This is a genomic window from Serratia plymuthica NBRC 102599 (genome assembly GCF_001590925.1).
Lineage (GTDB): Bacteria > Pseudomonadota > Gammaproteobacteria > Enterobacterales > Enterobacteriaceae > Serratia > Serratia plymuthica.
The window spans coordinates 1-114,613 of the sequence record NZ_BCTU01000010.1 but is presented as its reverse complement, the minus strand read 5'-3'; the positions used below and the strand labels follow the sequence as shown (position 1 = coordinate 114,613).

At 56.4% G+C, this 114,613-nt stretch carries 99 protein-coding genes and 3 pseudogenes (1 of these 102 cut by a window edge); 54 read left to right on the top strand and 48 right to left on the bottom strand.

Translation table 11 applies throughout. The features are described from left to right. Together SPL01S_RS07060 and SPL01S_RS07055 are read right to left on the bottom strand one after the other, a co-directional pair. Positions 1–362, bottom strand: the start of a protein-coding gene (locus SPL01S_RS07060) for a carbohydrate ABC transporter permease (protein WP_063198515.1). It extends 547 nt beyond the left edge of the window; only the first 362 of its 909 coding nucleotides appear in the window; its start codon is at positions 360–362; the stop codon falls past the left edge of the window. Between the two features lie 9 nt (positions 363–371). After that, positions 372–1,622: an extracellular solute-binding protein gene (locus SPL01S_RS07055; RefSeq protein WP_063198513.1), complete on the bottom strand. Its 1,251-nt coding sequence runs from the start codon at positions 1,620–1,622 to the stop codon at positions 372–374. 101 nt (positions 1,623–1,723) lie between these two features. Between SPL01S_RS07055 and SPL01S_RS07050 the strand changes: the two genes are divergently transcribed. After that, positions 1,724–2,896, top strand: a complete 1,173-nt coding sequence (locus SPL01S_RS07050; protein ID WP_062792417.1) for an ROK family transcriptional regulator — start codon at positions 1,724–1,726, stop codon at positions 2,894–2,896. Positions 2,897–2,941: 45 nt separating this feature from the next. Here SPL01S_RS07050 and SPL01S_RS07045 read toward each other — a convergent pair whose 3' ends face one another. Further along, the gene (locus SPL01S_RS07045) at positions 2,942–4,288 is read right to left on the bottom strand and encodes a lytic polysaccharide monooxygenase (protein WP_063198511.1); all 1,347 of its coding nucleotides are present in this window, start codon (positions 4,286–4,288) and stop codon (positions 2,942–2,944) included. A gap of 60 nt (positions 4,289–4,348) precedes the next feature. Then, positions 4,349–5,779, bottom strand: coding sequence for a fibronectin type III domain-containing protein (locus tag SPL01S_RS07040; protein ID WP_063198509.1), 1,431 nt, complete (start codon positions 5,777–5,779; stop codon positions 4,349–4,351). 647 nt (positions 5,780–6,426) lie between these two features. On the opposite strand from SPL01S_RS07040, the gene guaD reads away from it, so the two are divergent. From guaD to xdhC, 4 genes are read left to right on the top strand one after another with little or no spacing between them, the layout of a single operon-like run. Further along, positions 6,427–7,758: a guanine deaminase gene (gene guaD / locus SPL01S_RS07035; RefSeq protein WP_063198506.1), complete on the top strand. Its 1,332-nt coding sequence runs from the start codon at positions 6,427–6,429 to the stop codon at positions 7,756–7,758. Continuing rightward, positions 7,755–9,185: a xanthine dehydrogenase small subunit gene (xdhA, locus tag SPL01S_RS07030; protein WP_063198503.1), complete on the top strand. Its 1,431-nt coding sequence runs from the start codon at positions 7,755–7,757 to the stop codon at positions 9,183–9,185. The genes guaD and xdhA overlap by 4 nt, the downstream gene beginning before the upstream one ends. Further along, positions 9,178–11,580: a xanthine dehydrogenase molybdopterin binding subunit gene (gene xdhB / locus SPL01S_RS07025; protein ID WP_063198501.1), complete on the top strand. Its 2,403-nt coding sequence runs from the start codon at positions 9,178–9,180 to the stop codon at positions 11,578–11,580. The genes xdhA and xdhB overlap by 8 nt, the downstream gene beginning before the upstream one ends. Next, positions 11,564–12,340, top strand: a complete 777-nt coding sequence (xdhC, locus tag SPL01S_RS07020; RefSeq protein WP_063198498.1) for a xanthine dehydrogenase accessory protein XdhC — start codon at positions 11,564–11,566, stop codon at positions 12,338–12,340. The genes xdhB and xdhC overlap by 17 nt, the downstream gene beginning before the upstream one ends. Before the next feature lie 76 nt (positions 12,341–12,416). On the opposite strand, the gene SPL01S_RS07015 is transcribed toward xdhC, so the two are convergent. Further along, a complete protein-coding gene (locus SPL01S_RS07015) occupies positions 12,417–13,742 on the bottom strand; it encodes a 6-phospho-alpha-glucosidase (RefSeq protein WP_062870729.1) in 1,326 nt (441 codons plus the stop codon). Beyond that, on the bottom strand, positions 13,739–15,397 hold the full coding sequence (locus SPL01S_RS07010; RefSeq protein WP_063198496.1) for an alpha-glucoside-specific PTS transporter subunit IIBC: 1,659 nt from the start codon (positions 15,395–15,397) through the stop codon (positions 13,739–13,741). Before SPL01S_RS07010 ends, SPL01S_RS07015 begins: the two co-directional genes overlap by 4 nt. A gap of 300 nt (positions 15,398–15,697) precedes the next feature. Between SPL01S_RS07010 and SPL01S_RS07005 the strand changes: the two genes are divergently transcribed. From SPL01S_RS07005 to dcp, 4 genes are all read left to right on the top strand, one after another. Then, a complete protein-coding gene (locus SPL01S_RS07005) occupies positions 15,698–16,402 on the top strand; it encodes a GntR family transcriptional regulator (RefSeq protein ID WP_013812786.1) in 705 nt (234 codons plus the stop codon). Positions 16,403–16,796: 394 nt separating this feature from the next. Then, positions 16,797–18,599 (top strand): glycoside hydrolase family 13 protein, encoded by a 1,803-nt coding sequence (locus tag SPL01S_RS07000; protein WP_063198493.1) that lies wholly within the window; start codon positions 16,797–16,799, stop codon positions 18,597–18,599. Positions 18,600–19,004: 405 nt separating this feature from the next. After that, positions 19,005–19,382, top strand: coding sequence for a c-type cytochrome (locus tag SPL01S_RS06995; protein WP_232246008.1), 378 nt, complete (start codon positions 19,005–19,007; stop codon positions 19,380–19,382). Between the two features lie 238 nt (positions 19,383–19,620). Beyond that, positions 19,621–21,822 carry a peptidyl-dipeptidase Dcp gene (gene dcp, locus SPL01S_RS06990; RefSeq protein WP_063198488.1) on the top strand — a complete coding sequence of 734 codons (2,202 nt, stop codon included), beginning with the start codon at positions 19,621–19,623 and terminating at the stop codon, positions 21,820–21,822. A gap of 58 nt (positions 21,823–21,880) precedes the next feature. Here the strand turns inward: dcp and SPL01S_RS06985 are convergent, their stop codons facing one another. The 5 genes from SPL01S_RS06985 to SPL01S_RS06965 form a co-directional block, all read right to left on the bottom strand. After that, complete coding sequence (locus SPL01S_RS06985) at positions 21,881–23,188, bottom strand: MFS transporter (protein ID WP_062870734.1); 1,308 nt, start codon at positions 23,186–23,188, stop codon at positions 21,881–21,883. 120 nt (positions 23,189–23,308) lie between these two features. Beyond that, the gene (locus SPL01S_RS06980; protein ID WP_063198486.1) at positions 23,309–23,950 is read right to left on the bottom strand and encodes an N-carbamoylsarcosine amidohydrolase; all 642 of its coding nucleotides are present in this window, start codon (positions 23,948–23,950) and stop codon (positions 23,309–23,311) included. Positions 23,951–23,959: 9 nt separating this feature from the next. Continuing rightward, positions 23,960–24,712 carry a maleate cis-trans isomerase family protein gene (locus SPL01S_RS06975; RefSeq protein ID WP_013812792.1) on the bottom strand — a complete coding sequence of 251 codons (753 nt, stop codon included), beginning with the start codon at positions 24,710–24,712 and terminating at the stop codon, positions 23,960–23,962. Between the two features lie 16 nt (positions 24,713–24,728). Further along, on the bottom strand, positions 24,729–25,523 hold the full coding sequence (locus SPL01S_RS06970) for an alpha/beta hydrolase (protein ID WP_063198482.1): 795 nt from the start codon (positions 25,521–25,523) through the stop codon (positions 24,729–24,731). After that, positions 25,520–26,671 carry an FAD-dependent monooxygenase gene (locus SPL01S_RS06965; protein ID WP_063198480.1) on the bottom strand — a complete coding sequence of 384 codons (1,152 nt, stop codon included), beginning with the start codon at positions 26,669–26,671 and terminating at the stop codon, positions 25,520–25,522. The genes SPL01S_RS06970 and SPL01S_RS06965 overlap by 4 nt, the downstream gene beginning before the upstream one ends. Before the next feature lie 330 nt (positions 26,672–27,001). Here SPL01S_RS06965 and SPL01S_RS06960 point away from each other — a divergent pair, with 330 nt between their 5' ends. The 4 genes from SPL01S_RS06960 to SPL01S_RS06945 all read left to right on the top strand — a co-directional run bounded on the left by SPL01S_RS06960 (position 27,002) and on the right by SPL01S_RS06945 (position 32,924). After that, entirely contained in the window at positions 27,002–28,060 is a 1,059-nt protein-coding gene (locus SPL01S_RS06960; RefSeq protein ID WP_063198477.1) for a 2,5-dihydroxypyridine 5,6-dioxygenase, read from the top strand. 67 nt (positions 28,061–28,127) lie between these two features. Then, positions 28,128–28,601: a MarR family winged helix-turn-helix transcriptional regulator gene (locus SPL01S_RS06955; RefSeq protein WP_063198475.1), complete on the top strand. Its 474-nt coding sequence runs from the start codon at positions 28,128–28,130 to the stop codon at positions 28,599–28,601. Between the two features lie 215 nt (positions 28,602–28,816). Then, positions 28,817–29,356 carry a (2Fe-2S)-binding protein gene (locus tag SPL01S_RS06950; RefSeq protein ID WP_062792433.1) on the top strand — a complete coding sequence of 180 codons (540 nt, stop codon included), beginning with the start codon at positions 28,817–28,819 and terminating at the stop codon, positions 29,354–29,356. After that, a complete protein-coding gene (locus tag SPL01S_RS06945) occupies positions 29,349–32,924 on the top strand; it encodes a molybdopterin cofactor-binding domain-containing protein (protein WP_063198472.1) in 3,576 nt (1,191 codons plus the stop codon). The genes SPL01S_RS06950 and SPL01S_RS06945 overlap by 8 nt, the downstream gene beginning before the upstream one ends. 5 nt (positions 32,925–32,929) lie before the next feature. On the opposite strand, the gene SPL01S_RS25180 is transcribed toward SPL01S_RS06945, so the two are convergent. Continuing rightward, the gene (locus SPL01S_RS25180) at positions 32,930–33,076 is read right to left on the bottom strand and encodes a hypothetical protein (protein ID WP_155729007.1); all 147 of its coding nucleotides are present in this window, start codon (positions 33,074–33,076) and stop codon (positions 32,930–32,932) included. Between the two features lie 266 nt (positions 33,077–33,342). On the opposite strand from SPL01S_RS25180, the gene SPL01S_RS25175 reads away from it, so the two are divergent. The 4 genes from SPL01S_RS25175 to SPL01S_RS06935 all read left to right on the top strand — a co-directional run bounded on the left by SPL01S_RS25175 (position 33,343) and on the right by SPL01S_RS06935 (position 37,477). Then, positions 33,343–33,711, top strand: a complete 369-nt coding sequence (locus SPL01S_RS25175) for a hypothetical protein (protein ID WP_147424933.1) — start codon at positions 33,343–33,345, stop codon at positions 33,709–33,711. A 91-nt stretch (positions 33,712–33,802) separates the two neighbouring features. Further along, a complete protein-coding gene (locus SPL01S_RS24440; protein WP_232246007.1) occupies positions 33,803–34,027 on the top strand; it encodes a hypothetical protein in 225 nt (74 codons plus the stop codon). Between the two features lie 43 nt (positions 34,028–34,070). Beyond that, entirely contained in the window at positions 34,071–35,339 is a 1,269-nt protein-coding gene (locus tag SPL01S_RS06940; RefSeq protein WP_063198470.1) for an HlyD family secretion protein, read from the top strand. A gap of 2 nt (positions 35,340–35,341) precedes the next feature. Beyond that, on the top strand, positions 35,342–37,477 hold the full coding sequence (locus SPL01S_RS06935; RefSeq protein WP_062870743.1) for a peptidase domain-containing ABC transporter: 2,136 nt from the start codon (positions 35,342–35,344) through the stop codon (positions 37,475–37,477). Between the two features lie 38 nt (positions 37,478–37,515). Here SPL01S_RS06935 and hpxO read toward each other — a convergent pair whose 3' ends face one another. Continuing rightward, on the bottom strand, positions 37,516–38,673 hold the full coding sequence (gene hpxO / locus SPL01S_RS06930) for an FAD-dependent urate hydroxylase HpxO (protein WP_063198468.1): 1,158 nt from the start codon (positions 38,671–38,673) through the stop codon (positions 37,516–37,518). A 155-nt stretch (positions 38,674–38,828) separates the two neighbouring features. Further along, a complete protein-coding gene (locus SPL01S_RS06925) occupies positions 38,829–39,110 on the bottom strand; it encodes a hypothetical protein (protein WP_063198465.1) in 282 nt (93 codons plus the stop codon). A 64-nt stretch (positions 39,111–39,174) separates the two neighbouring features. Between SPL01S_RS06925 and SPL01S_RS06920 the strand changes: the two genes are divergently transcribed. After that, positions 39,175–40,227, top strand: coding sequence for a P1 family peptidase (locus tag SPL01S_RS06920; RefSeq protein WP_063198595.1), 1,053 nt, complete (start codon positions 39,175–39,177; stop codon positions 40,225–40,227). A gap of 22 nt (positions 40,228–40,249) precedes the next feature. Here SPL01S_RS06920 and SPL01S_RS06915 read toward each other — a convergent pair. Continuing rightward, positions 40,250–40,755 (bottom strand): annotated as a pseudogene (locus SPL01S_RS06915) (DUF1003 domain-containing protein). 237 nt (positions 40,756–40,992) lie between these two features. Between SPL01S_RS06915 and SPL01S_RS06910 the strand changes: the two are divergent. From SPL01S_RS06910 to licT, 6 genes are all read left to right on the top strand, one after another. Next, on the top strand, positions 40,993–43,218 hold the full coding sequence (locus tag SPL01S_RS06910) for a xanthine dehydrogenase family protein molybdopterin-binding subunit (RefSeq protein ID WP_063198463.1): 2,226 nt from the start codon (positions 40,993–40,995) through the stop codon (positions 43,216–43,218). Further along, a complete protein-coding gene (locus SPL01S_RS06905) occupies positions 43,215–43,673 on the top strand; it encodes a (2Fe-2S)-binding protein (protein WP_004944127.1) in 459 nt (152 codons plus the stop codon). The genes SPL01S_RS06910 and SPL01S_RS06905 overlap by 4 nt, the downstream gene beginning before the upstream one ends. Before the next feature lie 11 nt (positions 43,674–43,684). Further along, complete coding sequence (locus SPL01S_RS06900; RefSeq protein WP_063198461.1) at positions 43,685–44,989, top strand: c-type cytochrome; 1,305 nt, start codon at positions 43,685–43,687, stop codon at positions 44,987–44,989. 323 nt (positions 44,990–45,312) lie between these two features. Next, a complete protein-coding gene (locus SPL01S_RS06895; RefSeq protein ID WP_063198458.1) occupies positions 45,313–47,184 on the top strand; it encodes a beta-glucoside-specific PTS transporter subunit IIABC in 1,872 nt (623 codons plus the stop codon). Beyond that, complete coding sequence (locus SPL01S_RS06890) at positions 47,181–48,593, top strand: glycoside hydrolase family 1 protein (protein WP_063198456.1); 1,413 nt, start codon at positions 47,181–47,183, stop codon at positions 48,591–48,593. The genes SPL01S_RS06895 and SPL01S_RS06890 overlap by 4 nt, the downstream gene beginning before the upstream one ends. Positions 48,594–48,620: 27 nt before the next feature. Continuing rightward, positions 48,621–49,460 (top strand): BglG family transcription antiterminator LicT, encoded by an 840-nt coding sequence (gene licT / locus SPL01S_RS06885; protein ID WP_004944140.1) that lies wholly within the window; start codon positions 48,621–48,623, stop codon positions 49,458–49,460. A gap of 166 nt (positions 49,461–49,626) precedes the next feature. Here licT and SPL01S_RS06880 read toward each other — a convergent pair whose 3' ends face one another. After that, entirely contained in the window at positions 49,627–50,547 is a 921-nt protein-coding gene (locus SPL01S_RS06880) for a LysR family transcriptional regulator (protein WP_063198453.1), read from the bottom strand. Between the two features lie 100 nt (positions 50,548–50,647). Here SPL01S_RS06880 and SPL01S_RS06875 point away from each other — a divergent pair, with 100 nt between their 5' ends. Then, entirely contained in the window at positions 50,648–51,220 is a 573-nt protein-coding gene (locus SPL01S_RS06875; protein WP_013812810.1) for a chromate transporter, read from the top strand. Continuing rightward, positions 51,217–51,738 carry a chromate transporter gene (locus tag SPL01S_RS06870; RefSeq protein ID WP_006325093.1) on the top strand — a complete coding sequence of 174 codons (522 nt, stop codon included), beginning with the start codon at positions 51,217–51,219 and terminating at the stop codon, positions 51,736–51,738. The genes SPL01S_RS06875 and SPL01S_RS06870 overlap by 4 nt, the downstream gene beginning before the upstream one ends. Here the strand turns inward: SPL01S_RS06870 and SPL01S_RS06865 are convergent, their stop codons facing one another. From SPL01S_RS06865 to SPL01S_RS06855, 3 genes are all read right to left on the bottom strand, one after another. Further along, complete coding sequence (locus tag SPL01S_RS06865; protein WP_004944151.1) at positions 51,739–52,095, bottom strand: protease inhibitor Inh/omp19 family protein; 357 nt, start codon at positions 52,093–52,095, stop codon at positions 51,739–51,741. It lies immediately after the preceding gene. Positions 52,096–52,462: 367 nt separating this feature from the next. After that, positions 52,463–53,266, bottom strand: coding sequence for a hypothetical protein (locus tag SPL01S_RS06860; RefSeq protein WP_063198450.1), 804 nt, complete (start codon positions 53,264–53,266; stop codon positions 52,463–52,465). Positions 53,267–53,281: 15 nt separating this feature from the next. Then, on the bottom strand, positions 53,282–54,805 hold the full coding sequence (locus SPL01S_RS06855) for a metallophosphoesterase family protein (RefSeq protein WP_063198448.1): 1,524 nt from the start codon (positions 54,803–54,805) through the stop codon (positions 53,282–53,284). A 501-nt stretch (positions 54,806–55,306) separates the two neighbouring features. On the opposite strand from SPL01S_RS06855, the gene SPL01S_RS06850 reads away from it, so the two are divergent. Continuing rightward, positions 55,307–56,173, top strand: coding sequence for a hypothetical protein (locus SPL01S_RS06850; protein ID WP_063198446.1), 867 nt, complete (start codon positions 55,307–55,309; stop codon positions 56,171–56,173). Positions 56,174–56,279: 106 nt separating this feature from the next. Here the strand turns inward: SPL01S_RS06850 and SPL01S_RS06845 are convergent, their stop codons facing one another. Further along, positions 56,280–57,182 (bottom strand): DMT family transporter, encoded by a 903-nt coding sequence (locus SPL01S_RS06845; RefSeq protein ID WP_063198443.1) that lies wholly within the window; start codon positions 57,180–57,182, stop codon positions 56,280–56,282. Between the two features lie 178 nt (positions 57,183–57,360). On the opposite strand from SPL01S_RS06845, the gene SPL01S_RS06840 reads away from it, so the two are divergent. The 6 genes from SPL01S_RS06840 (at position 57,361) to SPL01S_RS06815 (ending at position 61,711) form a co-directional block, all read left to right on the top strand. Continuing rightward, complete coding sequence (locus tag SPL01S_RS06840) at positions 57,361–58,230, top strand: helix-turn-helix domain-containing protein (protein WP_063198441.1); 870 nt, start codon at positions 57,361–57,363, stop codon at positions 58,228–58,230. Between the two features lie 17 nt (positions 58,231–58,247). Further along, positions 58,248–58,685, top strand: a complete 438-nt coding sequence (locus SPL01S_RS06835; protein ID WP_063198439.1) for a VOC family protein — start codon at positions 58,248–58,250, stop codon at positions 58,683–58,685. 126 nt (positions 58,686–58,811) lie between these two features. Next, the gene (locus SPL01S_RS06830; protein WP_063198437.1) at positions 58,812–59,231 is read left to right on the top strand and encodes a DUF3224 domain-containing protein; all 420 of its coding nucleotides are present in this window, start codon (positions 58,812–58,814) and stop codon (positions 59,229–59,231) included. Positions 59,232–59,279: 48 nt separating this feature from the next. Next, positions 59,280–59,612: an NIPSNAP family protein gene (locus SPL01S_RS06825; protein ID WP_063198435.1), complete on the top strand. Its 333-nt coding sequence runs from the start codon at positions 59,280–59,282 to the stop codon at positions 59,610–59,612. A gap of 538 nt (positions 59,613–60,150) precedes the next feature. After that, on the top strand, positions 60,151–60,732 hold the full coding sequence (locus SPL01S_RS06820; protein ID WP_063198432.1) for a DarT ssDNA thymidine ADP-ribosyltransferase family protein: 582 nt from the start codon (positions 60,151–60,153) through the stop codon (positions 60,730–60,732). 4 nt (positions 60,733–60,736) lie between these two features. Beyond that, positions 60,737–61,711, top strand: a complete 975-nt coding sequence (locus SPL01S_RS06815; protein WP_081113147.1) for a macro domain-containing protein — start codon at positions 60,737–60,739, stop codon at positions 61,709–61,711. A gap of 106 nt (positions 61,712–61,817) precedes the next feature. On the opposite strand, the gene SPL01S_RS06810 is transcribed toward SPL01S_RS06815, so the two are convergent. The 4 genes from SPL01S_RS06810 to SPL01S_RS25660 form a co-directional block, all read right to left on the bottom strand. Continuing rightward, positions 61,818–63,014, bottom strand: coding sequence for a multidrug efflux MFS transporter (locus SPL01S_RS06810; RefSeq protein WP_063198427.1), 1,197 nt, complete (start codon positions 63,012–63,014; stop codon positions 61,818–61,820). Between the two features lie 126 nt (positions 63,015–63,140). After that, positions 63,141–64,355, bottom strand: coding sequence for a glycosyltransferase family protein (locus tag SPL01S_RS06805; RefSeq protein WP_063198425.1), 1,215 nt, complete (start codon positions 64,353–64,355; stop codon positions 63,141–63,143). Beyond that, entirely contained in the window at positions 64,348–65,178 is an 831-nt protein-coding gene (locus tag SPL01S_RS06800) for a mannosyl-3-phosphoglycerate phosphatase-related protein (RefSeq protein ID WP_063198423.1), read from the bottom strand. The genes SPL01S_RS06805 and SPL01S_RS06800 overlap by 8 nt, the downstream gene beginning before the upstream one ends. Further along, the gene (locus SPL01S_RS25660) at positions 65,172–65,294 is read right to left on the bottom strand and encodes a hypothetical protein (RefSeq protein ID WP_255212455.1); all 123 of its coding nucleotides are present in this window, start codon (positions 65,292–65,294) and stop codon (positions 65,172–65,174) included. Before SPL01S_RS25660 ends, SPL01S_RS06800 begins: the two co-directional genes overlap by 7 nt. A gap of 178 nt (positions 65,295–65,472) precedes the next feature. On the opposite strand from SPL01S_RS25660, the gene SPL01S_RS06795 reads away from it, so the two are divergent. The 8 genes from SPL01S_RS06795 to SPL01S_RS06760 all read left to right on the top strand — a co-directional run bounded on the left by SPL01S_RS06795 (position 65,473) and on the right by SPL01S_RS06760 (position 73,565). Further along, positions 65,473–66,336 carry a GNAT family N-acetyltransferase gene (locus SPL01S_RS06795; protein WP_063198421.1) on the top strand — a complete coding sequence of 288 codons (864 nt, stop codon included), beginning with the start codon at positions 65,473–65,475 and terminating at the stop codon, positions 66,334–66,336. Positions 66,337–66,582: 246 nt separating this feature from the next. Further along, a complete protein-coding gene (locus tag SPL01S_RS06790) occupies positions 66,583–67,455 on the top strand; it encodes a MurR/RpiR family transcriptional regulator (protein ID WP_004944177.1) in 873 nt (290 codons plus the stop codon). 17 nt (positions 67,456–67,472) lie between these two features. Continuing rightward, entirely contained in the window at positions 67,473–68,036 is a 564-nt protein-coding gene (gene ddpX / locus SPL01S_RS06785) for a D-alanyl-D-alanine dipeptidase (protein ID WP_063198419.1), read from the top strand. A gap of 34 nt (positions 68,037–68,070) precedes the next feature. After that, positions 68,071–69,621, top strand: coding sequence for an ABC transporter substrate-binding protein (locus tag SPL01S_RS06780; RefSeq protein WP_063198417.1), 1,551 nt, complete (start codon positions 68,071–68,073; stop codon positions 69,619–69,621). 51 nt (positions 69,622–69,672) lie between these two features. Beyond that, complete coding sequence (locus tag SPL01S_RS06775) at positions 69,673–70,689, top strand: ABC transporter permease (RefSeq protein ID WP_063198414.1); 1,017 nt, start codon at positions 69,673–69,675, stop codon at positions 70,687–70,689. Then, positions 70,689–71,624 (top strand): D,D-dipeptide ABC transporter permease, encoded by a 936-nt coding sequence (gene ddpC / locus SPL01S_RS06770; RefSeq protein WP_162268764.1) that lies wholly within the window; start codon positions 70,689–70,691, stop codon positions 71,622–71,624. Before SPL01S_RS06775 ends, ddpC begins: the two co-directional genes overlap by 1 nt. After that, positions 71,624–72,628 (top strand): ABC transporter ATP-binding protein, encoded by a 1,005-nt coding sequence (locus SPL01S_RS06765; protein ID WP_063198412.1) that lies wholly within the window; start codon positions 71,624–71,626, stop codon positions 72,626–72,628. Before ddpC ends, SPL01S_RS06765 begins: the two co-directional genes overlap by 1 nt. Next, positions 72,618–73,565, top strand: a complete 948-nt coding sequence (locus SPL01S_RS06760; RefSeq protein WP_063198410.1) for an oligopeptide/dipeptide ABC transporter ATP-binding protein — start codon at positions 72,618–72,620, stop codon at positions 73,563–73,565. Before SPL01S_RS06765 ends, SPL01S_RS06760 begins: the two co-directional genes overlap by 11 nt. A 12-nt stretch (positions 73,566–73,577) precedes the next feature. On the opposite strand, the gene lpxA is transcribed toward SPL01S_RS06760, so the two are convergent. Then, positions 73,578–74,366: an acyl-ACP--UDP-N-acetylglucosamine O-acyltransferase gene (gene lpxA, locus SPL01S_RS06755; RefSeq protein ID WP_063198407.1), complete on the bottom strand. Its 789-nt coding sequence runs from the start codon at positions 74,364–74,366 to the stop codon at positions 73,578–73,580. Between the two features lie 234 nt (positions 74,367–74,600). Then, complete coding sequence (locus SPL01S_RS06750; protein WP_063198405.1) at positions 74,601–76,127, bottom strand: MFS transporter; 1,527 nt, start codon at positions 76,125–76,127, stop codon at positions 74,601–74,603. A gap of 116 nt (positions 76,128–76,243) precedes the next feature. Here SPL01S_RS06750 and SPL01S_RS06745 point away from each other — a divergent pair, with 116 nt between their 5' ends. Further along, positions 76,244–77,110: a LysR family transcriptional regulator gene (locus SPL01S_RS06745; RefSeq protein WP_063198403.1), complete on the top strand. Its 867-nt coding sequence runs from the start codon at positions 76,244–76,246 to the stop codon at positions 77,108–77,110. 7 nt (positions 77,111–77,117) lie between these two features. On the opposite strand, the gene SPL01S_RS06740 is transcribed toward SPL01S_RS06745, so the two are convergent. Beyond that, positions 77,118–77,399: a YjcB family protein gene (locus tag SPL01S_RS06740; protein ID WP_004944199.1), complete on the bottom strand. Its 282-nt coding sequence runs from the start codon at positions 77,397–77,399 to the stop codon at positions 77,118–77,120. Between the two features lie 294 nt (positions 77,400–77,693). Between SPL01S_RS06740 and mrdA2 the strand changes: the two genes are divergently transcribed. Both mrdA2 and SPL01S_RS06730 read left to right on the top strand, forming a co-directional pair. After that, positions 77,694–79,619: a peptidoglycan DD-transpeptidase MrdA2 gene (mrdA2, locus tag SPL01S_RS06735; protein ID WP_063198400.1), complete on the top strand. Its 1,926-nt coding sequence runs from the start codon at positions 77,694–77,696 to the stop codon at positions 79,617–79,619. Between the two features lie 102 nt (positions 79,620–79,721). Next, positions 79,722–81,440 (top strand): penicillin-binding transpeptidase domain-containing protein, encoded by a 1,719-nt coding sequence (locus SPL01S_RS06730; protein WP_062870770.1) that lies wholly within the window; start codon positions 79,722–79,724, stop codon positions 81,438–81,440. A gap of 101 nt (positions 81,441–81,541) precedes the next feature. Here SPL01S_RS06730 and SPL01S_RS06725 read toward each other — a convergent pair whose 3' ends face one another. The 3 genes from SPL01S_RS06725 to SPL01S_RS06715 form a co-directional block, all read right to left on the bottom strand. Continuing rightward, complete coding sequence (locus SPL01S_RS06725) at positions 81,542–81,742, bottom strand: hypothetical protein (protein ID WP_062870771.1); 201 nt, start codon at positions 81,740–81,742, stop codon at positions 81,542–81,544. Positions 81,743–82,269: 527 nt separating this feature from the next. Next, the gene (locus SPL01S_RS06720) at positions 82,270–82,482 is read right to left on the bottom strand and encodes a YMGG-like glycine zipper-containing protein (protein ID WP_004944210.1); all 213 of its coding nucleotides are present in this window, start codon (positions 82,480–82,482) and stop codon (positions 82,270–82,272) included. A gap of 136 nt (positions 82,483–82,618) precedes the next feature. Beyond that, positions 82,619–83,146 (bottom strand): GNAT family N-acetyltransferase, encoded by a 528-nt coding sequence (locus SPL01S_RS06715; RefSeq protein ID WP_081113146.1) that lies wholly within the window; start codon positions 83,144–83,146, stop codon positions 82,619–82,621. A gap of 275 nt (positions 83,147–83,421) precedes the next feature. Between SPL01S_RS06715 and SPL01S_RS24435 the strand changes: the two genes are divergently transcribed. Then, positions 83,422–83,556 carry an AcrZ family multidrug efflux pump-associated protein gene (locus SPL01S_RS24435; RefSeq protein ID WP_006325135.1) on the top strand — a complete coding sequence of 45 codons (135 nt, stop codon included), beginning with the start codon at positions 83,422–83,424 and terminating at the stop codon, positions 83,554–83,556. Positions 83,557–83,594: 38 nt separating this feature from the next. On the opposite strand, the gene SPL01S_RS06710 is transcribed toward SPL01S_RS24435, so the two are convergent. The 6 genes from SPL01S_RS06710 to SPL01S_RS06685 all read right to left on the bottom strand — a co-directional run bounded on the left by SPL01S_RS06710 (position 83,595) and on the right by SPL01S_RS06685 (position 89,989). Then, positions 83,595–84,356, bottom strand: a complete 762-nt coding sequence (locus SPL01S_RS06710) for an amino acid ABC transporter ATP-binding protein (RefSeq protein WP_006318796.1) — start codon at positions 84,354–84,356, stop codon at positions 83,595–83,597. Further along, entirely contained in the window at positions 84,353–85,270 is a 918-nt protein-coding gene (locus SPL01S_RS06705) for an amino acid ABC transporter permease (protein WP_063198398.1), read from the bottom strand. The genes SPL01S_RS06710 and SPL01S_RS06705 overlap by 4 nt, the downstream gene beginning before the upstream one ends. Then, entirely contained in the window at positions 85,267–86,181 is a 915-nt protein-coding gene (locus SPL01S_RS06700) for an ABC transporter substrate-binding protein (RefSeq protein WP_062870775.1), read from the bottom strand. Before SPL01S_RS06700 ends, SPL01S_RS06705 begins: the two co-directional genes overlap by 4 nt. 16 nt (positions 86,182–86,197) lie before the next feature. After that, a complete protein-coding gene (locus SPL01S_RS06695; protein ID WP_062870776.1) occupies positions 86,198–87,535 on the bottom strand; it encodes an LLM class flavin-dependent oxidoreductase in 1,338 nt (445 codons plus the stop codon). A gap of 17 nt (positions 87,536–87,552) precedes the next feature. After that, positions 87,553–88,872: an MmgE/PrpD family protein gene (locus tag SPL01S_RS06690; RefSeq protein ID WP_063198395.1), complete on the bottom strand. Its 1,320-nt coding sequence runs from the start codon at positions 88,870–88,872 to the stop codon at positions 87,553–87,555. 229 nt (positions 88,873–89,101) lie between these two features. Beyond that, on the bottom strand, positions 89,102–89,989 hold the full coding sequence (locus SPL01S_RS06685; protein ID WP_062870778.1) for a LysR family transcriptional regulator: 888 nt from the start codon (positions 89,987–89,989) through the stop codon (positions 89,102–89,104). 122 nt (positions 89,990–90,111) lie between these two features. Here SPL01S_RS06685 and SPL01S_RS06680 point away from each other — a divergent pair, with 122 nt between their 5' ends. Continuing rightward, complete coding sequence (locus SPL01S_RS06680; RefSeq protein ID WP_063198393.1) at positions 90,112–91,269, top strand: serine hydrolase domain-containing protein; 1,158 nt, start codon at positions 90,112–90,114, stop codon at positions 91,267–91,269. Beyond that, positions 91,269–92,447 (top strand): annotated as a pseudogene (locus SPL01S_RS06675) (MFS transporter). The gene SPL01S_RS06680 and the pseudogene SPL01S_RS06675 overlap by 1 nt, the downstream one beginning before the upstream one ends. Positions 92,448–92,555: 108 nt before the next feature. On the opposite strand, the gene SPL01S_RS06670 reads toward SPL01S_RS06675, so the two are convergent. Further along, on the bottom strand, positions 92,556–92,966 hold the full coding sequence (locus SPL01S_RS06670; RefSeq protein WP_063198390.1) for an Exc2 family lipoprotein: 411 nt from the start codon (positions 92,964–92,966) through the stop codon (positions 92,556–92,558). Between the two features lie 329 nt (positions 92,967–93,295). Here SPL01S_RS06670 and SPL01S_RS06665 point away from each other — a divergent pair, with 329 nt between their 5' ends. The 5 genes from SPL01S_RS06665 (at position 93,296) to SPL01S_RS24425 (ending at position 97,023) form a co-directional block, all read left to right on the top strand. Beyond that, entirely contained in the window at positions 93,296–94,711 is a 1,416-nt protein-coding gene (locus SPL01S_RS06665) for an MFS transporter (RefSeq protein ID WP_063198388.1), read from the top strand. A gap of 593 nt (positions 94,712–95,304) precedes the next feature. After that, on the top strand, positions 95,305–95,460 hold the full coding sequence (locus SPL01S_RS25170; RefSeq protein WP_073972030.1) for a helix-turn-helix domain-containing protein: 156 nt from the start codon (positions 95,305–95,307) through the stop codon (positions 95,458–95,460). Between the two features lie 28 nt (positions 95,461–95,488). Continuing rightward, complete coding sequence (locus SPL01S_RS06660) at positions 95,489–95,971, top strand: Hcp family type VI secretion system effector (RefSeq protein ID WP_063198383.1); 483 nt, start codon at positions 95,489–95,491, stop codon at positions 95,969–95,971. Positions 95,972–95,998: 27 nt separating this feature from the next. After that, positions 95,999–96,598, top strand: coding sequence for a peptidoglycan recognition protein family protein (locus SPL01S_RS06655; protein WP_063198382.1), 600 nt, complete (start codon positions 95,999–96,001; stop codon positions 96,596–96,598). After that, positions 96,592–97,023 carry a hypothetical protein gene (locus SPL01S_RS24425; protein WP_073972029.1) on the top strand — a complete coding sequence of 144 codons (432 nt, stop codon included), beginning with the start codon at positions 96,592–96,594 and terminating at the stop codon, positions 97,021–97,023. Before SPL01S_RS06655 ends, SPL01S_RS24425 begins: the two co-directional genes overlap by 7 nt. Positions 97,024–97,186: 163 nt before the next feature. Here the strand turns inward: SPL01S_RS24425 and SPL01S_RS06650 are convergent, their stop codons facing one another. The 3 genes from SPL01S_RS06650 to SPL01S_RS06640 form a co-directional block, all read right to left on the bottom strand. Next, positions 97,187–97,588 (bottom strand): VOC family protein, encoded by a 402-nt coding sequence (locus SPL01S_RS06650; protein WP_062870783.1) that lies wholly within the window; start codon positions 97,586–97,588, stop codon positions 97,187–97,189. 84 nt (positions 97,589–97,672) lie between these two features. Beyond that, positions 97,673–98,920, bottom strand: coding sequence for an LVIVD repeat-containing protein (locus tag SPL01S_RS06645; protein WP_063198381.1), 1,248 nt, complete (start codon positions 98,918–98,920; stop codon positions 97,673–97,675). A 9-nt stretch (positions 98,921–98,929) separates the two neighbouring features. Continuing rightward, entirely contained in the window at positions 98,930–100,003 is a 1,074-nt protein-coding gene (locus tag SPL01S_RS06640; protein ID WP_004944331.1) for a sugar ABC transporter substrate-binding protein, read from the bottom strand. A gap of 221 nt (positions 100,004–100,224) precedes the next feature. On the opposite strand from SPL01S_RS06640, the gene SPL01S_RS06635 reads away from it, so the two are divergent. After that, entirely contained in the window at positions 100,225–101,313 is a 1,089-nt protein-coding gene (locus SPL01S_RS06635; RefSeq protein WP_063198380.1) for an oxidoreductase, read from the top strand. A 191-nt stretch (positions 101,314–101,504) separates the two neighbouring features. On the opposite strand, the gene SPL01S_RS06630 is transcribed toward SPL01S_RS06635, so the two are convergent. Further along, complete coding sequence (locus SPL01S_RS06630) at positions 101,505–102,527, bottom strand: SDR family oxidoreductase (RefSeq protein WP_063198379.1); 1,023 nt, start codon at positions 102,525–102,527, stop codon at positions 101,505–101,507. Between the two features lie 124 nt (positions 102,528–102,651). On the opposite strand from SPL01S_RS06630, the gene SPL01S_RS06625 reads away from it, so the two are divergent. Then, positions 102,652–103,269, top strand: coding sequence for a TetR/AcrR family transcriptional regulator (locus tag SPL01S_RS06625; protein WP_063198377.1), 618 nt, complete (start codon positions 102,652–102,654; stop codon positions 103,267–103,269). Positions 103,270–103,292: 23 nt separating this feature from the next. Here SPL01S_RS06625 and SPL01S_RS06620 read toward each other — a convergent pair whose 3' ends face one another. The 7 genes and pseudogenes from SPL01S_RS06620 to SPL01S_RS25385 form a co-directional block, all read right to left on the bottom strand. Next, complete coding sequence (locus tag SPL01S_RS06620) at positions 103,293–104,720, bottom strand: hypothetical protein (RefSeq protein WP_063198375.1); 1,428 nt, start codon at positions 104,718–104,720, stop codon at positions 103,293–103,295. After that, on the bottom strand, positions 104,701–106,614 hold the full coding sequence (locus SPL01S_RS06615; protein WP_063198373.1) for a hypothetical protein: 1,914 nt from the start codon (positions 106,612–106,614) through the stop codon (positions 104,701–104,703). The genes SPL01S_RS06620 and SPL01S_RS06615 overlap by 20 nt, the downstream gene beginning before the upstream one ends. A gap of 10 nt (positions 106,615–106,624) precedes the next feature. Beyond that, the gene (locus SPL01S_RS06610) at positions 106,625–108,280 is read right to left on the bottom strand and encodes a hypothetical protein (RefSeq protein ID WP_063198370.1); all 1,656 of its coding nucleotides are present in this window, start codon (positions 108,278–108,280) and stop codon (positions 106,625–106,627) included. A 13-nt stretch (positions 108,281–108,293) separates the two neighbouring features. Beyond that, on the bottom strand, positions 108,294–110,129 hold the full coding sequence (locus SPL01S_RS06605) for a hypothetical protein (RefSeq protein ID WP_063198368.1): 1,836 nt from the start codon (positions 110,127–110,129) through the stop codon (positions 108,294–108,296). A gap of 67 nt (positions 110,130–110,196) precedes the next feature. Then, complete coding sequence (locus SPL01S_RS06600; RefSeq protein WP_063198367.1) at positions 110,197–112,338, bottom strand: hypothetical protein; 2,142 nt, start codon at positions 112,336–112,338, stop codon at positions 110,197–110,199. A gap of 21 nt (positions 112,339–112,359) precedes the next feature. Further along, positions 112,360–113,790, bottom strand: coding sequence for a hypothetical protein (locus tag SPL01S_RS06595; RefSeq protein WP_063198366.1), 1,431 nt, complete (start codon positions 113,788–113,790; stop codon positions 112,360–112,362). Next, positions 113,790–114,613: pseudogene (locus SPL01S_RS25385) on the bottom strand (hypothetical protein); the annotation flags it as partial. The pseudogene SPL01S_RS25385 and the gene SPL01S_RS06595, both read right to left, overlap by 1 nt.

Sequence of the window (114,613 nt, the reverse complement as noted above, 5' to 3'; positions counted from 1 at the left end):
ACGATGGTGGGCAGCGCCCAGGGCAAAATCACCAGCACCCGCAGCAGGTTGCGGCCGTGGAATTGCTGGTTGAGCAGCAGCGCCACCAACACGCCAATCACCCCTTCAAACGCCACCGAAACCACGGTGAAATAGAGCGTGCGCCACAGTGCGGCCTGGAAATCCGGGTCGGTCAGGGCATACAGAAAGTTATCGACGCCGATCCAGGCAGGCGTTACACCGTCACCGACAAGCGCCGCGTCGGTAAAGCTCAGCCACAGGGTGCGGCCCAGCGGCCAGGCGGTTAACAGCAGCATCATCAGCAGCATGGGTGCCAGCAGCACCCATGCCTGACGCCGCTCACGTTGGGGCAAAGTGAGCATCGTCATCCCTTAACGCAGCCGTGCCGCGCTTTTGGTGGCCGCATCCAGGCCCGCTTGCGGCGTCACCTTGCCTTGCAGGATCTGCTGCAAATCTTGCTGCAATCCGTTGGAAAGCCGTGAATAATCGGCAGTTTCAGGGCGCGACAGCATCACGTTCAACGACTGTTTGGCGGCGGCGATCAAGGGTTGCTGGTCTTTCTGCACCGCCGGATCGTCGTAGGAAGATTTCCAGATCGGCAGGCTCAGTTTGGCGTACTTATCCTGTACCGGCTGGGAGGTCATGTAGCTGATGTACTGCCAGGCCTGATCCGGGTGGGCGCTGGCCTTGGCGATGCCGAGGCCCATCGAGCCGTTGACGGCGGAAACCTGGCCCTCAACCGATCCCGGAGCCGGCACGATGCCGACATCGCCGGCCACTTTGCTCTGCTTCGGATCGTTGGCCATGTTGTACATATAGGTCCAGTTGAGCGCGAAGGCGGCGTCGCCGTTAGAGAAGGCTTTGCGCACGTCCTCTTCCAGATATTCGCGCGAGTTCGGGTTGGTCAGCCCCTTGTCCAGCGTGTCTTTCATGTAGCTGGCGGCCTGTAATGATCCTGGGGTGGAGAAGTTGATTTTCCCCTGTTGGAAGAACTGCCCCTTGAAGGCGGACACCAGCGTGGTGTAATCGCAAACCAGCGCCTCGGCCTGTGACCAGCTCCACACCAGGGGGTATTTGACCACGTTTTTCTGTTTCAGGATTTCCGCCTGCTGCGCCAGTTCCTGCCAGGTTTTCGGCGGGGCGCTGATGCCGGCCTTGGCCAGCATGGCTTTGTTGTAATACAGGTATTTGGTATCGAGGATCCACGGCATTCCCCAGCGCTTGTCTTTGTAAGTGACGGTGGTCATGGCGCCGTCGAAAATCTTGCCGCTGTCGTCGGCGCTGATGCGCGAGGTGACATCCTGCAGCAGGCCGAACTTAACGAATTCGGCCGGCCAGATGGCGTCGAACAGCACCACGTCGTAGCCGTTGCTGCCTGCGCCGCGCGCCGCGACGATTTTATCGTGCAGCGCTTCGTAAGGGACGAACTCGAGGTTAACGGTGATATCCGGGTGCTGTTGGGTGAAATCTGCGGTCATGGCGCGAATGTCGTTTTCGCTATAAGCCGCCTGGGTCATAAACAGCGCGTTGATTTGCGTAGGGGCGGCAAAGGCGCTTGAGATGCAAAACGCCAGGGCAGACAGGGTACAGGCGGCCTTAGCGGCGCGGATAGGGCTTTTCATGGTGCGTTCTCCGGTGTTAAAAAGATTCTTAAATCAATTTGATTGCTTTAATGGAGGGCACCATACTGCAAACACCGATTTCCCTTTCTGCATAGGCAGTTATGACGACATCCGGCACTAACCTTGAACATGCTCGTGCACACAACCGGCGCGTAGTGATAGAGGCAATCCGTCTGCACGGCGAACTGACCCGTGCCGAAATCGCCCGGCTGACCTCACTGACGCCGCAAACCGTTTCAAACATCGCGACAGAGCTGGAACAGGCCGGCATTCTCTCCTCGCACCTGCCACGCCGTGCCGGAGGGAGGGGCCAACCGGCGACGCCGTTGACCCTCAATCCAGACAGTGCGTATTCCATCGGCATCCATCTGGATCACCAGTCGCTTCTGATCATCGTCGTTGATCTGTCAGGAAGCGTTCGTTTCCATCGGCTGATTATGGTGCAAAAGCCGCAACCTGCTGCGACCTTGAAACTGATTTGTGATGTACTGCAAGAAATGCGCCAACAGCCTGATATGGCCTGGGGAAAAATGCTGGGCATCGGTGTGGTGATGCCGGGGCCGTTTGGCGTGGAAGGGATCTCCTCCGTTGGGCCGACCACCCTCAACGGCTGGGAAAATATCGATGTAGTGGCTGAACTTAACGCGCAGAGCGGCCTGCCGGTGACGCTGGAGAACGACGCCACCGTCGCCGCCATCGGCGAACGTCTGCACGGCGTGGCCAGGCAGCTCAATTCGTTTATTTATCTGTATCTCGGCACCGGCCTCGGGGCGGGGATCTTCACTGACGGGCGTATTTATACCGGCCATGCGCACAATGCCGGTGAAATAGGCCACATGATTGTGCAACCGGGCGGGCGTGCCTGTTATTGCGGCAACCAGGGGTGCCTTGAGCGTTACGTCTCGCTGCAGGCAGCCTATGAGAGCTGCGGGCTGGATCCGATGCGTGCCATGCCGCAGGATCTGCTGGCATTGCCGCAGGCGCAGATCGACCTCTGGTTGGATTCTGCGGTGCCTGCGCTGCGCCAGGCGATCAACATCGTCGAGTGCATGTTCGATGCCGAAGCGGTGATTATTGGCGGGCTGATGCCGGAAAGCATCGTTGAACAGTTGATCAAACGTTTGGCGCCCTTGCACCGCTCGGTTCGCAGCAAATACCTAGATGGTCTGCGCGTGCGGTTGGGCACCACCGGCGCAGATACCGCAGCATTGGGGGCGGCGGCGCTGCCGCTGTTCGACGAGTTTAACCCACGTTATGAAGTGTTATTGAAATAGTCGTAAAAAAGGCTCCTGAAAAGGAGCCTTTGGCGTGAGGCTAAATTACCGTGCTAATGCACTGATTTCCTTCCAAAGAATAGTGACGGTTTCCGCCGGATTCCACCCCTCGTTTGAGATGTGGGCCTGCAAGCATTGATAGGTTTTCCCCTGATAACGGACCTTGTCATCCACCTCATACCGCGTGTTGAGCGCCCATTCCGGAATGTTGCCCCCGCCGCTGGTGCTCAGGATCAACACATTGCTGGGCAGGGACAGGTAATCCCGCACGTCTATGGCCGCGACAAAATAGCGGTATTCGGTGCTGCCGCTAAGCCCGGCATCTGTATATTCATGCTGCGTCGGCGAGGTGGTGCCCACCTGAATGCCGTCGCGATACACATAATAATGCTTAAGCGCATGGCCGCCTGTCGATGCTGACCACATCAAACGCACGGTGTCTGCGGTGACGCCCATCGAATGCAAATTACCCGGTGCAGTAGGCGGATTGTCCTCCCCGCCTTCATTGAGGGTGCGAACCACGATCGAATTCCCCGGCAGCGATTGATTATTTTCACTGTCCGTGGCGGAGACGAAATAGGTGTAGTCCGTGTCCGGAGCCAGGTTTTTATGGGTATAGCCGAGCGTCGACGCGTCAAGCGTCACCAACAGGTCGCCGTTGCAAAAAACGGAATAGCGGGTGATGGGGTGTGCACCGTGGGAGGCGGACCAGGCTAACTCCAGCGAGTTTGTGGTCACATGGGTGGCATGCAGGCCGCCCGGAGGGGTCGGACGCTCGTTCCCGCCGGCATCGGTGAAGTTGAGATCGATAACCTGATAAAACGCGTTGCCGGTATTGGCGACTTCCCAGATGGCGAGCAGCACATGGTAGCCATGTCTTTCCGGTAGCGTCAGCTGATGGATTGTCGGTTCAGGCGGCGTTAACGCTGCCTGATGCTCCCAATGCGGTTGGGCGGAAAGCTCTGCTTTATAGAAGGGCGTCGATTCGAATTGGTCGCGCGCGAGTTTGCGTTGCGGATCCCAATCGGCCTTGGTGATGAAATAGTTCCAGCGACGGGTGAGGTGCAGCGCATGGTATGCCCAGGATACCGTGAGGGGCTGGCCCGCTTTGACCTCATGTTTGCGCCATTGGGTGCCGGGTTCGTCGAGGAACAGTGCGCCAGGCCAGCCACCGCTGGCGATTTTCCCGTCCGCCGCCGGGACATTGCTGAGATCGTCGGTTGGTGCAATAGGGTCATGCAATCCGCCCGCGGTGGCGGGGAAGAATTTTCCTGCCTCCAGAGAACTCGGATCGGTATCCGTCAATTTACCTTCTTGATAGGCGAAGATAGCGCGAGATTCGGGGGAAAACACATGCCCGTGGCGAGGTTGATTACGTCGTGCGTTAGCCATTTCATTTCTCCATTTATTCAATGAGATATTAATAATTGTGCGTGTAAAGGCCGTGCGAGATTATCGACGCGTTTCGACCTGCCAAAGCATGTCGGCCAGGGACGGGAGCCAGAATCGGTTAGAGGTATGTTCCTGAATGCACAAATAGGTATTGCCGGCATAGCTGACGCGCTCGCCACGGTCATACCATTGCTCTGTGCGCCATTGTGGTGCAGCGCCGGGCAGCGTGCTGGCCAACAGCGGTACGCTGCTTGAAGAGGAATTACCCTCGGTATCGGTTGCACTGAGGGTATAACGATACTGGGTGCCTGCCGCCAAGCCGCTGTCGACGAAGTGGGTCGCCGTTGGTTGGGCGATTTTCTGGTTATCGCGGAAGACGGAGTAGTGTGCAATAGGGCTGGCACCGCTGGAGGCGCTCCAGGAAAGGGTAATGCTGCTTTGGGTTTGCGCCGTGGCGACCAGATTGGCGGGGGCCGAAGGTTTCTCGCCGCTGCCGCCGCCGGTCAAAAAGCCGTAACGGGTGACGAATTCCCAATCATAAGGTTTCCCGGATTTGTTCACGCCGTCATCCCAACTGACAGACCAGGTCATCAGGCCGCGGATCGGGTTGCCTGCTTTATCCAGGCGTTCAAGTGCATTAATGGCGTCTTGCGGATGAATGACATAACCATTTGCTGCACCGTCGATATTGGCAGGCAAGCCGATAATAAATTTATCCGCCGGAATGGCGGTGAAACCGCGGGTGCCGTGAACCAGACTGTCGGTGAGGTAATAAAGAAAATCCTCTTTCATGGCATCGTCATTCTGTTTGACCAGTTGATTTAATTCGTCGACCCAAACGCCATCCCCGCCCTGATTGTAATATTGCGGCGCAATGAAATCGTAAATATCTTCTAGCGCTTTGAGATAGGCGAGATAACTGCCGGAGTCACGCAGGTAAGGGAATTCCGGCGCCATGCTGATAATAAAATTTTTACCTTCCTGGGCGTAATGTTGTTTTACCATGCGCAATGCGGCGGGAATAACCGTGCGGTTGTCTGCAAAGGTGATGGCCGATTGTTCGAGGTCAATATCCAGCCCGTCAAAGCCGTAGGTTTCCACCAGCCTGATAAGCTCATAGGCCAGCATGTCTTCTTGGCCGGCGTAGAGTTCAATATGCGCGTCAGCACCGCCAAGGGAGATGAGCACTGCGCGGCCTTGTGCATTCAACACATTGATTTGTTGTCTGAATTCCGCATCTGAATAGCGATAGGGTTTGAACGTCGGGATACCGCTGCCTTTCATAAAGGCCACGGCTACCACGTTGTATTCCACAGGGATGTCGGTCAGCGCCATCTCGGTGAACATGCCGCCCTGATAACCTTGCCCCTGCTCGGGGGCCCAGTTGTGCCAGAACCCCATCAGGATATTTTTCCCTGACATATCGGGCATCAGTGACGCGGAATCTCGGGTTTGATTTTTATATTGATGTAAAACGGTAGGGTTAAGCATAAATACTTTTCCTTATGTTGTGACAACTTGATGACTATCTATAAAAAATCATTGTAAATACGCATATGCCATTCATGAGAAATGAATATCATAAACGGCAGTCAGCCATGTTGACCGGTGGTTTATTTAGGTGGTGGGTGCGCCGTTGGTGTTTTTTACGGGCATCTTTAATGTGTCAATATAATAGCGCTGATTGCCATAAGTCCATGTGAGAATAAATCAAACATTGATATAGATCAATGCTGCACCATAAATACATTTAATTAATAAAGTGACTGAAAAGTGAAATTATCGTCTTTGAAAACTGTATTTATGTGAATAATTAAAGTAGGAATGAATAACATAAAGTGGAAATAAAAATTCACGACTTCTGTGCATCAATGCCCGAGATTGGTGCACTCGCTTTTTTTTACCGATAAGCAAACGGTTGCTTATTATGCATGTTATTTTGTTTTTGTTTTAAAATAAATATTTTTATTTTAATTTATTGTTTTTTAAGGTGATATTTTAATTCTCCAGGCATGTGGCACACCCTTTGCTATTCTTAACTCAACATCTGCAAACAATAAAACAGACCGCCAGATCTCGTCAGGCAGCGTTCTCTCAGCGCAATGACGTAGGCGAGTCGGTAGAAAAGGAACGGCAACATGAACATGCAATTCACCACGGCTATTCGTGGCAATTTTTTCGATATCGCGGCCTGCGTGGAGAGCCCGCAGCAGTTGAATGAGCAACTGCGGCATATTCCCGACGGATTACTGCTGCTTAATGAAGGTACCATTGTCTGGCTCGGCAGTTGGCAGCAGGGCGAACCGCTGTTGCCGCCGGGTTTTGAGGTGACGCATTACCGCGACAAGCTGATCGTGCCGGGGTTCATCGACACCCATATCCACTACCCGCAAACCGAAATGATCGGCGCCTATGGCGATCAACTGTTGGCGTGGTTGAAGCACTACACTTTCCCGACCGAAAGCCAGTTCTGTTGCGAACGGCATTCCGGCAAGATGTCGGCGTTCTTCCTGCAACAACTGTTAAGCAACGGCACCACCACGGCGTTGGTGTTCGGTACGGTACATCCGCAGTCGGTTGACGCGTTGTTCAGCCAGGCGGCGGCACTGAACATGCGTCTTATCGCCGGTAAAGTGATGATGGACCGCCACGCACCGGATGAACTGCTGGAAACCCCGGAGCAAAGCTACCGGCAAACGCGTGAACTGATCGAGCGCTGGCACGGCAAACAACGCCTGGGCTATGCGATAACGCCGCGTTTCGCCCCCACCAGCACCCCAGCGCTATTGGCGCAGGTGCAGCGGTTGCGCGAAGAGTTTCCGGATGCCTGGCTGCACACCCACCTGAGTGAGAACCTGGATGAAGTGGCCTGGGTGAAGGCGCTGTTCCCGGAGAACAGCAGCTATTTGGATGTGTATCACCAGTACGGCCTGACCGGCGAGAAAAGCGTCTTCGCTCATTGCCTGCATCTGGAAGAGCAAGAGTGGGATTGCCTGTGCCAGACCGGTTCGGCGATCGCTTTCTGCCCGACCTCCAACCTGTTTCTCGGCAGCGGGTTGTTCAACCTGCAAAAAGCCTGGCAGAAGCAGGTGAAGCTGGGCATCGGCACCGATGTCGGCGCAGGCACCACCTTCAATATGCTGCAAACGCTGGGCGAGGCTTACAAGATCGGCCAGTTGCAGCGCTATAAACTCGCCGCCTGCGAAGCCTTCTATCACGCCACCTTGGGCGGTGCGCGCGCGTTGGCGCTGGACGATAAAATCGGCAACTTCGGCGTCGGTAAAGAGGCGGATTTTGTGGTGTTGGATCCGGCGGTGTCGCCGCTGCAGAAGCTGCGCCATGAAAACAGCCGCGAACTGGCGGACCAGCTGTTCTTGCTGATGACGCTGGGGGACGATCGCAACGTTTATCGCACCTACGTTGACGGCAAAGTGGTTTATCGCGCGGCTGCGCACCAGGAGGCAGCATGATCCAGTTCCTGCTTAATCAAACGCTAAAAAGTGAAAGCGCGCTCGATCCCAACACCACGGTGCTGAACTATCTGCGCCGCAACCTGGGCCGTTGCGGCACCAAAGAAGGCTGTGCCTCCGGTGACTGCGGCGCTTGCACCGTCGTATTGGCCGAGCCGGAAGGCGGGCAGTTACGCTACCGCAGCGTCAATGCCTGCCTGACGTTTGTCAGCGCGCTGCACGGCAAACAGCTGATCACGGTGGAGGATTTGAAGCAAAATGGCCAATTGCACAGCGTGCAGCAGGCGATGGTCGATTGTCACGGCTCGCAGTGCGGTTTTTGTACGCCGGGATTTGTGATGTCGATGTTCTGTCTGCAAAAGAACGGCGGGGAATACCAGCGTGAACAGGCGCAACAGGCGCTGGCGGGCAACCTGTGCCGCTGCACCGGCTACCGGCCGATTCTGGCGGCGGCGCAGCAGGCCTGCGGCGTCAAGGGCGAGGACAGTTTCGATCGCGGGCAACGGCAAACCGTGGAACGCCTGCAAGCCATCCGCGCAGCGACGCCGCTGGAAGCGGCGGGTAAACGCTGTCTGATGCCGCAAAGGATCGACGAGCTGGCGGTGTTGTATCAGCAACACCCGCAGGCAAAATTGTTGGCCGGCGGCACCGATTTGGCACTGGAGGTCACCCAGCGTCACCAGGATGTGCCGCTGATGATCGCCATTGGGCAGATTGAGGCGTTGAAGCAAGTCAGTTGGCAGGGCGAACGCTTGACGATCGGTGCCGGTGCGGCGCTGAGCGATCTGTATCCGCTACTGGAAAAGTATCATCCGGCCTTCGGCGAGCTGCTGGCGCGTTTCGCTTCGCAGCAGATCCGCAACCAGGGTACCTTGGGGGGCAATATCGCCAATGCTTCGCCGATTGGTGACGGCGCACCCATGCTGCTGGCGCTGGATGCCATGCTGAACCTGCGCTGCGGCGATGTGCGGCGTGAGTTGCCGTTGCACGATTTCTTCCTGGGCTATCGCCAGACCGCGCTGCAACCGGGGGAGTTTATCGAAAGCATCGTGTTGCCGGCCACCGCTCCGGCGGATTTCCGCGCCTGGAAAGTCTCCAAACGGCTGGAGGACGATATTTCGGCGGTATGCGGCGCTTTTAACCTGAGGATCGAGCACGGCATGGTTCGCAGTGCCCGCTTGGCATTTGGCGGCATGGCGGCGACGCCAAAACGCGCCTTGCTATGCGAACAGCAACTGGTGGGGCAGCCCTGGCGGCGCGCCACCGTTGAACGTGCGGTGCAGGCATTGGCGCAGGACTTTACGCCGCTTAGCGATTTTCGCGCCAGCAGCGGTTATCGCCTGCTGGTAGCGCAAAACCTGCTGCGCCGCTATTTCATTGCGCTGACCGCGCCGCATTTGGCAATTGAGGTGACGGCTCATGAGTAATAACAAACGCATTGAAGCGACGCAGGAACAACTGGCCGAACGTTTCCGCCAGCCATTGACCACCGGGGTGGGCCGTAGCCGCAAACATGAAAGCGCCGACAAACACGTCAGCGGTGAGGCCCAATACATTGACGATCGGCTGGAATACCCAAACCAGTTGCATCTGGCGGCCAAGCTGAGCGAACGGGCACATGCGCGCATCATCAAGCTGGATTTGTCGGCCTGTTACGCCTTCCCCGGCGTGGTGCGGGTGATCACCTGGCAGGATGTGCCGGGGGAACTGGATATTGCACCGCTGACCCACGGCGATTCGCTGCTGGCGAAGGAGACGGTGGAGTACGTCGGGCAGGTGATCGCGGTGGTGGCGGCAGAAGATCCCGAGATCGCCTGGCGGGCGGCGCAGGCGGTGAAGGTGGAGTATCAGGAGCTGCCGGTGCGGCTGGACGTGACGCAATCGCTGCGCGAAGGCTTTGTGGTGCAGGAGGCGCACCATCATCGGCGCGGCGATGCCGACGGCGCGCTGGCGCGGGCTTTGCACCGCATTCAGGGCGAGTTGCACGTCGGCGGCCAGGAGCATTTTTATCTGGAGACCCAGATTGCGTCAGTGATGCCCGCCGAGGACGGAGGCATGCTGGTGTATTCCTCCACCCAGAACCCGACCGAAATCCAGAAACTGGTGGCCTCGGTGCTCAATCTGCCGATGCACAAGATCACCCTCGACATGCGTCGCATGGGCGGTGGCTTCGGCGGCAAGGAAACCCAGGCAGCCGGCCCGGCGTGCCTGTGTGCGGTGGTGGCGCACCTGACCGGGCGGCCAACCAAAATGCGCCTCAATCGCCATGACGACATGCTGATCACCGGCAAGCGTCACCCGTTTTATATCCACTATGACGTTGGCTTTGACGACAGCGGGTTACTGAACGGAATCAAGATCGACCTGGCCGGCAACTGCGGCTATTCGCTCGATCTCTCCGGTTCTATTGTCGATCGCGCCATGTTCCACGCCGATAATGCCTATTTTCTGCAAGATGTATTGATTACCGGCCACCGCTGCAAAACCCATATCGCGTCCAATACCGCCTATCGCGGCTTTGGCGGGCCGCAGGGCATGATGGCGATTGAGCAGATCATGGACCATATTGCGCGCTATCTGGCGCTCGATCCGCTGGCGGTGCGCAAGACCAATTATTACGGCAAGGACCACCGCAACATCACCCATTACCACCAGCCGGTGGAGCAGAACCTGCTGCAGGAAATGACCGCCGAACTGGAACGCAGCGCGGATTATCAGGCACGGCGCGAGGCTGTCCGTCGTTTCAACGCCGAGAACCCGATCCTGAAAAAAGGGCTGGCGCTGACGCCGGTGAAGTTCGGCATCTCTTTTACCGCCAGCTTCCTCAACCAGGCCGGCGCGCTGGTGCTGGTTTACACCGACGGCAGCATTCAGCTCAACCACGGCGGCACCGAGATGGGCCAGGGGCTGAACACCAAGGTGGCGCAGATTGTCGCCGAAGTGTTCCAGGTGGATATTGAACGCATACAGATCACCGCCACCGATACCGGCAAGGTGCCGAACACCTCGCCGACGGCAGCGTCATCCGGCACCGATTTGAACGGCAAGGCGGCGGAAAATGCGGCGCTAATCATTAAACAGCGGCTGATCGACATGCTTTCCAAACAGCACCAGGTCAGCGCCGATCAAATTGCCTTCAGCAACGGCCAGGTCAGGGTGGGCGAGCGTTATTTCAGCTTCGAGCAGGTGGTCGAGCAGGCGTATTTCAATCAGGTTTCGCTCGCCAGTACCGGTTACTACCGCACGCCGAAGATTTTCTACGATCGCGACAAGGCCAGCGGTCACCCGTTCTATTACTTTGCCTACGGCGCGGCCTGCGCGGAGGTGTTGATCGACACCCTGACCGGCGAATACAAACTGCTGCGCGCCGATATTCTGCACGACGTGGGCGACTCGCTGAACCCGGCTATCGACATCGGTCAGGTTGAGGGCGGCTTTGTGCAGGGCATGGGCTGGCTGACCAGTGAAGAACTGGTGTGGGATGAACAGGGCAGGCTGCTGACCAACGGCCCGGCCAGCTACAAAATTCCTGCGATTGGCGATGTGCCCGCCGATCTGCGCGTTACGCTGCTGGAGAACCGCAAAAACCCGGAAGATACGGTGTTTCATTCCAAAGCGGTGGGCGAGCCGCCGTTTATGCTGGGGATCTCGGTGTGGTGTGCGATCAAGGACGCGGTCGCCAGCCTGGCGGATTACCGCCTGCAGCCCAATATTGACGCGCCGGCCACGCCGGAACGGGTGCTGTGGGGCGTGCAACAGATGCTGTCAAGTGACGTTGTCACTGAATTGATGCGGGAGAACGGCGATGGACGACTGGATTGAGGCGCTGGCGGAAGCACGCAGGCGTGGCGAGCCCTGCGTGTTGGTGACGTTGGTGGACGAACGGGGTTCCACGCCGCGTAACCGCGGCACCAAAATGCTGGTGACCGCCGAACGGGCGGTCAATACCATCGGCGGCGGTCACCTGGAGTTCCAGGCGCTGGCGATTGCGCGTGAAATGTTGCAACAGGGTGACGCCACGCTGCGGCTGGAGCGTTTCCCGCTGGCGGCGCGGCTCGGCCAGTGCTGCGGCGGAACCACCAGCGTGCTGTTCGAACCCTTGATCCCGCCGCGCCCGCAAATCGCGCTGTTTGGCGCCGGGCATGTGGGCCGTGCGCTGGTGAACATTCTCGCCACCTTGCCGTGCCGGGTGCGTTGGGTAGATGGGCGTGCGGCGGAGTTCCCTGCGGCGATGCCGCCGGGCGTGCAGCAAGAGATTTGCGATGAGCCGCTGGAGATCGTCGATGCCATGCCGCCGGGCAGTTATTTCATCGTGATGACCCACGATCACGCGCTGGATCTGGCGCTGGCGGAGCGTATTTTACGCCGTGGCGATGCCGGTTACTTTGGCCTGATTGGTTCATTGACCAAGCGTAAACGCTTCGAATACAAGCTTGGCCAGCGTGGCATCAGCGAACAGGCGGTGGCCACCATGCGCTGCCCGCTGGGTTTGCCCGACGTCAAAGGCAAACTGCCTGCGGAGATCGCGGTAGCGGTGGCCGGGGAGATTATTGCTTGTTACGGGAGGGGGGGACAGGGCTAAAACCGCGGCGGGTTGTTTTCGAACATTGTGTGGGCGCCCCCCGAAGGTTGCGCCGCCACAGATAATAATCGTCAAATCACTTCAGTTCTGGCCAGTAGTCTTTATTGGCTTCGAGCAGATCGTCCAGAATGGCTTTAGCGACAGAAGCGCTCGGCACGGTTTTCGAGAGCGTTATCGCCTGCCACAGTTTCAGATAGGATTTCTCAATCCAGGCTTCGACCACCAGTTTTTCAACCGCCACCTGCTGGCTCATCAACCCCTGCTGGAACAACGGGATCTTACCGACAGTCAGAGGTTCCGGCCCGTTACTACCGACGAGACACGGAATTTCAACCATCGCTTCCGGATCAAAATTGTTGATGGCGCCCTGATTCGGCACAATCAGCAACATTCTTTCCTGAGTGTTGAATGCGATGGCGGTTGCCAGGTCAACGATGTAAGACGCGTGTTCATCAATCTCCAGTTCGCCGGCGGAAGATTTCCCCGCCTTGGTAATCGCAGCGCAGGAACTGAAAACGTGTTTTTCTCGGTGCTCCATCACCTCATTGGCGCGGGTATGTTCCGGATTGGAATGCGCAACCACGTAGTCCGGGAACAGGTAATATTTCAGGTAGGTGTTCGGGAACGTAGACGGATCTAACGCCCAGACATCTTTCGCTTTGGCGAATGTATCATTCCAACTGGCTTCGACACCCGGCTCGGCGGTTGGCGGTACATAGCCGTGTTTAGCCACATGTTCGCGGATCTTGGGCATCAGATCGTTACCCTTCAAATCTTCAATCGACGTCCACCAGCCAAAGTGATTCAGTCCGTAATAACGCACCTGCATTTCTTTACGCGATTTCAGCCCGACAATCTGCGCCATGCGTCCTTCAATGCCGATCGGCATATCGCAAATGTTGAGGATCCTGGAGTGCGGGCGCAAACGGCGCGTCGCTTCCGCCACAATTGCGGCCGGATTCGAGTAATTCAGCATCCAGGCGTCCGGGGAATATTTCTCCATGTAATCGACGATTTCCAGTACGCCGCCGATGGAGCGCATACCGTAAGCGATACCGCCAGGCCCACAGGTCTCCTGTCCTACGACGCCATGACGCAGGGGGATTTTTTCGTCTTTTTCGCGCATCGGATATTTACCGACACGGATATGCGCCATGACAAAATCGACATCGCTAAAGGCCGTTTTCGGATCTGTGGTATAGCCGAATTCAATGTCCGGCGCCTGTTCTTTGAGGATCACCTTGCACGCTTCGGCCACAATTTCCTGACGTGCGCCATCGTTGTCATAAAACTTGATGGAACGCAGCGGGAACCTTTCCAGATTCGCCAGTAACATCAATACGATACCCGGTGTAAATGTGCTGCCGCCGCCGGCCACGACTACTGAGAATTTCTTCTTCATACTGCCTCCGTAATGGATGTTTTTGTCGGGGAACTCACCCCGGATATGGATGATGGTGTGAAAGCATCTTGCTTCATCAGCGTTTCTATCTGGTCCCTGACCTGAGGAACGTGCAGGCCCACGATGATCTGAATGCCGTTGCCGCGCCGTACCACGCCATGTGCGCCCAAGGCTTTGAAGATGTCGTCACTCTGCGTCAGCGTCATGTCGCCGAGCGTGATACGCAGCCGCGTCGCGCAGTTGTTGAGGTTGACAATATTGCCGTTGCCGCCGAGTGCATGTAGATAGCCCACCGCCTGGGCTTGTGCTGAAGAGGGGGCCGGGATGTCGCTGGTGCGGTCCGACGGATTTTTCTGCGCCTGATAGTCAGCCTTACTGTAGAGTTTGATTTCGCTATCCTCACGCCCCGGTGTTTTCAGGTTAAGACGCAGGATTAGCGTGCGGAATACCAGGAACCAGATGCCGGTGAATACCAGCCCGATAGCAATCTGGGTGAACATCATCGAGGCGTGATTGTGATACATCGGGATCCAGTTTTGCGGCAGGAACTGGTCCAGTAGCCCACCGCCCATGTTGCCGACCACGCCTGCCATGTACATCAGCGTCGCCACTGTGGCGGCAAGTAACGCATGTATGGCAAACAGCAGTGGCGAGATGAAGAGAAAAGTGAACTCAAGGGGTTCGGTAATACCGACAAGTAAGGCGGTCAGCGTCGCCGGGATCAACAGTCCTGCCACCTTGACGCGATTTTCCGGTGCGGCAGTGGCGTAGATCGCCATCGCAATACCGACCGATCCGAAGACTTTCGAGTTACCTTGCAGTGCGAATCCGCCTTGCGGGAATAAGACTTTCAGCGGCTCTGTGCTCTCGCTGAATGCCTGCAAGTGCTCTGCCCAGTAAACCTGAATTCCGCCTTCGACAGCTGCCGGGCCGAAGATAAACGGACCATAGATGAAGTGATGTAATCCGGTAGGGATCAGAATGCGTTCCAGGAAGGTATACACCCATACGCCGAGAGAACCAGAGATCAGCATAAAGTGTTGCATCGAGAGGATGCCGGCCTGTACTTTCGGCCACACCAGCAGCGTCAGCCACGCGCAAGGGATCATCAACAGGAATCCGACGATGACCACGAAGGAGCTGCCCTGAAAAATACCGAGGAATACGGGAAGTTGTTTATCAAATAAATGATTGTGTATTGAGGTGACTATGCCCGAAATGATAATTGCACCAATAATACTGGTATCGATAGTTTTAATTCCGGCGATCATTGTCAGTCCACTGTGTCCTCCGGGATCAACGTTAAAATTAACGCCAAAATAATCGCCCCATGTTAATCCCATTGCGTTAATGAAATAATTCCAGGTCATAAAGCTGACCAGTGCCGCCAGGCAGGCGCGACCTTGCGCATGTTTCGCCAGTCCGATAGGCAGGCCGACCGCGAAAATCAGCGGCATGTTGCGGAAAACAGTCCAACCACCTTCTTCTATAATATGAACAATTTGTGCGAAAAGACTGCCAGGTGCGGTGAGTGAATCCCCGAGAAACATAGGGTTCTGAAGCATGATTGCAATGCCCACCACCATTCCCGCAAACGGAAACAGCAAAACGGGGGTAAACATCGCACCACCAAAACGTTGAATTTGACTGAGCATAAACACTCCTCATATTTTTCCGGGTCAGATTTTTATTATTTCGTTTTAACCGATTTATTTTCCATTCAAAGAGTAAGGACTTTGAAAAAAAAGGTCGCAAAACGATTAATCATTTTGTGATCGCATTCATGTTTTCTCCCTGGGTGAAGTGGTCTACTTTTATGGCGATTTGTATACATTAAAGTGTTCAAGGAAAAAATAGCCAGGGGAATAGCCAAATAAATTTCAGGTTTTACAGTGCGGTAACCTCTTTTTGTTGCGCGGTTATCAGGATTCATTCAGGGATAAAGAGGTCTTCAAGTGATCTACAAAACGCTTGCCGAACGTCTGAGAATACGTATCAATTCTGCTGATTTTGCTATCGGCGATGCTTTACCCAGTGAAAAACGTCTGGCTGCCGAATTTTCTGTATCGAGGATGACACTACGCAAAGCGGTAAATTTACTGATTGAATGGGGACTGGTTCGTCGCTGTCACGGCAGCGGAACCTTCGTCGCGCAGAAAGATCTCCAGCATGAAACCCGCGGGCTGATGGGTTTTTCGGAACTGATGAAAGAACTGGGCCGGCCCACGGTGAGCGAGGTGCTGGAGTTTCGAATGATGGGAGCCCCCCCAGCCATCGCCAGCCAGTTGCGAATCAAGGCCGATGAACGCATTTACTATTCGCGTCGCGTAAGGTTTGTGGAAGGGAAGCCTGTGGTGCTGGAAGACAGTTACATGCCGGGCAGGTTATTTGGCAACCTCTCAGTCGCACATCTGGAGGGTTCAAAGTTTTCGTATATAGAAGATGAATGCCATATCAATATCGCAGGGAATTACGAAAGCTTCAGCCCGATCTTGGCAGACAGCACGATCGGCGCTCTACTGCACGTTGCCGAAGGCACGCCGCTGCTGCGGCTGACATCGCTTTCTTACAGTGATACCGGCGATTACATCAACTATTCGGTGATATTCAGAAATGCCAATGAATACCACGTGGACTACCATTTGAAGAGGAATAAATAGCGGTCGAAGGGGGCCACATTTCTACTATATGGCAATTGCAATAATTCCCAATCTAATCATCACGTTGAGCAACGGAATTTCCCGCAAGATAACATGAAAATGTTTTTTGTTATCGCAAATTAATAGTGGTTTAGAGCGTTCGCAGCCCTCTTGCTAACACGGTTTAGCAAAGTATGCTAAAAAACAGCTGATTTAAAACGAATGTCACTTAAAAAATGTCAATGCCTTATATTTACTTTACCCAGCCATTGTTCGGGAACATAATTGCGAAGCTTCTATTAGATACTGAAAATTAATCAGTATTAAATTAATAAATTAACGATTAAATATTTAAATGTCAGGGGAAACATTGAATTAGGTTTATTTTTCGAATAAGAAACAGGAGAGTATTGTAATGCCCCGTCAAGGATTGAAAACTGCACTAGCGATTTTTCTAACCACATCATTAACCGTCTCATGCCAGCAAGCCTTAGGTACGCAACAACCCTTGCTTCAAGAAAAGAGTATCGAACAGTCGAAAACCATTCCTAAATGGTGGAAGGAGGCTGTTTTTTATCAGGTGTATCCGCGTTCTTTTAAAGACACCAACGGAGACGGTATCGGGGATATTAACGGCATCATAGAAAAATTAGATTATCTAAAAGCCTTGGGGATTGATGCCATTTGGATCAACCCACATTATGATTCCCCGAACACGGATAATGGTTACGATATCCGCGATTATCGAAAAATCATGAAAGAATATGGCACGATGGAGGATTTTGACCGCCTGATTTCTGAAATGAAAAAACGGAATATGCGGTTGATGATTGATGTGGTCATCAACCACACAAGCGATCAAAACGAATGGTTTGTTAAAAGTAAAAGCAGTAAGGATAATCCTTATCGCGGCTATTACTTCTGGAAAGATGCTAAAGAAGGGCAGGCACCTAATAACTATCCTTCATTCTTTGGTGGCTCGGCGTGGCAAAAAGATGAAAAGACCAATCAATACTACCTGCACTATTTTGCTAAACAACAGCCTGACCTAAACTGGGATAACCCCAAAGTCCGTCAAGATCTTTATGCAATGTTACGTTTCTGGTTAGATAAAGGCGTATCTGGTTTACGTTTCGATACGGTAGCGACCTACTCAAAAATTCCGGATTTCCCAAATCTCACCCAACAACAGCTGAAGAATTTTGCAGCGGAGTATACCAAGGGCCCTAATATTCATCGTTACGTCAATGAAATGAATAAAGAGGTTTTGTCTCATTACGACATTGCGACTGCCGGTGAAATCTTTGGCGTACCTTTGGATCAATCGATAAAGTTCTTCGATCGCCGTCGCGATGAGCTGAACATCGCATTTACCTTTGACTTAATCAGACTCGATCGAGACTCTGATCAAAGATGGCGTCGAAAAGAGTGGAAATTGTCGCAATTCCGGCAGGTCATCGATAACGTTGACCGTACTGCAGGAGAATATGGTTGGAATGCCTTCTTCTTGGATAACCACGACAATCCGCGCGCCGTCTCGCACTTTGGCGACGATCGCCCACAATGGCGTGAGCCATCGGCTAAAGCGCTTGCAACCTTGACGCTGACTCAACGAGCAACACCTTTTATTTATCAAGGTTCAGAGTTGGGCATGACCAATTACCCCTTCAAAGCTATTGATGAATTCGATGATATTGAGGTGAAAGGTTTTTGGCATGACTACGTTGAGACAGGAAAGGTGAAAGCCGAAGAGTTCTTGCAAAATGTACGCCTGACGAGCAGGGATAACAGCCGGACTCCGTTCCAATGGGACGGGAGCAAAAATGCAGGATTCACGAGCGGAAAACCCTGGTTCAAGGTCAACCCAAACTACCAGGAAATCAATGCGGTAAGTCAAGTCGCACAGCCCGACTCGGTATTTAATTATTATCGTCAGTTGATCAAGATAAGGCATGACATCCCGGCACTGACCTATGGCACATACACCGATTTGGATCCGGCAAATGATTCGGTCTACGCCTATACACGCAGCCTGGGGGCGGAAAAATATCTTGTTGTTGTTAACTTCAAGGAGCAAATGATGAGATATAAATTACCGGATAATTTATCCATTGATAAAGTGCTTATAGAAAGCAACAGCAAAAATGTGGTGAAAAAGAATGATTCATTACTCGAACTAAAACCATGGCAGTCAGGGGTTTATAAACTAAATCAATAAATCTCATAGTCACGTCAAAATAATGTAAATATAGTGAAACCATTAAAACCGGCACCTTATGCCGGTTTTTTTGGCGCGAAATAGGGCTGGCAAAGAGAAAGCAGGAGCTACCACTCTGAGCTATAGGCTTTTTTAAAAGCAAGATTACCCGTTGAGGCTTTGCCGTCACCCGGCTGCGATAAACCACGTTGATCCTCAGACGCCTGGCCGTTGCACGAAAACGAAGACCGGGGTTTGAGGGCTTGTGGGGCAATGCCGGCAAGCCAGTTAGCTTCTCGTGGGCGCGAGTACGTTGCTAATGAACAATCTCGCTTCAAATGTTATCGTGATAATTGAGTGTTGCAGTGGCGCCGCCGGGTTTTACGCTCGGTTCAGGTTTGATTCACATAACAAGGTCACATGGAAATGAAAGTGTTGTTCATCGCTTCGCTAGGCGCTTTATCGTTAATGCAAGCCTCATTCTCCTTCGCGGATAATGCCAATGGGAAAAACATCTATTCACAGAGATGTACTATGTGCCACGGAACCGATCTCAAAGGCACGGGGCCATTGGCTGATAAAAGCAATCCGCCTACACCTGATCTGACAACCCCCGCTTTCAAAGCACGCCTCAATGATTATCCGGGCGTTATTGTCTCATCGATAATACTTCGTCCAAATGGGGACTTGATTCCCAAAACTTTGCGAGAGAATGGGGTAAAGCTGCCGCCGTTCACTTGGCGGCTTCAGGATCTGCGCGATTTGAATCAATACATGAACGGTGTGATTTCAAAAAAACGATAATGTTGAGAGGAAAGGCAGGCACAGCAATCGAATAACCCTTTCAGAGTGGTTACCTGTTTGATTGAATCCTTCAGATAGAGTCCAGACTGCATTCAGCAACGCGGTGTCCTGTAACGGGACACCCCATTCTAATCACTTGTTTTTGCTCAAACTGCCAACTGCGCCTAAGCTAGAATGTGGTCTGGGGACCGGGGTCCCTGTGCACTTTATTCTGTGAACATGGAGGAGTTTCGATTTGATGCGTTTATCTACATTGGTGCTGGCGATCGGCATGGCGCTGAGCGCGCAGGCACAGGCAGAAGAAACCAACCCGCACGCGAGCCATAGCGCGTTGCCAAGCGGCCAGGCGAAGGAGGCTAACGTGACCGGAGAAGCCAACCAGCACGAGAACAAAAAGAACGAAAACCCGTTCTTCTATCAGAGCCGTCTGCCGTTCCAGGCGCCGCCGTTCAATCTGATCAAAGAAAGCGACTACGCCCCGGCTATCGACGCCGGCATCAAGCAAAAGCTGGAAGAGGTGGAGAAGATCGCCAATAACCCGGCCAAGCCCGATTTTAAAAATACCTTTGTGGCGCTGGAGCAGGCCGGTGCGCTGTTGACGCGGGTGATGAACGTGTTTGGCGCCATGACCTCGGCCAACACCAGCGACGCGCTGCAAAAGCTGGATGAGGAAAGCTCGCCGAAACTGGCGGCGCTCGAAGACGCCATCATGCTTAACAGCAAGCTGTTCGCGCGCATCAAGGCGATTTATCAGCAGCGCGATGCGCTGAAGCTGGACGCGGAATCGCGTCGTCTGGTGGAAGTGACGTACAAGAACTTCGAGCTGGCGGGGGCCAACCTGTCCGACGCCGATAAAACCAGGCTGAAAGCGCTGAATCAGGAAGCGGCGACGCTGAGCACCCAGTTCTCCAACAAGTTGCTGGCAGCGACCAAAGACGGGGCGCTGGCGATAGCCGATAAAGGCAAACTGGACGGCCTGTCGGAAAGCGAACTGGCAGCGGCGGCTCAGGCTGCCGGCGAGCGCAAGCTGGACAAACAGTGGTTGCTGGTGTTGCAAAATACCACTCAGCAGCCGGAGTTGCAGAGCCTGAAAGACAGGGATACCCGCAAGGCATTGTTTGACGCTTCGTGGAACCGGGCGGAAAAGGGCGACGGCAACGACACTCGCCAGACGATCGCCCGCCTGGCCAAGGTGCGCGCCGAACAGGCCAAATTGCTGGGCTTCCCGAACTATGCCGCCTGGAAACTGCAAAACCAGATGGCCAAAACTCCGGATGCGGCGCTGAGCTTTATGCGCAATATTGTTCCGGCGGCCACCGCGCGTGCCGAACGTGAAGCCAAAGACATTCAGGCGGCTTCCGATCAGCAAAAAGGCGATTTCAAGGTTGCAGCCTGGGACTGGCAGTTCTACGCCGAGCAGGTGCGCAAGGCGAAATACGATCTGGATGAATCGCAGATCAAACCTTACTTCGAACTGGATAACGTGCTGAACAACGGCGTGTTCTATGCCGCCAACCTGCTGTATGGCATCAGCTTTAAAGAGCGCAAGGACATCCCGGTCTACCAGCCGGACGTGCGCGTGTATGAAGTCTTCGATAAAGACGGCAAATCGCTGGCCCTGTTCTATACCGACTTCTTTAAGCGCGACAACAAGGGCGGCGGCGCCTGGATGAGCAACTTCGTTGAACAGTCGAAGCTGAAGGGCACCAAACCGGTAATCTACAACGTCGCCAACTTCACCAAACCGGCGCCGGGTCAGCCTGCGCTGCTGTCGTACGACGACGTGATCACCCTGTTCCACGAGTTTGGCCATGCGCTGCACGGCATGTTTGCCGATCAGGAGTATCCGAGCCTGTCCGGCACCAATACGGCGCGCGATTTTGTCGAGTTCCCCTCACAGTTCAACGAACACTGGGCCAGAGATCCCAAAGTCTTTGCGCACTTCGCCAAACACTACAAAACCGGCGAAGCCATGCCGCAGGAACTGGTCGACAAAATCAAAAAAGCCGACAAATTCAACAAAGGGTATGACATGACCGAGCTGCTGTCCGCCGCGCTGCTGGACATGCACTGGCACATGCTGAGCGCGGATCAGCCGCAGCAGGACGTGGACAAGTTCGAAGCCGAATCGCTGCTGAAGGATAAAATCGATCTCAGCTACGTGCCGCCGCGTTATCGCTCCAGCTATTTCAAGCATATCTGGGGCAACGGGTATGCCGCCGGTTACTACGCCTATCTGTGGACCGAAATGCTGGCGGATGACGCCTTCCAGTGGTTCACCGAGCACGGCGGCCTGACGGCGGAGAACGGCCAACGCTTCCGCGACATGGTGCTGTCGCGCGGCAATAGCCAGGATCTGGAAAAACTGTATGTCGACTGGCGCGGCAAAGAGCCCAGCATCGAACCGATGCTGATTAACCGCGGGCTGAAAGACGAATAAAATATTCCGATGTCTGTACGGAGAACAGAGGGCGCGGAAAAACCCGCGCCCAACCTCTTCAGCGGTTAACTACCTTGGCCGGCAGAGCGATCACCAGCAGCGAACTGAGCAGCAGACAACCGGCGAAGGCCCACAGCGCGCCGCCGCTTTTACCGGTCAGATCCAACGCCAACCCCATCAGCGAGTTACTCACCAACCCGGCGATATTCGCCAGCGAACAGGCCAGCGCAAAGCCGGTTGCCGCTGCCGTGCCGCGCAAAAAAGTGGCCGGCAGGCTGAAGAATACCGGCACCGCGCCGATGATCGCCGCCTGTGCGATGGAGAACAACAGCACCGTGGCGATCACGTTATGGGTAAAGAAGGTGCTGCCGGCCATCGCCATCGCACCGACGATAAACGGCACTATGATGTGCCAGCGGCGCTCGCGCATGCGGTCGGAACTGGTGCCAATCAGCAACATGCCCAGCAGGGCGGCGACGCTCGGCAGCGCGGTCAGCATGCCGATGGTGGTAATGTCGGTGACCCCGGCGGTTTTGATAAAGGTCGGCATCCAGAACCCCATCGCATAGGCGCTGAGCAGGATCGAGAAATCAATGCCACCCAACATCCACACCTTGAGGTTAAAGAAACCGTCGCGGAAGCTGTGCTTGCTGTGGCCGGCTTCGGCATCGTCATGCGCCAGATCCTGCTCAATGCGTTTTTTCTCGTCTTCGGTTAACCATTTTGCCTGCCGATAATTATTGGGCAGCACCCAGAAGGTGAGCACGCCCAGCAGCACGCTGGGAATACCCTCCAGCAAGAACAGCCATTGCCAGCCATGCAGCCCGTGACGCATATCGAAATGCCCCATGATCCAGCCGGAGAGCGGGCCGCCGACCACGCTCGACAGCGGCAGGCCGATCATGAACAGCGCAATGATGCGGCCACGACGATAGGTGGGGAACCATAACGTCAGGTAATAGAGCACGCCGGGCAGGAAGCCGGCTTCCGCCACGCCAAGCAAAAAACGGATGGCGTAAAACTGATTCGGGGTAGTGACGAACATAGTGCCGGCGGAAAGCAGGCCCCAGGTGATCATGATGCGGGCAATCCACACCTTGGCGCCGACGCGTTGCAGGATCAGGTTGCTCGGCACTTCAAACAGAATATAACCGACAAAAAACAGCCCTGCGCCCAGCCCAAAGGCGGCTTCGCTCAGTTGCAGTTGATCGGCCATCTGCAGCTTGGCCAGCCCGACGTTAATGCGGTCAAGGTAAGCGGCCAGATAACACAGGCAGAGAAACGGGATCAGCTTCCAGGTGATTTTGCGGTACAGCAGCGATTCTGTTCCCGCTTTCCCCGCTAACGGGGTTTCAACAATGGCCATGATGATGTCTCCAGGTGGTGCATGGTGGCCTCCGGAGGAGGTGTGTTGTGTGTTTGCTTTTGAGGCGCTTTCCGCGCCTTCTTTATTGTTCTGCTTTCCGTGCAGGTGAAGCCTTTGGGTTTACAACAGGGTTAAATAGCCGATCGCCTCCTGTTTGCTCACTACGTCGCCGTATTTGCTGTCGATGTCGAACAGGTTGGCTTCGTGCGGGCCGGCGTGGCGGTCGCCCACGCATTCACGCACCACGATAGTGCGAAATCCGTGTTGCACGGCGTCCACTGCGCTGGCGCGAATACAGCCGCTGGTGGAACAACCGGCCAGCAGCAGGGTATCGATACCGAGCGCCACCAACATAGGTGCAAGCGAAGTGCCGAAAAAGGCGCTGGCGTATTGTTTGGTCAACACCACCTCGGTCGCTAGCGGCGCAACCTGGGGGCAGAACGCCGCCAGCGGATTGCCCTCGACCATGTCTTTCATCACCGGCGCTTTTTTCACCCAGATGCCGCCATCGGCGAAATGCCCCGCATGATAGCGGATATTGGTGTGGATCACCGGTATTCCTACCTGTCGCGCCGTTGCCAGCAGCGCCACACTTGAGTCGACTGCGCTGACCACGCCGGGGGCGAACAGCGGTGCGCCCTCGGTGGTGTAAGCCTGCATAAAGTCGATCACCAGCAGCGCCGGGCGCTGGCCGAAACCGATGCGGTTGCCCCAGACGCCGCTGTAGTTATCGATGAGAGAGTTATCGGCTGCGGATGCCATTTTTCCTCCTTAATAGGCGCCGGACAGCAGGGCACCGGCGCCGGGCACGATCGGCTCCAACTCCAGCGCGGTCAGCATGGCGTAGGTGGTGGCGATGGCGGCGGTCAGCACCGGCTTGCCGGTTTGCGCTTCAACGGTGGATACCGCAGGTAAAGACGGCATTTGCACGCAGGCGGACAGCACTATGGCATCCACGCCGCTCAGGTCCATCTCGGCGACAATACCCGGCAGTTTGGCCGGATCGTGGCGGCCCACCGCCAGGTTGTCCGGGATCTCCAGCGCGCGCCACACCTTGACCTCAATGCCCTCGTGTTCGATATAGTCCACCACCATTTGGGTAAGAGGTTTCATGTAAGGTGCCACCAGCGCGATGCGTTTGGCGCCGAGCACTTTCAGGCCACTGACCAGCGCGCCGGCGCTGCTGATCACCGGTGCGGCGGCGTTGTTGTCCTGCGTAACCTTTGCCAGCCGGGCCTGGGACTCGCGATGATAGCCCAGCCCCATCGACATGATCGCCACCAGGCAGGCATAGCCGAGCACGTCGACCTGCGCGTCGGAAAGCTCGAGCGCGCAGCGGTCTGATTCGGCGTCCATCGCCGCCAGTTCCGCTTTGCTCACATGCTTCATGCGCATGCGGCTGGAGTGAAAGGTAAAACGCTCCGGGCGGATCAACTGGCGCGCGGTCAGCATCGCCGGAATTTCGGTTTCCATCGTGGTGTTGGAACTGGGTACGATCTGGCCGATACGGTAATTTTGGGTCATGGAAAATGCTCCTCAGTTAATCCAGAAAATCGCCCAGGGCGTGGAAGAAACCGTCAAAATCGTCCCACGGGATCATATGCCCGGCGTTTGCTACGTGCGTGAGGGTGATTTCCGGTTGTAACTTGCGGATCTCCGCCTCGTCTTCCGGCAATATCACGCCGCCCAGGCCGGCGACCATCAGCAGCGTCGGCATGCTCAGGTCGGGATAGTCGCGGTGGCTGTCTACCTGATGGAAATCTTCATAGGCACGTTGAATGGCCGGTTCATAGCAGGTGTGCAGCCATTCGGCGCGCAACTGCCGCTGCTCCTCGCTCCAGGTCGGGCAGTAGGCGCGCATCTGCTCGGCATCCATCCCCGATAGCGCCTGGCGGATGGAATCGACGTACCACGGCCATTTACCGGGATAGTCGCGGCGACCGGGGCCGGAAACCGGCGGATCGACCAGCACTAACCGGCGCACGCCGGCCGGTTGCAGCACCGCAGCGCGCAGGGCAAAACGCGCGCCCATGGAGTGGCCGAGCAGCGAATAGCTGTCCAGCTTCAGTGCGGCGGCGAAAGCGTTGACGTCCTGCGCGCAGGTTTCGGCGTCATAGGCCAACTCCGGGCCGCTGGAAGACAGACCGCGCCCGCGCACGTCCAGCACGTAGGTGTCGTATCTTTCACCCAGCCGTTCGGCGACGAACCCCCAGGTGATCGCCGGGCTGGTGATGCCGGGGATCAGGATCAGCGCAGGGCCTTGGCCGCCGTAGCGCAGGTAGTGCTGGCGGATGCCGTTGGCCTGCACGTTGGCGCCATACAGGAAGCGGCTCATGCGGCGTTCTCCGATTTCAGCGCCTGCGCGTACAGGTCATAGCCGTACACCCAGGCCGGATCTTCCTGGGTACGCAGGAAAGTATTGGCGTTGGACACCGCCTGCACGCGGGAGGCGCGCTCTTTGCGGTTGGCTTCATACAGCTGGAAGGCGGTGCGGTAGTCGGTCAGGCCGGTTTCCTGCAGGCAGCGCGCCAGCATGGCGGCATCTTCGATCGCCATCGCCGCACCCTGAGCCATATGCGGTTTCATGGGGTGGCAGGCGTCGCCGAGCAATACCATGCGGCCTTCGCTCCACAGCGGCAGCGGTTTGCGGTTCAGCAGCGGCCATTTGGTGACCTGTTCGCTGGACTCGATCAGCGCTTGCACGATCGGGTGGTAACCGGCGAAGGTTTCGTACATTTCTTCGCGGCTGCTGTCGATGAAGCTGCCCTGGAAATCCCACGCCGGGTGGGGTACGCCGCTGACGTAATAGTATTCGTCGCGTTTTTGCGTGGTGTAATAGACCATCAGGTGGCGATCCGCCGACCACCACTTCACGCAGTCTTCGAAGCTCAAATTGTATTTGGCCAGTTTCTCGCCGCGGATCAGCGCGCGGTGGGCCACCCAACCGCTGTAGGTTGGCGCTTCGACGCCCAACAGGTGTTCGCGAATGCGTGAATTGATGCCGTCGGCGCCAATCACGATATCGGCGGTGGCGCGGGTGCCGTCGGCGAAGTTCAGCACGACCTCGTCGCCGCGATCCTCAATCTTGCTCAGGCATTTGCCAAAGTGAACGCTGCCCGGTTGCAGAGCGGCCATCTGCAACGCCTGTAAATCGCCACGATGCACGGTAACGTATGCCGCGCCGTACTCTTTGCGGGCAAATGCCCCCAATTCAATGCGCGACAGATAGTCGCCGCTTTCGGCATCGCGGCTGAACCAGAAATCCGGGTGCGAAGCCATTTGCTCCAGCGGCTGTTCGATGCCGAGGCGACGGAAAATCTTCAGTACGTTCGGTCCCATATGGATACCGGCACCGAGGCGTGAAAACACCGGGCTTTGCTCATACAAATCGACGATAAAGCCGGCTTTTTGCAGCAGACCGGCGGCGGCGGCGCCACCCAGGCCTGCGCCGACCACGGCAATGCGCTGTTGTTTGCTCATCATTTTTCCCCTGACTGTTGGTCTTTTTAGGCGTTGTCCGCAGCAATGCCGGACGATTGATTTATAGTGTATACGCTAAATATAGCAAGGTTGCACAAGTGTTAATTTAGATCTCGCTCACGCTAACGGGCCGCAACTTGCTGGTAAACTCATGTTAATCACAGCCTGTTACGGGCATAAAATAGGATTTACTTATGGATTACGTTAGCGACTTGCTTCCCATTGAATTTTCGGCTTAGATGATTAAAAGAGTGCGTTCGCTTTAATTTGTGCAAAATAACTTCACCGACGCCGAGTGCATCGGTCATTCATTAGCGAAACAGGAGATACGCCATGGCGGTCAATGAGAGTCAGCTGGTTCAACTGTTCGAGCAGGTGCTTAGGTTGTCGAAGGTGGATGCTTCGCAGAGCGTAGCCATCCTGAAAAGCCACTATTCCGATGCGCGTACGGTGCGCGCCGCCACCGATGCCGCGCTGCGGTTGGGGGCCAAGGTGTATGCGGTGGAGCTCCCCTCGTTCAACCATCCGCGGGCGATGGGCAATGACATGACCGCTTACTGCGGCGACACGGCGCTGACCGGCAACCCTGCCGCGCAGCGTGCGCTGGAAGCCGCCGATTTGATCGTCGACACCATGATGCTGTTGCACTCGCCGGAGCAGGAGCAAATATTGAAAACCGGCACGCGCATACTTTTGGCGGTCGAGCCGCCGGAGGTGTTGGCACGAATGTTGCCTAATTCAGAAGACAAGGCGCGGGTGTTGGCGGCGGCGGCGGTGCTGGAGCAGGCGAAGCTGATGCGGGTGACATCCGTTGCCGGCAGCGATTTTCGCGCCCCCTTGGGGCAATACCCGACGGTGACCGAATACGGTTATGCCGACGAGCCGGGGCGTTGGGATCACTGGCCGAGCGGTTTCCTGTTTACCTGGCCGAATGAAGAGCAGGCGGAAGGGGTGTTGGTGCTGGACGTCGGCGACATCCTGCTGCCGTTTAAAAGCTATGCCCGTGAACGCATTACGCTGGAGATTGAAAAAGGCTTCGTGACGCGCATTCACGGCGGTTTCGAGGCGGAATACCTGCGTGAATACATGAAGTATTTCAAGGATCCGGACGTGTACGGCATCTCGCATATCGGTTGGGGACTGCAACCGCGCGCCCAGTGGACGGCAATGGGCCTGCACGACAAAAACGACGGCATGTGTATGGATGCGCGCGCATTTTACGGCAACTTCCTGTTCTCCACCGGGCCGAATACCGAAGTCGGCGGCACGCGAAAAACGCCGTGCCACATGGATATTGCGCTGCGTCGTTGCGACATCAGCCTGGATGGCCAGAGGGTAGTGGCTGAAGGGGACGTGGTGGCGCCGGAGGCATCGCGGGTGCGCCAGGGTTAAGCGTTGCTGTTAACCGCGGGGGTTTGTACTATTCTCGGTAGTTTCCCTAGATGGTGAGAGTAACGCAATGACGCCCCCCGAAGACTTGACCGCCGATGAAGGCAAAGCCGAAAACTATCATTTTACCGAACAAGTCGGGCACCTGCTGCGCAAGGTTTATCAACGTCACGTGGCGATATTTCAGCAGAACGTCGGCGATTCGCAACTGACCGCCGTGCAGTTTATTACCCTGTGCGCGGTGCGCGATATGGGGCCTAGCTCATTGACCGAGCTGGTGCAGGTGACGGCGGTCGATCAGGCCACCATTCGCGGCATCGTCGAGCGCCTCAAGGCGCGTGAGTTGATCACCGTCATGCCGGATCCGATAGACAGACGCAAAGTGGTGGTCGGGTTGACCGACACTGGCGCTGCGCTGTTGGCGGCAACGGTGCCGCATGCGGCGAAGATCACGGAATTAACCTTCGGCACGCTCAATCCGGCCGAACGTGTAGCCTTGATGTTCCTGCTCAATAAAATGCTGGAAGACCAGCCGCCAGGCTAATTCGCTCCCCGTAACTGCGGTTGTCCGGTGAGTGGCCTGCGGCGAGGTCACGGCCCACAATACATACCCTATAGCTTTCAAGTTGCGGCCAGGCGCCCAGCTTGCTTATCCCCAGGAGCTGACTCCGGTAAGTGACTGAGGTGCGCAAGTGCAGGTAACAACGCTGCGGCTTGAAAGATGACGGGTATAACCGGAACGCAGGCGGAGACGCGAGAATGGCGATATCTGAAGTGCCGACGTCCAGGGAGGGAGCGGTAAAAAAGCTGATGGAGCACCCGCTGCTGCTGTCGGTGAACGGAAAAAGTATTCACACCCAGGTCATGACGGATACGCCGCTGCTGTTGGTGCTGCGTAACGATCTGGCGCTAAACGGCCCGAAGTACGGCTGCGGCCTCGGCGAATGCGGCGCCTGCACCGTGCTGATTGACGGCATCGCCGCACGCTCCTGCGTGATCCCGGCGCTGGGCGTGGCCGATAGGGCGATCACCACGCTGGAAGGGCTGGGGGATCGTGATCACCTGCACCCGGTGCAGCGCGCCTTTATTGAAGAGCAGGCCGCGCAGTGCGGTTATTGCCTGAACGGCATGATCATGACCACCAAAGCCCTGCTGGATCGCAACCCTTCGCCGAGCGACGGCGAAATCCGCCAGGCGCTGTCCGGCAATCTGTGCCGTTGCGGCACCCACATCGAAATCCTGCGTGCGGTTCAGCGCGCCATTATTCTCTGCCGCAATGAGGAAACCCCGCATGACTGACGCCCGTTTCTCATTGCCGAGCCAGGCCGAATTACTGCAACGTAACGGCACGCTACTGGTTATCGATCAGATCCAGCCGCCGCCGGGCCTGGTGCCGAAAGGCCAAACGCCTACCCTGAAACCCAAGGAGCAGGGGCTGTTTATCGCCATTTGCGACAGCGGCGAGGTCTACGCCTTTAACGGCCATGTCGATCTCGGCACCGGTGTGCGCACCGCGCTGGGGCAGATCGTCGCCGAAGAACTGTATCTGCGGATGGATCAAGTCTGCATGGTGCTGGGCGATACCGAAAGTACGCCAAACCAGGGGGCGACCATCGCCAGCGCCACGCTGCAAATTTCCGCCGTGCCGCTGCGCAATGCCGCCGCCGAGGCACGGCGCTGGCTGCTGCAACAGGCGGCGCAGCGTTTTAACTGTGCGGTAGATCAACTGACGTTGCGCGACGGCGCTATTGTCGACCCGCAAGGGCAGACGTTGACCTACGGCGAGCTGGTGGCGGGCATGCATGTCGAGTTACCGATTTCCGGCGACGCGCCGCTCAAACCGCAGGCCGAATACCGGCTGGTGGGCACCGGCACTGCGCGGGTCGATATTCCGGCCAAGGCGACCGGCGAAACCACCTATGTGCACGACATGCGCTTGCCGAATATGCTGCATGGCCGGGTGGTCCGACCGCCGTACGCCGGTTATGACAGCGGGGAGTTCGTCGGCACCAGCCTGCTGGCGGTGGATGAGCGGTCGATCGCCGCTATTCCCGGCATCGTCAAACTGGTGGTGATCGGGGACTTTATCGGCATCGTCGCCGAGCGCGAGGAGCAGGCGATCAAGGCGGCGCAGGCGCTGCAGGTGAGCTGGAAGGATTGGCGACGCAACCTGCCGCAGATGACCGACGTGGCGCAGGCGCTGCGCGATAATCCGCATTCGACGCGGGTGGTGCATGACACCGGCAACGTCGATGCGGCGCTGGCGTCCGCCGATCGGCGTTTCACCCGCAGCTACCTGTGGCCTTACCAACTGCATGCTTCTATCGGCCCCTCTTGCGCACTGGCGGACTACCAGCCGCAGCAACTGCGGGTCTGGTCCGGCACTCAAAACCCGCACCTGCTGCGCGCCGACCTCGCCTGGCTGCTGGAATACCCGGAAGCGCAGATTGACATTATCCGCATGGAGGCCGCCGGTTGCTATGGCCGCAACTGCGCCGACGACGTGTGCGCCGATGCGGCGTTGCTGTCGCGGGCGGTGGGCCGCCCGGTGCGGGTACAACTGACGCGCGAGCAGGAACACCTGTGGGAACCGAAGGGCACCGCACAGCTGATGGAGGTCGATGGCGGGCTGGACGCTGCAGGCCATCCCGTCGCCTATGATTTTCGCACCTATTACCCCTCAAATGGCGCGCCGACGCTGGCGCTGCTGCTGACCGGCAGGGTTGAACCCGTGCCTGTGGCTTATGAAATGGGCGACCGCACCTCGGTGCCGCCTTATGACTACCCGGCGCTGCGCGTCAGCATTGAGGATATGGCGCCAATCGTGCGCGCCTCCTGGATGCGCGGCGTGTCGGCGTTGCCGAATACCTTCGCGCACGAGTCTTATATCGACGAGCTGGCTAACGCCGCCGGCGTCGATCCGCTGGAATACCGGCTGCGTTACATCAACGATGAGCGTGCCACCGAACTGATGCGCAGCACCGCCGAACGCGCCGGCTGGACGCCGCATACCGAACCGATGCAGACACCGGCGGAAGACGGCGTGCTGCGCGGGCGCGGTTTCGCTTATGCGCGCTATATACACAGCAAGTTTCCCGGTTTTGGCGCCGCCTGGGCGGCCTGGGTCGCCGACGTGGCGATCGACAAGGCCAGCGGCGAAGTGGCGGTCACGCGCATTGTGGTGGGGCACGACGCCGGCATGATGGTCAACCCGGACGGGGTGCGTCACCAGATCCACGGCAACGTCATCCAGTCGACCAGCCGGGTATTGAAAGAGCGCGTCACCTTCGAAGAATCGACGATTTCCAGCAAGGAATGGGGCGCTTACCCGATATTGACCTTCCCGGAGGTGCCGGAGGTCGACGTGGTGATGATGCCGAGGCCGTACGATCCGCCGCTGGGTGCCGGTGAGTCCGCTTCGGTGCCCAGCGCGGCGGCCATCGCCAACGCGGTGTTCGACGCCACCGGCATTCGCTTTCGCGAATTGCCGATCACCTCCGATCGGCTGCGCGAGGCGTTGAACGGCCCGGACACTGCCCGGCAGGAACCTGCGCCGGCGACCAAACCCCGGCGCAGCAAATGGTGGTTCGGCGGCGCGGCCGGTATTGTCGGCGCCCTGTTGGGCGTCGCGGCTACGGCACTGCCGTGGCGTACGGCGATTGCACCGGTCGCCACGCCGGGCGCAGGCACCTGGTCGGCTGCGACCCTGGAACGTGGGCGTCAGTTGGCCGCCGTCGGGGATTGCGCGGTCTGTCATACCGCCTCTGAAGGGGCGACCAACGCCGGTGGCCTGGCGATGGAAACCCCGTTCGGCACCCTGTACAGCACCAATATCACCCCGGACATGACAACCGGCATCGGCAACTGGTCGTTTACCGCGTTCGACCGTGCGATGCGTCAGGGCATCAGCCGCGACGGCCGCCATCTGTATCCGGCGTTTCCTTATACGTCGTTCAGCAAAATGACCGACGGCGACATGCAAGCGCTGTATGCCTACATGATGTCGCAACCGGCGGTTGCGCAAAGCACCCCGGCTAACCAGATGCGTTTCCCGTTTAATCTGCGCCCGCTGATGGCCGGCTGGAATGCGCTGTTTCTGCGCCAGGGCGAGTACCAGCCAGACCCCACGCAAACTGCGCAGTGGAATCGTGGATCTTATCTGGTCAACGGGTTGGGCCACTGCGCCGCCTGCCATTCGCCGCGTAACCTGATGGGGGCGGAAAAGGGCGGCGCCGGTTTCCTGGCAGGGGCGATGGTGGACGGTTGGGAAGCGCCGGCGTTGAACCAACTGGCCAACGCGGACAAACCCTGGAGCGAAGAACAGCTGTTCCGGTATTTGCGCAGCGGTCATTCCGCCGAACACGGCGTGGCGGCCGGGCCGATGGGGCCGGTGGTCAGCGAACTGGCTACGCTGCCGGAATCGGACGTGCGGGCGATGGCCGGCTATCTGATTTCCCTGAGCACTCCGACAACGTTAAACCTGGAACCGCAGATACAGCTGGCCGGAAGTCTGCAATCCGCGCAGGCGCAACAGGCCGGCGAACGTCTGTTCCAGGGCGCTTGCCAGGCCTGCCACAGCGCCGCCAGCGGTGGGCCGCAGCTGTTTGGCGTCAGCCCGGATCTGGCCAATAACACCAATATTTTCAGCGATCGGCCGGACAACCTGATCAAAGTGATCCTGCAAGGCATTGCCAAACCGGCCACCGCCGATCTGGGCTTTATGCCGGGCTTCAAGGACAGCTTCTCCGATCGGCAGGTAGCGGACCTGGTGAATTACCTGCGTCAACGCTATGCCGGCCAAAAACCGGCATGGCGAGACGTCGAAGCTCAGGTAGCCAGGCTGCGCGCCAATCCGGGCAGCCATTAGCGGCGTTATGGCCGCTGCAGGAATGCCACCCGCCGTTGCAACGGCAACGGCGCCAGCTTGCGCGCCGCCATTGCCGCTCGCCGCTGTTTCGCCGTCTTTTCTTTATCGGGTATTAATCCTGAATATTGAGATTGTTTGGCGTTCAGTTGCATAAATCGAATCGCTTTCCGTGATGACTTCAGTTTTTATCTTGGTTGTTCATTTAATTAATTGTGGCTGTTTTTTTAGTTGTTTATGTTAAGTGAAAGTATAAAAATATTTTGATGATTTAATTAAGCTATACCTTTAATTGACGTGGCGTTATTTTATTTATGCCTTTGTTTGTTGTTGACTTGGTTGTTTTTTGTGTTTATACAATTAGCAGAAGGATTAGATATGTGGCTTGTAAAAAACATCATAAATGGCGTTGGAGGGAGTTATGGAAATATTAACAAAATCAGAAATAGATATGATTGGCGGCGGTGGCGAAAGCAGCGTGGATACCCGCAGTAAAAAGGGCCGCTACGGCAACGGAACATCGACTAACTATGGTGGACAGGCTAACGGTTTCGTGCCCAATTCATCCCCCGGAATAAGCGCTGAATGCGCATGGGCTCTAGGCCTTGCCGCATTTGGCGGCGGTGTTGGCGGGGCTATTGCCGGCAGTGCCCGTGCGATTGCGGGCGGGCTAGTCTCAGGCTCAATCGGCGGCTTGTCTTCCTGTATCGGCAATGGCGGCGGAAAAGGGACGCAGAACGCATCGGAAAAAAGGTCTGGTAGTTATAATGGTGGAACCTGCCGTTGGTAATTTTATCCTAAACGGTAATTTTTAATGCAATATCGTCTGCGTGGTTGAGTTATATTGTTTTTAGTGGGGTTAATCGTTGAGAAGCAAAGGTGTGGCGATTTTTGTTGGCATATTTCTCGTCTTTTCATTGTCTCGTGATTTATTCAGAGCGGTGGGGCTAAGCCAGTCTGGTGGCTGGTTTAATATCGATATCCCTGATGGGTGGGCGAAATATATTATTATTTTCTGCGTGCCGGTGGGCATGATTGCTACAATAAAATGCCTTTCTATTGCGCTACATTGGTGTATCCGCATGGGGAAAAGTGCGGGAAAATGAAAATAACCGCCGGTTTATAAACGGGCCTTAAGGTGCAACCCCCATGACAGGACGTCCGCCCCAGCTGTATAGAGAGGGCTATTTCGCCGCGCAGGCGACAAAGGCCGAGGGCGAGGTCATTATTCCGCCCAGCCTCAGTTTAACCGCCTATGCCTGGGCCAGCGGTGCGCTGGTGCTGGCTATCCTGCTATTTCTGATGCTGGGCGAATATACCCGCAAAGCGCGGCTGGAAGGCGTGGTAATGCCCTCCAGCGGGCTGATCAAAGTGGTCGCCCGCAACGCCGGGCAGGTCACTGAACGACTGGTGGCCGAAGGGGCGGCGGTTAAAGCCGGCCAACCGCTTTATCGGCTCAGCGGCGAGCATTTCAACGGAAAGGGCGTTGGCGCGCTGGCGTCGGTGGCCGCGTCACTGGATCAGCAATACCGCATGCTGGAGCACCAGCGCGAACAAGAACAGGTGACCAGCGCCCTGCGGCAAACCGGCGTGCGGCAACGCATCGCACAGTTGGATGACGAACTGACCAGTGCAGGCTCCGCCTTGGTGCTGGCTCAACAGCAGGAAACGTTGTCACATTCGGTGTTGGCGCGTTACCGCAAACTGATAGCCAAAGGCTATGTGTCCGAAATTGAATTCCAGCAAAAGCAAATGGAACTGTCGACGGCGCGTGAAAAAGTCGAAAGCCAACGGCAGGCTCAGTTGAGGTTAAAGCGTGAATGGGCGGCTGCGGGTTCGGAGCTGCAAACCTTGCAGCAACAGCAGCAAGGGCGGGATGCGGAGCTGGAACGTCAGTTGCAGAGCATCGATCAGCAAAAAATAGAGCTCAACGCCCAGCGCGAGACTACGCTGACGGCACCGGCCGATGGCCACATCGCCGTGGTGCTGGCCCGCGCCGGGCAGACGGTGAAACCCAACGATCCGTTGTTGATGATGGTGGCGGACGGGGCGCAGTTGCAGGTAGAGCTTTTTGCCCCGAGCAAGGCGGTGGGCTTTATCAAACCCAACCAGCGCGTCGGCCTGCGTTTTGCCTCGTTCCCCTATGAAAAGTTTGGCGTGCAATACGGTTCTACCCGCGCCATCACGCATGCCAGCCTCAGCGCCGGCGACGCGATGTTGCAAAATCCGCTGGTCTGGAAAGAAAACGAAGGGCATTACCGTGTGGTCGTGGCGCTGGATAAAACCACCATTACGGCTTATGGCCGGCAGGAACCGCTGCGCGTCGGCATGGCGGTGTCCGCAGACATTGAGCTGGACAGCCGCCGCCTGTACGAATGGCTGCTGGAGCCGTTATGGAGCCTGCAAGGGAGGATGTAAGCATGGACGTAACAGAGATGATTAACTGGGGGTGGCGAAAGCGCCTGCCGCTGATCCGCCAGACGGAATCGGCGGAGTGCGGGGTAGCCTGCCTGGCGATGATCGCCGGTTGGCATGGGCACCGGGTCGACATGCGAACGCTGCGCGCGGAATGTCATGTCTCGCAGCTTGGCATGACGTTTTCGCAGCTGATGGCATGCGCCGAAGGCTTGAATTTAAGCGGCCGCGTCATTCGGCTGGAGCTGGATGAACTGCACCTGTTGGCCGTGCCCTGCATTTTGTATTGGGACATGAACCATTTTACCGTTCTGCGGCGGGTGCGGGGGCAAACGCTGGAACTGCACGATCCGGCGCGCGGCCTGCTGAAAATGACGCTGCAAGAGGCGAACCGCCATTTTACCGGCATCGCGATGGAACTGACGCCCACCCACAGGTTTGAAACCCGGGATCGCCGGGAAAAGATCCGTCTCACGACGTTGATTGGCAAAACGCACGGCCTGAAGCCCGCGCTGGCCAGGATCTTTTGCTTCGCCGTGGCGTTGGAGGTGCTGGCGCTGCTTGGCCCGCTGATAAACCAACTGGTGATCGATGAGGTGCTGGTGGCGCTGGACGCCAGCCTGCTGACGCTGATCGTCATCGCCATGCTGCTGATGACCGGCACCCAGATGCTGCTGGAGCTGGCGCGGCAATGGGCGACGCTGACCATGGCGGTCAACTTCAACATGCAATGGACGGCCAACGTGTTTCACCATCTGCTGCGCCTGCCGATAAGTTGGTTCGAGGCACGCAATATGGGGGATATCAGCGCCAAGTTCGATGCCGTCGACACCATACAGGACACCCTGACCACTACGCTGCTTGAAGCCTTTTTGGACGTGCTGTTAGTGGTGGGCACGCTGAGCATGATGTTTTTCTACAGCGCAAAGTTAACCCTGGTGGCCTTGGCTGCCGCCGCCGTTTACGGCCTGTTGCGCCTGTGTTGGTTCAGCACGCTGCGGAAAGCGGCGCAGGACAGCTGGAATGCCGGTACCGAGGAGTCCAGCCATTTTCTGGAAAGCCTGCGCGGCGTGTTGAGCCTGCGGGTGAATGGCGCGCTGATGCCGCGAGAATCTGCCTGGCGCAACCTGAATGTCGCCCGGCGCAATGCCCAACTGCGCGAAAGCAAACTGATGATGGTTTACGGCATCATGCAGACCGTGATCGGCAGCCTTGTAGCTGCGGCGGTACTGTGGCTGGGCGCAGGTTCGGTGCTGGCCGGCGAGTTCTCGGTGGGCATGCTGGTGGCCTATATGTCTTTTCAGGGGCGGTTTTCGGCCAGCATTAACGGGTTGATAGACAAAGCGGTCGCCTACCGAATGCTGGACGTTTACAACGAACGGCTGGCCGATATCGTGCTGACCCCGCGTGAAGGCGCGACGGCGTTACAGGCCGGCAACAAGGGTTCGGCGTACCCGGCAGGCGATTGGCCTCCCGATTTGCCGGTTCTGAGCCTGGAGCAGGTCAGCTTTAAATACGCTGGGACCGAACGGGAGATCCTGTCGCAAGTCTCGCTGGATATTATGCCCGGCGAGGTGGTGGCGTTGGTGGGGGCGTCCGGCAGCGGCAAAACTACCTTGGCCAAGCTGGTGTTGGGATTATATCCGCCGTCTGGCGGGGTGATACGTACGTTGGGGCTTGAACACCGGCGTACCGATTATCAACAGACTCGTCAGCATATCGGTGCGGTGCTGCAGGAGGACCAGCTGTTTCGCGGTTCCATTGCCGACAACATCACGTTTTTCTCGCCGAAAATGGACAGCGAAAAGCTTGGCGAGTGCGCCAGGCTGGCGCAGTTGGATAGGGACATTGAACAACTGCCGATGGGCTACCAGACGTTAATCAGTGAAATGGGCGGGACCTTGTCTTCCGGGCAGAAACAGCGATTGCTGCTGGCGCGGGCGCTGTATAAAGAGCCGAAGCTGTTGATTCTGGATGAGGCGACCAGCCATTTGGACGTCGCCAACGAAATGTTGGTCAGCCGCACCTTGCGCCAACTGGGTCTGCCGATTTTACTGATCGCGCATCGGCCGGAAACTATCGCCTCGGCGGACAGGGTCATAGAACTGACGGCGGGGCGCCTCCGCACGCTGGGGCTTTGAGGATTGCCCCTTCTCCTGGCCGGAGAAGGGGGAGCGGATCAGGCCAGCGGCCCGCCCAGGATGGTTTCCTTCATGCCGGAGAGAATGCGCTCGCCGGTTTCGGTTTTCAGCTCTTCGTACCAGCTGCGGGTGATCTCCATCTCTTTGCCGTGCGTCACGTCACAACGCTTGCGCGCCTTCAGCACCAGATCCTTCACCCGGTAGCTGCGCTTTTCCTGATAGCGCAGCAGCGCGTCTTCAATCCCCAGCGAGTTGGTTTGCAGCGCAATCGCCAGCACCACCGCGTCTTCCATCGCCGCGCAGCCGCCCTGGCCGATATCCGGCGTGGTGCTGTGACCGGCGTCGCCCAGCAAGGCTACGCGGCCGCGCACCAACTGCTCGAAAGGTTCGATATCGTGAATTTCAATGCGGTTGACGGTGTCAGGATCGAGCGCGGCGATCAATTTCTGCACCGGTTCGGCCCAGCCTGCGAAGTAGCGCTGCAGATCGGCGCGCGCCGTACTGCGGTCTTCCGCCAGCCCGGTCGGCAGCGGAACGTCGAAGAAAAAGTAGAAACGGTTGCCGGAAACCGGCATCAGCGACACCCGCTTGCCTTCGCCGACGAAGGTGGTCCACTGATTGGCCGGCGCGATGGATTCATCAATCGCCACCAGCCCGTTCCAGTTGACGTAACCGGCATAGCGGCGATCCACCCCATGCCCGAGCACGTAAGGGCGGATAGCCGAATGGGTACCGTCGGCGGCGATCAGGAAATCGCCGCTGGCCTGGCTGCCGTCCTCGAACCAGGCGGTGACGCCGTCTTGGGTCTCTTCAAGGCCGTTGACGCGCTTGCCAAAGCTAACATTGTCACGGCCGTAGGTCTCCAGCAGCATGGCCTGAAGTTCGGCGCGGGCCACCGGATAAGGGCGTTCGCCGACGCTGGCGATCAACGGATCCAGGCTGAAGCGCGTCAGGGTCTGGCCGTGCAGATATTCCTGATAGGCCATGTAGTGCATCGGGCCGCCGAGCCGGCGCAGGGGTTCTTTCATCCCCAAATAGTTGAGGCACTTAACGCCGTTCGGCCAGATGGAAATCGCCGCGCCAACCGGTTTGATCACTTTAACCGCTTCAAAAACCTCGGCCTCGATCCCGCAGCGCTTCAATGCGATGGCGGCGCACAGCCCGCCGATACCGCCGCCGATGATGATTGCTTTCATGTTCTTCTCCTTTGTCGCCATAACAGGGAGAAGCAATTTCCGTACCAGTCCGCGAAAGGGGCGGTGAGCGGGGTGGCGGGGGAGCTATGATGCAAATTGGTGCGCCGATGTGCCATGGCGGGGCATGAACCTGCCCCGTGGTGATCTGGCATCTTTCATATAACCGCCCTGAACATCAATGTTAAGACTGCCTGCCGGTCGATAAAAAAATACGGCAAATGATAACCTGCGGCGTTAACCACCGAGTCAAAACGACGCTCTCCATCCCCAAAATCGACTCGCCATAATTCGCTCTTATTGGCAGTGACACGCTTAAATATTTCGTATCCCGCCTGCTTGCCATATTGGGCTGCCAAGCGGGGCCGGGCACGCTGAAACCCTTTGTATGCCCGGCCGAAGCCAAAAAAGAATATTTTCTCGCCGGCTTCGGCTTTCAATTTACGCTATGTCGCATTGCGCGATATGCTGTTTTACAAACGGACTGCGCCTGACGAGGTCACTATGACAGACAACCAAGTCTTTGAACGACAGAGCCTGGATAATCTGCTGAGTTACTGGCGGCGCCACCGTCGCCTGCCGGGGGCGCGCTATTTGCCCGGTCCGACGGACAGCCTGTGCGACGTGAGCGGCGTCAGCGTGGGGCATCACACGCTGGATAGCGGCGAGTGCCAGACCGGCGTGACCGCCATTATGCCGCCGGGCGACCTGTTCAATCAGCCGTTGCCCTGCGGCAGCGCGGTGTTGAACGGCTTCGCCAAACCGCTCGGCCTGGTGCAGCTCAACGAGCTGGGGGGGCTGCAAACGCCGATCCTGCTGAGCAATACCTTCGCCGTCGGCACCTTATTCAACGCCATGATACGGCGCAGCTGCCGGCGTTACCCACAGATAGGCCGCGACAGCGCCACCATCAATCCCGTGGTGCTGGAATGCAACGACGGTTATCTCAACGATATTCAGGCGATGCCGGTGCGCGAAGAGCACGTGTTCAGCGCGTTGGACAATCACGGGATCGGCTTTGCGCGCGGCAGCGTCGGCGCCGGGCGCGGCATGAGCAGTTTCGGCCTGAAAGGAGGCATCGGCACCGCTTCGCGCTATTGCCCCGGCCTGGGGGCCACCCTGGGCGTGCTGGTGCTGGCCAACTTTGGCACGCTGGAGTCCCTCACGCTGAGCGGTGTGCGCGTCGGGCCGGCATTGGCTGCGCAATTGGCGGAGCCGCCGCCGCAGGTAGAGGCCGGTTCGGTCATCATCATTATCGCCTGCGACCGGGTGCTGGACAGCCGGCAACTCAGCCGCATCGCCAAACGCGCCGGGGCTGGGCTGGGGCGCGTGGGCAGCCATTGGGGGCACGGTTCCGGCGATATCGCGCTGGCGTTTTCCACCCGCTTGCAGGGAACCGCGTTGCCGGATGAACGGCTGGAACCGCTGTTCGCCGCGGCGGCGGACGCCACTGAATACGCGGTGCTGGACGCCTTGCTGAGTGCCGAGGGCGTCAGCGGCTTCCACCAGCATTCACGCGTTGCGCTGGGGCCGCTGCTCGATCGCTTGGCGAATTAGCTGATGGCCGCCGATCGGGTAGTTACAGGCGTTCGCGCTGGGTTAACTGGATGGCCAGATTTTCAATGCGTTCGGCCATCTGTTTGGTCAGGGTGGTTAATTCGGTGTTTTGTTTCAACAGCGCCAGCAGCTGTTCGGATTGCTGTTCGACGAGGGTTTGCCGCTGCGCCATCGCCTCATCCAAATCTTCCCGGTGCTGCGCGTCGGCCAACGCATGCGCCTGGTCACGTTCGGTCTGGCGGGTTTGAGCCAGCAGGATCAAGGGCGCGGCATAGGCGGCCTGCAGGCTGAACGCCAGGTTCAGCAGGATGAAAGGGTAAGGGTCAAACTTGGCGAAGCCCGCCTGGTTGAGGTAGATCCAGACGCCAACCAGCAGCGTTTGCCCCATCAAAAAGGTCGGGGTGCCGAAGAAACGGGCGAAAGCTCGGCCTTCAAAGCAAACCACTGATCGCCAAAAGTATGGTTTAACCCATGTAATGGACGATATAAACGAAATCTCTTGTTTTGCGACATAGCCTTAATGCCCATAGATGTGCCGGTAAGATCTTTTTTATAGCACAGGTGCGCCTTCTTGCCTCCGCAGGATACAGAGCACGATCCCACAACAGAAAATGCTCGCCTCACATCAGGCTGGCTGAATAATAGGCTACGCTAATTATTGTTCTGTTGTTCTACATCCCGTCAGGGACGCAGCCGACATTTCACATAAAAAAAACGATCTCATCGCAAGGAATCATCCTGAGCGACATTTTGGAGCTATGAGCAATGACAATATCGCAAGTTCCGCTTACGCGGCGGCGGTTTATCGTCGGCGCAGGCGCGCTGGTGATTGGCGCCTATCTGCCGTCTACCGGCGCACTGGCACGCACCACCCCCGCCACGGCGCCGGAAAGCAACGCTTTTGAAGCCAACGCCTTCGTACAGATCGGCGAAGACGGCATCGTCACCGTCATCAGCAAACACACCGAAGTGGGCCAGGGCGTCTATACCGGCATGGCGACGCTGGTCGCAGAGGAGCTGGATGCTGACTGGGCGCAGGTGCGCGTAGTCGCCGCCCCGGTGGACACCAGCGTCTACAAAAACCTGTCATTCGGTTTCCAGGGGACCGGCGGTTCCAGTTCGGTGGCCAACGCCTATGACCAAATGCGGCGCATGGGTGCCATGGCGCGGGCGCTGTTGGTTCAGGCCGCCGCTCAGAGCTGGAAAACCTCAGCGCAGGAGATCACCGTACAGGCAGGCAAAATCAGTCACGCCGCCAGCGGCCGCGAAGCGGGCTTCGGCGAATTCGCCGCATTGGCCGCTAAACTGCCGCCGCCGGATCCCGCAGGATTGACGTTGAAGGACCCGGCCAATTTTACCTTGATTGGCAAAGTGAGCGGCCTGCACCGCGTGGATTCGCTGGCGAAGACCAACGGCAGCGCGCAGTTCACGCAGGACATTCATGAGCCGGACATGTTGACCGTCACCCTGAAAAAATCGCCGCGCTTTGGCGGCAAAGTGGCGTCGTTTGACGCCAGCCGGGCGCTGCAGGTGCCCGGCGTGGTGGATGTGAAGCAGACCGACACCGGCGTAGCGGTCTACGCCAAAAATACCTGGGCGGCGATCCAGGGCCGTGAAAAATTGCAGGTAGAGTGGGACGACTCCCAGGCTGAAAGGCGCAATACCGAGCAAATTTTTGCCGAATTCCGCCAGGTGGCGCAGAAAACCGGCGTGGTGGCGACCAGCCGCGGCAAGTCGGACGAGGTTTTCGACAAGGCCGACAAGGTGATCGAAGCGGAATATACCTTCCCCTATGTGGCCCATGCGCCGATGGAGCCGCTCGACGGCTATCTGTTCTGGGACGGCGAAAGCGTCAAGGCGCGTTACGGCTGCCAGATCCAAACGCTCGACCATAAGCAGCTGTGCGATCTGTTCCAGCTGCCGCCGGAAAAAGTGCAAATCGAAACCATTCTGGCGGGGGGCAGTTTCGGCCGACGCATCGATCTGGGCAACCCGGCACTGGGGCCGGATCTGGCGGCGGATATGGCCGCTGCCGCCAAGGCTATCGGGCCCGGCCACGGGGTGAAGGTGGTGTGGACGCGGGAGGACGACATCCGCAACGGTTGGTACCGTCCGATGATCTTGCACCGGCTGCGCGGGGCGATCCGGGGCGGCAAGGTGGTGGGCTGGACCGACACCGTCGTCGGCCACTCATGGACGCTCAACAGCGCCATGACGGCGCTGGTGGTCAACGGCGTCGATCAGATGATGATCGAAGGCGCCAGCGAGCTGCCTTATACCTTCGAAAGTTTCCGTTGCGACGCCCATATCGTGCCGGGCAAGGTGCCGACTTCCTCGCTGAGATCGGTCGCCAGCACCCATACCGGCCATGCGGTGGAAAGCTTTATCGATCAGTTGCTGCAGGAAACCGGGCAGGATCCGGTGGAAGGGCGGCTGGCGCTGATGGGAGACGCGCCGCGCGAAGCCGGGGTGTTGCGAGCGGTGGCGAAAGCCGCCAACTGGCAGGGCGCGAAGGTGGTGGATGGCCGGGCGCGCGGCGTCGGTGTCGCCAAGGCGTTTGACACACGGGTGGCGCAGATTGCCGAAGTGTCTATCGGCGAAGGCGGCATTCCGCGCGTGCACAAGGTGTGGTGCGCGGTGGATTGCGGTGTGGCGGTGAATCCTGACGTGATCCGCGCGCAGATTGAGGGCGGTATCGGTTATGGCCTGAGCATCGCGCTGTACGGCAACATCACTTTAAAAGACGGCCTGGTCGAACAATCCAACTTCAACAATTTCCGGCCGCTGCGCATTGACGAAATGCCGGAAATTGAGGTGATTATCGTGCCTTCAACCGAAAAGCCCACCGGCGTGGGCGAACTGGGCGTGCCGACCATCGGCCCGGCGGTCGGCAATGCGTTGGCGCTGCTCGGGCGGCCCCGCACCTCGCTTAGCCTGCCCTTACACCGTCCCAACAGCGACGCCAGCGTCCTTCCAAGGAAAACATCATGATTACTTTAACCGTTAACGACCAACCGCTGACGTTTGAGGGCGATACCCATATGCCGCTGCTGTGGTTTCTGCGCGATGAAGCTGGGCTGACCGGCACCAAGTTTGGCTGCGGCATCGCTATGTGCGGCGCCTGTACCGTTCATCTGGACGGCGTGCCGGTACGATCCTGCATGACGCCGGTTTCGGCGGCGGTGGGCAAGAAAATCACCACCATCGAGGCCATCGGCGAAACGCCGGCCGGGAAAGCGGTGCAGGAGGCTTGGGTCAATCTGGACGTGGTGCAGTGCGGCTACTGCCAGTCCGGCCAGATCATGAGTGCCAGCGCGCTGCTGGCCCAGAGCAAAAATCCGAGCGATGCGGATATTGACGCGGCGATGGGCGGCAACGTTTGCCGCTGCGCTACTTACGTGCGCATTCGCGCCGCCATCCACCAGGCCGCCAAGGCGCTGGATTAAGGGAGAAACTCATGAGCAACGCCCTGAGATGGCTGTTATGGCTGATTGTCGCGGTAGTGGTGATAGCCGGCGGCTATGCGCTGTATACCCTGCTGCGACCGGTTGGGCCGGAGCCTGCCGCGCCTATCGCCGGTGCGCCGGCCGGCATTACCGACAAACTGGCGCGCGGTGAATATCTGGCGCGCGCCGCCGACTGCGTGGCTTGCCACACCGCGCCGGGGGGTAAACCTTTCGCCGGTGGTTTCGCGTTTAAACTGCCGTTCGGCACTATTTACGGCACCAATATTACTGCGGATAAAGAGACCGGTATCGGTGACTGGAGTGACGAACAGTTTGTGCGTGCGGTGCGTGAGGGCGTCGCTCCTGATGGGAACCTGTATCCGGCGATGCCTTACACTTCTTACACCGCATTGAGCCGTGACGATGTGCTGGCGATCAAGGCTTATCTGTTCAGCCTGCCGCCGGTGAAACAGACCGACCCGCAAAACGATCTGCCATTCCCGTTCAACCAACGCTGGGGCATGAAGTTCTGGAATCTGGCGTTCTTCCATGAAAAACGCTTCGAACCGAATCTCAACCAGGATGAACAATGGAACCGCGGTGCCTACCTGGCGACCGCGCTGGGGCACTGTAGCGAATGCCACACGCCGCGCAACCTGGCCTTTGGCATTAACCAGAGCAAGAACCTCAGCGGTGAGGTGATCCAGGGCTGGTTTGCCGCCAACATCACTCCGGATGCGCAGACCGGCATCGGCGGCTGGAGCGAGCAGCAACTGTCGCAATATCTGGCGACCGGCCACGCGGAGGGGCGCAGCAGTGCCGCCGGCCCGATGGCAGAGGCGGTGGAAAACAGCCTGCAGTATCTGACGCCGGAGGATAATCAGGCGTTGGTGAAATACCTGCGCAACATAGAACCTATCGCCGGCGACAGCGCCAGTGCGGTGAACCTGCAACCGAAGGGCGCGTTGTCCTCCAGCGCGGTGCTGCCGGGCGGGCAAGAGGATTCGTTGGGCCGCAGATTGTTTGCCGGTGATTGCAGCGGTTGCCACCAGTGGAACGGCGTGGGCCGCCAGAGTAAATACGCTTCGTTGGTCGGCAGCACGGCGGTAAACGATCCGCAGGGCCGCAGCGTGGTACAGGCGATCCTCAAAGGCACCCGCATCAGCATCGGGGAGCAGCATGAGGTGATGCCGGACTTCGGCGCCCAATATTCGGACGAAGAAGTGGCGGCGGTGGCCAACTATGTGGTCGGCCAGTTTGGCGAAAAACAAGGCAAGGTCACGGCGAAACAGGTCGCGGAACAACGCAAACAGTAACGATCGGCGAGGGGGCGTTTCTCCCCTTCGCCGTTCATCCGTGACGGCCTGCGCTAAAAAAGAGCATGGCAGAGGGCAATGGGCGACATTGCAGTGCATTTTCGGCGAAGAGTGATGTTGCTCGCAAAGTTTGACGAAGGCAGTTGCTGAAAAAACGCAACTATGGCGATACTTCCGTCGCGACCTCCGTGGTCGCCAGACATTTTTATTAAGGCGTGTTACTGCTCAGGCAGGCAAGACCAAAATAGGAATGCACCTCTCATCATGATGAGGCGCATTTTCATTTTGGTCTTTTTTTTTGTTTTTTTTACCGGGGAAAATCGATGGATTACAAACAGTTAGGCCTGGAAATATTGGCGCGAGTCGGCGGTAAAGCTAACGTCAGTAAACTGACGCACTGCGCCACGCGTCTGCGCATGGAGTTTAACGATGACAGCAAGGTGCAGGCGAAAGCCATTGAGGCCTTGCCGGGGGTGATAAGCGTGGTGGAGCGCGGCGGCCAGTTTCAGATCGTGGTCGGCAATAACGTACAGCAAACCTTCCGCACGTTGCAAAAAGAGGTTGGCGATCTCAGTGGCCGACAGGGCGAGAAGAAACAGCAGGCCAGGGGCGGGGTGTTTTCGCAGATCATCAGCGTTATCTCCACCACGTTCACGCCGGTGATCCCGGCGATCACCGGGGCGGGGATGATCAAGGCGCTACTGGCGATCCTCAAACTGACCGGTGTGATAGACGCCGCCAGCCCGACGTATCATCTGCTGGACACCATCGCCGATGCGGCGTTTTTCTTCCTGCCGGTATTACTGGCCTACGGCGCTTCGATCAAGTTTGAATGCAACCCGATACTGGCGATGACCATCGCCGGTGCCTTGCTGCACCCCAATTTGGCGCAGATGCTGGCGGCGGGCACCGCGATTGATTTTATCGGTATTCCGGTACGGCTGGCGGACTACGCCGGTTCGGTGCTGCCGATTATATTCACCGTGTGGCTGATGTCCTATATCGAGCGCTTTGCGGAGAAAGTGTCGCCGACGATGATCAAGTTTTTCACCAAGCCGATGATTATCCTGTTGGTGACGGCGCCGCTGGCGTTGGTGGTGGTCGGGCCGTTCGGTATTTTCCTTAACGACCTGGTCGCCGCAGGCGCGGCCATCGTCGACGGCAAGGCCAGTTGGCTGATCCCGATGCTGATGGGCGGGCTGCAACCCTTCCTGGTGATCACCGGCACCGCCTGGGCGATGACACCTATCGCTACCGGCCAGTTGAGCAAAAACGGTTTCGAAATGATTAACGGACCGGGCATGCTGGCGTCCAATATCGCGCAGGGCGCGGCGACGCTGTGCGTGGCTTTCCGCACCAAAAACAAAAATCTGCGCCAGTTGGCGTCTTCCGCCGGGTTCACTGCGCTGCTGGGGATCACCGAACCTTCGCTGTACGGCGTGACCCTGAAGCTGCGCAAACCGCTGATTGCGGCGATGATCGGCGGCGGCTGCGCCGGTATCTATGCCGGGCTGAGCGGGCTGGTGCGCTATGCCTTTGTCTCTCCGGGATTGGCGGCGTTGCCGGCATTTATCGGTGAAAACCCGATGAATATCGTCCATGCGCTGATCACCTGTGCCATTGCCATCGTGGTGACTTTCGCGCTGACCTGGATCTTCGGCTTTGACGATCCGGTTGAAGAGCAAGAGCAGGAGACCGCACCGGCGGTGGCTCCCATCGGCGGCGATGAGCAGCAGATTTTCAGCCCGCTGGCCGGCCAACTGGTGGCGCTGGAGCAGGTTAACGACGACGTGTTCTCGCAGGGATTATTGGGACAGGGCGTAGCGATAAAGCCGCAGGAAGGGGTACTGCGTGCGCCGCTGGACGGTGAGGTGATGACCTTTTTGCCGTCGATGCACGCGGTGGGCATCAAGGGTGACAACGGCGTCGAACTGCTGGTGCACATAGGCATAGATACCGTCAATCTGGCCGGCCGGCATTTTGCTTCCGAATTGCAGATTGGCGATCGGGTCAAGGTGGGGGATGAGCTGGTGCGTTTTGATATTGCGGCGATAACTGCGTTGGGTTACGACCTTACTACGCCGGTATTGGTGATCAACAGCGAAGCCTTCCCGCAGTTGAGCTGCCGTCAGCCGGGCAGCGTGGGCTTTGGCGAGACAATCATCGCCCTCAATACCCCCAAGGAGCCGGCATGATTTATCAACGCCTGGACGATTTCCCCGCAGATTTTCTGTGGGGGGCTTCTACTTCCGCCTATCAGGTGGAGGGAGCCTGGGATGAAGACGGTAAAAGCCCGTCGATTGTCGATATGCTCGATCATCCTGAAGAAACCGCCGATTTCAAAGTTGCCAGCGATCACTATCACCGTTTCCGCGAAGACGTGAAACTGTTCGCCGAGCTGGGGCTGAAGGCCTACCGCTTTTCCGTCGCCTGGACGCGGGTGCTGCCCAACGGCACCGGCGAGGTTAACGCCGCCGGGCTGGCGTTCTATCGGCAACTGATCGATGAACTGCAGCGTCATGGCATTGAACCTGTGGTGACGCTTTATCACTTCGATTTGCCTTACGTGCTCGAACAGCAGGGCGGCTGGTCCAATCGCGCCACTATCGATGCGTTTGTCGAGTATGCGGCGGTGCTGTTTGACGCCTTTGGCGATCGGGTAAAATATTGGCTGACCATCAATGAACAGAACACGATGATCCTGCATCCGGGCGCGATTGGCATGCCGAAGGGCGGCGAGTTGCCGTCCAAACAGGTGCTGTATCAGCAAAGCCACCACATGCTGGTGGCGCAGGCCAGGGTGATGGCGCTGTGCCACCAACGCTGCCCCTCCGGCAAAATCGGCCCGGCGATTAACACCACGTCGATGTATCAGGAAACCTGCCATCCGCTGGACGCCATCGCCGCGCATAACTGGGAAACGCTGCGCTGCTGGAGTTTCCTCGACGTGGCGGTGCATGGGCGCTATAACGCGCTGGCCTGGCGATATTTGCAGGATCGCGGCCTGGCGCCGCAAATGGAACCGGGCGATGCGGCGCTGTTGCTGCAGGGCAAACCGGATTACGTGGCGATAAACTACTATTCCACCGCCACCATCGCCGCCAGCCGGGGCGATGCTTCGGACATCAGTGCCCGCGCCGGCGATCAGCAAATCATGCTGGGGGAACCGGGAGTGTACCGCGCGGCGGAAAACCCGTTCGTTGGCAAAACCCGTTACGGTTGGGTGATCGACCCGGTCGGGCTGCGCCTGACGCTGCGCAAAACCTACGAACGCTACGCGTTGCCGATATTAATTACCGAAAACGGCATAGGCGCCCCGGATGAGTTACAGGCCGATGGTACAATTAATGATGACTACCGCATTGAGTTTATGCGCCAGCACGTTGAACAGATGCAATTGGCGATCAACGACGGCGTTGAACTCATGGGGTATTGCCCGTGGGCGGCGATAGACGTGGTCAGTACCCATCAGGGCTACGCCAAGCGTTACGGGTTTATCTATGTAAACCGGGGTGAACAGGATCTGAAAGATCTGCGCCGCATCAAAAAGCGCAGTTTTGACTGGTATCAACGGCTGATTGCCACTCATGGCCGGCAACGCTAATAAAAATAAAGGGTGATGGCCGCGACGATGAAAGTCATTAAGGTACTCAATAATAGCCTGGTGCTATCAACAGACAGCGATAACAACGAAGCTATCGTCATGGGCAAGGGTATTGGCTTTAACAGCAAAGTGGGTGACGTTCTCGACCCGGCCACTATTGAGAAAGTGTATGTGGTGCAGAACAGCCAAAAGGGCCGTGATTACCTGCGGCTGATGGAAAACACGCCGGAGGAGCACCTGGAGATTGTGCAGATGATCCTCGCTGAGGCCAACCGGCAGCTCAATGGTCGCATTAACGAGCAGATTTTCTTCACCCTGGCGGACCACATCAGCTTTGCCATTGAGCGCTATCACAAGGGCATTGCGATCCAAAACCGGCTGTTGTTCGAGGTGAAGCGCTTTTATCCGCAGGAGTTCGCAGTGGCGATGCAGGCGCTGGGGCAAATCAATCAGCGGCTTAACATCGCTCTGCCGGAAGAAGAGGCGGGGAATATCGCGTTCCATCTGGTTAACGGCCAGACCGACGTGCAGAACATGGAACATACCCTGCTGTCGGTGAAGATGCTGAAAGACATTTTCAATATCATCAAGTATCACTTTCGCATCAATATCGATACGGATTCGCTCAATTACGCACGTTTTCTGGTGCATATGCAGTTTTTTATTCAGCGGATGGTCGAAGGGCAACAGATGGCGTCGAAAGACGACTTCATCTTTGCCCAGGTGACCAGGGAGTACCCGAATGCTTATCGCGGCGCGCTGCTGATCCGCGACTATGTGAAGAATCTGCTTGAGATGGAGATGTCGAACGATGAACTGCTGTATCTGGTGATCCACCTGACGCGTATCACCGACCAGCAGGACTAAACAGTTGCGATCAATAGTGCTACAGGTGAGGAACGTGCAGAGCGCCGACACGCCGTGAATCCGTCCATGGAGGCTCGTATCGCGCGTCCATGCGCTCAACGGTCGGCTAACCTGCATGCCTTCCACCCGTATCATGCTTGGGGGGAGCGGTATTAAACGCCGTTATTTAGCCGGAATGCTGTGCGCTGACCGCCTCCGTCACCAGCGCGCGGAAGCGCTGGATGAGGGCGGACGAGCGGTTGCTGCGCAGCGCCAGGTACAGCGGCGCACTGAGCTGGGCTTCGTCGCTGATTGCCCGGTAGACGATGCCGTCGCCGCCCAACCGCCGCATCGAGGCCGGTACGATCGACAACCCCAGACCGGCCCCCACCAGGCTAAGCGTCGCGGGCAGGCGCGGGGCTTCTTGGATGACGCGCGGGCTGAACCCGGCGCGGTGGCAGGCGGCTAAAATGGCATCGTACAAGCCCTGGCCCGCAGGGCGGCGGTAGAGAATAAAAGCTTCGTTCGCCAACGACGCCAACGGCAATGGCTGCGCGCTGTCGACTGCCCGCGGGTGGCCGACCGGCAGGGCGACCAGCATAGGTTCGCGCAGCACCGGCTCAATGGTCAGGCCTGGAATGCCGCTGGCCGGCGAGCGCACAAAAGCCACGTCGAGCCGTTCATCCACCAGCGCATCCAGCAGTTCGCCGCTGCCGGCTTCTTCCAGTTGGGTGGTGATGCCCGGCAGGATCTCGCGATAGCGGCGCAACAGGTTAGGCACGAACGGATGCAGCGCGGCGGAGCTGGTGAAGCCGATGGCGATATGCCCCTGTTCACCGCGTGCTGCGCGATGCACCGCTTCGGTCAACAGCTCGGCGCGGGCCAACAACGCACGCGCCTCATTAAACAGCACGTTGCCCGCTTCGGTGGCGCGCACGCCACGCGGCAGGCGCTGCAACAGTGTTACCCCCAGCTCATCCTCCAGCCCCTGCAGCAGGCGGGTCAACGGCGGCTGTTGAATAAACAGCCGTTCGGCGGCGCGGGTAATATTGCCTTCTTCAACTACCGCAACGAACGCCCGCAAGCGGCGAAGTTCGATCATAGACATACCTAAAAGGTATCCTTGTTGGTTCCGAAATGCATTAGACATCATGACATGGCGGCGCGCATCATACCAGGCATCAAAAATAAGCGATGTGGAACGAGCAATGTCTGAATCGGATGCGGTAAAAAACACCCGGCTTGCGGCGGCGCCGGGCAATGGGGAGCTGTTTTGGGGCTTTCTGATGCTGGGGCTGATAGGGTTTGGCGGCGTGCTACCGCTGGCGCGCAATATGCTGGTGGAGGATCGGCGCTGGCTGAGCGGCGAACAGTTTACCGAGCTGCTCGGGCTGTGCCAGTTTCTGCCGGGGGGCAACGTAATCAACCTTTCGGTCGCGGTGGGGATGGAGTTCCGCGGCCTGCGCGGCGCTTGCTGTGCATTGCTGGGGTTGATCAGCGCCCCGACCGCGATTGTGGTCGGGTTGGGGATGGTTTACGCCCGCTTCCAGAATGATGCGCATGTGCAGCACGTGTTTGCCGGGCTGGCGGCTGCGGCGGCCGGTTTGCTGCTGTCCACCGGGATAAAGATGCTGTTGCCGCTGCGCGGTAAATGGCTGGCGCTGGGGATTGTCGCGCTGTGCCTGATCGCCATCGCCTGGCTGCGCCTGCCGCTGTTGCCGACCATGCTGGTGCTGGCGCCGCTGAGCATTTTGTTGCTGTGGTGGAGGAAGCCCTCATGATGGGCGTATTGATCTCGCTGGCGATTATTTTCACCGAGCTTTCGCTGCTGGCATTCGGCGGCGGCATGACCATCCTGCCGGAAATGCAGCGCCAGGTGGTGGAGATTCATCAATGGATGAGCGCACAGGAGTTCAGCGCGCTGTTCGCCATGGCGCAAGCTGCGCCGGGGCCGAATATGATGATCGTGCCGCTGATTGGCTGGCACGTGGCCGGCTGGGCGGGGCTGCTGGTTTCCTCCATCGCCAAGTTCGGCCCGTCATCGATCGTCACTTTACTGGTGATGGGGGCCTGGCGGCGCTTCAAGGACAAACCCTGGCGGCGCATCGTGCAGACCGGTCTGGTGCCGGTCACCGTCGGGTTGGTGGCGGCCAGCGGGGTGTTGATTGCCGAAGCTTCTGCGCCGAGCTGGCCGTTGGCGGCGATCATCGCGCTGGCCACGTTACTGAGCATGAACAAACGCATTCACCCGCTGTGGATACTGGCGGGCGGTGCGCTGCTCGGGCTGCTGGTAGCTTAGTCAGCGCGGTGTCAGTACAAAGCGGGGTTTACCGCCGTGGTTCATGACTTCGTAGCGTTTAGGGGCGGTCAGCGCCAGAAACGCCACCCTGCTGCCGTCGGCGTTGGTCAACGTCATGCCGTCCGGCGTCGGGCGCCAGGCTACCGGCAGCTCGGTGAGCGCCAGCGGTTGCAGGCACTGCGATGAGGCGGTGAAACGGTAGGCGTTGGTGCTTTCGATCCGTTCATCGCTCAGTTCAACGTCACAGGCGGCGATCTTGCCTTCGGTGTCGGTCAACTGCCAGTGTCCTTTCAGCGCGGAGGGGGCGAGCAACGGCAACGAACTGGCGAAGGTATTGCTGCATAACAATAGGCTCATAACGGCTCCAGTCAGGGCAATGCGCCGTAATACGCGCAACGGGGTAAAGGGGCAAAGGGTGATCATCAGTTTCCTTACTGTCTCTTTGTGGCCGGGTGGAAACATCTTTTGTGTCTATGATGATAGCAAAGTTGCCGGCGTTGACGTCTGGCTTTGCGGGGGCTGGTTTGTTATGTGTCGTATGGAGCTCTCAACCTTATCGGCTGCCAATGCAAAAGATCAGATGTGGAACCCGCTAGCAAGATGATAGTGGCGATGACTACGCCGCGAGATGATATGGAAGATCAGCAGAGCCTGAATATAGCCGTAGCTCTATGCCTCCAGGCTAAAGGAGGCATGCAATATGAAGATCCCTATCCAATAGAGGCTATTTACTTGTTTGGTGAGAGGGATAATAACGATCTGGCACCAAACTGTGCGACATGACATAAGCTCCGAAAATGGGTGTGCGGGAAGTATCACTCTCATAGTATTCGTGCCAGTAGCGTGCTGCTTGCCAGATGGATTCCGGGCTACTGATAGTGCCGCCCATACCCGGCGACAGATCAAAACTGTTGGCTGAAAATGCCATATTGAGCATGGCGGCGGAAGGAAAACCATATCCTTCGTGCAAAGGGTTAGCCGCCGTGCCTATGCCCCAACTATATTGTAACCAGCGGATCAACAACGCGGAGAGATCCAGCATAAAACGTTCCTTGTATAACTGCCTGATTTTTTCGGCGATATCTTTGCTTGGAACCGGGATCGCCAACAGCGCCAAGTTCGGATAGCGAGATTTATCTGCAAACCGGGATAGTTTACCCACCTGAATGGCATTCGATGCCGGTGCATAGCCGTGGTCCGGATACCACTCTTTTGGCGTAAGATCGATACCTAGCGTGGTGCTTTCTTCCAGGTTGATTGGATCTATGTCCTGAATAAATAGCGCAACGGACCACGCACTCGGCAGAAAGTCACTTCGTAAATGCGCTTGTGCCACCCGTAACCGAAATGAAACGGGATCGTTGCCACCAGCAAGTAAAATTAATCCGGGGTTTTCAACATTCTCAATTGCGCAGGAGGTAACTGCCTGTTTTAGCCAAGAGATATTTTGTTCGTTAGACTTGCGCTTGATATTTTTAATAAAATTGCTGGATTGAGTTGCCTGTGAACGCATGATGCTAATACTCATTGGACTGTCCTCATTTTATACGATAGGGCGCAGCGATAACGTCATGCTGCGCTGCTGCAGTTTCTGCGGGATAGTGTCGGGGAAGGGGATATAGGTAACTATCACATCCAACCCTCTGCCCACCGTGCTAAAGCTCAACATCAGCCCCATATCTCCTTGTAAAGGCTTATTATTCTGTAGTGCGAAGTTATTGATGGTCGTCGTTGTGTACAAACCGCGGGTGCCGAACCTGGCTGGCGGTGGCTCTGGAAACGGGTAATCCCGGGTCAATTGCAGATCGCGAAGCACTCCCAGTGAATGATTAAGCAAGACATTAGCCATATCCCTTTTGTTGCTGTATTGGCATAGCGACGTTGGCGAGGAGATAAATTCATAAATTTTTCCGTAGCTATTGTTGACGTGTTGAGCGCACGACACCCGCCCCCAATGCACATCCCCCGTCAGGCAGAGCACCGGCAAACCGGCTGCAGATACCCGTTCAATCTGTTGGAGGATAAATTCATAGTCATATGAATAATTAGCCAGCTCATAATCTGTCGTTTTCCCTTCGAAAAAGCCTGCCGGTTCTTTGAACAATGATTGGCCCGTAACCAGAACGCCGTACTGAGGGGTGGCGGTGTTGGCACTTTCTACCAATTTGCTTGCCCATTCTTCCAGAGCTTGTTGTTGTCCGGAATGGCCGAGTAAATCGCCGGCGTTGTCTGTGGTATTACTGAAGATGCCGCCTGCATTACGCTGGGTTCGGGTGTCCAGCATCAAAATGGAGAGTGGAGGTTGTTGCAATTTGCATGCAGAGCCCAATGAGCTGGCGGAAAGTTGAAATGCCTCGTAGGCTTTGGCGGCGGCGGCCCACCACCGTTTTCTCCCTTTCGCAGTGAAGGTATTGCCGATCCAGGGGCTTAATGCCGGCGCATTATTCCAGAACTCATGATCATCCGGCAGCATAGCGACAGGCGCGAGTGTCAACACGCTAGGATAGCCGACAGGTTCATTTTGAGGATTGGTATTGCTGCTGCCGTTAAACCAGTTTTTGTAGTAGGTCTTATAGAATTGATTTTCCAGCCAAGGGGTATCGTCGACAAAATTCAATAAAGGCGGCAAATCAAGGTAAACTTGATCGCCAGCTAAAATGGTCCAGTCAGGTTTGGGGACCAGCTGCGACAGGATCTTGGCGGATTTCCCGCCTTTGTCCATGTTGTTATCAAAGCAGGACAGTAACAATAGGTTAAATGTTTGCCCATCTTTGGCGGGAACCCCATTGATTCGCGTGCGGAAGTTGCGAAGCGTTCTTTCATCCCCCGCCTGGAGTTCTACCGTATGAATACGGTCAGTCGGAAGGTTGTGAAATTCAACAACCAGCGATTGAAAGTGTAGCCCGGTGTGAATAGGCCAATGATATTGCCGGATCGTTATGGGAGTGCTGATACTACCGTTGATCCTCCAGACAAGTTGCTCATCGGCAGAGAAGCCTGCTAAGCCTGCCCATAGTCGGAGCGAGGAGTCTTGATCCGTTACATGACTAACTAGAGATATAGGCATAATAAAACCCCTGGATGTTATCACTCAGTATGGGTTTTCATTCGGTATTAATAATATGCATGTGTTACTCGTCTTTTTTGAAAAAAATGGTGAGAGAATAAAATGATCTATGCTGATAAAAATAGCCATAAGTAAGTAAATGTCAATTGCCGCCATTAAATAAAAATGATGGCTGCGATTTTTGTTTAACCGTTTTATGCTTGACTGTTTACGCCATAATGTTTATCACGGTAATTAATAGTGTGCTGGTTTGCGAAGGCGTAAGATTTTAACGAATGAAAGTCAGGAGCGATGGGGTTTTAATGCTAGGGTTGACTTTTTTTTGGTTTTTTATTCTATTTTTATTTTTGTTCAATAAGCGAATTTCTTTTTCATCTATATAAGTAAATGGGCGACCATGCCCGAGAGAAGAGTGCGTATTGAGGCCGTCAGAGTAAACTTCGTCGTTGATACTTGCTGCTTAGGCGCAGGACCCGTGAATCTGATACATAAGGAAAACACATGATTAAACTAAATAAATTTGTGCTGCGCGGGGCCTGGGTTTTGTTATCTTTTAGCGTTGTAGGTTGCGGATTAAATTCTAAAAAAAATTTATATAATGACTATGCCGCTTTACCCGTTGACGGCTCTACAGTAGGGAACTACGCAGAGTTAAGGAACATCTTGATTGGCGAGGGCAGCTATGAGAATGCCCAAGGGAAAGTCGTGAACATCCCGAAGCTTATCCCGAAGCGTTGTTTTGGCGACAATGTCGATGACAGTTGTCGTTATAAAAGAAATGAAGCGATTTATGCGTTAGTTATTGGCTCTGAGCAGGCTTGCCTACAGCACCGTAAAACCATTTATGGCAATGATGCATTATTTAATGTGAGCGCAGGCAGTTTTACCAATTTATTCGCCGGTATTGCTACCGTTGCAACTCCCACCACAACGAAATCTGTTTTCTCGGCGCTTGCGCTATTCTCTAACGCTGAAAGATCATTGGTTAACGAAGTGATTTACAAACAAATGATTGTTCCGGCAGTAGATAAAAAAATCATGTCGATCAGGGCCGAAAAAGTCACTGCAATGGCAAATCGTTTAAAAAATGAATCAATAAATGACTATGGCATCGATAATGCTTTGAGTGATTTTATTAATTTCCATAACTCTTGTTCATTTATGGAAGGGTTACGGTTAGCGTTGGATGAAGGGGTGAATGATCCGAAGCCTGGCAAAATTAATGCGCTGAATTCGCGTCTGTTAACGCTATCTGCACAGATAATGATGACTTGTGCCAAAGGTAAAGAAAACGATTTCCAATGCAACGCATTGAAAGGTCGCTATGAATCCGTTTCTGATGCGTTAAAGGTGTTGGAAACCCAGTGAGAGCGTTAGCTAATGGAATTGAGCCGCCAGCGAACTGATGACGGCGGCGCTTTTGCATAACGATGAGCCTTCCACTGACGGTTAAGGTAGTTACGGGGGAATGGGCTTACACCGCCCGCCGCCATAACGCGGCGTACATGCCGGGTTTGGCGAACATCACCAGATTCCCCAACAGGATTAGGCACAGGCCGATCACCGCGTTGAGGTGCCACTGGTAACCTTCATAGAGTGTCGAGATGCTCAGCGCCACCAGCGGGAACAGCAGGGTGCTGTAGGCCGCAGCGCTTGCGCCGATGCGGCCAAGCAGGCTGAAGTAAGCGGCAAAGGCAATCACCGAGCCAAAAATCGCCAGATACAGCAATGAGCCGATATAACGGGTACTGGACTCAATCTGGAAGGATGCACCCTGGGCCAGGGCGATCAGTGCCATCAGGATGGCGCCATAACTCATGGCATAAGTATTGGTGGATAGAATGTCCAGCCCACGCCGCTGGTGGCGTGAACTGATCATATTACCGAGCGAAAAACCGTAGGTGCCGAGCGCACTAAGGCCGATGCCTTGCAACAGTTCCGGTGCCATTTGCGTGGCGACCAGATCCTGCCAGAACAGGGCGACGATCCCGGTCAGGCCCAGTACCGCCGCAGGCAGCAAGTTTGTGCTGGGGCGTTGACGGAAGAAGATCATGCCGTTGACGGCATTGAACAGTACCGCCATCGAGAAAATCACCGATTCCAACCCGCTGCTGATATAGGCCGCCGCATGGTAGAAACAGTAGAAGTTAAAGCCGAACACGCAGCAGCCTTGCAGGATGCAAAACAGGTGATCACGCAGCGCAATGCGGCGCAGGCGGCGCGCCAACAGCAGGATCAGCAACATCACTGCGGCGGAAACCACGAAGCGGTAACTGATCGACACCGGAATGGCTACCGGTCCTTCCTGTTGCAGGGTAATCGCAATCCAGGTGGTGCCCCAAATCAGCACCACGGCAAGGTACAACAGCACGTTCATAATCGACCCCGGCAAAATAGACTGCCGCAGTATCCACTGCCGCTCGCTACCGTGCTTTCAGCGCTTTGCGCACAATTGCATATTCTTGCGCTTTTTTTAGCAAAAGCGCGGGGCGTGGGCTGGTGCGGTGTGGCGTCACTCTTTACACTGAAAACAATTCAGCGAAGCGGGACCGGCGATGTCCAGATACAAGGCGTTTGAAACACTGCGGGAACATAAAGCGCGGTTGCACGGCAGCGTGCAGCTGGGTTCCGGCGTGGAGCTGGCCGCCTGGTCCAATCGTGACGATCGCATTACCCAGGAAAGCGCCGATCACCATACCCTGAGCCTCTATGTCGCCGATGGCTACGAGTGCTATCAAAAAGTGCCCGGCGGCTGGAAGAACGGCGGTGGGCCGGACCGTTTCTGCATTATGCCTCGCCAGTATGAATCCACCTGGGACGTGCGCAGCGATTTATCTTTCGTGCACCTTTACTGCACCGACCGGCATCTGCGGCAAGTGGTGGAGCAAACCTGGGATCGCAGCCCGGCGGCGATCGCTCTCGATCCGTGCGCTTTTGCCGAGGATCCGCAAATTACGCTGCTGTACCGCCAGTTTTTGCTTAACTGCAACTGGCAGGATCGCGCCAATCAGTTGGCGCTCAGCAGTGCTACAACCCTGCTGATGTCGCATCTGGTTCAGCGCTACAGTCAACTGCAATGGGCCTTGCCGAGGGTGCGCGGTGGCCTGGCGCCAGCGGTGGCCAGGCGGGTAAAAGAGTATATCGAGCAGCACCTCGACAAGCCGCTGTTGCTGGCGGACCTGGCGGCGCAGGCCGGGCTGAGTGAGTTCCACTTTGCCCGCATGTTCAAACATGACACCGGCCTGGCGCCACACCAGTTTGTGATGCGCGCGCGGCTGCAACAGGCGGAAAAATTGCTGTGCCACAGCTTGCTGCCGCTGACGCAGATTGCGCTGGAATGCGGCTTCAGTTCCGCCAGCCATTTCAGCAATCGCTTCAAAGCGGCTTATGGATTTGCCCCGATGCAGATGCGCCAGGGGCGCTAACCCCCACAGGAGAGAACATGGAACAGCAGTTCGCAGGACTTGGCGTATTGTTTATCGCCGGATTCGGGCCGATTACGCAGCAAACGGAGCATAGCAAGGCGTTTTATGTCGACGCGCTGGGGCTGCCGCTCAAGCCGATGCCCGACAATGCCGATTATCTGCTGGCCGAGCATGGCGCGCTGGAAGGGGTGAAGCACTTTGCCTTGTGGCCGTTGGCGCAGGCAGCGCAATCTTGCTTCGGCAGCGAACAATGGCCGGCCGATCTGCCGGTGCCGCAGGCATGGATGGAGTTTGACGTCGCCGATATGGCGTTGGCCACCCAAGGGTTGATCGACAAGGGATACCGCCTGCTGGTCGCCAACCGCGAAGAGCCCTGGGGCCAGAGCGTCACCCGCTTGCTCAGCCCGGAAGGGTTGCTGATCGGCGTCACTTTCACGCCCTGGTTGCGCGACTGACCCTATGCGTTCCCTCTTGCGGGTGAAGAGGGAACGGCGTGTCTTGTTAAATCCCCGGATAGACCACGCCCAATGCCAATCCTTGGCATCCATTTTTTCGGTATTTTTATAGAGACGGGATTCTAAATGAAAGCAGTTGCCACTTTTTCTACCAAGGATTTCAAACCAACGGATCTGAGCCCTGAGCCAGCGCTCGCAACCGCCTTACCGGTTTCCGTCAGCACGATGGAGAAACGCTATTCGGGTGAGATCCAGGGGGTTTCCGCAACAATTTTTACCGCAGCATTCGATCCGGCGAGAAAACAGGGCAGTTACATCGCAATGGAAAGTTTCTCGGGCAGCGTGAATGGCAAAGAAGGGGCTTTTAATTTTATTCACTCGGCTTCGACCACCGGCAGCGAGCGGTTGAACGAGTTTTTCTGCATCGTGGATGGCAGCGGCACCCAGGATCTGAAAGGCATATCCGGATCCGGAGGCATGAAAATCGACGCCGACGGCACGCACCATATTTGGATTGATTATCACTTTGAGCCGGCAGAGGCATAATCTGACGTCACTCGCCTATTTCGCCGTTTGGCTTATGAGGGATCATGGATGGAAAATAAAACTGTAGAGATACTCACCTACACCCTCAAGCAGGGGACTGGCCGCGATTTTCACAAGATCATGACGGAAACCAGCGTCCCTCTGCATCGTAAGGCGGGGATCGACGTTGTCCGCTTTGGGAACTCATTGCACGATGCCGATTCGTACTTTCTGATTCGGGCTTTTGACAGTGTCGAACATCTCGAAAACGCCCAGGATGAATTCTACAAAAGCGATGCCTGGCGTGCAGGCCCGAGGGCGGCGATTATCGAAAGGATTGAGCAAAGCATTAAGTCTGTACTGACAATCAGCAACGCTGCACTGGATGCGATGCGGGTTTAGCCTGTCCAAATAGAGTTAAGGCAACAACCGGAACGTCAATCAGGAAGTGCCGTTAGCGGCACTTCCTTGTTCTGAACCACACTGCCGTTCACTTGCGTACGCTTTCCACCTTTCCCATTAGTGGGTCGACCACATTGCGAGGTATATAAACCGATTGGCCTCATTTTTTCCTGAAATATCGTCGGACTTACACTTCTGCAAACGTTGATTTTTTCTATCAAGCGTAGACGCTCCTCTTTTTCATAGGGTGAAAAATGGATAGAGAGTTGCAAAAAAAGTTATTGTCATTTTTTAGATGATGTTCACGTTTGTGTTTTTTACGTTGAATCCTATCTAATATTAGAATGTGTTAATGGGTTTGAATATAAAATAATAATTAATTTAAATTTAATTGCTTTTTGTTATTATTTATTATGATTACATTCTCTTGTTTATTTTCATTTTTTAATAAATAAAAACAAGAAATACCCCAATTCTATTGACGCCGAAAAATATAAAATATATAAAAATGCGGTGATATTTCATAAAGGATAACACCATGACACCGCCAGTTTTGATTCAAAACCAATCATTGCTCTACCATCTGACCTGTATGGATAATATTGAAAGTATCATTTCTACAGGGCTGCGCTCACGAGCCTCTTTAGGTGAAAATTTTGTTGATGTTGCTGATGGCGAAATTATTCAAGGAAGAGGAGTGCACACGTTGGAACAAAAGGTCCCTTTTCATTTCTTTGCTAATAATCCCTTTGATGGAAGAGTGAAAGCTGACCATAAAGATAAAGATTTTTGCATGATCACTGTCAGTAGAACCTTTGCACGGGACAATCGTTGGGAAATCATCCCGCAACATCCTTTGGCAGCAGTCAATGGGTTGCGGTTGATGGACTATGACTCAGGTTTCGCTGCCATCAATTGGGAGTTAATGAATCAGAGAGATTATAAAAACGCTGAGAGTAAATCCGTTTGCATGGCTGAGTGTTTGTCACCCATGACGGTCGCTGCCGAAAATTTTCATGCAATCTACGTTAAGGATGAGCAAGCAAAAGCTTACATAGAGGGGTTGCTAAGTGCTGCTAATTTGACTAAATTTGTTAATATCAATACATACATGTGCTAAGACAATGATTCGATATGAAAGCGGTGATCTTCTTCAATCACAAACAGTGGCCTTGGTTAATGCTGTCAACTGTCAAGGCGTTATGGGGAAAGGTATAGCCTATCAATTTAAAGAAACCTTCCCTATAAACTATGGAATCTATAGGGAAGCCTGTAAAAATGGTCGATTTAATATCGGGGACATTCTTATAGTAAGTGAAAGGCAAAAGCTTATTGTCAATTTCCCTACCAAAGACAACTGGAAGAAGAAATCGCAGTACGAATTTATAGCTAAAGGCTTAGCATCTTTAAAAAAAGAAATAATAGAAAGGAATATTACATCCATCTCTATTCCACCATTAGGCTGCGGAAATGGTGGGTTAGAGTGGAGTCGTGTGGAATTAATGCTTAAAGATAGTTTTGCAGATTTGAATGCTGTCGATATCGTATTATTTGCGCCGGAAATAAAAGGAGGTGCTTTAATTAATGGGGATGCTTTTCATGTCAAACATTTACTAGTGCACTATGCATTTAGTCATTTGAAAGATAAGAAGCGTTACAGCCTTAATACTTTGTTTTATATCTGTCAAGAAGTATCAGGTTATAATCACTTCGATTTCAGTATCAAACATAGCAGGCCTTATTCCCTTGAGCTTGAAAAAGTTACTAAGGATATAAAATTATTAAAGGAACGGTATGGTGCGGATTTTGATGGCTTTATTGAGGGCTTCATCAATACTAATCTTACTAAAAACATGGAGATTGAATTTAGAGGGTTAATCCCAGCATTAAATTTAAATATTGCATTTTTAAATAGCCTCGACTCAAAGGAAGAGTTTGCTGTCGTTCCTGAAATACTAAAAAAAATATCGCGCGGTGATGTTATTGAGGATGATCTTTCTTCAAAGGAGGGTGTTATAAGGGCACTGATTATTAGGAAAATGCTCGATTTCGGGGTGATCCAAAAAAACATATTTAATCAGTTTGAAATAATCAATTAGATTTGGCAATTTTTTAGTCAATTAATGTTTTTTCAAGGTGGCGAATTTACTTCACCTTAAGATAAATATCTTAATGGCACTTCCTTGTTTTGACACACACTGCCGTTCACTTGCGTACGCTTTCCACCTTTCTAAACTGGCTGCGCAGCAACAGGCAATTGATCAGCACCAGCACCGCCGTTACCGCAAACACCCAGCGGAAGCCCATCAAGGCGGAAATACTGGAGCCAATCAGCGGGCCGACCACGTTGCCGAGGTACATAAACGATTGGTTGTAGCCGAAGATGCGGCCGGTAACCTGATCGGAGGAATACTTCAGCAGCAGCGTTTGCACTGCGGGCATCAGGGCGCCGTCGGCAAAGCCCAGCAGGAAGCGCAAAATCCCCAATTGCAGCGGCGTTTGCACCCAGGCCATGATAGCGAACAGTAGGGTGGTTAACCCCAGCGCCGCCATCAGAATGCGGGCGGTGCCGATACGGTCGCCAAGTCGGCCAAGACGCGGCGCGGAAACCAACGCGGCAATACCGGGAACGGCCGCGACCATGCCGCTGATAAAGGCGATATTGCCGCTGTCGCCGGACAAATCCTTGATGAACAGCGTCAGAATAGGGCTGATGGAAGAGTTAGCCAATTGGATCATCAACGTGCTGATGAACAGCGTGACGATCAGCGCCGGATAAGGCAGCGACTGGAACACCGCCTTGCCGCTCAGTCGGTCGGCCTTTTTCACCTCGACGCGGCGTTCTTTTATCAGGAATAAGGTAATGAGGAAGCTGACGAACATCAGCCCGGCGGTGACGAAAAACACCACGCGCAGGCCCAGATGGTCAGCCATCAGGCCCCCCAGCAGCGGGCCGACGATCACCCCGGAAACCGGGCCGGTAGATAAAGTGCCCAGCGCCCAACCGCTTTTATCACGCGGCACCTGCGAGGCCACCAGCGCCATAGCGTTGGGAATATAACCGGAGGTCAGGCCCATCAGCGCGCGCAGCGCAAACAGCTGGTAAACGTGGGTCACCATGCCCTGCAGCACAATGACGATCGCCATCCCCAGCGAAGCGCGCAGCAGCATCAGCTTGCGGCCTTTGCGGTCCGCCAGGCTGCCCCACAGCGGCGACACCAGCGCGGAGACCAAAAAGGTGCCGCTAAACACCAACCCTGACCAGATGCTGAGCGACTGGTGGCCGCTGACGCCGAGCTGTTCAATATACAGCGGCAGAAAAGGGAGGATCTGGCTCATCGCCAGCCCGGTGAAGAAACAGCCGAGCCAGACCGAAATCAGATTGAGTTTCCACGCTTCCATCAACTTATCGTACCACTTTGAATTAAGAGAGAATTATTGAGCAGGATAATAATAACACCGGTTATCAGGCGCGGGTGGCGAAATAAGTGAGCAAAAGTAAAACCCGCGTTGCGCGGGCGCAGGTATTTAGCGTTGGTTGTCCTGTTCTACGGCGTCATACAACCGCTCGAGAATATCCGGGAAGGCGGATTGTACGCGGTTCCAGCTTGGCACAAAGGGTTTATCGCCGGGGTTTTCGCTGAAGGCTTGCCCGGCCTGCGAAATCACCCGAGAGAACAGTTCGACCGCTGATTCTTCGCTGTGGCGATCGAAATCCAGACCGTTCATTTTGGCATCGTGCTCAAAGGCGTCGATCATATCCAACGCCGTGCGGTAGTAGGTGGCGCGCAGTACGCGAAAAGAATCGCTGGTGATCGGCACCCCCTGGATCGCCAATTTGCGGTACAGCGCCTTGGTAATATCGCCCGCCATACGCTGCAGGCCGCTGTGTGGATCCTCTTCCGACATCGGCTGGTGCTTATGATCGTAATTATCGGCGATATCCACCTGGCAGATACGGTTGGTGGCCGTGTTGCGGTGGACTTCCGACAATACGCCGATCTCCAGCCCCCAGTCGCTGGGAATACGCAGGTTGTTGAGAATGTGGGTACGCATGGCGAACTCGCCCGAGAGCGGGTAGCGATAGCTGCGCAGATAGTCGAGAAAATCCGAATTGCCGTACACTTTCTGCAGCGATTTCAGCAGCGGAAACACCAGTAACCGGCCAACCCGACCATTCAGCTTGCCGTTAGCCACCCGGGCATAGTAACCCTTGCAGAAGTCGTAATGAAAATTGGGGTTGGCCACCGGATACAGCAGGCGTGCCAGCATACGGCGATCGTAGGTGACAATGTCACAGTCGTGCAGTGCCACGCAGCTGGAACGGCGTGAAGCCAGAGTGTAGCCGACGCAAAACCACACGTTGCGGCCTTTGCCCGGTTCGTTGGGTGCCAACCCTTCGGCGCTGAGCTGGTCGGCAATCGCCGTCAGGCGCGGCCCGTCGTTCCACAAAATGCGGTGGCGCTGCGGCAGGCGGGAGAAAAAGTTTTTTGCGTGCAGGAATTGCTCATGGTCGGCGCGATCCAGGCCAATGACGATCTCCTCCAAATAGGGCACCTGCGCCAAAACATCGACGATCTTGTCCAGCGCCGGGCCTTCCAGCTCGGAATAGAGCGAGGGCAGAATCAGCCCCATGGTGTTGCGGCCGGAAAATACCTGCAACTCATATTCAAGCTCGGACAATTCGCGCTGCGCGAGAGGGTGAAAGTTGGTGATGATGCCATCTTGATAAAAATCACTCATGGTGAGATCTCCCGTTAATCAGAAAATGATCCAATCCTTCGCACCAGCCCTGGGGGCCTTGCAGGCGCGTACGGTACAGCCGGCCGGCGAAATCGCCCGGTAAATCGAGAGGTTTGTCCTGCTGCCCCCGGATCAACACCGCCAGGTCGCTGGCTTGCAGCAGGGAAATGTCGTTGGGGCCGTCGCCCAGACTGAGGGTGGTAAGGGGGGGACCGTGCGGTAACTGATAATCCGCGGTTATCCAACGGGCGGCGTTGCCTTTGCTGACGGCCGCGCTCATCACGTGATAAAAGCGTCCGCCCTGGGTCAACCCGAGATTGTGCTGCGCGAGCAGCGCGCGAAACTGGGCAAGTTGTTCATCGTTACCGGCCCAGCGCAAGGGTTCAGAACCGGCACGCCGGCGCGCCAGATGCGCCTGATCGAGCGTTAAACCTGTCCATTGCGCGACGGTTGCGTCATCCACATCGGCAAACCCTTGAAAGGCAAAACCGGTCTGGCTGCGCAGTTCCCGCAGCGTGGCGCAAAGGCTGGGGTAATCTGCACCCAGGTGCTTGGTCGGATAGTCGGGGTGATTGCGCCGTTGCGCGGGGAAGACAATCTGCGCGCCGTTTTCCGCAATAAACGGCCAGTGGCTCAGCCCGAGTTGCTGCTGCAACGGGGCGACTTCTGCGGCGGTTTTACTGGTGGCGATAATCAGCGGCGTCTGGGTGTGCGCCAGCTGCTCCAGCCACGGCTGCGCAGCCTGCCAGCAGTAGCTGTGGTGATCCAGCAGCGAACCGTCCAGATCGGTGAAAATTAACAGGTTGGGGCTCGGTTTCAGCATTTCATCTCCATGATATCGTGCGCAATATCACTGATAAACAGGTTGATTACTTTGTTGTCATGTAGACCGCCGGGGAAACGGTGCGCGGCGTTGTAGAGGGTGCTTACCGTAGACACCGTGACTCCCCCAGGTAAAAATTGTGATACAAATCACAATTTACCCTAACGGCTTATCGCAAGGGGTGCAAGTCTTGGCTGCCTAAGCAATGCACCACGCAGAACCGAATCTGCTACTCTGCGGGGAGGCGGTTTTCGCCATCCAGTAAAATTATCCCTATCGAATCAGGAGACAAACGTGCCCGAGGAAAAGCAAAGCATTCACCTGCGCCCGATGATTGAAAGGGATCTGCCGGCGGCGTTCGGGCTGTCGCAACAGGCGCGCTGGCCTCACCGCCTGGAAGATTGGCAGCAGGCGTGGGGATTGGGGGCGGGAGTGGTCGCTGTGGTCAACGGAGAGACGGTCGGCACCGCTTTGCGCTGGCTGTGGGGGGCGAATCGCGCCACGCTGGGGTTGGTGATTGTCGACGAACGGCATCGCGGGCAAGGTATCGCCAGGGAAATGGTGCAGTCGCTGATGGCGCCATTGACTGACCATCAACTGCACCTGGTGGCTACCGAACAGGGCAAGCCGTTGTATCGGCAGTTGGGGTTTATCGAACAGGGGCGGCTGGCACAGCATCAATGCCGGGAGTTGCCTGCCCGCGACGCGGTGCCTTTGCCGGAGGACGTCACCCTGCGCCCGGGATCGCCGCAGGATCTGCCAACCCTGGCCGAGCTGGATTTCGCCGCTTGCGGCATGCGGCGCGAGCCGCTGCTGGAAACCTTGCTGAGTAGTGCCGGGCAGGCGCTGGTGCTGGAACGGCAGGGGATTGTCGTCGGTTTCGCGGTGCGTCGCCGCTTTGGTCATGGCAACATGATCGGCCCGGTAGTCGCGCCTGAGCTGGCCTCCGCCATCGGGTTAATCGACGCGCTGTGCCGGCCCTGCAGCGGCCAGTTTGTGCGTATCGACACGCCGCAGGCCAACAGCCTCGGCCCCTGGCTGGTCGAGCGCGGTTTGCCCAGCGTGGACACGCCCGCCATCATGGTGCGCGGCGCGCCTCATAGACCGGATCCTGCGAGCGTGCAGACTTTTGCATTGGTTTCGCAAGCGCTGTCATAAAATTGAAAATCAGGTGCCACGGCGGTGCATCGCCAGATGCATTGCCCAATTGTTGTGCAATAGTTATCAACTGATGACTTTGTTGTAACCGCAGGTTTTGCCGTTCCTGCGCCGCCGTACGCCGCCGCGCGTGAAATATCCCCAGAAAGTCCGCAATTGGCACAGGCCATGCATTGTCATCATCAGTCTTTGTTACCTGAGTAACAGACAGCGGTTTGATGACAACTCACCAACAGCGGGCGAACTATGGCAGACCATCCTGATGTGATCGCACAGATAGAAGCGTCATTTGCGGTACAAACCCCGACCGGCAAGCGTATTGCCGGTTATCTGCTGGCCAATCTGGCGCAGGTGCCGTTTGAAACCGCCGACGGCATCGCCCGCAGCACGGCGACCAGCGGCATTTCGGTCGGCCGCTATCTGCGCAGCCTGGGTTACCGCAATCTCGACGATCTGAAACGTACGCTGCGTGAACAAGGGGCGGCGCTGTATCAACCCTGGGGCGTCACCGATCGTCTGGGCGCTTACCGCCGGCGGCGCGATCAGCCGCAACCGCAAAAGCTGCGCCAGGCGTTAACCCTGGAGCTGGAGGCGATAGAGCACGTTTACCAGTTGGCCGGCGGGGAGGCGTTCAACCGCGTCAGCCGCCAACTGGCGCAGGCGGAAGCGGTGTTTGTGGTCGGCATCCAGTCTACGCGCGGCATCGCCAACGCCTTTTACAGCCATCTGGAGTATCTGCGGCCCAGAGTCTATTACGCCGACGGGCTGTCCGGTACCTACGTGGAATCGCTCAATTCGGAATTTGGCGCGCCCTATCTGGTGCTGACCGACACTCGCGCTTACTCGACCATCGCCCGGCAGTATTGTCAGGCGGCCTGCGCGCGCGGGCTGCGGCTGGCGCTGATCACCGACATTTACTGTCCGTGGGCGCGGGATTACCCGATTGACCTGCTGCAGGTGAAAACCGACACCGGCCAGTTTTGGGATTCGCTGGCGCCGCTCAGTTGCCTGTTCAACCTGCTGCTGTCCTCGGTACTGGAACAGGGCGGCGCGGCGGTGGAGCAACGGCTGGCCAACAACCGCCTTCTGCAAAAAGAACTGGGCCAATTTGAATCTTAACCGCATGGGAACAGGTAATGAGTGACAATGTAACGTTAATGGATCTGGCCGAGGCGTTTCCCGATCTGCCGATCGAGTTGAAATACGCCGGCGCCGATAACCTCACCGGCCGGCCGATCTACCGCGAAAGCCGCTGCCTGTTGCATCCCGACGCGGTACGCGGGCTGACACGCTGCCTGTTGGCTGCACGGCTTGCCGGTTTATCGCTAAAGGTGTTTGACGCCTATCGGCCGCAACAGGCGCAGGCGTTGCTGTGGCTGGCGTGCCCGGATCCGCAATATGTCACCAGCACGCAAACCGGCTCGCACCACAGCCGCGGCGTGGCTATCGACGTGACGCTGCTGGATGCGGCGGGCGCGGCGCTGGATATGGGGACCGGTTTTGATGAGATGAGTGAGCGTTCCCATCCGTTTTACCCCGATTTCCCGCCCGAGGTGCAGCGCAACCGGCTATTGCTGAATGCGGTGATGGCCGCCGGGGGGTTTTGCGGCATCGTCAGCGAGTGGTGGCATTTTGAGCTGCCCAACGCCGGTGACTATCCGCTGTTGGCCGATCGCTTCGGCTGTTTTTCTTACGATTAAAACGACGCACCTTCAACACACCAGGAGTCAGTTTATGAGCAAAGTTAAATACGCCGCGCTGGCGGTGGCAGTCGCTATGGGTCTGGCCGGTTTGGCTCCGGCGCAGGCGGCGGTACCCAAGGATATGCTGGTGATCGGCAAAGCGGCCGACCCGCAGACGCTGGATCCGGCCGTGACCATCGATAACAACGATTGGACGGTAACTTACCCTGCCTACCAGCGGTTGGTGCAATACAAAACCGAAGGCGGCAAAGGCTCCACCCAGGTTGAAGGCGAACTGGCGGAAAGCTGGGCCGCTTCAGACGATCAATTGGTCTGGACCTTTAAGCTCAAGCCGGGCAACAAGTTCGACGACGGCAGCGAGGTTAACGCCGAGGCGGTGAAATGGTCGTTTGAACGGCTGATGAAGATTGGCCAGGGGCCGTCAGAAGCTTTCCCGAAAGATCTGCAGGTGACGGTGGTGGATCCGCTGACGGTGCGTTTCACGCTGAAAACGCCGTTTGCCCCGTTCCTTTACACGCTGGCCAATGACGGCGCCGGTATCGTCAACCCGGCGATCGCCAAGGCCAATCCGGCCGACGAAGGCAAAGCCTGGCTGGCGAATCACAGTGCGGGTTCCGGCCCTTACAAGCTGGATCGCTGGCAGAAGGGCCAGCAGTTGGTGCTGGTGCCAAATCCGCATTACGGCGGCGCCAAACCGGCGTTCAAACGCGTAACGGTGAAAATCATCGCCGAAAGCGCCACCCGCCGCCTGCAATTGACGCGCGGCGATCTGGACATCGCCGAATCTCTGCCCATCGACCAGCTCACGGCGCTGAAAAGCGAAAACAAGGTGGCGGTCAATGAGTTTCCTTCGTTGCGTGTGACTTATCTGTACCTGAACAACGGCAAGGCACCGCTGAATCAGGTGGATCTGCGCCGCGCCATCTCTTATGCGGTGGACTATCAGGGCATGGTGAAGGGCATTCTCGGCGGCAACGGCAAACAAATGCGCGGGCCGATCCCGGAAGGCATGTGGGGCTACGACGCCGCCGCACAGCAGTACAGTCTGGATGCGGACAAGGCCAAGGCCGCGCTGGCGGCGGTGAAAGACAAGCCGGCATCGCTGAACTTCCTGTACTCGGTCAGCGATCCGAACTGGGAGGCGATAGCGCTCTCGGTGCAGGCCAGCCTGGCGACGGTAGGCATTAACGTCAAACTGGAGAAGCTGGCTAACGCCACCATGCGCGATCGCATCGGCCAGGGCAATTACGACATCGCCATCGGCAACTGGAGCCCGGACTTCGCCGACCCCTACATGTTCATGAACTACTGGTTCGAATCCGACAAAAAAGGGCTGCCGGGCAACCGCTCGTTCTACAGCGATCCGCAGGTGGATGCGCTGTTGAAAAAAGCGGTTTCGGTGTCCGATCAGCAAGTACGTACCGCCGATTATCAGGCGGCGCAGAAAATCGTCATCGACCAGGCGGCCTACGTCTATCTGTTCCAGAAAAACTATCAGGTGGCGATGAACAAAGAGGTGAAGGGCTTTGTGTATAACCCCATGCTGGAACAGGTGTTCAACGTTGGGCAGATGAGCAAGTAATTCTCTTTCGGGCAGCTTTTTGGCTGCCCCCTTGCGCCACGGGAAACGACTATGAACGTTTGGAGCCTTATCCGCCAGCGTTGCTGGGGGCTGGTGCTGGTGATGTTCGGGGTGTGCGTCATCACCTTTACCATCTCGCACCTGATCCCCGGCGATCCGGCGCGGCTGCTGGCCGGCGATCGCGCCAGCGAGGAAATCGTCCAGCATATTCGCCAGCAACTGGGGCTGGACCAGCCGTTATACGTGCAGTTTGGCCGCTATGTGCTGGATCTGCTGCACGGCGATCTGGGCACGTCTATCCGCACCGGACGGCCGGTACTGGACGACCTGCGCGCCTTCTTCCCGGCGACGCTGGAGCTGGCGTTTTGCGCCTTGCTGCTGGCGATCGCGCTGGGGGTGCCGCTCGGCGTGCTGTCGGCGGTTTACCGCAATAAATGGCCCGATCATCTGGTGCGCCTGCTGTCGGTGACCGGCATCTCCACGCCGGCATTCTGGCTGGGGCTGGGGGTGATCATTTTGTTTTACGGCCAACTGAACGTCTTGCCCGGCGGCGGCAGGCTGGACGACTGGCTGGATCCGCCCACCCATATTACCGGGTTCTACCTGCTGGATTCGCTGCTGACCGGCAACGGCGAAGCGTTTTGGAACAGCCTGCAGCACCTGATCCTGCCGGCGCTGACCCTGGCGTTCGTACACCTCGGGGTGGTGGCGCGGCAAATCCGCTCGGCGATGCTTGAACAACTGGGTGAAGACTATATTCGCACCGCACGCGCCAACGGCCTTTCGCACTGGCGAGTGGTACTCGGCCACGCGCTGCCGAACGCGCTGATCCCCTCGGTGACGGTGCTGGGGCTGGCGTTGGGGGATTTGCTGTACGGCGCGGTGCTGACCGAAACGGTGTTCGCCTGGCCAGGCATGGGCGCTTACGTGGTGGATTCCATTCAGGCGCTGGATTTCCCTGCGGTGATGGGCTTTGCCGTGGTGGTGTCTTTTGCCTATGTGATGGTTAATTTGATCGTCGATCTGCTTTATCTGTGGATCGACCCGCGAATGGGGCGCGAGGGCTAATGACTATGTCTCACTTTGAACAACCGTCGTCTCAACTTGAACAACCGCCGTCTCAAATCGAGCCACCGCCGGCGGCGGAACCTGCGCTGCGCTTTGTCGGCGCGCGGCGCGCCTGGTATCGGGTGCGGCGCAGCCCGCTGACGCTGTTGGGTGGCGCCATCATGTTCTGCGTGCTGTTTTTGATGCTGTTTTCACCCTGGCTTGCGCCGCACAATCCGGACGCCATCGACCTGACCGCACGGCTGCTGCCGCCTTCGGCCGAACACTGGTTCGGCACCGACGAAGTAGGCCGCGACCTGTTCAGCCGGGTGCTGGTCGGCAGCCGGCAGTCGGTTGCCGCCGGGCTGGCGGTGGTGGTGCTGGCGGGCGGAATTGGCTCGCTGCTCGGCTGTTTCTCCGGCGTGATGGGCGGCACGGTGGATGCGTTGATCATGCGCTGCATGGACATCATGCTGTCGGTGCCTTCGCTGGTGCTGACCATGGCGCTGGCGGCCGCGCTCGGGCCAAGCCTGTTCAACGCCATGCTGGCGATTGCGGTGGTGCGCATTCCGTTTTACGTGCGGCTGGCGCGCGGGCAGACGCTGACGCTACGGCATCAGGCGTATATGCAGGCGGCGCGCACCTTTGGCGCTTCGCGCTGGCATTTGATTGGCTGGCATGTCCTGCGCAACGTCATGCCGCCGTTGGTGGTACAGGCGTCGCTGGATATTGGTACCGCCATCCTGATGGCCGCCACGCTGGGGTTTATCGGCCTGGGCGCCCAACAACCGACCGCCGAATGGGGCGCCATGGTGGCCAACGGCCGTAACTATGTGCTCGACCAGTGGTGGTATTCGGCCTTTCCCGGTACGGCGATCCTGATCACCGCCACCGGTTTCAACCTGTTCGGCGACGGTCTGCGCGACTTGCTGGATCCTAAAACCCGGGGGCGTTGATGAGTGACACTACGGTTTTATCGATTGATGAGCTGCAACTGGAATTCCCGGTTTACGGCGGCAGCGTCAAGGCGCTCAACCGCGTCTCGTTGCAGGTCAAGGCCGGCGAAATCGTCGGCGTGGTGGGGGAATCCGGTTCCGGTAAATCGGTGACGGCAATGATGACCCTGCGCCTGTTGGCCGAGGACGGCTACAACGTGACCGGCGGCAAGCTGGAGGTATTGGGCACCGACGTGCTCAGCGCCAGCGAGCGGCAAATGCGCCAACTGCGCGGTGCCCGGGTGTCGATGATTTTTCAGGAGCCGATGAGTGCGCTGAACCCGACGCGGAAAATCGGCCGCCAGATGTGCGAGGTGATCCGCCTGCACCAGAGGCTGTCGGCGCGGCAGGCGCGTGACAAGGCGATCCAGTTGCTGCGTGAAATGCAAATTGCCGATGCGGAACGGGTGATGGAGCGCTATCCGTTCGAGCTGTCGGGCGGCATGCGCCAACGGGTGCTGATCGCCATGGCGTTTTCTTGCGAACCGGAGCTGATTATCGCCGACGAACCGACCACGGCGCTGGATGTTACGGTGCAGCGGCAGGTGCTGCGCCTGCTGCAACAGAAGGCTCGCGCCAGCGGCACGGCGGTGCTGTTTATTACTCACGATATGGCGGTGGTGTCGCAGCTCTGTGACCGGGTGTACGTGATGTACGCCGGGCACGTGATCGAAAGCGGGGCCACGGCGCGGGTGATTGACCACCCGCGCCACCCGTATTCTATCGGGTTGTTGCTGGCGGCACCGGAACGCGCAGAGCCGCGCAGCCTGCTGCGGGCCATTCCCGGTACGGTGCCCAATTTGAGCGCATTGCCGCCGGGTTGCGCATTCAGCAACCGCTGCAGCTACGCCAGCGGCCAATGCCGGCAAACGCCGCGGTTGACGCCACTAGCCGCTGACCCGACGCAACGGGTGGCCTGTTGGCATCCGCAGTCTATCGATCTGGAGGTGCAAAATGAACGTTGAAGCGCTACTGGAACTGCGCGACGTGCGGCTGCGCTTTCCCGCCAGCTATAACTGGCGCGGTAAGCCGAGAGAATATGTCCATGCGCTCAACGGGCTGGATCTCAACATCATGCGCGGCGAGACCCTGGGGATCGTCGGCGAATCCGGCTGTGGCAAAAGCACCTTGGCGCAACTGCTGATGGGATTGTTGAAGCCCAGCAGCGGCGAGCTGCTGCGCGCCCGTTCCGGTGGCTCCTGGTTTGGCAGCGGCATGCAGATGGTGTTTCAGGATCCGCAGTCGTCGCTCGACCCGCGCCTGCCGGTATGGCGCATTATCACCGAACCGGTCTACGTGCAGCAGCATAACGGCGTGACAGAGCGGCGGGCGCTGGCGGCAGAACTGGTGCAACAGGTTGGGTTGCGGCCGGAGTCTATCGACCGGTTGCCGCATGAGTTTTCCGGTGGTCAGCGCCAACGTATCTCGATTGCCCGTGCGCTGTCCTCGCAACCGGATATCATCGTGCTGGACGAGCCAACGTCGGCGCTGGATATCTCGGTGCAGGCGCAGATCCTCAACCTGTTGGTGGAGCTGCAACGCCAGCGCAATCTGACCTATGTGCTGATCTCGCATAACGTTTCGGTGGTTCAGCACATGAGCGATCGGGTGGCGGTGATGTATTTGGGGCAAATCGTTGAGCTGGGGCCAACCGCGCAGGTCTTGCGCCAGCCGCAGCATCCTTATACCCGGCTACTGCTGGATTCGGTGCCGCGTGCCGGACGTGCGCTGAGCGACAGCACGATTGAAGATCGCAAAGGGGAGTTGCCGGGCAATCGCCAGTTGCCGCTGGGGTGTTTTTTCCGCGAGCGTTGTCCCTACGCCGGGGAAGGCTGCCAGATGCCGCAAACGCTGCGGGTGAATCTGGGGGGCACGGCGGTGCGCTGTCATAAAGTGGCGTGACGGCCACAGCGTTCAGCGAATGATGCCCCGCGTAGAGCGGGTAAAAAAATCCGTGAACAGCCGCAGTAACGGGTATTCCACGCTGAGGCGGGCGGCTTCTTGCCGCACGTCTTCCAGCGCCGTCGCCTGGTGATACAACATGGCGTAAAGCGAATGAATAACCCGCTGCTGTTGCTCGTCGGCGGCCAGAAAGGCCGGTGCCAGCAGATGCAGGCCGTCCGGTTTGGCGCGGTTGCCGCCGGCCTGGACGAACGGCGGCAGATCCTGCACCGCGAGGGTGCCGTCGGCCAATCGTGCATGGGCACCGATAATGCAAAACTGATGCACCGCACAACGTGCGCCGACCCAACCGCCGTCGCCCAATTCCACATGCCCGGCCAACCCGCTGTTATTGCCGATATGCGTGGCGTTACCAATGATGCAGTCGTGGGCAATATGCACGTTATCCAGCAGATGATTGTCATCGCCGATCGCGGTGTGGCGGCAGCCTTGTGCGGTGCCGCGATGCAGGGTGGCGTATTTGCCGATGCGGTTGCGATCGCCGAGGGCGAGCGTGGTCGGTTCACCGGCGTATTTCAGATCCTGGCCGGCTTCGCCGATCGAAGAAAACTGGTCGATGACGTTGTCGCGGCCGATGCGCGTCAGGCCGTTAATCACCACGTGGGAGGCGATAGTGGTGCCTTCGCCAATCTCAACGCCGGCGGTGATAAAGCAAAAAGGGCCGATGCGCACGCGCGCACCGATAATCACGCCAGGCTCAATCACGCTGCTGGCGGCAATACGGGCAGAAGGAGAAATCATGGTGCTTCCTGATGGCGGCGCGTGGCGTATCCTTCAGCCAGGCCAGACATCGGTTAACTATTAAGCCGGATTCTGGATTAATCAGGGGAAAAACAAGAAAGTGCGGGCATGAGGGCTTGCCTCTGGGCCAGGTGCAACCAAGTTGTCTGAGGCCAGCATAAGCCCCTGCCGGTCTCAGACCACCCGATTATATTTTATTTATTTTATGAACCATTCAGTAATAACGAGATGTTATTACCGGGGGAGTGCGGTTGCCGTTTTCCAGGGGGCGAAAATCATCAGGCTGGCCGCAGCCAACGCCCAGGCACCGAGGCCGCCGTACAGCATCACCAGGCCAAAACTTTGCGTCAAGGCAGCATGAACCAGGGGCGCCAGGGCATCCCATTCGGGGAGCGTTTTCAAGGCAGTGAGATTACCCGCCACTATCTGCTCCGCCGCCGAATGCAGCGGCAAGGTGCCGAATGATTCGGGCAGCGTTTGTTGCAGATAAGCGTCAACGCCCGCCAGCAAGATAAACCCCATGGCCGCAATATTGATAGCCAACGCGATCATTCTGGCGCTCATATCTATCCCGGAGGCCATGCCTGCGCGGGCATTCGACACCGAACCTGTGGTGGTGTTGGTCACCGGGGTATTGGTGATGCCCAGGCCGATACCGGCGATAAGTAACCCCGGCAGCATAGCCAATCCGCCGGCATGTTCGCCGCCGCTGCCTGATTTCATCAGCAGGAAACCCAACCCAAGCGCGAATAGCCCTGCGGGGATCACGGCTCCAGCGTGGTAACGCAAAGCCAATCGCTCGCCTACCGGGGGGAAGACAAGCGTGGGCAGTGTATAGGCGAGCAGCGACAAACCTGTGGTCAGGCTGTCATAGCCCAACCCAATTTGAAAATAGAGCGGCAGGTAGATCATAAAGGGCCAGAAGCTGAAATTCATGCCGATGGAGCCCATCAGCGCCCCGGAAAATTGCCGATTCCTGAACACGGAAAACTCCATCATCGGATAGGGGTTGCGTCTCTCAACCCCGATAAACAGCAGCAGGCTGAGGGCTGCTGCCAGAAGGATCCCCCCGGCGCGAACGCTGGTGAAACCGAACACGGATCCCTGAGTGATAAAATACACCAGCCCGAAAACCGACAGCGACAATGTGACGATCCCCAGAGTATCCAGTTTTGCCGCCTGCGGATCGCGGGATTCTTGCACGCTGAAAATCACCAGTAACAGTGTCAGAACGGCGATGACCGCATGAATCAAAAATACCCACTGCCAGTTGGCGAGCGCCACGATAACGCCGCCGATCGCCGGCCCAAACCCTAAGCCAATGCCAAAAACGACGCCCCAAATGCCGAAGGCCTGGCCACGCTGTTTGCCGCTCTGAAACTGATGCGACAATGCTGCCACCTGGCAAATCAACATGGCGCCGCCCGCCATGCCTTGCATAAAGCGGCCCAGGATCAGCAGCGTCGAGCCGTTGGCCAGGCCGCAGAGCAAGGAAGTGAGGCCAAAAGCGGCAATGGCGATGATGAAAACTCGCCTGCGGCCAAAACGGTCAGACAGCGTTCCGGTGGCCATCATCACTGCGGTGCAGGCCAGGGTGTAGGCATTCATAATCCACTGCATATCGCTGAAATCACTGTGTAATACCCGTTCCAGCGTCGGCAGTATGACCGGTACACTGGAGATTTCCAGGCCGAACATCAGCGCGGAGAGGCATATTGCCGTTAATGCCAGTCGGTTTTTACTGGCGTGAGAGAGCGTCATGAGTTTTTCCACAAAAGAGGGTGATGGAAACGAGCAGTCATTCTGGATAAATGCATTGCATGATAGAAATGATTTAATTTATCGTGATTAATTAACTTTCATCATGAAATCACGCTATGAACATTGACCCGACACTGCTGCGCACCTTCGTTACGGTTACCGAAACCGGCGGCTTTACGCGCGCGGCGCAGCAACTGAATCTGACTCAATCTGCGATCAGTCACCAGATCCGTCGGCTCGAGGAGCAGATTGGCCGGCAGTTGTTGCACCGCACTACGCGGCGCCTGACGCTAACCGAAGACGGTGAAGATATGCTGCGCCACGCCGTGCACGTTTTGCAGGCGCTCGACGCCATGCAGCGGCGCTTTGAATCCTCACCCGTGTCGGGGTCAGTACGCTTTGGCCTGACGGAGAGTTTTCTGGGGGAACGATTGCCGCCGCTGTTATCCCAGTTCGCCCGGGCTTTTCCTGCGGTCAGGTTGGAGGTCAATGTCAGTATCGGGCTGGATCTTTGTGGGATGGTGAAGGGCAACGAACTGGATTTGGCCGTCGTGATGTCGCTGGCTAACCGTATTGAGGGCAGGCTATTGCGGCGGATGCAGCTGGTGTGGGTAGCGGCTGAGACATTCAGCCTGGCGGGCTCGTCGTTGCCGCTGGCGTTGTTGCCCGCGCCGTCGGTCAGTCGCGAGGCCGGGATCGCCGCATTGGAAAGCAAGGCTATCCAATGGCACACCGCCTTCACTTCACAAAGTCAACAAGGGCTACGGGCGGCCGTGCTGGCGGGGTTGGGCATTGCCGTCATGGCAAGCGGCGATCTGGCGCCGGGAATGAAAACGGTTGATGGTCAGTATGGGCTACCCGAATTGCTCGACGTCGATTTCACCCTGATCGTCAATGGCGCGGAACCTGGCGCGGCTGCGCAGGCATTCGGCAAAATACTGCTGGAGATGTCGGCGCCGTTGCCTGCCGCAGGGGGAGATTAAGTGCGGCTCAGGGCATTGGCCAGTCGGTCGGGGTTTTGCTCATTACGTCGAAGAATACGTCTTTGGTCACTGACCAAAAATGCAGGAATCCTTCCTGGCTGAAACTGATGCCCATCAGGCCCATCACAAACCAGCAGGTGGTGAACAGCCCGAGGCTGCTGAACATGAATGCCATGCCGTTACGGCTGGTCTTACGACAAACGACGTTTAACTGGCTGGCCATAAACATCATTACGGCGCTCAGCAATTCCCAGCGCATCATAATCAAACCCGTGGCTATGGTACTCATCGAACGTGATCCTTTGTGACAAAGCCGCAGCCGGCAGGGCGCCGGAGAACAGTGCGGGCAAAAATGGAGTAGTGTGATCTGCGTCACATTGTAGCACTGGGATAAAGGGGCGCTCAATCCCTGTACGGCATAAAAGCCGGTACCCGGAAACATTCCAATATGCTGAAACATTTATGCCATTTCATTAGCAACCTTTTAATGGGGGCCGTTAACCAATAACGCTATGCTTGCCGACTTTTCACTGCCCTGATTTATCTGGGGAAAATGTGACGTCAGACAGGTACTGCACTGCGTATGGCCCTCTTAAAAGAAAAAATCCGTGACCATTCCGCTGAGGAAATGTTGTTTATTCGCCGTGCCTGCGTGGCGATGGTGTTGGTGATCGCCTGCTTCGGCGCACTGATCGTCAACCTGTATCATCTGCAGATTAAGCAACATGCGTTCTACCAGACGCGCTCCAATCAAAACGACATCAAAATGCTGCCGATTGCCCCTAGCCGCGGGCTGATATTCGATCGTAACGGCATCCCTTTGGTGCGTAACATTACGCTGTACCAGATCCAGGTTATTCCCAGCAAAATCGCCAATATGGCCGCGCTGTTGCAGGCGCTGACGCCGATTGTCGATCTGACGCCTGAGGACATCGCCACCTTCCGCGACGACATGCACCACAACGGCCGCTATAAACCGGTGACGCTGAAAAGCGGGTTGAACGACACCGAGGTCGCCCGTTTTGCGGTCAATCAATACCGTTTTGACGGGGTGACCATCGACACCTATCAGCAGCGGGAATATCCGTATGGTGCCGAACTGGCGCACGTGGTGGGTTATGTATCGAAAATCAACGACGGCGATGTGAAACGCCTCGATAAAGCCGGTATCGGCGAAAATTACTCCGCCGACCATAACATCGGCAAGCAGGGTATTGAGGCTTACTATGAGTCGGAACTGCATGGCACCACCGGATATCAGGAAGTGGAGGTGGATAACCACGGACGCGTGATACGCCTGCTGAAAGAGCAGCCGCCGCAGGCCGGCAAAAATATCTATCTGACGCTCGATTTGCCGTTACAGCAGTATATCGAGTCGGTGCTGAAGGGGCAGCGAGCGGCGGTGGTGGTTGAGGACCCGCGCGATGGCGGCATTCTGGCGATGGTGTCCAGCCCCAGTTACGATCCCAATCCTTTCGTGAAAGGCATCAGCTACAAAGCTTATAAAGCCTTATTGACCAACCCCGATTTGCCGCTGATTAACCGCGTCACTCAGGGGCTGTACCCGCCGGCGTCCACCGTGAAGCCTTATATGGCCACCTCTGCGCTGTTCGCCGGGGTGATAACCCCCAACACCAGCTTCTTTGGCGCGCCGACCTGGACGTTGCCGGGGACTCAACGCCGTTACCGTGACTGGCTGAAGAGTGGCCACGGTATGCTGAACGTTACTAAAGCGATAGAGGAGTCCGCCGATACCTTCTTTTATCAGGTGGCGTTTGAAATGGGCATTGATCGCATTCACAGCTGGCTGAGCCAGTTCGGTTACGGCCAGGCGACCGGGATCGATCTCAACGAAGAGTATCGCGGCGTACTGCCCAGCCGCGACTGGAAGCAGCGGGTGCATAAAAAACCCTGGTATCAGGGCGATACCGTCTCGGTCGGCATCGGCCAGGGGTATTGGGTCGCCACGCCAATTCAGATGGTGAAGGCGCTCACCACGCTTATCAATAACGGCAAGGTGAAAACGCCCCATCTGCTGTACTCGATGCGCCAGGGCAATCGGGTGAGCCGCTATCAACCGCCGCTGCAGACGGCACAGATCGGCGATGCCAAATCACCGTACTGGGGCATTGTGCGCAATGGCATGTACGGTATGGCCAATTTGCCGAACGGCACCGGTTACAAGCTGTTCCATACCGCGCCGTATCAGATCGCCGCCAAATCCGGTACTTCGCAGGTATTTAGTCTGAAAGAAAATCAAACCTATAACGCCAAGATGATCCCGGTACGGTTGCGTGACCATATTTTCTACACGCTGTTCGCTCCCTATAAAAATCCGCGGGTGGCGATGGCGCTGATTCTGGAAAACGGCGGCGGTGACGGCGTGGTGGCGGGGCCAACCGCACGGGCAATCCTTGACCATATTTTTGACCCGGCCAACGCGCCGAAACCTGATGATGGGCAGAAAGTTAAACCGGAGTTAAACGACAGTGAGGATGTGCAACAGTAAACGCGTTTGTTTTTACTTTCTTACAAACTGCAATCTTCTAAAGATTTCCGTCAGGGTAGACTGAAATAATTACATAATCCGAATAAAAACGCAGGGTTAACAGTGGCGCCACTAATAAAAAAGAGCGGTAAAAATTATTCCTCACTGAGGTTTGGCTGGATTTGCGCCGGTATTCTGGTGTGTTTTTTCCTGCTGGCGTTCCGGGTGGGCTATTTGCAACTGATGGAGCATCAGCAGTTGGCGGACCAGGCGGATCAGCGCTCAATTCGCACGCAGGTGCTACCGACCAACCGGGGTATGATCACCGACCGCAATGATGAAGCGCTGGCGGTGAGCGTGTCTTCGAAAGATATCGTACTGGATCCCAAGCATATTCTCGACACCCATACCGATACCGGCAACGAACGCTGGCAGAGCCTGGCCAACGTGCTGAAAATGCCGCTGACGGACGTGCAAAAGTTGATTCAGGCCAACGCCCATAAGCGTTTCGTCTATCTGGCCCGCAAGGTGGAAGACGATAACGCGAATTACATCAATAAACTGCATCTGACCGGTGTCAGCACCGAGCAGGATTTCAGCCGCTTTTACCCGATGGGCCAGGACGCTGCCGGGTTGATCGGTATTGTCGGGCAGGACAATCAGGGGCTCGAAGGCATTGAGCTGGGCTTCAACCACCTGTTGCAGGGCAAGAACGGGATGCGGGTGTACCAGAAGGACGGCAGCGGGGCGGTGATCGGCGTGATCAAGAGCGTCGATCCCGTACCGCCGCCGAACGTTACGCTGAGCATCGATAAATTTATCCAGTACGTCCTGTTTGCGCAAATCCGCGATGGCGTAGTGGCCAACCAGGCCGATTCCGGCTGTGCGGTGCTGGTGAAAGTCAGTACCGGCGAGGTGCTTGGTATGGCCAGTTACCCGTCGTTCAACCCGAACAACTATGCCAATACGCCGGCAAAAGATATTCGCAACGTTTGCAGCAGCGACAGCTTCGAACCGGGTTCGACGGTGAAACCGGTGGTCGTGATGGTCGGGCTGGAACATAGGCTGATTAAGCCGGATACGGTGCTGGATACCACGCCGTACCGGGTCAACGGCCACTTGATCAAGGACGTTGGCCACTGGTCCAAACTGACCATTACCGGCGTGCTGCAAAAATCCAGCGATATCGCGGTGTCGCATATCGCATTGGCGCTGCCTGCCACCGTGCTACCTGCGGTCTACAAGAGCTTTGGTCTGGGGCTGCCGACCGAGTTGGGCATCGGTAACGAGAGCAGCGGTTATCTGCCGCAGCATCGTGAACGCTGGGCCGATATCGAGCGGGCGACTTTCTCCTTCGGCTACGGGTTGCGCGTTACGCCGCTGCAAATGGCGCGCGAATATGCCGCCATCGGCGCTTACGGCGTTTATCGGCCGCTGTCGATCACGCGGGTGACGCCGCCGGTCATGGGGCAGCGGATCTTGCCGGAAGAGACGGTGAAAACCGTGGTGCATATGATGGAAAGCGACGCCTTGCCGGGCGGCAGTGGGGTCAGCGCCGCGGTGCCGGGTTACCGGCTGGCGATTAAAACCGGTACTGCCGAGAAGATGGGTGCCAACGGCAAATATGACGGCGGCTATATCAACTACACCGCAGGCGTGGCGCCGGCCAGCGATCCGCAGGTGGCGCTGGTGGTGATGGTCAACAACCCGAAAGCCGGCAAGCACTTCGGCGGTTCGGTGGCCGGCCCGGTGTTCGGCAAGATCATGGCGCAGGTGCTGGAGCATATGAATATCCTGCCGGACGCTCAACCGCTGAATGTGGTTTCTCAGGTGAAGGGGTAATGTTTTTTGCGTTGCCGATAGAAAGCAGAAAGGGGGCCGGTTTCCGGCCCCCTTTCGTTTACCCGGCAGGCTGCGTAATAAGTTGCCGGCAAGCCAAATTATTACTTACCTTGAGCCGCCCACCATTTTGCCACGCAGGCATTAGGCGCCTGGATTTTTTTGCCGTCCTTGGTGACGTAGGGAACCGGCGAATAAATAAAGGTGCAAACGCCGGCGGGACGTTGCGCGGCGGAGGCGACGGCAGACATGCCCACTGCGGAAGCCAGAATTGCCGAGAGAAGTATTACGTTTGATAATTTCATAACTCATCCTTAATAATGAAAATAGAATTGTATTCTTAAGCCTCATCAAGATTCCCCTGAGGCGGTTCGAGTTCGAGAGTGTCATCATGACCTTCAGCAATGCCATTTCTTTGTTTTGAAGGGAGACCTGGCGAGGTTATTAGCTTGTTGTGTCATCGTCTACAGCGAATTTTATTATGGATTTGCTATGAATTATTCATTAATAAATGACGTGAATGATTTTAAGGCAGAGCCTCATTGATTAGTTATATACCTGGTGGATGGTCAATATTTTCTTTTTAAGTAAGGTTTTTTTCTGCGGCTAACGCGCATTATTTTTCGACGTGGCTTTGACAGGTTATTAGAACGGGGAGGCGATGAGGATAAGTCCAACAGCGTTTTCAGTGATAATCAGTTGTCGTTCATCCGACGTTTGACGAGATTTTTAAAAAAGAAGAAAAAATAGACGTAAAAATAAAAATCACTCAGGCAGGAAGCGTCTTTTATTACAGACGTTCCGGCCTGAGATTTTTATTATTCAGCTATCGTTAACGGCTGGTTTGGTGACCGATAATACCGCCCAGTGCCGCCCCGCCCAGCGTGCCCAGGGTGCTGCCGTCGGTCAATACTGCACCACCCAGCGCGCCTACGCCGGCGCCGATTGCGGTGTTGCGATTGCGGTTAGACATATGCCCGCATGCAGTGACAGAAAGCGTAGCCATTACGAGAACCAACACGCCGGCAACACGTTTAATGTTCATAAGAATTATCCTGGTAAAATGATCGATTACTTGGCTAAAAATACGGCAATTAATCGTTCGGTAGAAGTTGAGATGAATGTATTCCTCCGGCAGAAAATAGAATAGGTAAATAGTCTTAAATTTGAGTCGCCGTATATTATTTAAGGGCCGCCAGATGGCGAATATCCGGCCAGACGTAAATCACATTGCTGGAACGCCACAACGGACCGGGATCGGTATAGTTACCGGCAGGCGCACCGCCCAATGCCTGATAAAACCGCATGGCGCTGTCATTCCCGTCGACCACTCCCAGCGCAATGCTGCGATAGCCGAGCTTTTGCATTTCTCTTGCCGCAGCACCGAGCAGCCTGCGGCCGATACCCTGACGTTGATGTTCATCGCTGACGAAAAGTGATTTTATCTCGGCATGCTCGCCAAACTGCGGATGGGAAGGGGCGTCGGCCAGACAGAATCCGACCAATTGACCAGCCGATTCGGCCAGCAGCACCTGCGCTGTGCCAGGCTGTTGCAGTTTTTCTTGCCAGTGGACCAACCGCCTTGGTTCATCCAGCGCGGCATAGGCCGCTAGCGTTGCCAGCCCTTGGTAGGCGCTGCGCCAGACCTGCACGTGCAGACGCGCGATCGCCGGTGCATCCGCAGGCCGCGCCATTCTCAGCGTTATCATCATGGCTCCCGTTATTTGGCCGCTATCGCCATTACTGGCGCCTTGGACATCTGTTTTTCGAGCTGGCGTCCCACCGATGTTTCGGTGCTTTATCCCGCCTTGCCCAGAGCATTTTTTGTCATTGTTTTAATGCAACTGTGTAAGTTACATTAGCCGTCTTCAAGTGTGATATCTGTCACAGATTGAAAATACCAACAATAAAATGTGCGGTATCTCTGAGAAATTCAAGTTCATTTGTGAACGGCTTTCTCCGCTTAAAAAACCAGGAGACAACGATGTTAGAAATGATTGAGAGTTTGGCAACCGTGGTGATCCTGGTGCCGGTAATGATAGCCGTGTTGCTGGGCTCGATTTATGGTTTGGGTGAAGTGTTTAACGTTTTCTCCGCTATCGGCAGAAAAAAAGACTGAATTCCATGATCAGGGGGCGTAATGCCCCCTGATGCAATTTAGAGAACCGTCGCCAGGAAGTTACGCGTTCTTTCATGTTGAGGCGCATCCAGCACCTGCTGCGCAGTCCCGGTTTCGACCACTTTCCCCTGATCCATAAAGATGATTTGATCGGCCACTTCGCGGGCAAAACCGATCTCATGGGTGACCACGACCATCGTCATGCCGGAGTGCGTCAGGCCCTTCATCACCTGCAACACTTCGCCAACCAGTTCCGGATCGAGCGCGGAAGTCGGCTCATCAAACAACAGCACCTCGGGATTCATCGCCAGCGCGCGGGCGATCGCCACACGCTGCTGTTGGCCACCGGAAAGCTCGCGTGGCCAGGCGTTAATGCGATGCTCCAGCCCCACGCGGGTCAGCAGGGCCTTCGCCCGTTCGACCACCACGGCTTTCTTTTCCTTTTTCACCAGCAATGGCGCTTCCGTAACGTTTTCCAGCACCGTGCGGTGCGGGAACAGGTTGAACTGCTGGAACACCATGCCGATGCTTTTACGCTGTTCGGCGACTTCACGCTCCTTCAGTTCATACAGATGCTTGCCTTTCTGACGATAACCGATCAGTTGTTCACCCACGCGGATGGTGCCGCCGTCGAGCTTTTCCAGGTGGTTGATGCAGCGCAGCAAGGTCGATTTCCCCGAGCCGGAAGGGCCGAGGATCACCGTGACCGAACCGGCCGGGATCTGCAGGCTGATGTTTTTCAGCACTTCGGTACCGGAGAAAGACTTACGTACCTGGTTGATATGAATGGCTGCGCTCATTGTTCTGCTCCCTGGTTCAGTTCGGTCTGGGCCTTGCGGTTGCGCGACAGCCAGCCGCCGCGCGTGGCCTGAGTACCACGACCGAAATAACGCTCAACATAGTGCTGGCCAATCGACAGAATCGAGGTCATCACCAGGTACCACAGCGTGGCGACCAGCAACAGCGGGATCACCTCGTAGGTGCGTTGGTAGATAATCTGCGCCGAATACAGCACGTCTTGCAGGGCGATAACCGACACCACGGCGGTGGTTTTAAGCTGCCCGATCACCTCATTGCCGGCCGGCGGCAAAATGGTGCGCATGGCCTGCGGCAAAACCACTCGCCACAGGATCTGCCCACGGCGATAGCCCAATGCCTTGGCGGCCTCCAGTTGGCCGCTGCCCACGCTTTGAATGCCTGCACGCACAATCTCTGCCGCATAGGCCGACTGATGCATGACCAGAGCAATCACCGCAGCGCTGAAGGTGCTGATAATGGTGTTGGTCGGCGCGCTGGCGACCTCGCCCAGAAACGGGATCCACAGGCTGATGCGCGGGTAAAGCGCGGCGATGTTGTACCACAGGAAAAGTTGCACCAGCATAGGTACCGCGCGGAAGAACCAGGTATAAAACCAGCTTACCGCGACCAGCACCGGGTTGGCGGAGAGGCGCATCAACGCCAGCAGCACGCCGCCGGCGAAACCGAAGATCACCGAGATGACCGTCAGCTTCAGCGTCATGATCACGCCGTTGATGATTGACGCCTCGGTAAAGTTTTCCGCCACCACCGCCCATTCAAAGCGCGGGTTGTGCAGCATCGAGTTGGCGATAACGCCGACGATCAGCAGCACGACCAGGGCGCTGAACCAGCGCCCGTAATGCCGATGACCGACGATGCTCAGTTCGGCATCATCGGCAGGGTGTTGCGCACTCATTTTGCAATCTCTTCGTTGATGCCGGCGGTTTTCACCGCACCGAAACCGATATCCCAACCGTCGAGGATTTTCTGGTAGCTGCCATCGGCAATCAGCGAGTTAAGCGCGGCCTGCACCGGTTTCACCAGTTCGGAACCTTTTGGCAACGCGATGGCTACCGTGGTGCCTTCGATATTGATGTCGCCGGCCAGCGCCAGCGCTTTAACATGGCTCGCCTGGTAGCGCAGGCCTTCATAAGGGCCGAAGAACATCGGCACGCGGCCGCTGATCGTCGCCTGCACGCCAGCCGGGCGGTCCGGGAAGATCGGAATGGTGATCGCCGGTTTGCCGGCGCTGACGCACTGGTCGCTGGCCTGCTGCAAACGGGTGACCTGCGAAGTGCCGGCACCGGCGCCGACGGTCTGGCCGCACAGTTGTGCCAGTTCGGTGAACGGGCCGAGCGCCGCATCTTTACGGGCGATCAGCGCCAGTTTGGAGGCATTGTAATAGCCGACGAAGTCCACCTGTTGGAAACGCTTCTTGTTGGCGTCGATGTTGGCCAGCGCCACGTCGTAGCGACCGGATTTCAAACCGGGAATGATATTGTCGAAACCGCCGGTGTCCTTCCAGTGGATCGCGACACCGAGACGATCGGCAATGGCGCTCATCACGTCGATTTCACGCCCGGCCAGCGTTTTGTTGTCCGCCTCGTAGAAGGTGGTCGGCGGCGTGTTCGGGTTAGTGCCCGCCACGATAAAGCCGGCTTTTTTGACGGCTTCAGGCAGGCTGTCGTGCAGTTTCGGATCGGCGCTGGCTTTCAGCGCGGCCTTGAAGGGAACATCGCCTTCGGCGGCATAGCCTGTGGCCAACGGGGCTAAGGTGGAAGAAGCCAACAGCAGGGACAGCACAGTGCGTTTAACGGTAGTTTTCATGGTATTCCCCTGCAGATTAAGCCGATTTTACGTTGGCGAAGTTGATTGCCGGTTCCGGCAGGCCCAGGTTTTCACGCAGGGTTGAATAGTGATATTCCTCGCGGAACAGGCCACGGCGGCGCAGCTCCGGTATGACCAGCTCGACGAACAGCTCCAGCTGATTTGGCAGTACGGCGGGCATGATGTTAAAGCCGTCGGCGCCTTGCTGTTCCAGCCACAGCTGGAAGTCATCGGCGATCTCTTCGGCGGTGCCGACCACCACGCGGTGTCCGCGCGAGCCTGCCGCTACCGCAGCCAGTTCCCGCAGCGTCAGGTTTTCCCGCGCGGCCAGATCGGTCAGCAGTTTCACCCGGCTTTGGCCGCCTTCGGTTGCGCCAACATCCGGCACCGGGCCATCGAGCGGGTAGTCGCTTAGATCGAAGCCGAAGCGGGCGGAAAGCTGCTCGATGCCGTTATCGATATCCACTAACTGATTCAACTGATACCAGGTCTCCTGCGCTTCAGCCTTGGTGCGGCCGATAATCGGCATCACGCCCGGCAGGATCAGCAGGTGGTCCGGGTTACGGCCGGCCTCGGCCACGTACTTTTTCTGGCTGCGGTAAAACGCCTGGCCTTCCTCCAGCGTGGCAGCGGCGGTAAACACTACCTCGGCGGTTTCCGCCGCCAGCTGCTGCCCGGCCGGTGAAGAGCCGGCTTCGATAATCACCGGGCGGCCCTGTGGGGAACGCGAAATATTCAGTGGCCCCTGAACCGAAAAGTGTTTGCCCTTGTGGTTGGCCGCGTGAATTTTGTCGTCGATGGCGTAGATGCCCTGTTGTTTGTCACGCACGATAGCGTCTTCTTCCCAGCCGTCCCACAGTTTGTAGCTGGCTTCGAGGAACTCGCGCGCCACTTCGTAACGTTCGGCGTGCGAAGGCAGATCGTCACGGCTGAAGTTGCGCGCCGCATCGCTGGAAAAGGACGTCACCACGTTCCAGGCTGCACGGCCGCGGCTGATATGGTCGATGGACGCCATGGCGCGCGCCAGATGGAAGGGTTGGTCGAAGGTGGTGGAGGCGGTGGCCGCCAGCCCGATATGGCGAGTATTGACCGCCAGCGCCGCCAGCAAGGTCAGCGGCTCCAGACGCGACATCGTCGAAGGCAAACGGTGTACGCTGGTGGCCAGCGCGTCGCCGACGAAGAACATGTCAAAGGTGCCTTCTTCGGCTTTTTTGGCGATCCAGGTGAACCAGTCGATATCGGTCGGTGATCCGCTGGCGCCTTCTGCGCGCCAGCCGCCGACATGGTGCCCCAGAGCTTGAACAAACAGGCCGAGACGTAATTGACGCGATGGTGTTGAAGGTGAAGCACTCATAATTAGTCCTCTATTTATTATTGATTTAATAATGCAATTAACCGTGCCGTCGCGCCGGGCTGCGTCAGTGCGCAGTCGTGAACCACGCGGTCGCCATCCAATTGCGGCAGCAGTTGCAGGATGCTGCGCAGCTTGGCTTCGACATCCGTTGGGCGGGCGGCGGTTTGTTTTCTGGTGACAATGTCACTAAATTGGCGGCCGTCGTGCAGCGTCAGCGTCACGCGGTGGAAACGCAGTTCCGGATCCCACTCATCTGGCGGGGCAGAAAGGTCGGCATGCCGTTCCACCCGCGCCGCCAGTGCGGCAATCATCGGGTCGACGGGGTTTTCACCGTAATGCATCAGCGGCACGGCACCGCTGTACAGTGCATCGGCGATCACATATTCCAGGCTGAAACGCGCTTCGACGCCGTTTACCGGGCGGCGAATATGGGGAGCGGTATCCGCGCCGGGCGGGAAACTGACCTGAATGCGGCTGATGGCGGCAGGCATCTCGTCGGCGGTAATACCTTGTTCGAGCAGGTTTTCACGCAGGGCGAAGGCGGCTTCGGCCGCGCTGTGGGTGCCGCCGCAGGTTGGGTAACGTTTAAACTCCAGGCCCGGTTGCAGGATGCGCCACGGCGCGCCCCAATCTGCAGTCAGCAGATCCGGCCGCTGCCGGCCGTCACCGTGGGAACTGAACAGGCTGTCAATCACGCCTTCCGGCTGGCCGGCAAAGCCCGCCTGCGCCAGCAGCACGGCATTGACCGCCGCACGCGCCGCCAATCCGGCGTGCAGCGGTTTGGCGGCAGAACCGAACTGGCTGCGCAGCCCGGCTGCCTGGGTAGCGGCCAGGCCGAGTGCAATCTGCGTCTGGAGCGGGGTCAATCCTAAATAGCGTGCGGCTGCTGCACTGGCGGCTACCGCGCCCAGAGTCGCGGTGCTGTGGAAACCCAACTGATAATGCTGGGTTCCGGCCGCCAACCCCAATCGCCCGGCGGCTTCTACCCCTATCGCATAGGCGCTCAACAGCGCGGTGGCATCGTCGCGATCGTCGGTCAGCGCCAACAAGGCAGAGAGCACCACCGTGGTCGGGTGGCCGCGTAGCGCAGGGTGGTAATCGTCGAAATCCAGCGAGTGGCTGACGTAGCCAAAATACAAGGCACGGTTCTCAGCGCCGATCGGCGGGAACACCGATTTCACCGCCGCCAGCCCGGTATCGCTCAGCGCGCCGTGGACGATCGGCAATGCGCAGGCGAAGTAGTCCATCAGGCCGCGACGGGCGGCTGACAGGGCGAGAGCATCAGGCTGGGTATCCAGCACCAGACGGGTAAATTGAGCGGTTATGAGTGATGACAAGAGTATAAACCCTGATTTTTTATGCGGTTATGAGCCGGCCTGCGATTCAGGTTTTATTGTGTGGTGATTTTTCTCGCCCCGAAAGAACGAACGAGACTTTCATATTCCAAAATGGAATATCATAGACAGAAGCTAATACGGTGAGGCCCGCCGGCAGGCACTGTCGTTGCTGGCTTAGCTGATTTTGTGCAAAGCAAAGCCGGAATTGTTCTTAAGCTGCGTTGCGCCGTTAAGCCGGAAACAACCGTTCGCTCAGCAGATCGATAAACACCCGCAGTCGGGGAGCCAGGTGCTTGCTGGAGGGCCAGAGAATTTTAAAGCTGCCGGTATGGTGGCTGTGCTCGCCGAGAACCTGCTGCAACCGTTGCCCGGCCAACGCCTGTTTCACGGCGAAGTCGGGCAGGCAGGCGATGCCCTGGCCCTGTTCCGCCAGATAAATCAGCGTATCGACGGTATTGCACACCACGCTGCTACGCAGACCCTCCCCGAGGATTTTGTCCCAGTCCGCCACCGGCCAGCTTTCGACTTTTCCGGTGGTGGGGAATTTATACAGCAGGCAGGCGTGTTGGCGCAGATCGGCCGGCTGTTGCGGGATACCCGCCTGGCGTAAATAGCCGGGTGCCGCCACCAGTTGCAGGTGGAAGGTGCCCAATTGGCGGCTCATCAGCCGGGAATCTTCGGTTTCTCCGACGCGGATCACCGCGTCAAAGCCTTCCTCAATCACCTCAACCCGGCGATCGGAGAAATCCACCTCCAGCTCAATCTGCGGATATTGGCGGATAAACTCCGCCAGCACCGGATTAAGCAGGCTGCCCACCAGGGGCAAACTGACGCGTAATTTACCGCGTGGCGCACTGCGGGTATCGCTCAGTTCCTGTTCCGCCGCCGCCATTTCGCCGAGGATCCGCTGGCAGCGCTGCAAGAAAAGCGCGCCTTCCGCCGTCAGCGTCATGCTGCGGGTGCTGCGGTGAAACAGCCGCACGGCCAGGCGTGTCTCCAGCCGGGCGATGCTTTTGCCGATAGCCGAAGCGGAGACACCCAGCACGCGGCCTGCCTCGACAAAACTGAGCGTTTCGGCTGCCTGAACAAAGGCCGAGACGCCTGCCAGATTATCCATGTTCTTTCCCTATTGCGGACGCCAGTGTCCAGTATGAAGGGAAATCTAGCCTGTTTTTCCGTTAATCACCACACTCTATTCTCGGTAGCTACAGAAATTGACTGTCTACTGGAGTGTGACCCATGAGTGAATACAAGCTGGCTGCCCAGGCTATTGATAAGGCCATTGATCTGGCGCTGGAGGAAAAACGGTTGGTTGGGGCGGTGGTGTTGGTGGCGCAGGGCGGCGAAGGGGTTTATCGCCGTGCGGCGGGCATGGCGGACCGAGAGGCCGGCAAGCCAATGGCTGCCAACGCGCTGTTCCGGCTGGCCTCGGTCTCCAAACCTATCGTTTCCACTGCCGCGCTGGTGTTAATGGCGCAAGGGCGTTTGGGGCTGGAGGACCCGGTGACGCGCTGGTTGCCGGCTTTCCGGCCGCGCACCGCCGACGGGCGCGAACCGCCAATGACGGTGCGCCATCTGATGACCCACACCGCCGGGTTGAGTTACCGGTTTTTCCAGCCGGAACAGGGGTTCTATGCCCAGGCGGGCGTCTCCGACGGTATGGATGATGACCGGCTCAGCCTGCAAGAGAACCTGCGGCGTATCGCTTCGGCCCCGCTGTTGGCGGCGCCGGGAGCCGAATGGCGCTATTCGATTGCTACCGACGTGCTGGGTGCCGTGATCGAGCAGGCCAGCGGCTTGCCGTTAGCGGAAGCGGTGGCGCAGTTGGTGACCGGGCCGCTGGCGATGCACGACACCGGCTTTACCGCCACGGATGCGCAGCGGTTGACGGTGGCTTACGCCAACCACCACCCCGAACCCCGGCCGTTGCAACAACCCGATCGTTTGCCTTTTATCGAGGATACGGCCGGTTTTAACCTGTCCCCGGCGCGGGCGTTAGATGCTCACGCCTATGCCTCCGGCGGCGCAGGCATGGTGGGCTCCGCCGAAGATTTCTTGCGGCTGTTGGAAACCTTGCGCCAGGGCGGCGCGCCGCTGCTGCCAACGGAGTGGGTAACGGCGATGACCAGCAACCAGATAGGCTGTCTGCCGATGCCGTTCTGGCCGGGGCGCGGCTTCGGTCTGGGGATCACCGTGCTGAAAGATCCGCAGGCGGCGCAGACGCCGGAATCGATCGGCACCTGGCGTATGGGCGGCACCTACGGCCATTCCTGGTTTGTCGATCCCGCGCGCCAACTCAGCGTGGTGGCCTTCACCAATACGGCGCTCGAGGGGATGGCGGGGGCGTTTGTCGGCGAGCTGTGCCAGGCGGTATATGACGGGTTGGGAGAACCATAATGAAGATCCTGCCGCCGATTTTTTTCATCGCGCTGGGGCTGTTCGGCGTTTACTGCATCGAGTTTGGCGTGGTGGGCATTTTGCCGCTGATCATTGCGCGTTACGGGGTTTCAACCGCGCAGGCCGGGTGGCTGGTCGGCCTGTTTGCCGTGACTATCGCCTTGCTGGGGCCGTTGCTGGTGCTGCTGGCTTCGCGCTTCAACCGCAAGCGAATGCTGTTGATTTCGCTGGCCGTGTTCTCGTTGGCCAGCGTGCTGTCGGCTTATACCGCCAGTTTCAGCACCCTGATGATCCTGCGTATCCTGCCGGCGCTGTTTCACCCGATTTATTTTTCGCTGGCGATGGTGGCCGCGGCGTCGTTGTATCCCAAATAGCAGGTGACCCGGGCGACCGCCTATGCGTTTATCGGCACCAGTATGGGCATGGTGCTGGGGATCCCGCTGACCCACTGGATCGCCGGTCAGTTCAGTTATGAAGCCTCTTTTCTGTTCTGTGCGTTGGTTAACCTGCTGGCGGGCGTCGGCTTATTTTTCCGCCTGCCCGACGCCGCCACGCAAAAACTTAGCTACGGCAAACAGTTGGCGATATTGCGCAGCGGCGCGCTGTGGCTGAATATTGCCGCCTGTGTGCTGATTTTCGCCGCCATGTTCTCCGTTTATGCCTACGCTACCGAATACCTGAGCCGACAAACCGCCATTCGCGAGCCGATGGTGGGTATTCTGCTGGTGATTTTTGGCGCAGGCGGGGTAGCCGGTAACCTGTTGGCCGGTAAGTTGCTGAACCGGAACCGGGTAGCGACTACGTTACTGCACCCGATAGTGTTGGCAGCCGCCTATCTGCTGCTGTATCGCTACGGCAGTGCGCAGACGGGGCCGATGATCGCGCTCTGCCTGTTCTGGGGGGCGGCGCACACCAGCGGCCTGATCGTGACCCAGATCTGGCTGACATCCGAAGCGCCACAGGCACCCGAGTTTGCTACCGGGCTGTATATCGCCTTTATCAATTTGGGCGTGGCGGTCGGTTCGGTGGTCAGCGGCTGGTTTATCGATGCGCTGGGCCTGCAGGGCAGCATTCTCTGCGGTGGGCTTTTCGCTGTGCTGGCGGTAGTGACGATTGCGGTTAAGGTCGGGCTTTACCCGCCGCGGGAAGCGGCCGTGGTGAGTGAAGGTATGGTTTGATCATGGTTATTGCGCAGTGAGCAGGGAAGCCGGATAGATCATTAATCGCCGCTGTGAATACCCACGGTGGCGATTAATTCCCTGCATGTTACTGGCGGGGGGAGGTTATTATAAACCGTTATAACCATCCCAATAAGCGCCCGTAGCTTCTTTCGTAAAGACAGTATAAATCTTTTGATTGGGATCAATTTTGTAGGTTTTATTCAAAACGATGTTATTAAGTTCCAGTTGGCTTTTAAATTTTTCGCTGGATAAATAATCGGCTTTTGTTTTGGCCTCCGCCAGGGATAAATGGGCGTTGCGGTCGCATTTTCCCTGCTGATAAAACTGGTCAAACAGCGGCGTGCTGGCCTTGATACTGTCATGAACCAACGTCCTGATTTGCGAATCGTTTTCGTTTGAGATTTGGTAAATATAGTGAGAGGCGTGTTTTTCGGCGGGGCTTTTTGCTGCGCATGCGGCCAGCATGAGGCAACCCAATGCCAACGCGCAGGCATTCACTCTTTTATTGCATTTCATTACCTTTCCTTTTGATAACTTCAAATAGAGCGAGGATACGGAAATAATGCTAACAGAACCCTTTTATTTCCGTCAATAAATAAAGACTGGCAGTTAATTGCAACGTCACTCTATTTATTTGAGTTATTATTCTGTTGCTAGTCTGTTTTATAGTTCGCTAATTATATCCGGGAAAGAATTGCTTCCGGGAAATATGACGCGTATGTCCAGTCCAGGTTATCACACCCCATGGATGGCGTCGGATGCACTAGTAAACTGCATTTGCTGCGTCTTCCGCCTTATCAGGCGATGGCATAGGCTGCTGACAGGTTCTTTCAGGAGGCAGCAACATGAAGTTTACAGTTAAATCCGGCGGCGCAGACCCAAGGTGGATCCTCGTCAGCCTTTCCCTTTCGATGCTGCTCTCGTCGCTGGGCACCAGCATCGCCAACGTCGGTTTGCCCACGCTGGCACAGGCGTTCAACACCTCATTCCAGGCGGTACAGTGGGTGGTGATCGCCTATCTGCTGGCCATCACCACCTCAGTTATCGCTTTGGGTCGTCTGGGCGACAGAATTGGCAGGCGGCGGTTGCTGCTGGTGGGGATCGCGCTGTTTACCTTTGCGTCTGTGCTGTGCGCTCTTGCGCCGAACATCGGGCTGCTGTTCGCAGCCAGGATCGCCCAGGGGCTGGGGGCGGCAGTCATGATGGCGATGACCATGGCGCTGGTGGGTGAGACCCTGGGTAAAGACAACACCGGCCGGGCGATGGGGCTGCTCGGCACTATGTCCGCTATCGGGACTGCGCTTGGGCCTTCGCTGGGGGGCGCGCTGATTTTTGGTTTTGGTTGGCGGGCGATGTTCCTGATCAATCTGCCGGTGGGCCTGCTGGCGTTTATTCTTGCTTACCGTTACCTGCCGGCCCCGGCTCAGGAACCGCAAAAAGAACAGGCCAGGTTTGATTACCCCGGTACCTTGTTGCTTGGATTGACGCTGGCCAGCTATGCGCTCTCCATGACGCTGGGGCGCGGCGATTTCGGTTGGCTTAATCTGGTGCTGCTGCTGTGTGCCGTATTGGGGATCGGGTTGTTTGTTTGGGTGGAGAACAGCACGGTATCGCCTTTGATTCACCTGGCTATGTTCCGTCAGCCGGGGCTGAGTGCCGGGCTAACGATGAGTCTGCTGGTGATGGCGGTGATGATGACCACTCTGGTAGTGGGGCCGTTTTACCTGACGCACGGTCTGGGGCTGGCGGTGGAGCAGGCGGGATTAGCGATGTCGGCAGGGCCGATTACCGCTGCGGTGGTCGGCGTGCCGGCCGGCCGATTAGTGGACAAACTGGGGGCGCAAAAGATGACGGCCGTGGGTTTGGTTATCTTGGCCACCGGCGCCGGTGTCATGTCGATGATGTCGATAAGACAAGGGGTCTTGGGGTATGTGGCGCCGCTTTGCGTGATCACCCTTGGTTATGCGTTGTTTCAGGTCGCCAATAATACCGCGCTGCTTAAAGACGCTACCCCCGAGCGGCGCGGGGTAATTTCCGGCATGATAAACCTGTCGCGCAACCTTGGGTTGATCACCGGTGCCTCCGCCATGGGCGCACTGTTTATGTTTGCCTCGGACACGGCAGATATCAACGCCGCCGAGGCTGCCGCCGTGACCGCCGGTATGCATTTCACCTACGGCGCGGCGGCGTTGCTGGCGCTGGCCGCGTTGGGCATTGCCCTCGGCGGCCGGGCGTTTAGGGTCCGCTATTCGGCGCGCTAAGAAACCCAGTGGGAAACGCCTTCTTTGTAATACTGATAGAAATACGTAACGGGGGGGTAAGCTGGAATCAAAAAATTTCCGTCGCCAGAAGAACAGAATGTGGTTGCTGTTTTTAGAAAGGCGTATGACAGTAAAATATAGGCTTAACGGACTCTAGTATAAGTACCAGATGGGAGATTTTAATCCAAAGTAAAAATAGAAATATTAGATAATCAATAATTCGAAGCATTGAAATTCAGCGACTGGTGAACATTCATAATCTGTATAATTCTTTCTGTACTTACCCTTAAAAAAGTATCGAGTTGATCCCGAAAAAATAGGGGTAAATTGCGGGATCTGGTTGCGTATTTATCATTAAGTGTATTTTTATTCCTTGCATCTATGGGTGGCGGTGCAGCAGACTAAATAATATTGCGGAACGGTGTTTTCGTGTTGTCGCATCTTCTAAATTGTGATCTTACTCAATAAAACTTATATTTACAGAATGTTTTTTTTGTCTGATATTACCAAGGGGGGAGTAAGTAAATATTGGAATTGGTTATGAAAAAATTACATAGGAGTATGTAGACGGAAATATTCAAAAATGCTGATACTTGGTACGAGCGAGCTACAGCGTAAGCAAAGAGCAGCAACAGGAATTATGTCGCATGTACAGGAGGGGGGGGCATTCTATCAGTGACCTGTCAGAACTGTTTTCAGTATCGCCCCCAAACGTCTACCGGACACTTAGCCGTGGTGGAGAAAAATAGCAAGTTATTTTATATATAAGGAAGAAGGATGGCTCAGGATATTTTTATAAAATTTAATGGTATCGAAGGTGAATCTCAGGATTCCACACATACAGGAGAAATTGAGGTACTTAACTGGGACTGGTCTGTTGGTCAGACTTCGAATATGCATTCTGGCAGTGGTGGCGGTGCGGGAAAATGTACTGTTGAGGACCTCCATTTTGAACACTATATCGACAAATCAAGTTCTAACCTTCTTCAGTATTGCTTGACCGGAAAACATATTCCTGAAGCGGTTCTGACTATGCGAAAAGCCGGAGGCTCTCCTCTGGAGTATCTGCGTATTACGCTTCAGGAGATTCTTATCACCGGGGTGTATCCGGTTTACTGCAATACCATGCGCGCACCGCGCGAGGCGGTAAGCCTGGCTTTCTCCAGAGTAACAATGGATTATGTTTTGCAGAATGCAGAGGGAAATACAGCGGGTACGGTTTCCTCAGGATATGACATTAAAGCCAATACAGTAATCTAACTACTGGTAATACAAGGAAGGATAAAAATGTTATTCGTTGATAAAAATGGTTTAGTGGATGCGGAGTGCATTATTGTAAAGCGATTCAGTACGATAGAACGCGGAAAACTGAATAAAGTGAACGGGATTGTTGTACATCAAACGGGAGGCTCCACAGCAGAAAGTTCTTTCAATAGTTATAAAAACACAGGTGCAAACGGAGCTCATTTTCTGATTGATAAAGATGGTGCTATTTATCAGACAGCTTCTGTATTTAAAGTCACCAACCATGTCGGTAATATAAGATCCCGATGTTACATGGAAAAGACATGTACACCTTCAGAAATTTCCACAATAAAACCATTACTGAATAAGTATAAACAACTCTCTCGCTTAGAACAGAAGAAGCCATACCCGGAAAGATATCCTGCTAACTTTGACTCTCTGGGGATAGAAATTGTGGGAAAACCTACTTCAGGCGAAGGGGAGAACGCTGTTTATGAAAAAATAAATGATGCACAAAACAGCTCTTTAAGATGGCTTATAGCTGAACTTACTGACACATTGAAAGTATCAATGACTGAAATATTTAGGCACCCTGAAGTATCGTATAAAGTTAAGACAGAAGCAGGCACAGCCCGATGGTAAAAAAAATATTTTCCATATTGGGTGTGATTTTTACCATAAATGTGGCTTTTGCAGCCCATACTGCACCCAGAACAATAGTAGAAGTTAAAGTTAATGAAACAGGAAAAAGTGAAGATGAGTCGATAAATGTGAGGGATGGTTGCCGTGCATTTAAAATCACAGAGAAAGATGTGAGAGAATTCTTTTCTCAAGCATATCCTGTGCCTTTAAATTTCAATGTTCATGAACGTTACTCCCCCTGTTATGCTAAGGGAATCATTGAGTTTAGCAACAATACTCGTGGTAAATGGAAGATTTCCTCCAGTGGAGGAGGAACACTACTATGGGATACTGGTGATATAGCAACATTATTTTATAATGATTATAAGTGGACAGATCCTTTTGAGGATACATACACTTCTGAGGATGAATCCAATTCAGAATAAAAACCCAGGCTATTATAATTTTAAGTACGTCTCAATAGACGTACTTTATGTCCTAAATGCTTCAAGATTTTTCACATGACTTGACTGAGCAACAGTGAAGTAAATAGTGGAAAAATTTTGGCGGCTTCCGGCTTACAAACCCTAATGTTCACAGAACATTTTATCACAGCAAGTCCCCGCGATAGGCCAGATGAATCTTGTTGCCGTCCGGGTCACGCAGGTAAGCGCCAAAGTAACCTTTGCCGTAATTCGCGCGCTCACCGGGTTCACCCTCGGCGCTGCCGCCGGCCGCCAGGCCTGCGGCATAGGCTGCCAGCACTTGATTCTCATTGTCGGCGGTGAATGCCACCATGCTGCCATTGCCGGCGCTGGCGGGTTGACCGTTATACGGCTCGTAGGCGTAAAATCGCGGCAAGGTCAGCCCCGGTTTTATCCAACAACGCGCGGCGGGGCCGCCATCGGGCGTTACCGGCCGTTGTGTTAATCCCAGCGGTAGCAAAATGGCATCGTAAAATTCTGCGGCCTTGTCCAGATTGCTGACGCCTACGGTGATATGGCTAAACATCTTCTCTCCTTGTTCCGGGGTCTATTGCCTGTTCATTCATACTATCCCAAACAGGCAAAAAGCCGACATTGCGCCGGCCAATTTTTACCCCAGATACTCGATAATAGACAGGCCGCCGTTGTAATCCGTGCTGTAGATAATGCCCTGGGCGTCGACAAACACGTCGCAGGACTGGATCACCTGCGGGCGGCCCGGGCGTTTATCCATCATGGTGTGCGGCGCGGCGGGCACCAGCGCGCCGGTTTCTTTCGGCTGATAAGGGTTGCTGATGTCGTAGGCGCGGACGCCGGCATTTTGGTAGGTGGCAAAAATCAGCGTCGAGCTGACAAAGCTGCCGGGGCGGTTCTCATGCAGATTATGCGGCCCGAAGTGCGCGCCCTTGCTGACGTAATCCCGTTCATTCGGCTGCGGGAAGGTGGAGATGCTTACCGGGTTGGCCGGTTCGCGGATATCAAACAGCCAGATCAGCTTTTCGCCGTCCTCCTGGTTGTCGAGCACCGCCTCATCCAGCACTACCAGCAGATCCCGCTCCGGCAACGGCAGCGCGGTGTGGGTGCCGCCGCCAAAGGGCGGGCTCCAGTTGCGGTGGGCAATAAGCTGCGGTTGGCTGCGATCGCGGATATCCAACAGCGTCAGCCCGCCGTCGCGCCAACTGGCGTAAGCGGTGTCACCGCTGATAATGGCATGATGCAGGGCGTAGCGTTTGCCCTCCGGCCAGGTTGGCGTCTCGCCTCCGGCGCTGTGCATGCCCGGCAACCACCAGCGCCCGGCGATTTGCGGGTTGCGCGGGTCCGCCAGATCGACAGTCAGAAAGATATAATCGCTGTAGCCGTCAATCAGGGCGGAAACGTACGCCCATCGCCCACCGACATACCAGATGCGGTGCACGCCGATGCCCTCCAGCGCCAGAAAACCGATTTCCTGTGGCCGCTCCGGTGTGGAGATATCGAAAATACGTACCCCGGCGCTCCAGCCGCGGGCGTCGTTGCCTGACACCGTCAGGCTGATGGCGCGGGTGTAATACACCTTTTCGTCGGCAAAACGGGCGTCGGCAAACAGATCACGGGCGTTGATCACCAACAGCAAATCGTCATGCGCCTGCAAATGCACGTTCCAGGTGCCGGGCGGCGCAGGGACAAAGCCGACGGCGCGCGGGTTTTTCGCATCGCGCACGTCGACGATGGAAAACCCCTGCGACACCATATGGCCGATGTAGGCGTAGCCCCGGTGAACCATCACCTGTACGCCATCGGGCCGTCCGCCCTGGTCGCTGTGGCCAATCAGCCGCATATTGCGGCTGTACTCGGGTTGGGGAAGCGGTTGCGATGCCATGAACCTTCCTTATTTTTTAGCCTGTTGCGCTTCAAGCGTGGCGAACCACGGTGCAACGAAATCGTCCGATTTGCCCCAACCCGGAATGACCTTGGCCAGCGAGGCGACGTTGGTGGCTTCCGGGTGGCTCAGCAGCAGCGCTTGCGGAATGGCGGCGGCTTTAAACTCATAGGTTGCCGGGGTTTTCTCGCCGGCGATTTTGTTGGCCACCAGACGCAGGTTAACGGCGCCGATCAACTTGGGATCGACCGCCACGCTGAGCTTCCAGGCGCTGCCCTTGGCGCGCATCAGTGCCAGATCCTGGTTCGAGATATCAATGCTGTAGAGTTTGATTTCGGTGCGGCCATTTTCCTGCAATGCTTTGTAAGCGCCCTGGCTAAAGGCGTCCCAGGTTCCCCAGATGGCGTCGATTTTGCCTTTGGGGTACTTGGCCAGGATCGCGCCGATCTTGTTGGCCGTGTCGCCCTGAACGTCGGAAGACACCGCGCCGATAGACTCAAGCTCTTTGATGCCGGGCTGGTCGCGCAGCAGTTTCTGGTACTGCGCCTGGCGCCGCTCCATCGGAGGGAAACCCGCAACCCAGAGTTTGACGATGTTGGCTTTGCCGTCGAAGTCTTTCACCAGTTGGCCGAAGGAGAGATCGGTTAATGATGCGTCGTCCTGCTGGCTGACGGTAACGCCCGGGATCTCGCCCTGAACCGCGGTATCAAAGGCCGCCACCGCAATACCGCTGTCGGCAATGCGTTTGAGCAGAGCGGTTGAGTAAGGATCGCGCCCCTGCGACAGAATAATGCCGTCGTATTTCTGGCTGATCGCCTGATTGACGAAGTCCTGGAATTTAGCGTCGTCGCCGTTGGTCAGGAAAGTGTTGACCTGAAACCCCAGTTTGCGGCCTTCCTGCACCGCCCCGGTGACGAACTGCGTGGTATTGTCGTCCGAGCCCAGATTGCGGATCACCGCAATGCGGATCGGCCCCTGATGGTTGGCGATCGCCGCCGGAACCGGTGCGGCAGTGGGGGCGGAGAAAGCGGGAAACACGGCGAACAGGCTTAACGCCAGTAATGAGGTGTTGAACAGTTTCATTAAGTTTACCCTGCGTGGTTAAGCATCATTAAAAAACGGGAGGACAATTCATCGTCACCATTGGAATGGTTTTTTTTACCGGCATGAATTGAGGCAGCCAGTTTCTACGGCGGCCGGGCGGATGACAATGAACGAAAAATCATAAGCTAATGCAAAACAGTATTAGTCATCGGCTTTCCCGTCTCTATGATGGCAACAGCAAACAAAATAAGGACTTGAGCATGAGTGATACCCACATTCGCGTGGTCGCCGGCCCCGCCAACTATTTTGCTTTCCCCGGTGCGATTGACCGATTGGCGCAGTTTTATTCCCCGCAGCAGTTGGGCAATGCGCTGTGGATTTATGGCGAGCGTGCGCTGGCGGCCGCCAAACCCTGGCTGCCTGAGGTGTTTGACGCGCCTGAAGCCCGCAGGGTGTTGTTCAACAGCCATTGCAGCGAAAGTACGGTGCAAAGCATCGTGCAACAGGCGGGGGCGGATCGGCAGGTGGTGATTGGCCTTGGCGGCGGCGCGGTGCTGGACACCGCCAAAGTGGTGGCGCGCCGGCTGGGGCTGCCGGTGGTGGCGATCCCGACCATTGCCGCAACCTGCGCTGCCTGGACGCCGCTTTCGGTCTGGTATAACGATCAGGGGCAGGCGCTGCGCTACGAAATTTTCAACGATGCAAACCATCTGGTCCTGGTGGAGCCGGAAATTATCCTGCGTGCGCCGAAGGCGTATTTACTGGCGGGCATTGGCGATACGCTGGCGAAATGGTACGAAGCGGCGGTGCTAAGCCCGCAACCGGAACGCTTGCCGTTAACCGTGCAACTGGGCCTCAATACTGCGCTGACCCTACGCGACGTGCTGCTCACTGAAAGCGAAGCGGCGTTGCAGGCGCTGGCGCACGGGCAATTGAGCCAACCTTTCCTCAACGTGCTGGAGGCGATTATTGCCGGCGGCGGCCTGGTGGGCGGGTTGGGGGATCGTTACACCCGCATTGCGGCGGCACATGCGGTGCATAACGGCCTGACCGCCTTGCCGCAGACCGATGCCTTCCTGCATGGCACCAAGGTAGCCTATGGCATTTTGGTGCAAAGCGCCTTGCTGGAGCAGTGGGAAACCGTGACGCAGTTAATCGCGCTTTACCGGCGGTTGGATCTGCCGGTCAGCCTGGCCGCATTGGCGGTGGACATTCACGATGACGAGCAGGTTCGGCGCCTGATTGCACGCACGTTGCAGCAGGGGGAGTCGATTCATTTGCTGCCGATAGCGCTCAGCGAAGCCACATTGCGTTCTGCGCTGAGCTATGTGGAAGCGCAAGCCGCCTAAATAGCCGCGCCTAAGAGTGCTACAAGTGAGGAGCATGCAGAGTACCGACACGCCGTGAATCCGTCCATGGAGGCTCGTATCGCGCGCCCATGCGCTCAACGGTCGGCTAACCTGCATGACCCCACCTGTCTCAGGCTCGGGGTGTGGCGGTACTGAACTAAACCGGAGGAAAGGGCTTTTCCCCGGTTCGATTAGCTTTTAGAGGCGTTATTGCGCAACCAGGCTACCGTATCGCCGATCGTTTGTTCTACCGGCCGGAATGTCAGGCCCAGTTCCCGTTCGCTTTTGGCATGATTGAAATGGGAGCGGTTGGCCTCTTTGACCATCAAACGCACCGTCGCCAAACTGAGCAAGACCGGCTTGCCGCTGAGGCGGGCATAAACTTCCTGCAGCGCGGCTATGATATAGAGCAGCGGTAATGGCAAGGTGCGCTTTGGCGTTTGAACCCCGGCTATTTTACCCAGCAGCGGCACCAGTTGCTGCATGGTCATATGTCGTCCCGCAGCCAGATAGCGTTCTGCGCGTTTGCCGCGCTCGGCCGCCAGGATCATCGCTAACGCCACATCTCGCGCGTCAACCACTGAAAAACTGCCCGGCACCAGGCCCGGCAATTTGCCGTTCATCACGTCAGTGGCCAACTGGCCGGAAGAAGTGGGGCCAAGATCGGCGGGGCCCCACATCCAACCCGGCAGGACCAGGCTGCCGTTCATATCGGAGTGGTTTTGCAGAAACGCCAGTACCACCTCGTCAGCCAGAATTTTACTGCGGTAATAATCATCGGCATCCTCCGAACGACGCAGACAGGTTTCGTCTATCGGCATGCCCGGTTCACCGTTGAGCACCGCAATGGAGGAGGTATGAACAAAACGGCGTATGCCTGCGCGGTATGCCTGCTCCAACAGGCGCTCCGTGCCGTCGACGTTGATCGCTTTCAGTTCGGGCCAGTGGCTGCCGCCCTTGTAGTTGTCGCGAAAATAAGCGGCGGTATGAAACAGTACGTCACAGCCTTGCAGATGCGCGGCAAAGGCGGCCACATCGGTCATATCACCGGCAATCAACTCAACGCCTTCGACGGAACCGAACTGCCGGCGGCCTTTTTCCAGCGAGCGTACCAGCGCTTTGACGTGGCAACCTTTTGCAATCAACTCTCTGACCAGGTTATTGCCGAGCAGCCCGGTGGCGCCGGTGACAAAAGCCGTTTTCATGTTCATCATCGTTAAAATCTTAAGTGAGTTTCAAAGTTCATATGATATCTTAATTTAGTGGGGCGCATTTAAAATATCAAGTGATATCTTAAATGCGTATCTATGACGCCAAAGCAGCCTAAAGTCGAAGAAGATGAAGACAGAAAAAAAGCGGTTAACCCGCGAAGAAAGCCAGCAGCAAACCCGCGAGCAATTGCTTGAAACCGCACGCCAATTGTTTGTCGCCGGCGGTTACGGCGGTACCTCAATCCGGGATATCGCCAGCCAGGCCGGATATTCCCAGGGGGCGTTTTATTCCAACTTTGCCTCCAAGGAGGCCTTGTTGCTGCAACTGTTACAACGCCATATGGAAGCGGAGGCCACGCAACTCACTGCGCTGGCTCAAAGTGATATCGATACCCCGGAGCGAGTGTTGACGGGACTGGAGGCTTGGGCGGCGACTCTGAATCTGGAGGCTGACTGGTGCATGCTGTCGGTTGAGTTGCAGTTGCACGCGAAACGCAGCCCGGCCTTCGCCGTGGAGTACAAAAATATCTGGGACGTGCATCAGGCAAAAATCGGTGCGGTGATCGGATCACTGTTTCAACGGGTGGGCAAAGTGCCGCCGGCGGATCAAAACGAACTGGCGGCGGCCTTTATGGCGATGGCGCATGGGCTGGCTTTGCAGAAGACCGGCACCGGCGCCGATCCCTCCGGCAAATTGATCATGCTGTTTCTGCGCAGCCTGCTGTTTGCGCCATCGGCAACCTGAAATGTCTATCGCAGGCGCGCCGTTCACGGAACGTAAATGATTTCAAAACTCGAGGTTTTGTCGTAATAGGGCGTCATGCCCCCGTCGACGTAATAGACTTGCAGATCATAATGATAAATCAGCTTTTTATCCGGATTGAGGATCAGTTCCAATACCGAGATCTTCACGTTGACCGAATGAGCGGGATGGTCTTTATCCAACTCGACGGTTTGATTGTCGATATTCACCAGAATACGCTTGATCGGACGCGGGCCTGAGGGATCGTAAGCACCGCTGTCGCTCCTGAATTCAACGGTTTTATTGATGTCGACCGGAGCGGACTGTTTGATGAATTCCCGTACTTTGCTTTGGTATTTGGCGTCCAGCGCGAGCAGCACCGGGAGGTTGTCCGGGTTAAAGCCGACGAATTGCACCGTCAGATAGCCCTTGAGCAACAGGTTTTGCGGTGAGCGGTCAAATAACGCATCCCAGATCAGCGCAAACTGTTGGGAGGGCAGCGTGAAGGAATCCACGATGCCGCTTTGCAGGTTGATCAGCGCATTTTTCTCCTCGGTTTTTCCATCGGGCAAGCCCAATTGCAGCTTCAGCGTGTCGGCATTGGCGAACGGCGCCAGCTTGCCGTCCAACTGCGTTTGCGCAAACTGTTCAGCGGCATCGGCGATGCGCGCCTGGGTTACCTTGGGTGAGAGAAAATAATCGAAGGTCACTTTGACATCGTCCAGCGACGTCGCGTGTTCTGCGGCGGCGAAGGAAATCGACAGCATGGGTTTGTCGTCGTCGGCGGCATTGGTGGCCAGCAGGAAGGTATCCGGCAGATAGTAAAGGTAATTTTTGCGGACATAGTCCTGATAATAGTTGTACCACACGTTCTTGTAAGGCATTGGGGTGAGAATCAACTGCAGACGCGGTGGCGGCGGCACAATGCCTTGGTAAATGTAAGGGTAATAGTTTTCGGCAAAATAGAAAATTTTAGGCGAGGTAATGGTGTTGAGAATGCCGTGATCGGTGACGATGGCTACCACCAGCGTGGTTTGCGCGTCGTAATCCGACAGGGCGCGCAGCAGGGCGTCGCGCTGTTCCAGCCGATCCAGATCCAACTGCGCGTGGTAGCGGTTTTCCGTGGCGGTCAGCAACACTTTATTGAATATCATTTCGTCGACGTTGCCGAAGGTACTGAAGGTCAGCACCACATAGGGGACTTGCGGTACCTGCCTGCTCAGTGCGAAATCCAGCGTCATGCTCCAACTGGTGCCGTCGGTACTGGTGGCGATCTGGTAACGGGTTTCCCCCGAAACGATCTCGGTGCAGACCTCTGCGGCCAGATCCTCTGCCAATGTGGCCGGCGCGGCGCGATAGCGCAACCGTTTTGCCTCGGCGTCTGGAAACTGTTCGCGCGCGTTATCCAGAATGATTTTGTTCAGTGTGACCAGATCATTGAGAAAGGTATTCATAGCTATCCTCAGTGCGATGGGTGTGGGCCAGAGATCTGAATGGGTTCAGGCAGGCCGAGGTCCAAAGGAAGCGCCCGTCATGCCGCCGGTAAAGCGGGCTTTCCAACCGGTCGGCGGGCCGTTGCCAGCGGGCCAAAGCGTCAATCACGGGCGTGAGTTGCGGGATCCCACGCTGTCTGGCGTATTCCAGGGCGACGCGCCATTCGTGGGGATGAGCGTAATAGGGCGTCAGGGTGCTAAGCCTGTCGTAGTGCTTGCCGCACCACTGCACGGCCCGGTTCAGCATTTGAAGAATACGCAGGTAGGCCGGTGCCACAACGCCGGTTTCAGCCTTTAGCGTATTGAGCAAAATCAGTGCGTTGGTATTTACGCAGCAATCCAGTTGACGGATGTCATTGTCGTCCTTCATCCAGGTATGAAAACTTTGGCACTCCGCCCACTGATGTTGCACGGCCGCCAGGCGGGGATCGACCCGGCGGACCTGATAAGCGTTCATGTGCGCAACGGTTTGCCTGAGCTGCGCCAGCGAAATGCGGCCGAACTTGTAAAGCAGTTCGGTAATGATGGCGGTGTCGTCAATGTCTGCGCAGATGCTTTGGTTCGCCATCCATGCAGGATGGGCTGCGGTTGGCCAAAAGCTGAAATGGAACGGCCGGGTTTCGCAGGCGATTAAAAAATCGAGCGCCTTCTCGATATAAGGCGCGGTCTGCGGGGTGTACTTCAGGGTTCGCAACACCTGGGCGGTGACGAAGGCATTTTCATCCCGATGCCAACGGCCATCCGGCGTTCTGACATGGGAAATAAAGGCACCGCTGGCGCACTGCTGCTCAAGCAACGCCGTCAGGTTGGGGTGGGCGTCACTGACCGCTGGGGGGGCCGTTCTCAGTGGCAACACCTCGAATTGCGTGTTTTGCGGGCTGAAAGTACAGCTGATGCCGTGATGGCCCTGCATATCAACCGAAAAACCGACCACGTTGAACTGCAACGGGACCTGCGCGGACATCGCCCGTTGCAGCAAGGGCAGGGTGTGGCCGCTTTGTGCCGACAGCGCTTGCACGGCAGGAAATACCCGCTGGTTATCGCCGAAGAAACCGGGCGCGATGGTGAACAGCGTAAAACTCTCCAGTGCGCCGTTTTGGTTATAGGCCAGGCTAAAACCGTAGGTGGTGGGTGGAAAGCCTTCGTCACTCAACGTGTGTTTCAGTGCGCTATCCAGCAGGGGCGTTAGTGCCGCAAGCCATCCCTCGCAGCCGAAAAAGGCCATGACCGCCGCAATATCTGCGTGGGTGATCAATGCGCTGTGCCATTGAAAGTAATATTCGCGCGGTGAGGCAGGCAGTTCCGGGTAATAGCCGACCATCAGCAACGACAAACCTGCCTGTTGGCAACCGGCAACCGGATAATCCGCCGCGCCGCCAGGCCATGCGGACGCGTCGGGCACTTCGGAATACACTTTGAACTTGACTGCATCCGGCGCATATTTTCGCCCCAGCCAGGAGCCAAATCGCAGCGGCTGCGCACTTTCGCGCTGCATGCGATTGACCGCGTCAAAACTGGCCTCAGCATTAGCGTGCGGGGGCGCTGCGGTGATTCGTTGGCAATGCCGGTAAAAAGCCGCGATCCCGCGATCTTCCGCGTAACGCGGCAAAAAAGGATCCAGCGTGCAGGAAAGCGCCTGCGGTTTAACCGAGGAGACGGTGAACTCAAGCGGGCAACCGTTATACGCCAGCAGGCTGGTGTTAAAGGCGGCGGCCAGGCAACCGGAGGCCAGGCGCGCCTGGCTGAAACGGGCGATCTCGGGGGCCAGCGTGGTCCGCAAATAAGGCGCTTCCTGGCACAGGGCGTTTACCAGGGCGTTCCATGCCGCTGGCAATACTGCGTTATATTCGGCCATCGTCAGTCACCTAGGCCACGGCTGGAATAACGATGGCGGGCGGGTTCTCGGTGCCGTCACGAACGACGCTGTCGCCGCCGACCAGGAAGTACGTGATTTTATAGCCAACCTTCCAGGGTTTTTCCGTCAGGCAGCGATATTTGAAGGTCTGTTCATCACTTTTATCTTCGGTAAACAGGTACTTCTTGGTTTTACGGCTTTGCTTGTCATCCAGATAATTCAACTCGACGATCACTTGATTGTAATTCTCCCAAGAGAATTTCCGATCGAGGAAGATGGTTATCTCGTTGAAGGTCAGCACCGAGCCGGGATCCAGGTTCAGCAGGGTTGAGGCCGATACCGTCTGCGGCTGATAGCTGCTGCTGCCTTCCCAACCGGAGGTGGCGGCAGACTTGAAGGCATACTCGCTGTGGATCACAAAGAGTTCATTGCTGTCGCTGCTGCGCGAGATGGTTTTGCTCCATTTACCGTCATCGTTGATAAATGGCTCGGCCGTATAAACCTGTTTGTTGTAGTCGATTTTGAAGGTGGCGGCTTTAATGCCGTATTCGGCAAAGCCGTCCGGTCCCAATACGGTAAAATCGATTTTCTGGAAGAAGGGATCGTTAACGTTCACTTCAATAAAGTAAGGCGGTTCTTTTTTGGCGCGCAGGATGTCGCTGCCGATAAAGTTTTGCGGCACGGCGGATTGACTGAGCGCTTTCGACGAGGTGTAGTTGAAATTCAGGCTCTTGGTTTCTTCGATTCTCACCAGTTTTATTTCCAGCGAGGCGCTCGGGAACAAACCGCCTTTACCGCCTTCTTCGCCGTCTTTACCGCTGGAAATCAGCGAATCCAAAATCGAGTCGCTGGCCGATTTTGCCTGGGTATTGCTGTCGTCATTGGGTTTGAGCGACGCGGTGAAGAAGCTTTTCAGGATCTCCTCTTTAACGAATTGCAGCGCCCATTCCTTTTCCTTCGCCTCCTCTTCGCTCGGCATGCTCTCGGTCACCTTGATGATCAACTTTTGATCCTGTTGCAGCTTCTTGATCACGCTGTCAAAGCCCAACCAAAAACTGGCGGGGGTTTCCACCGGGATAGGAATATTGGCGCCAAATTTAAGATCGAACTCTTTGTAAAGGCTTTCAAACCTGGCCTCGACCTCAACTTTTAACGCCGGGGTGATGCCGGTAAAACTGAGGTTATAGGCCACGGCGGCCGGTGCCTGCGCCTGATTAAACGCCGCTTCGAGGATGACGGCCTGTTCCGGCGTCAGTTTGGCGCTGAAGATGGCGCTGTTATTGCCAAACAGGCTGGGGCACTGCGCGCTGATCAACTCGCCGTTGGCACTGCCGACATCAAGCACAAAAAAGTTGACCGTGCCTTTGTCATACGGCACCTGGGCCTTACGGGCGGTTTTGGGATCAACCTTCAGTTTACGCAGGTATTCGTTGAAGGCGCTTTCCAGCTGAGCTTCATCGATCGCGGTATTCACCTCGAAGTTGATGTAACCCCCTTGCTGACCGCTGCCGTCGCCGGTGTATTTAATCAATGAAAAAATCGGTTTTCCGTCTTTCTCTGCAATATGGATATCACCGGGCAAATACCAGAACTGTTTGTCATCGGAGTCATCGGCAAAGAAGGTGATGTTGTTGATGGTGGCGGTTCTTGCTCTGAGTAATAACATGGCGTTTCCTTAATTAATTGAGGTTGGCAATATCAATAGCGTCTTGATCGGTGGCGGTTTGGACGTACTCGGGCTTATCCCCGCCCTGGCCCGGGAGGTAACTGAACCAGATCTCCAGGTTGACAATGAGCCGTTCGGGGTCGATCTGGTCGGCGCTAAAGCGCTGGGAGGTGGCATCGATTTCGGTAAACTGAAAAATTTGCTGCAGAGGCGGGGTCTCATCGCCGGGCAAATAGGCATAGCTGGCAGACACCAGCACCGACTCCACCTGTTGCCAGTCCATACTGGCAGACAGTGTTAATACTCGCTGGTGATACAAACTGGAGAACAGGTATACGTCCTGGCTGGTCGGTTCGTTCAGCTCCGCAGAAATATGGGGCGAATTGACGGCGCTGCTGTACTCCTTGGTGACGTCAAATAAGTACTGGTCGGGGTTGGGCAGCATCACCGGGTAGCTGTCCTGCTGCGCCGTCTGGCTAATCTGAAAGCTTTTCGACAGGCTGGATGCCGGCATTCCAATGTGCCGGCAGCGCAGGGTGACCAACACCGACTGGTACCAGCGCCAGTCAAACAGGCTGGCGGTTTTGATGACAAAATCATAGCGGCCGTAGAGCGACTCAATATCCAGATAGACATCGTTCAATTCGGTTTGCAGCGCGCCGGAACTGACCGATCTTATGCCGCCCACCGCCTGGTTGAGGTAGACGGTGAAGTCATACTCGACGGGCCACAGCATTTTGCCGGTTTTAGGATCGGTAATGCTCGGTGACCTGAATCGTTTCGATTTGGTATCGCCTTCGCGAAAGGTGAATTGCTCGCTTTTCGACCCATAACGAAAACGCGCCATCACCAGTTGAATGTTATCGTCCAGTTCGTCGGACAGCAGACTGATCCGGACTTCCCGGTAGGCGAAGAAATCATCCTGCAGATCGTGTTGGCTGATCACCCGATCGGCTTGATAGTCGGTACCGGCGACCAGTTCGGCAAACAAGGCCTGCGGATAAAGCGAGCGTTTGACTACCGTGGTTTCAGTCAGTTTTCCGCTTAAACGTCGTTGGTCAATATCCTCAATCGACAGCCGTTGCAGATAAAACCCGGCCTTTGGCTTGGATTGCTGCGGGACTTCGGCAAATACCGGGGTAAAAAATTCGCTGATCAGGATCTGCGTCAGTTCGGCCGCGGCCTGCTTGAAGTGGCCATCGGGGTCCGTGTCCCTGACTTTGACAGTGACCACTTTTTCGCTGATTAACCGCGACGAGGTTTCTTCGATATCGACGGAAAAAATCAACAGGTTGAAACCGACCGACTCTTGCAGGAACTGATAAACCTGGTCCCAGCGGGCTTCCAGCTCAAAGGTGGCTGGGGGGAGCTGTTGCAGATAGTCAATTTTGTAGCTGATGGCGATCGGCGTGGAGGCCGGCGCGTTCATCAGGCTCGCCAACAGCGCAATATCGGCGTCCGGCGGCAATTTGGCCAGCAGATAGCAGTTCTGTTGCTCGCTCAATGAGGTTTTGCTGGTTTGACCGGCGATAAAGCCGGGAATGTCCAGCGTGGCGCTGCAGGCAATGGCTTGTAACGGCAATAACACCGCATCGCGCGGGATGTCCGGGCTGCCCGCTGCCGCCTCCTGTGCCGCTTCGGGGCTGCTGGTCAACTGGGTTTGCAGCGACAACATGGCATAGTAAACCGTGGCCGGTTGACTGCTGTTTCTGAATATCTGTAGTTGGACGGCGGGCTGGTTGCCGTCAATAACGCTAATGCCCGGTGCGGCCGCGCAATAATAATAAATCGGCCTGTCCGGGTCGGCTCGGATAAAACAGATGTTCTGCACTACGACCTGAGTGTTCATAGCGACCATTCCATTTTATGAAGGTGAATCAGGGCAAAGCAGCTTTGCCCTGGGGTGTCTCAGCGCATCAGTAAGTCACCACCACGATGGTGCTGGTTCCTTTCACTTCCTTCTCGACGGTTTCTTCCTGATTGTCAGCCCCGTAATACACCGTAGAGATGTAATGGATCTTCACCTCATTCTCTTTATCCGCCTGCATCAGGTCGAAGGTCAGATACTGGGTGAGGGACTTGGAGTCAAACTCGGTCAGGGCCAGGGATTGGGATTGCGTAAAGTCCCATTTCGGGTAATACACCACCATTTCATAGGTGATCAGCGTGATATCTTTCTGGGTCGGTTTGAAGATAATGGTGTACTTCTGCGATTTCGGCAGGGCATTGGCGACCAGGATCTGGTGGCCACGGATCAGCCCATAGCCCGGTAGCTGCGGGCTGGTCTCAACGCCGCTGGGGATATAGGTCAGGCTGTCACCATCCAGGGCATAGTAATCGGTGGAGAAATAAATCGGTTTATCCACATCGACGCCAATCGGGTAAATAAAGGGTTGAGGCGGGGTCGACTCACTGACTACCTGGCTGTTGGTCTTGAGTTTGACGCCCTTATCCGGATCGGAATATTGCGTTTTGATCACCACCTGGCTGAAAACTTTCCAGCCCATAGGATCGAGCAGCGTAGCAATGTCGGCATAAACGATGCCGCAGTCGGCCACGTTGATGGAGATAATCAAATCCTGATCGCTTTGAAGTTCGCCAGAGTGGTAGGGCTTAGCCTGCATACCGGTGAAGTTGACGGTATAGGAATATTTAAATGCACGGCCCAGCTCGGGTTTGATAAACCATTTGCCGGTTTTTTTCGCCTCGCTGTCGCCAGGGGAAAACTGCAGAGTGCTCTGATTGTCTTTGTCGTAGATGGCGGTCACCACGATATTGGCCACGTTGTATTTCGCCAGGTCCTGAGTGACAAAAAACTCGGGCTGAATGTACTGATAGAAAGGATCGTTGAGATCGTACTCTTTAAAGTAATCTTTCAGATTGGCTTCGCCGACGATGGATTGGATAGACGGCAACTGGGTCTGAGGGGCGATGGAGAAAGAGACCACCGAGTTTTCCTCATAGACGCGGGTAAAACTTTTGGTTTCGCTGAGGCTGGATTTGAATTTATCAAAGCCGTCGGCGTCATTAAGCAACTCGAGGCTCATGTCCAACCCGGTTTGGCTACTTAAAATCTGCTCTACCTGTTTTTGCCCCCAGGCGGCCAGCCCCTCTTTCCATTTATTGTATTGTTCCTGCGTCATGCCCATTTCATCGTAAGAGAGCCCGGTCTGGACATCGACCTTGATCGCGCCTTTTTCGATATATTCGCGCTCAATTTTTTTCTCATCGGCCGACCAGGTGTGGTAGCTGATATCTTGCGTTACCGACTTGGTGATCTCGCTATCGTAGCTGACGGTGACTTTGGCCGCCGGCAGGGAAGCATCCAGATTGAAATCGAAGCGAATGCCTACGCTGGAGTTCGTATCGGTGCCTTTCAACACCTGTTCGAACAGGGTGGCGCCTTCGCCTGTGAGTGAAAGGCTGAAAACGGTGTTGTTATCCCCCAGGCCTGATGGCGATACCGTGGTAGGGATTTGGCGATAGAATTTCTCGTTGCTGTCCAGAATCAATGAAGCCTGTGCCGAGGTGAGTCTCGGGACTTCCAGCTTGATTTTTGTTGGCGTCAATTCAAGCACGAATTGGTCATTGCCTTGGTTGCTGTCATATAACGCGACAAATCTTGCAGCCTGATCGTCATTTAAACCGGTATTGCGCAACGCGGTATCCATGGCTGCTTTTTTGGTCGCATTTTCGGGATCGGCCACCGAGGCCAGCTCGGCTTGAACATACTTGACGATCAGGGTGGATTTCGCGAGCAGCGGCTTTTTAAGCTCGCCAAGCAACTCGATGCTGATCTTGTCTTTCATCTCCGAATCAGGCTGCGGCAGCATGACGGTAAATTGCGCATAGCCGCCCTGGGTGTCTTCACTGCGATACTTGTAGAACATGAAATAGGGGCTTTTGGCATCCCTGGCGACAAACACCGGGATCTCCGGCACCACATAGTAAATATTCTTATCAATGCTGTCGCCATAACAGGTAAAGGCATATTCCTTAATACCCAGATACTTATCCGTGGCGATCTTGACCGATTGCTGCAAAGCGGTGGTTAACATAGGGAATTCCTCTTGTTTATGTCACTTGTTGTATTGCAGTTTGACGGGGCTGACGGTGGCCTGCTGCGGGCCAGAGTCGTAGGTTTTGGGGAACAGCGACGAGGTTTTTCCTTGCCAGCGGTAATCGATTCGGCCGTTTAGTCCGGCTGCATGGGCATTGATCCACCAGTTGGCCTGCCATTGCTGGTTGGCAAACGCGAAGCTGAAGTTTTGTTTTTTAACCTGGCCGGCAGGAACATAAGTGGCCGTGCCGTTAATCGATTTAAAGCCGTCCTTCAGGTGCCCGGCTTCAAACAGCACGCTGTAAAAGCCCAGGTCTTGCGGGGTGAGCGCGACCGCGTCTTGCCAGCCGAATTGGCTTTCATAGCTGGAGTAGTCGGAAAACGTCACTTTGAGAGTGATGTCGCTGACCGTCGTTTCGGTTTTTAAGGTCACCGGCGGGAAATTGGGCCACTGCATCGGCGTTTGCTGGCCCGCCCAACGCAGTTCGATAGACATGATGTTGAAACCGTTCGGGTTGAACCCCAGGCTGACCAGGCACTGGCGGTGCTCAATGGGTTTGTCCGGTCGGCTGGGTTCCGGCAACGGCGTTGGCGTAAAGGTGATAATGCTGTCGGCGGGCAGTTGGCCGAGCAGGGCAGCGATGTCTTGTTGCTGCGCCAGCAAATAGCGTTGCGGCACGCTGTTGCTGTAGCTGACGTCATAGCTGAGCTTGTTGGGGATCTCATCCACCGAATGGATGTTGCGTAACGTGTTGCTGACCAGTTGCGACGCGGTTTTCACCAACGAATCCCTTACCTGCTGACGGGTCTGTTCCGAGGGGGTATTGTCAAACTGTTCAAGCAGGGTGATCACGCCGGCGTCAATCTGCTGGTTGAGCAACAGGGCGATAGCCTCCGGTTGGCGCGCCTGTTCGTTGAAGGCCAGGGTTAAAAACGCGACCCAGTCCGTATCCAGGCTGGCGGTGGCGCGGCTGCTGACGCTGAACTGACTGTGCGTGACCAGGTAAACCTGGTTTTTGGCCCCGCGAATGGCGTTGTCCAGCAGGCCGGCTTCAGCGTGGGTCAGCGGCATTTTTGACTGTTCGAACTCGACGTTATAGCTGTCTGATTCCGGCTGGCGGACAAAGCGCAGGAATAACGATTGGCGAATATCGCCTTGCGCCAGGCTGATTTTCCCCGGTGCGGGGATGAAGTGCTGGCGGATATAGGCTTCGATCGCCGCTGTATCGACCGGCATGTTTGGTGCGATAAAGGTTGCCAGGCCCCCGCCGGGGCTGGTCAGCAAATGCAGCGCGCTGACTTTGCCTGCCGGGGTGTCCAGCACCACCTGCGGCGTAAAGCTGCCGTAGGTGTAACACTCCGATGGCAAGGTTTGATCGTGAAACGCCAGGGCTCTGCCGAGCAGGAAAAAATTCTGTAACGTCTGTTGGGGATTCAAAGAGTCAGTCATTATTTTTCACCCTTGATATCAATCGTTTGATCGCCGGTCACATAGGGCGACCATGAGCCCGTGGAGGTTTTGTAACGAAATCCGGCAGCAAAAATAGAGGTGACATTCCATTGATATTCGAAGCTGTCCTGCTGGTGGGTAAAGGTATGCTCCGACGTTCGGGTTTCGTTTTGCGGCTGAAAGGTCAACACGGCTTTAAGCATTTCGGTGGGCAGATGGGCGGTGATCCGCGCCCGCTGTGCACCAAACTGCGGGAAACTGTAGGCACCGATGGTGGTGTCCTGGGTTATTGGCATGGGGAGCGGCACGGCCTCGCTGCCGGACAAGGAATATGCCGTCGCATCGGCATAGGTATCGTCACCGAGGATCGGGCAACTGAAATAGGGCGTTGCCGCCGTTAACGCCAGGTCCTGCAGCCAGCCGGCAGAGTGGTAAAGGCCGCTAATCCGGCTTTGCTTGGTAAACCCCGGGTCAATGTTGATGGTCAGGAAATGGCAGGGCAGCGCGGCGTAATCCAGTACCAGAGCGCGATTATCACTGCGCCGCACTTCACTGCTCAGGGTGCAATAAGCGCCATCCTTCGGGTAGTTAACGCGGATTTGGTAGAAGAACGCTTGTTTGTCCAGTGCGCTGTTATGGAACCTGAAGGTCAATCGACTGCTGTCAGGAACCAGTAATTGCGTTTGCGTCTGGTCAAGCGGGTAAATATCGCCCGCCGGCACGGTGAGCTGAATGTCGATAAAGACGTTACTTTTCAACCCAAGCGGGAAGGCGTAAAAGACGTCGATCTCCAGTTCGCCCGCCGGTAGTGGCGGGGCGGGGG

What these genes read in the sequence shown, in the direction of transcription:
- SPL01S_RS07055 (WP_063198513.1), bottom strand. Translation starts at nt 1,622, where the DNA reads ATGAAAAGCCCTATCCGCGCCGCTAAGGCCGCCTGTACCCTGTCTGCC.
- SPL01S_RS07050 (WP_062792417.1), top strand. Translation starts at nt 1,724, where the DNA reads ATGACGACATCCGGCACTAACCTTGAACATGCTCGTGCACACAACCGG.
- SPL01S_RS07045 (WP_063198511.1), bottom strand. Translation starts at nt 4,288, where the DNA reads ATGGCTAACGCACGACGTAATCAACCTCGCCACGGGCATGTGTTTTCC.
- SPL01S_RS07040 (WP_063198509.1), bottom strand. Translation starts at nt 5,779, where the DNA reads ATGCTTAACCCTACCGTTTTACATCAATATAAAAATCAAACCCGAGAT.
- guaD (WP_063198506.1), top strand. Translation starts at nt 6,427, where the DNA reads ATGAACATGCAATTCACCACGGCTATTCGTGGCAATTTTTTCGATATC.
- xdhA (WP_063198503.1), top strand. Translation starts at nt 7,755, where the DNA reads ATGATCCAGTTCCTGCTTAATCAAACGCTAAAAAGTGAAAGCGCGCTC.
- xdhB (WP_063198501.1), top strand. Translation starts at nt 9,178, where the DNA reads ATGAGTAATAACAAACGCATTGAAGCGACGCAGGAACAACTGGCCGAA.
- xdhC (WP_063198498.1), top strand. Translation starts at nt 11,564, where the DNA reads ATGGACGACTGGATTGAGGCGCTGGCGGAAGCACGCAGGCGTGGCGAG.
- SPL01S_RS07015 (WP_062870729.1), bottom strand. Translation starts at nt 13,742, where the DNA reads ATGAAGAAGAAATTCTCAGTAGTCGTGGCCGGCGGCGGCAGCACATTT.
- SPL01S_RS07010 (WP_063198496.1), bottom strand. Translation starts at nt 15,397, where the DNA reads ATGCTCAGTCAAATTCAACGTTTTGGTGGTGCGATGTTTACCCCCGTT.
- SPL01S_RS07000 (WP_063198493.1), top strand. Translation starts at nt 16,797, where the DNA reads ATGCCCCGTCAAGGATTGAAAACTGCACTAGCGATTTTTCTAACCACA.
- SPL01S_RS06995 (WP_232246008.1), top strand. Translation starts at nt 19,005, where the DNA reads ATGAAAGTGTTGTTCATCGCTTCGCTAGGCGCTTTATCGTTAATGCAA.
- dcp (WP_063198488.1), top strand. Translation starts at nt 19,621, where the DNA reads ATGCGTTTATCTACATTGGTGCTGGCGATCGGCATGGCGCTGAGCGCG.
- SPL01S_RS06985 (WP_062870734.1), bottom strand. Translation starts at nt 23,188, where the DNA reads ATGGCCATTGTTGAAACCCCGTTAGCGGGGAAAGCGGGAACAGAATCG.
- SPL01S_RS06980 (WP_063198486.1), bottom strand. Translation starts at nt 23,950, where the DNA reads ATGGCATCCGCAGCCGATAACTCTCTCATCGATAACTACAGCGGCGTC.
- SPL01S_RS06975 (WP_013812792.1), bottom strand. Translation starts at nt 24,712, where the DNA reads ATGACCCAAAATTACCGTATCGGCCAGATCGTACCCAGTTCCAACACC.
- SPL01S_RS06970 (WP_063198482.1), bottom strand. Translation starts at nt 25,523, where the DNA reads ATGAGCCGCTTCCTGTATGGCGCCAACGTGCAGGCCAACGGCATCCGC.
- SPL01S_RS06965 (WP_063198480.1), bottom strand. Translation starts at nt 26,671, where the DNA reads ATGATGAGCAAACAACAGCGCATTGCCGTGGTCGGCGCAGGCCTGGGT.
- SPL01S_RS06960 (WP_063198477.1), top strand. Translation starts at nt 27,002, where the DNA reads ATGGCGGTCAATGAGAGTCAGCTGGTTCAACTGTTCGAGCAGGTGCTT.
- SPL01S_RS06955 (WP_063198475.1), top strand. Translation starts at nt 28,128, where the DNA reads ATGACGCCCCCCGAAGACTTGACCGCCGATGAAGGCAAAGCCGAAAAC.
- SPL01S_RS06950 (WP_062792433.1), top strand. Translation starts at nt 28,817, where the DNA reads ATGGCGATATCTGAAGTGCCGACGTCCAGGGAGGGAGCGGTAAAAAAG.
- SPL01S_RS06945 (WP_063198472.1), top strand. Translation starts at nt 29,349, where the DNA reads ATGACTGACGCCCGTTTCTCATTGCCGAGCCAGGCCGAATTACTGCAA.
- SPL01S_RS25180 (WP_155729007.1), bottom strand. Translation starts at nt 33,076, where the DNA reads ATGCAACTGAACGCCAAACAATCTCAATATTCAGGATTAATACCCGAT.
- SPL01S_RS25175 (WP_147424933.1), top strand. Translation starts at nt 33,343, where the DNA reads ATGGAAATATTAACAAAATCAGAAATAGATATGATTGGCGGCGGTGGC.
- SPL01S_RS06940 (WP_063198470.1), top strand. Translation starts at nt 34,071, where the DNA reads ATGACAGGACGTCCGCCCCAGCTGTATAGAGAGGGCTATTTCGCCGCG.
- SPL01S_RS06935 (WP_062870743.1), top strand. Translation starts at nt 35,342, where the DNA reads ATGGACGTAACAGAGATGATTAACTGGGGGTGGCGAAAGCGCCTGCCG.
- hpxO (WP_063198468.1), bottom strand. Translation starts at nt 38,673, where the DNA reads ATGAAAGCAATCATCATCGGCGGCGGTATCGGCGGGCTGTGCGCCGCC.
- SPL01S_RS06920 (WP_063198595.1), top strand. Translation starts at nt 39,175, where the DNA reads ATGACAGACAACCAAGTCTTTGAACGACAGAGCCTGGATAATCTGCTG.
- SPL01S_RS06910 (WP_063198463.1), top strand. Translation starts at nt 40,993, where the DNA reads ATGACAATATCGCAAGTTCCGCTTACGCGGCGGCGGTTTATCGTCGGC.
- SPL01S_RS06905 (WP_004944127.1), top strand. Translation starts at nt 43,215, where the DNA reads ATGATTACTTTAACCGTTAACGACCAACCGCTGACGTTTGAGGGCGAT.
- SPL01S_RS06900 (WP_063198461.1), top strand. Translation starts at nt 43,685, where the DNA reads ATGAGCAACGCCCTGAGATGGCTGTTATGGCTGATTGTCGCGGTAGTG.
- SPL01S_RS06895 (WP_063198458.1), top strand. Translation starts at nt 45,313, where the DNA reads ATGGATTACAAACAGTTAGGCCTGGAAATATTGGCGCGAGTCGGCGGT.
- SPL01S_RS06890 (WP_063198456.1), top strand. Translation starts at nt 47,181, where the DNA reads ATGATTTATCAACGCCTGGACGATTTCCCCGCAGATTTTCTGTGGGGG.
- licT (WP_004944140.1), top strand. Translation starts at nt 48,621, where the DNA reads ATGAAAGTCATTAAGGTACTCAATAATAGCCTGGTGCTATCAACAGAC.
- SPL01S_RS06880 (WP_063198453.1), bottom strand. Translation starts at nt 50,547, where the DNA reads ATGTCTATGATCGAACTTCGCCGCTTGCGGGCGTTCGTTGCGGTAGTT.
- SPL01S_RS06875 (WP_013812810.1), top strand. Translation starts at nt 50,648, where the DNA reads ATGTCTGAATCGGATGCGGTAAAAAACACCCGGCTTGCGGCGGCGCCG.
- SPL01S_RS06870 (WP_006325093.1), top strand. Translation starts at nt 51,217, where the DNA reads ATGATGGGCGTATTGATCTCGCTGGCGATTATTTTCACCGAGCTTTCG.
- SPL01S_RS06865 (WP_004944151.1), bottom strand. Translation starts at nt 52,095, where the DNA reads ATGAGCCTATTGTTATGCAGCAATACCTTCGCCAGTTCGTTGCCGTTG.
- SPL01S_RS06860 (WP_063198450.1), bottom strand. Translation starts at nt 53,266, where the DNA reads ATGAGTATTAGCATCATGCGTTCACAGGCAACTCAATCCAGCAATTTT.
- SPL01S_RS06855 (WP_063198448.1), bottom strand. Translation starts at nt 54,805, where the DNA reads ATGCCTATATCTCTAGTTAGTCATGTAACGGATCAAGACTCCTCGCTC.
- SPL01S_RS06850 (WP_063198446.1), top strand. Translation starts at nt 55,307, where the DNA reads ATGATTAAACTAAATAAATTTGTGCTGCGCGGGGCCTGGGTTTTGTTA.
- SPL01S_RS06845 (WP_063198443.1), bottom strand. Translation starts at nt 57,182, where the DNA reads ATGAACGTGCTGTTGTACCTTGCCGTGGTGCTGATTTGGGGCACCACC.
- SPL01S_RS06840 (WP_063198441.1), top strand. Translation starts at nt 57,361, where the DNA reads ATGTCCAGATACAAGGCGTTTGAAACACTGCGGGAACATAAAGCGCGG.
- SPL01S_RS06835 (WP_063198439.1), top strand. Translation starts at nt 58,248, where the DNA reads ATGGAACAGCAGTTCGCAGGACTTGGCGTATTGTTTATCGCCGGATTC.
- SPL01S_RS06830 (WP_063198437.1), top strand. Translation starts at nt 58,812, where the DNA reads ATGAAAGCAGTTGCCACTTTTTCTACCAAGGATTTCAAACCAACGGAT.
- SPL01S_RS06825 (WP_063198435.1), top strand. Translation starts at nt 59,280, where the DNA reads ATGGAAAATAAAACTGTAGAGATACTCACCTACACCCTCAAGCAGGGG.
- SPL01S_RS06820 (WP_063198432.1), top strand. Translation starts at nt 60,151, where the DNA reads ATGACACCGCCAGTTTTGATTCAAAACCAATCATTGCTCTACCATCTG.
- SPL01S_RS06815 (WP_081113147.1), top strand. Translation starts at nt 60,737, where the DNA reads ATGATTCGATATGAAAGCGGTGATCTTCTTCAATCACAAACAGTGGCC.
- SPL01S_RS06810 (WP_063198427.1), bottom strand. Translation starts at nt 63,014, where the DNA reads ATGGAAGCGTGGAAACTCAATCTGATTTCGGTCTGGCTCGGCTGTTTC.
- SPL01S_RS06805 (WP_063198425.1), bottom strand. Translation starts at nt 64,355, where the DNA reads ATGAGTGATTTTTATCAAGATGGCATCATCACCAACTTTCACCCTCTC.
- SPL01S_RS06800 (WP_063198423.1), bottom strand. Translation starts at nt 65,178, where the DNA reads ATGCTGAAACCGAGCCCCAACCTGTTAATTTTCACCGATCTGGACGGT.
- SPL01S_RS06790 (WP_004944177.1), top strand. Translation starts at nt 66,583, where the DNA reads ATGGCAGACCATCCTGATGTGATCGCACAGATAGAAGCGTCATTTGCG.
- ddpX (WP_063198419.1), top strand. Translation starts at nt 67,473, where the DNA reads ATGAGTGACAATGTAACGTTAATGGATCTGGCCGAGGCGTTTCCCGAT.
- SPL01S_RS06780 (WP_063198417.1), top strand. Translation starts at nt 68,071, where the DNA reads ATGAGCAAAGTTAAATACGCCGCGCTGGCGGTGGCAGTCGCTATGGGT.
- SPL01S_RS06775 (WP_063198414.1), top strand. Translation starts at nt 69,673, where the DNA reads ATGAACGTTTGGAGCCTTATCCGCCAGCGTTGCTGGGGGCTGGTGCTG.
- ddpC (WP_162268764.1), top strand. Translation starts at nt 70,689, where the DNA reads ATGACTATGTCTCACTTTGAACAACCGTCGTCTCAACTTGAACAACCG.
- SPL01S_RS06765 (WP_063198412.1), top strand. Translation starts at nt 71,624, where the DNA reads ATGAGTGACACTACGGTTTTATCGATTGATGAGCTGCAACTGGAATTC.
- SPL01S_RS06760 (WP_063198410.1), top strand. Translation starts at nt 72,618, where the DNA reads ATGAACGTTGAAGCGCTACTGGAACTGCGCGACGTGCGGCTGCGCTTT.
- lpxA (WP_063198407.1), bottom strand. Translation starts at nt 74,366, where the DNA reads ATGATTTCTCCTTCTGCCCGTATTGCCGCCAGCAGCGTGATTGAGCCT.
- SPL01S_RS06750 (WP_063198405.1), bottom strand. Translation starts at nt 76,127, where the DNA reads ATGACGCTCTCTCACGCCAGTAAAAACCGACTGGCATTAACGGCAATA.
- SPL01S_RS06745 (WP_063198403.1), top strand. Translation starts at nt 76,244, where the DNA reads ATGAACATTGACCCGACACTGCTGCGCACCTTCGTTACGGTTACCGAA.
- SPL01S_RS06740 (WP_004944199.1), bottom strand. Translation starts at nt 77,399, where the DNA reads ATGAGTACCATAGCCACGGGTTTGATTATGATGCGCTGGGAATTGCTG.
- mrdA2 (WP_063198400.1), top strand. Translation starts at nt 77,694, where the DNA reads ATGGCCCTCTTAAAAGAAAAAATCCGTGACCATTCCGCTGAGGAAATG.
- SPL01S_RS06725 (WP_062870771.1), bottom strand. Translation starts at nt 81,742, where the DNA reads ATGAAATTATCAAACGTAATACTTCTCTCGGCAATTCTGGCTTCCGCA.
- SPL01S_RS06720 (WP_004944210.1), bottom strand. Translation starts at nt 82,482, where the DNA reads ATGAACATTAAACGTGTTGCCGGCGTGTTGGTTCTCGTAATGGCTACG.
- SPL01S_RS06715 (WP_081113146.1), bottom strand. Translation starts at nt 83,146, where the DNA reads ATGATAACGCTGAGAATGGCGCGGCCTGCGGATGCACCGGCGATCGCG.
- SPL01S_RS24435 (WP_006325135.1), top strand. Translation starts at nt 83,422, where the DNA reads ATGTTAGAAATGATTGAGAGTTTGGCAACCGTGGTGATCCTGGTGCCG.
- SPL01S_RS06710 (WP_006318796.1), bottom strand. Translation starts at nt 84,356, where the DNA reads ATGAGCGCAGCCATTCATATCAACCAGGTACGTAAGTCTTTCTCCGGT.
- SPL01S_RS06705 (WP_063198398.1), bottom strand. Translation starts at nt 85,270, where the DNA reads ATGAGTGCGCAACACCCTGCCGATGATGCCGAACTGAGCATCGTCGGT.
- SPL01S_RS06700 (WP_062870775.1), bottom strand. Translation starts at nt 86,181, where the DNA reads ATGAAAACTACCGTTAAACGCACTGTGCTGTCCCTGCTGTTGGCTTCT.
- SPL01S_RS06695 (WP_062870776.1), bottom strand. Translation starts at nt 87,535, where the DNA reads ATGAGTGCTTCACCTTCAACACCATCGCGTCAATTACGTCTCGGCCTG.
- SPL01S_RS06685 (WP_062870778.1), bottom strand. Translation starts at nt 89,989, where the DNA reads ATGGATAATCTGGCAGGCGTCTCGGCCTTTGTTCAGGCAGCCGAAACG.
- SPL01S_RS06680 (WP_063198393.1), top strand. Translation starts at nt 90,112, where the DNA reads ATGAGTGAATACAAGCTGGCTGCCCAGGCTATTGATAAGGCCATTGAT.
- SPL01S_RS06670 (WP_063198390.1), bottom strand. Translation starts at nt 92,966, where the DNA reads ATGAAATGCAATAAAAGAGTGAATGCCTGCGCGTTGGCATTGGGTTGC.
- SPL01S_RS06665 (WP_063198388.1), top strand. Translation starts at nt 93,296, where the DNA reads ATGAAGTTTACAGTTAAATCCGGCGGCGCAGACCCAAGGTGGATCCTC.
- SPL01S_RS06660 (WP_063198383.1), top strand. Translation starts at nt 95,489, where the DNA reads ATGGCTCAGGATATTTTTATAAAATTTAATGGTATCGAAGGTGAATCT.
- SPL01S_RS06655 (WP_063198382.1), top strand. Translation starts at nt 95,999, where the DNA reads ATGTTATTCGTTGATAAAAATGGTTTAGTGGATGCGGAGTGCATTATT.
- SPL01S_RS24425 (WP_073972029.1), top strand. Translation starts at nt 96,592, where the DNA reads ATGGTAAAAAAAATATTTTCCATATTGGGTGTGATTTTTACCATAAAT.
- SPL01S_RS06650 (WP_062870783.1), bottom strand. Translation starts at nt 97,588, where the DNA reads ATGTTTAGCCATATCACCGTAGGCGTCAGCAATCTGGACAAGGCCGCA.
- SPL01S_RS06645 (WP_063198381.1), bottom strand. Translation starts at nt 98,920, where the DNA reads ATGGCATCGCAACCGCTTCCCCAACCCGAGTACAGCCGCAATATGCGG.
- SPL01S_RS06640 (WP_004944331.1), bottom strand. Translation starts at nt 100,003, where the DNA reads ATGAAACTGTTCAACACCTCATTACTGGCGTTAAGCCTGTTCGCCGTG.
- SPL01S_RS06635 (WP_063198380.1), top strand. Translation starts at nt 100,225, where the DNA reads ATGAGTGATACCCACATTCGCGTGGTCGCCGGCCCCGCCAACTATTTT.
- SPL01S_RS06630 (WP_063198379.1), bottom strand. Translation starts at nt 102,527, where the DNA reads ATGATGAACATGAAAACGGCTTTTGTCACCGGCGCCACCGGGCTGCTC.
- SPL01S_RS06625 (WP_063198377.1), top strand. Translation starts at nt 102,652, where the DNA reads ATGAAGACAGAAAAAAAGCGGTTAACCCGCGAAGAAAGCCAGCAGCAA.
- SPL01S_RS06620 (WP_063198375.1), bottom strand. Translation starts at nt 104,720, where the DNA reads ATGAATACCTTTCTCAATGATCTGGTCACACTGAACAAAATCATTCTG.
- SPL01S_RS06615 (WP_063198373.1), bottom strand. Translation starts at nt 106,614, where the DNA reads ATGGCCGAATATAACGCAGTATTGCCAGCGGCATGGAACGCCCTGGTA.
- SPL01S_RS06610 (WP_063198370.1), bottom strand. Translation starts at nt 108,280, where the DNA reads ATGTTATTACTCAGAGCAAGAACCGCCACCATCAACAACATCACCTTC.
- SPL01S_RS06605 (WP_063198368.1), bottom strand. Translation starts at nt 110,129, where the DNA reads ATGAACACTCAGGTCGTAGTGCAGAACATCTGTTTTATCCGAGCCGAC.
- SPL01S_RS06600 (WP_063198367.1), bottom strand. Translation starts at nt 112,338, where the DNA reads ATGTTAACCACCGCTTTGCAGCAATCGGTCAAGATCGCCACGGATAAG.
- SPL01S_RS06595 (WP_063198366.1), bottom strand. Translation starts at nt 113,790, where the DNA reads ATGACTGACTCTTTGAATCCCCAACAGACGTTACAGAATTTTTTCCTG.